Genomic DNA, 107569 nt, shown 5'->3' on the forward strand with positions numbered 1-107569 from the left:
GGCGGTCCCCAGCGGGCCTACTCCGTCGTTCAGGTGATCATCGGTGACCGTCCCGGCGAGCTGGCCAGGCTCTTCAAGGTGGCCGAGGCGGCGGGCGTCAACATCGAGGACGTGCGCCTGGAGCACGCCCCGGGCCTGCCGCTGGGCGCCGCTGAGCTCTGGGTGCAGCCCGAGGCGGTGCCCGTGCTGAGCGAGGCCCTGCGCGCCCACGGCTGGCACCTTCCCTGAGGGAGCCCCGCCTCACGACGGGGTGGGGGCGGCCGCTCGATGCGCGCTTCCCCGCCCGCTCCCGGTAGCCTCGTACGGACAACTGAAGCGGGCTGCAAGGGAGAGGCGTCGTGACCGGACTGGTCGTCGCCATGGACGGTCCTTCGGGATCGGGCAAGTCGAGCGCGTCACGAGGGGTGGCGCGGGCCCTTGGGCTGCGTTATCTCGATACCGGGGCGATGTACCGGGGGATCACCTGGTGGATGCTCCAGCGGGGCGTGGACCTCGCCGACCCGGGCGCGATCGCCTCCCTGGCGCTCGACCCGGTCCTCACGCTGGGCACCGACCCGGACGCCCCCGGGGTGGCGGTCGACGGCGTCGACGCCGCCGCGCCGATCCGTACCGCGGAGGTCACCGCGGCCGTCTCGGCGGTCAGCGCGGTGCCCGAGGTACGGCGCCGCCTGGTGGCCGAACAGCGTGAGATCATCGGCGCGGGCGGCATCGTCGTCGAGGGCCGTGACATCGGCACGGTCGTGGCGCCCGGCGCCGCCGTCAAGATCTACCTGACCGCGAGCGCGGACGCCAGGGCGCTGCGCCGTACGGCGGAGCTGGCCGGGACCACGGTGGAGGCGCAGCGGACCGCGATGGCCCGCCGCGACACCCTCGACTCGACCCGCGCGACGGACCCGCTGGCCAAGGCGGCCGACGCCGTCGAACTCGACACCACGGCGCTGAACCTCGAAGAGGTCGTCGCCGAAATACTGCGTGTGATTAAGGAAAAGGCGTGACCGGGGAATACGACGACGACAACGGCTGGATCGACGCGGAGCTCGCCGATCCGGGGACCGAAGGAAGCTCGGGGAACGACCGGTACGACGGGGACGGCGGGGACGAGGAGTTCGACAACGCCCCGCAACCGGTCGTGGCCGTGGTGGGCCGCCCCAACGTGGGCAAGTCCACCCTGGTCAACCGGATCATCGGCCGCCGCGAGGCGGTCGTGGAGGACGTGCCCGGGGTGACCCGCGACCGCGTCACCTACGACGCCACCTGGCGGGGACGCCGCTTCACGGTGGTCGACACCGGAGGCTGGGACCCGGACGCGACCGGCATGGCGCTGAAGATCGCCGAGCAGGCGCAGGTGGCCGCCGAGCTGGCCGACGTGATCCTGTTCGTGGTGGACGCCGTCGTGGGCGTGACCGACGCGGACGAGATCGTCGGCCACGTGCTGCGCGGGTCCGGCAAGCCGGTCATCCTCGCCGCCAACAAGGTCGACAACCAGCAGATGGAGCTGGAGGCCGCCGGCCTCTGGTCCCTGGGCCTGGGGGAGCCGCAGCCCGTCTCGGCGCTGCACGGCCGCTCCAGCGGCGACCTGCTGGACGTGATCCTGGAGAAGCTGCCCGAGACGCCCGAGCAGCGCTTCGGCCCCGAACGCGGCCCGCGCCGGGTCGCCCTGGTCGGCAAGCCGAACGTGGGCAAGTCCTCGCTGCTGAACAAGCTGGCCGGCTCCGAACGCGTGCTGGTCGACCCGATGGCGGGCACCACCCGCGACCCGGTCGACGAGCTGATCGAGCTCGGCGGCAAGACCTGGCGGTTCATCGACACCGCCGGCATCCGGCGGCGCGACCGCGAGCTCAAGGGCGCCGACTTCTACGCGAGCATGCGTACCCGGGGAGCCCTGGAGCGCTCGGAGATCGCGGTGGTGCTCATCGACGCCAGCGAGGTGCTGACCGAGCAGGACCTGCGGATCATCTCGCTGGTGATCGAGTCCGGCCGGTGCATGGTCGTGGCGTTCAACAAGTGGGACCTGCTGGACGAGGACCGCCGCTACTACCTGGAGAAGGAGATCGACCGTCAGCTCGTCCGCGTGCCGTGGGCGCTGCGGATCAACATCTCCGCCAGGAACGGCTGGCACGTCGACCGGATCGTCCCGGCGATCGAGAAGGCGCTCGACTCCTGGTCGACCCGGGTGCCCACGGCCCGCCTGAACGCCTTCCTGACCGACCTGGTCGCGGCCACCCCGCCGCCGGTCCGCAGCGGCAAGCAGCCCAAGATCCTCTTCGCCACCCAGGCGTCGACGGAGCCGCCGAAGTTCGTGCTGTTCACCTCGGGCTTCCTGGAGGAGACCTACCGCCGCTTCATCGAGCGCCGGATCCGCGAGGAGTTCGGCTTCGCCGGCTCGCCCATCGAGGTCACCATGAAGATCCGGGAGAAGCGCCAGGGGCAGAAGAAGAAGTAGTAGAGGCCCTTCTCGCGGACGACCCGGCCCCGTGCCGGGTCGTCCGTTCTTCCTTTCAGGTCTCCGGCCACGGCTTTCCGCTCCGGGCCTGTCAGGGCCTTCGGCCAGGGTTCCTCCCGGCTTTCGAGCATGGCGGGTCCCTCGGGCCGTGGCTTCCCTCCCTGGATCTTTCGGAGCCTGCGGCCGTCGCTTCCCGTTCCGGGTCTGTCAGGGCTCGATGAGGCCCGCCCGGATGGCGTACCGGGTGAGGTCGAGACGGTCGCGCATGCCGAGCTTCTGCAGGATGTTGGCGCGGTGCCGGTCGACGGTCTTCACGCTGATGAACAGGATCTCGGCGATCCGCTTGGCCGGGTTGCCCTCGGCGATCAGCTTGACGACCTCCTCCTCGCGCGGGGTCAGGATGCTGTCCGGGATGTCCTGTCCCAGCCTGTCGCGCTGGAGATAGTGCCGGATCAGGGCGGTCACGGCCCCCGGGTACAGGAACGGCTCGCCGCGCATGGCCGCCCTGCACGCCTCCAGCAGGTCGCGGTCGGCCACCGACTTCAGCACGTAGCCCGACGCCCCGGCCTTGAGCGCCTCGAAGAAGTACTGCTCGTTGTCGTACATCGACAGGATCAGCAGCCGGATCCCCGGGGCCCGCCGGGAGATCTCCCTGGCCGCCTGCAGGCCGGTCATGCGGGGCATCGCGATGTCGAGGATCGCCAGGTCGACCTCTCCGGGCACGGCCGCCTCCACCGCCTCGGCACCGTTGGAGGCCTCGGCCACCACGGTCAGGTCCGGCTCGGAGTCCAGGATCAGCCGCACCCCGCGGCGCACCAGCGCGTGGTCGTCGGCCAGCAGGATCCTGGTGGGGGGCGCCGGGTGCGCGGGGCTCACGGGGCTCACGGGGCCTTCCCGGTGCCGGCCGGTACTACCAGGCGGACGTCGGTGCCGCCGCCCGGCGGTGAGACCACGCTCAGGCGGGCGCCGATGAGCAGGGCGCGCTCCCGCATCCCGCGCATCCCCGCCCCCTCCTCGGTCGCGCCGCCCCGGCCGTCGTCGGTGATGCGCAGTTCCAGGCCGCGGGGCCGGGCGGTCAGCGACAGCTCGACGCGGGAGGCCCCGGCGTGCCTGGCCGCGTTGGTCAGGCCCTCCTGGGCGATGCGGTAGAGGACCAGCTCGACGTCCTGGCTCAGCGACGGCAGGTCGGTGTCGATCCTGCGCGTCACGGGAACCGCGCTGCCCTGGGAGAAGTCGGCGCTCAGGGCGTTGAGGGCGCTGTGCAGGCCGAGATCCTCCAGGACGCCCGGGCGCAGGCGGCGGGCGACCTGCCCCACCTCGTCCAGGCTCGCGCGGACGCTCTCCTGCACCCCGTGGAGCTCCTCGCGCAGATCCGCGGGTGCCCGGTCGGCGACGTGCTTGAGGTTCAGCAGGACCACGGTGAGGCTCTGGCCGATCTCGTCGTGCAGCTCGCGGGCGATGCGGCGCCGCTCGCCCTCCTGGGCGGCCAGGGCGTGGGCGCTGCTGGCGCTGCGCTCGGCCTCCAGGCGGTCCAGCATCGCGTTGAAGGTGTCGATCAGGTGGTCCAGGTCGCGGTTGCCGCCGCTGGGCAGCCGGTCGTGGGGGTGCAGCAGGTCCACCCGCTGCATCAGCGTCGTGAGCGCGTCGAGCGGGGCCAGGCCGGTGCGCAGGAGCACGGCGTTGGCCGCCAGCATCAGCGCCAGGCCGATCGTCAGCACCGGTATCTCGGCCAGGAGCACCGGCGAGGAGACGGTCGCGGGGGAGAGGGCGAGCACCAGGGTGCCGACCGCGAAGACCAGCCCGTTGATCGCGAACAACCGCCGGAACAGGATCCGCCCCGGACTGCGCGCTCCTGCTCCCCGCTGGGTGCGCTCTGTCATCCCACCAGCTTCCCGTCGGCCCCGCCGGTGTGTCCATGCGGGGTGCCACCCATCTTCTCCTGCCCGTCCCTGCGGGTTCCACCCGCGCGTAGATGGGTGCTGGACCCGATGGTCGCCAGGAGGTGCGGCCGATGGAATGGGAGGACCCCGAACACCGGAAGGCGGAGAGGGCGATGGGCACGAGCGATGTCGGAGTTCTGTGGCTGGACGCCGTCACCCGTGACGGCGTCACGATCACTGTGAACGCGGCGGCGAGGACCGCCGTCACCGACCCGGAGGCACACGCCTCCTACCCGGGTGCGCCGGGGGCCGCGGTCCTGGCCGCCGTCGAGGCGGAGATCCGCGCCCAGGTGGGACGACGCGACCTGTCCCGCCTGTCCAGGGGGGTCGATCTTCGCCGATGCTCCGGCGACGGGACCCTCCGCTGGGGGGTGGAGGTGACGCTCGTGACGCTCACCCCCGTCAAGGGGCGGCGCCGGAAGGACCTGATCCGCTGGGCGGAGCGGCTCGCGTCATGACCTGGGCCCCGAGTGGAAGGAAGTGATCATCGATATGGACGTCACGCGTACGACCGTGCCAGGCACGGGGACCCTGGTCCACTTCGCCACCCGGGAAGGCCAGGGCCTGGCCGTCCTGGTCGAGCGCGAGGGCCTCAGGCGGCTCCTGGTGTACGGCCAGGGTGACGAGCCGTCGCAGAGCATCCCCCTGGAGCGGGACGAGGCCGACCAGCTCGCCCGGGTCCTGCAGAGCCGGTCGGTGGACGACAGGCTCGCCACCCTCGAACGGCGGATGGCCGTCATCACGAGGACCGCACACGCCAGGCGGACCGCGCACTACGCAGAGATCGCAAGGGAGGCGTCGTGAGCACACCGTCCGCGGTACGCCACCTCACCCGATGGGAAGGTGCCATGCAAGCGCGGGACATCGCGGTCAGCCTCCCGACGGTCACCACGCGTGACTCCGTCGCGAAGGCCGTACGGATCATGGTGATCGGCCGCCTTCCGGGGCTCATCATCGTGGACGATCTCTCGCGGCCCCGGCTGGTGCTGCCCGGCACCCAGGTGCTGCGGCTGGCCGTACCCGGGTCCTACCAGGAGGACCCCGCGCTGGCCAGGACCATCGACGAGGCCTACGCCGACCAGTTCTGGCAGGACCTCGGCAACCGGACGATCGGCGACTGCCTGCCCCGCGACTCCGCCAGGCCGGTGGTCGTCCCCGGGGGGGCGAACCTGCTGGAGGTGGCGGCCCTGATGGCCAGGGCGCGCAGCCCGATCGTGGCCGTGGTGGACCGCGACGCCTCCCTGATCGGGGCGATCACCCTGGAGCGGCTCCTGACCAGCCTGGCCGTGTTCGGCCTCGGTGAGCATTGAGCGCCCTGCTCGCTCTGACGATCTTCCTGGTCGCGTTCTACTTCATCGCCACCGAGAAGGTGGACAAGGTCAAGGTGGTCCTTGTCGCCGCGGGCGCGATGGCGGTCCTCGGGCTGATACCGGGCTCGGAGGTGTTCTTCTCCGAGCACGAGGGCATCGACTGGAACGTCATCTTCCTGCTGCTCGGAATGATGATCATCGTGGGGATCATCAAGCAGACGGGTGTCTTCGACTACCTGGCGATCTGGGCGGCCAAGCGGTCGAAGGGCGATCCCTACCGGCTCATGGTCATGCTGATGGTGATCACCGCCATCGCCTCGCCCTTCCTCGACAACGTCACCACGATCATGCTGGTGGCGCCGGTCACGGTGGTGGTGTGCGACCGGTTGCGCATCCCGGCCCAGCCGTACCTGATCGCGGAGGTGCTGGCCTCCAACATCGGCGGCGCGGCGACCCTCATCGGGGACCCGCCCAACATCATCATCGGCAGCAGGGCGGGGCTCACGTTCAACGACTTCCTGGTGCACATGGCGCCGATCGTGGTCGTCGTCTTCGTGGTGTTCGTCCTGCTGACCAGGGTGCTGTTCAGGAAGTCGTTCCGGTACAACCCCGAGCACGTCGCCTCGGTGATGGCCCTGCAGGAGCGCAGGGCGATCACCGATCCCCGCCTGCTCGTGCGGTGCCTGGTGGTGCTCGCGGGCGTGGTGGCCGGGTTCGGGCTGCACGCGGTGCTGCACATCGAACCGTCCATCGTGGCCCTCGTGGGGGCGGGGGTGATGCTCCTGCTGTCGCGGCTGCCGGTGTCGGAGGTGCTGCCCGAGGTCGAGTGGCCGACGCTGGTGTTCTTCGCGGGACTGTTCGTGATGGTCGCCGGGCTGGTCGAGACGGGCGTGATCGCCACGGCGGGCACGTGGGCCGTCGAGGCGCTGGGCGACGACTACTTCCTCGCGGCGACGGCGCTGCTGTTCGGCTCCAGCGTGCTCGGGGCGTTCTTCGACAACATCCCGTACGTCGCGACGATGGCGCCGGTCGTCGAGGGGATCGTGGCGCAGGCCCCCGACGCGGCGACCGGGCAGGCGCTGTGGTGGTCGTTCGCGCTGGGCGCCGACTTCGGCGGCAACGGCACCGCGGTGGCGGCCAGTGCGAACGTGGTCGCGATCGGGATCGCGGCGCGGACCGGGCACCCGATCAGCTTCTGGCAGTTCACCAGGTACGGGATCGTGGTGACGGCGCTGAGCACGTTCATGGCGTGGGGGTACGTGTGGCTGCGCTACTTCTCCTGACCGTCCCCGGAGGCCGGGGCCGGGGGGCGGTTCGCGGCCGCGGTGGAGGAGGCGCGCGGCAGCAGCAGCGCGACCAGCGCGCCCACCCCGCACAGGACGGCGGTGAGCAGGAAGATCTCGCTGTACTCGGTGTGCAGCGCCTTCCTGATCGCGCCCTGGTAGTCGGCCAGCCGGGTGGCGTACACGACCGGGTCCACCCCGAACGGCAGGGGGGTGTCGAGGTCGGCGGTGAGGGACTGGAAGCGGTGGAAACCCCACGCCGACAGGGCCGCGACGCCGAGCAGCATGCCCATCATCCGGGCCACGACCACCGCCGCCGAGGCCACCCCGTGCTGGGCGGCGGGGACGGCGCGCAGCACCGCCGAGGAGAGCGGGGCGATCACCACGCCGAGGCCCAGACCGGCCAGGACGAGGTCGGCGTCCATCCGGTACCCGGCCGACGCCAGGTCCAGCGGCCACTGGCCGATCCGCACGTACGCGACGGTGGCCACGACCAGCCCGGCCACGCACACCGCGCGCTCGCCGTAGCGGCGTGACAGGAACCCGCCGGTCACGGCGGCGACGGAGAGCGCGATCAGGAAGCGCGAGAGCACCAGGGCGCCGTCGAGGGCGGGCAGGTTCAGCAGCGTCTGCGCCGACAGCTGCACGTCGACCAGGGTGACCAGCAGCGCCGCGCCGGTCACGAAGGAGACCCCGAGCGTGGCGAAGAACGGGCCGCGCAGCGCCCCGGTCAGGTCGATCAGCCGGGTCCGGGCGCGTGACTCCCAGCCGACGAACGCGACACCGGCCACCACCCCGGCCACGACGCAGGGCAGGCCCCAGGGCGGCAGGACCGCCCCGCCGGGGTCGGGGTTGTACAGGCCGGCCACCAGCAGTCCCAGCGCGAGCGCGAGCAGCAGGCCGCCGACGACGTCGACGCGCGCGCCACGGCCTTCACGACCGGCGTGGTCGCCGGGGGCTTCACGACGGGCGCGGTCGCGGGCGGGTGGCGGCACCGATCGCTGTACGGCGATCGCGGCCAGGGCCACCAGCGGCAGGTTCAGCCAGAAGATCGACCGCCAGCCGCCGAGCTGCACGCCGCCGAGCTGGAGGGTGGCCGGGACCAGGGCGGCCAGCGCCGCCCCGTACAGCGGGCCCAGCACGCTGCCGAGCTCCTGGGCCGACCCCACCACGCCGAGCGCCACCGGACGCTCGTCCTCGTCCCACAGGTCCCCGATCAGGGCCATGGTGATCGGCAGCAGCGCACCGCCCGCGATGCCCTGCAGGGCGCGCCCGGCGACCAGCCAGGGCACGCTCTCGCCCAGCGCCGTGACGACCGAGCCCACGGCGAATCCCGCCAGGCAGAGCTGGATGAGGGGACGCCTGCCGTACCGGTCGGAGAGGCTGCCGAGCAGGGGCATCGCCGCGATGTAGCCGAGCAGGAAGCCGGTGACGATCGGGGTGGCCCGCTCCAGGTGGTTGAGCGGGACGTCGACGTCCCTGGCGATGTCGACGAGGACGGTGACCACGACGTAGGCGTCCAGGGCGGCCAGCAGCACGGCGGTGCCGCCGACGCCGAGGGCGACCCGCCGCCTGGCCGCGGGGCCGTCCGGCGGGCTTCTCAGCGGGCTTCTCGACGAGCTTTTCGGTGAGCCTCCGGGGAGACCGTCGCCGGGGAGGTCGCCGCCGATCGGGCCGGGGGCGGGGGAGCCGTCCGCCGGGCCGTCCCCGGGGCCGGAGCGCGACACCGTCACTCCGCCGGGGCGGTGATCTGGACCGGCGCGTCGTAGTCGCCGAAGGTCACGATCACCTTGCCGCCGGTCAGCGGCAGGTCCGCCTTGAGCAGGCGGCCGGTGGCCCTGTCCGTCCAGAGCGTGGCGTCGACGTTCTGCGCGATCCCGGGCACCATCGTGGCGAGCACCGGCTGGGAGAGGGTGGCGGTGACCCGGTAGGTCTCGGCGCCGTCCAGGGTCTCGACCGCCTGGGTCCTCGGGTTCACGGCCGTGGTCAGCAACCGCACGACACCCCGCTCGGGGTCGAGGATGGCGGACGGGTCGTAGATCGACGCGAGCTGGCTCCGCGACATCTTCTGGAAGCCACCGGTCACGCCCTTGAAGTGGACGGTCTCCCCGATCAGCACGAAGGTGATCTCCTGCAGGCTGCCCAGCACGTCGACCTGGATGGTGCCGTCGGCGTCACCGGTCGCGGTGAGACGGCCGGAGGCCTTCTTGACCTGCACCGGCGGTGTGCCCTCGGTCTCCATGGAGAAGGTGAGGGACTTCGCGGCGCGTGCCGCCTCCGCGGACTTCGTGAGCAGTTCGGTGCCGCCGGGGAGGGGCGCCGCCGTAGCGCCGGCTCCGCCTCCCCCGCTGCATGCGGTGACCAGGGCGAGCGCGGCGAGCACCGCGGCGATGAGGATCCGGCGAGCAGACATGGCCGGATCGTAGCCACCGTCCGGCCTGCCGTCGAAGAACGGGAGGTATCGGTTTCGCGTCAGCGAATGCCCTTCAGGTGCTTGACCACCGGCGCGTACGCCGTCTCCAGCTCGACCAGCTGGTCGTCGGTGAGCAGGTCGATGAAGTGCCGGCGCACGCTGCCCACGTGGTGCGGCGCGACCTTCTGGATGGTGGCCCAGCCGTGTTCGGTGAGGACGGCGAAGGTGCCGCGCCGGTCGTCGGTGCACGTCTCCCTGGTGACCAGGCCGGCGCTCTCCATCCGGGAGATCTGGTGGGACAGGCGGCTGCGGGACTGGATGGTGGCCTCGGCCAGATCGCTCATCCGCATGCGGCGATCGGTGATCTCCGACAGGTTCACCAGGATCTCGTAGTCGTTCAACGAGAGCCCGAAGGGCTGAAGCTCTCGATCGAGGCGGTGTTCGAGGAGTTTGTGCGCGGCCAGATGCGCGCGCCAGGCGCGTTGCTCGATCGGGGACAGCCAGTGGACCTCCTCGTCGTCCACCGATCGCTCACCCCTCTCGCTCACCGCGCCCGCGGCTCCGGTGGCCTCGGTGACTCCGGCGGCCTCGGTGGCCTCGGTGGCTCCGTCGCCCTCGGTGGTGCCGTCCCCCGACCGACCACTCCGCTCGCCGGACGAGGCTTGCTTCACGGTCATAGATCAGAATCTACCTCACAGGACGCCGGTCTTTCGTGGTGGCGGACATGGTGTTCCGGCCGACGATCAGGGAGCGACGGGATTCCCTCCGGCTCGGCCGCGGCCTCGCCCCGGCGGTGTGCTCAGTGCCACTTCCTGACATGTCGGGACCTGCTCTCATCCCGCTCCCATCCCCGGCCGGTACCGCCGCCCAGCCGGTCACCGCGCGCGCGTAGGGTGACCGCATGGTGGAGGACACGGCGACAGGCGCCGACGCGGGGACGGGCCCGAACCCGGGCGGAACGGGCGCCGGGCCGGCGTCGGAGAGCCTGGTCACGGTGATCGTGGCGGGCCTGGCCAACCTGGCGATCGCCGTCGCCAAACTGGTCGCCGGGCTGATCGGCGGCTCCTCGGCGATGCTGTCCGAGGCGGCGCACTCCGCCGCCGACACCGTCACCGAGGCGCTGCTGTACGTCGCCGTACGCAGGGGCGGGCAGCCCGCGGACGCGCGGCACCCGTTCGGGCACGGCAGGGCGGGGTTCTTCTGGGGGCTGATGGCGGCCTTCGCCACGCTCGTCGGCGGGGCCGGGTTCTCCATCACCCACGGCGTCCACGAGATCGGCGCGGGCGAGAGGCTCACCGATCTGACGCTCTCGTACGTGGTCCTCGCCGTCTCGTTCGTGATTGAGGGGGTCTCGTTCCTCAGGGCCCTGTCGCAGGTGCGCGCGGAGGCGCGCCGGTACGCGGTGAGTCCCCGGCGCTATGTCACCAAGACCTCCGACACCGCGCTGAAGGCCGTGCTCCTGGAGGACGCCGCCGCCCTGGCCGGGCTGCTGATCGCCGCAGCGGGCCTGCTGGCCGCCGAGCTGACCGGCTCGTCCGTCTGGGACGGGGTCGCCTCCGTGGTGATCGGCCTGCTGCTCCTTTGGGTCGCGGTCAACCTCATCCGGACCAACGTCTCGCTGCTGATCGGCCAGGCCGCGCCCGCGTCGATCGCCGAACGGATCGGCGAGGAGATCCGGGCCATGCGCGAGGTCGAGAACGTGGTGGAGCTGCTGACCATGATGATGGGCCCCGGCGAGATCCTGGTCGCGGCCCGGATCGACTTCGTGGACGAGAGCACGGGGGCGAGCCTGGAGCTGGCCGCCGACCGGGTGGAGAGCACGCTCAAGGAACGGTTCCCGCAGATCGTGCAGGTGTTCCTGGACCCCACCCCCGGCCTGGGAGCCCGCGGCCGGGAAGACTCGCGGACGCGGGAGGGCGGCGACGCTCCCGCCGGTGACGGCTGACCGCCCTCGGGCCGTCACGCTTCACCTGATCGGAGCGCAGTCCACCGACAAGGGGAATCCCGGTGGGATCGGGGCCGGGGCGGCAGGAGTTCCGGGGCGGGACGAGGGACGGTGTCAGCCGCTCTTCTTCCCGCTCGAACCCCCGCTGGGAGACGGGGAGGGGGACGGCTCCACGGGGTCGCCGTCCGGGTCGGTGATCAGCTCCTCGGCCGCGCCCATCACGGTCGCCGCGTTCACCTTCCACAGGCCCTCCGTCCTGATCAGGGCCAGTTCCATGTACGTGCCGAGCATGCGCCGGGTCCCCGCGGTACTGGTGACCTGCGAGTCGACGACCGTGACCGCCTTCGCCCTGCCCTCGGCGACGTCGGAGACGTAGACGCCCCGGATCGAGGCGGACGAGCTGGCCCGCATCGAGGTGATCACGCCCTCCAGGGGGCTGAAGGCCTCGTCGTAGGTCTTCTCGAAGTCCTCGCCGGAGATGGCGAAGACCCGGTCACGGTAGGACTGGAGATCGCCGTGGTCGTAGGTCTGCAGCGCCACGGCGAACTCGCCCGCCCGCGCCGACACCGCCGCCCGCTCGGCCTTCTCCCCGGCGAGCCGATCGGCGGCCTGCCACTGGAGCACCGCGACGGTCGCGGTCGCCGCGAACAGCATGGCCGCCAGAGCCCCGGCCACCCTGCCGCGCCACGTCCCCTTGCGCGGGCGGCCCGCCGCATCGCCCGTCGCCGTCGGGGTCCTGCCGGTGGTGCGGCCGGGTGCGCCGGTGGCCGTCCCCCCCGGTTCCTCGCCCGCGACCCGCTCCGCCGCCTCATCGGGGACGGTCTCGGGTCGTGGGAGGGGAGGAGGGGCTTCGGGGACGGGAGTCGCAACGGATTCCGGGACGGGAGTCGCGCCGGAGCCGGGGAAGGGAGCCGCATCGGCCGGTCCGTCCGGGGCGGGGGACGGCGGGGCGTCCTCCACGGGGGTGCGCCGGAGTCGTTCCGAGGGGTGGGGTCTGGGACTCACGGGTTACTCCTGTCCGCGGCGGCGAGAGGTACGGCCGACGGCGATCCAGCCGAGCACACCGCCGGAGAGGACGACGGCGACGAAGATCGCGACGATGAAGGGGGTCGTGTCCTGCCTGAAGGCCGGGGTCCCGCCGGGGTCCCGGGCAGTCCCGGGCGTCCCGCTCTCTCCGGCCGCCGCTGAGTCCTGGCCGTCCTGGCCGTCCTGGCCGTCCTGGCCGTACTCGTCGTTCTCGCCGTTCCCGGGCTCCGGCGTCGACCCGTCCGGCCCGGACGTCCCCTCGGCGCCGGTCCCGTCGGTCCCGCCGGAATCCGCGCCGGTGCCGGCGTCGGTGCCGGCCCCGTCGGCGGGTGCCCTCTCGTCCTCACCGGCCGACACCCGGCTCCCCGGCCCCCTGGGACAGGCGCGGAGCGCGGGGATCGCCGGGGGAGCCAGCGGGCCCCGGTACTCCTGCGGGACCCGGGGGCCGCCCGGGACGCTGAAGACGAACGTGGCCTTGCCGTACACGCCGTCGGCCCGCCGGTCGGTCACGTCGGCGAGCAGGGCCTGGGCGGTGGGCACGTTGCGCAGCAGGCGGCCGACGTTGTCGCGGGTGGCGGCGGTGAACAGCGTGCCGGGCCTGGTGCCCGCGGCGGTCAGCGCGCACGACAGGCCGGGACGGGCGGTGGTGAGCAGGTGGCCGACCTGCCGGAAGAACCCCGGCCCGTGGTCGATGAAGGCGTTCAGCCGCCCGCGCGACTCCCGGACCGCCCGGGTGACGTCCGCCAGGTCGTCGACCCCCTCGGCCAGCTTCTCCCGCCTGCCCGCCAGGGTGCCGGTGAGCCGGGTGAGCCGTACCGACAGCTCGTCGAGCAGGTCGGCGTTGTCGGCGAGGGTTTCGGTGAGATCGTGCGCGTTGTCGACGATCTCCCGGATCGAACCGGTCCGTCCGTCCAGGCCGGTCGCCAGCTCGTGCACGATGGTCCGGGCGTCCTGCGGCGGGACCGCGTTGAGCAGTTTGCCGACGCCGTCGAAGAGCCTGCGGTAGTCGAGCGGCACCGAGGTACCGGCCAGCGGGATGGTGGACCCCGCGGCGAGGGGGACGCTCCCGGCCCCTTCCCGGGGCGGGGAGAGCTCCACGTACGGCTCGCCGATGGCGGACTTGCGGCGGACCTCGGCGGTGAGGCCGCGCGGCAGCGACACGCCCCGGTCGATGTCGAGCGCGACCACGATCCTGCCCGGTGCCAGCCGCACCCCGTCGATCCGGCCGACCCGCACGCCGAGGTAGGCCACGTCGAACCCCTCCACCAGTCCGGGGGAGGAGACGAACTCGGCACTGATCCGGTACGGCCGCTCGATGACGTCCAGCTTGATGATGGTGGTGAACGCCCACACGGTCATCACGACGCCGAGCAGCGCGAAGAAGCCGAGGTTGATCCAGATACGGCGTTTCATCGCGGCGGCTCCAGCAGCAGGCGGAAGTCGTCCGCGGAGTTGGGCAGGCGGGGACGCTCGCTCTTCCTCGGTTTGGGCAGCAGCAGCCCCTTGAGCCACACGAAGATCAGCAACTGGCCGTTCACGACGATCGGCGGCAGGTCCATGAACCTCTGGACCCGGCCGACCAGCGTCTTGAGGTCCTCCCCGCCGCGGACCATCGAGGCGGAGACCGCGTCGAGCTCGCGCAGCAGGGTACGGAGCCGGGCCCCGTGCCGGGGGTAGAGCGTGTCGTTGACCTCGCGGGCCAGCGCGGTGAGCTCCCGGAGGGTCTTCTTCACGTGCCCGCGTCCGTGGTTCAGCCGGGCGGTCGCGTCGGCGAGCGTGCCGGGCAGCCGGTCCAGCTCGGCGGTGCCCTCGGCCAGTTCGTCACCGAGCTCGGCCAGGCCGTCGATGGTGCGCGCCAGGTCCTCGCGCGACCGCGCGTAGGCGGCGGTGACGTCGCTCGTCTGCCGCAGCAGCCGGTTCAGGTCCTCGCCCCTGCCGCCGACGCCGGTCGCCAGCGCGTCCAGGACGGCGTTCACGTCCTGGGCGCCCAGCGCGTCGACGAGCGGCCCGGCCCGGGCGGTGACCTGCTCGATGTCGGGCTTCACCGACGTCACGGCGATCGTCGCGCCGTCGCGGAGGAACGGCCCGGTGGTCATGTCCCTGCCCTCCGGCAGGTCCAGCTCGACGTAGTTCTCACCGAGGATCGAGGTCTTGGCGACGACGGCGGCGGTGCCCTCGGGCACCCGGTTGCCGTCCTCGATCGACATGGTGACCCGGGCGCGGTACCCGTCCAGCCGGATGTCGGTGACGCTGCCCACCCGCACGTCGGCCACCTGCACGCTGTGCCCGGCCACCAGGCTCTGCACGTCGTCGAAGGTCGCGGTCAGGGTGAGCTCGCCGGTCGGCGCGCCCATCGTCTGCAGGCTGCACGCCGCGCTCAGGCAGAGCACGGTCAGGGCGGCCACCCCGCGCGTCCACCTCCCGCCCCGGCGCCTGCCCCGCCACTCCCGGATCTCCGGTTGCACGGTTCCCCGCTGTCCGGGCCCCGGAGGGCCGTCCCGCCGCTCCCGGATCTCCGGTTGCACGGTTCCACGCCGCCCGGCCCCCCGGTGCCCGTCCCGCCGTTCCCGGCTCCCCGCGCCCATCAGCGGCTCCTCCCGGTGCGCTGCCACGGGCAGTTGCTCAGCTCTCCCGGCAGGCACGGCACTCGGCCCAGGCCGAGCGAGTCGAACAGCGGGGCCAGCCAGGCCCGGGTCATGGCGTTGAGCACCAGGCGGATCTTCAGCAGGTGGTGCTCCCGGTCCCACGACATGATCAGGTTGTCGGTGAACCTCCGGGCGCCCGTGAGGGCGTCGGCCGCCGACCGGCTGTTGACCTTGAGGGTCAGCACCAGCTCGGCGAGGTTGGCCACCCCCCGGGGCAGCCGCTCCTGGTAGGCCTCGATCAGCACGTCACCTCGCCGGACGAGGTCCGCGAGGCCGGTGACGAAGCTCTTCATCCTCCGCCGCTCCTCGGCGAGGGCGGCACTGGCCTCGGCGAAGGCGTCGATCGTGGTCTTCACCTGCGCCTCGCGGCGGTTGAGGCCGGAGGCGATCCGGTTGAGCCCCTCGGCCAGCTCGATGAGCTGCTCGTCCTGCCCGGCGAGGGTACGGGTCAGGGAGGCGGCGTCGCCGAGCGCGCGGTTGATCTGCTCGCCACGGCCCCTGACCGTGTCGGCGAGGTTCCCGGCCACCTCTCCCATCCGGTCGGTGTCGAGGGCGTCGGTGAGCGTGGTGAACGCCTCCAGGGCGTCGTCGATCTCCACCGGCAGGTCGGTCCGCTCCGTCGGGATCACCGCGCCGGGCGCGATCCTGGGCGTGCCGGGCGTCCACGGCGGGTGGAGCACCACGTTCCGCTCGCCCAGCGTGTTCTGCGCGGCCACCACGGCGTTGACGCCGGCGGGCAGCGGCACCTCCCCGTCGATCAGCAGGTCGGCCCTGACCCTGTCGCCCTCGACGGTGAGCCGCTCCACCGTCCCCGCGTCCATGCCCAGCACCTTGACCTTCGCCTGCTCGTACAGCGAGGGCACGGCCGCGAAGTGAACGGTCAGCCGGTACGGGGCCGGTCCGCCCGGCAGCACCGAGCACCCCCCGGCGCAGAACGTCAGCGTCCCCGCGAGCAGCACGGCGACCACCCTGGCGCGCGCCTTTCGGAACCATGGACGAGGAAACGCGCGCCCCGCGCCTCGTGACGACCGGAGCCCCGTCCCGTCCGGCGATCCGTCCCGCGTCCCGCGTGCCGCTTCGTACGACGTCCCGTCCGGCGATCCGTGTCGCGTCCCGTGTGGTGTCACCGCTTCTTCCCGTCCCTGCGGATGGCGCCGAGGACCTCGGGGTCGATCGGTCCCAGCCCGGTGGCGATGGCCTCGACCCACGGCCCCTGGCCGCCCGCCCTGGCCAGCCCCGAGAAGGTGGGGCCGACCCAGGCGAGGACCGCGTTGAGGTTCCGGCCGCTGGTGGAGTCGAGACGCCCGGCCACGGCGGTCACGTCGTCGACCACCCTGATCAGGTCCCTCTCGTGCCGGGTGACGAGGGTGGTGATGCCGCCGACCAGGTCGCTGCCGTCTCCCAGCAGGGTCCGCAGCTCGTCGCGGCGCGTGCGCAGCTCGTCGAGCAGGATCTCGATGGAGTCGATCAGCCGGCCGAGCTGCGCGTCCTTCTCCTCCAGCACGTCCATGATCTTGTTGCCGTTCTCCAGCAGCCGTCGCAGCTCCGGCTCGCTCTCACCGATGATCTCCGACAGCTCGCCGATGTCGTCCAGGAGCTTGGCGACCCGGCCCTCCCTGGCGGGCTTGAGCTCCGCCAGCTCGCGCAGCAGCCTGTCGACGGCCTCGGTGTCGAGCCGCTGCGCCAGCCGGGTGGCGTCCTTGAGCGCGTCGGTGACGAGCACCGGGGTGCTCGTCCGCGCCATCGGGATCACCCGCCGCTCCTCGGGCAGCTCGTCCATGTACGGGCGGACGACCGGCCCGGTGAGCCTGACGTAGCGTCCGCCCAGCAGGTTGGACAGGGTGATCTCGGCCCTGGTCCCGGGACCGAGCCTGATCCCGTCGTCGACCTTCCAGGTCACCACGACGTGCCCGCGCGCGTAGTCGGCGCGCACGCCGGTGACCTTGCCGACCGCCACTCCCGCCACCCGGACGTCGTTGCCGGATCTCAGCCCGGCCGAGTCCGGCAGCACCGCCGACATCGTGTAGCCGCCCTCGAACACCCCCAGGTTGCCGATCAGGAAGGTGACGACGAGCACGGTGGCCAGGACCGTCATCGAGACCAGGCCGACGACGGTCCGGTTCCGGTCGCGGAACGACCTGAGCGCCATCACGACCCCATCACGACCCCACCAGGACCCGGCGCAGGTCGCCGGTGTCGGTGAGCCGCAGGCCGCCGCGCAACGGCGGCGGGGAGTCCATCGGGTAGGGGCACGGCAGCGGCCCCAGCGCCAGGCAGGGCACTGCCGTGGTGACGAAGTGCCCCCGGCCGGTCACCTGGAACGAGCGGCGCAGCGGCGGGGTGAGCGTGCCCAGCAGCCGCTCGACGCCGGCGATGTTGCGCCGGACGCCGCCGGTGAGGCCGGTCAGGCGCTGCACCACCCGTCCCAGCTCCCGGGCGTTCGCGCCGAGCACCCGGTCGCCGGTCCGCGCGCTCGCCGAGAGCTCCACCAGGGCGTCGTCGACCAGTTCGCGGTTGCGGGCGAACGCGCCGGTCAGCGCGACGAGGTTGTCGACCAGGCGGGCGATCTGCCGGTCCCTGCGGGCGACGACGCCGGTTACGGTGGCGTAGTCCTCCAGCAGTCCCTGGATGATCTTCCTGCGTTCGGCGACCGTGCCGGTCAGCCGGCCGAGGTCGTCGACCAGGCGGGGGATGTTCTCCTGGTTGCCGTCCAGTGCCTCACCGGCCGCGGTCAGCAGCCGGTTGATCTGCTCGGGGTCGAGGCTGCGGGTGAGCGGGCCGAGGTCGCCGACGAGCTCGCCGATGTCCACGACCGAGGTCGTCCGCGCCACGCGGGCGCCGTCGGCGAGCATGTCCCCGGCGGTGCCCGGCTCCAGGTAGACGACCCGCTGCCCGACCGTGTCGCGCCAGCGGATCGAGGCCGCGCTGTCGGAGGGCACCCGCACGTCCGTCCGTACGCCGAGCGTGACCCGGGCCCGGCCGGCGACGACCTCGATCGTCTCGACCTGCCCGACGGGCGCGCCCGCGATCTTCACCTGGTCCCCGGGGCGCAGGCCGGAGACGTCGTCGAAGACCGCGACGAGGCGGTAGGTCTCACCCACGCTCACCCGGGCGATCTGGGCGCCGATGAGCACGATCAGCGTGCCCGTCACCAGCAGGAACACGGCGAACTTGGCCAGCGTCCAGCGGCGCCGCGTCCTGTCCGCCGATCCGGCCACGCGCCTCACCGGCCGTTCGCGGGGCCGCAGGCGCCGACGATGAGCTCGCACACGTCGGTCGCGACGAACGCCTCCATCTTGATCTGGTTCGCGCCGTCCGGGCCGCGGCCGGAGACCAGGTCATTGACCACCGGGAAGATGGCGTTCAGCCCTCGTACGCCGGTCCCGGCGACGCCGAGCTGGGCGTACAGCAGGGAGACGACGCGCTCGGCGGAGGTGCCCGCCGCCCTGATGTCGCGGCGGTGGGCGCGCAGCCCGTGCGCGGTCAGGTGGGAGACGTCGTCGAGCTCCCCGAGCAGGGCGCGCACCCGGCCGGCCCGTTTCAGCAGGCCGGGGGTGACGGCGTTCGCGTCGGCGGAGATCGCGACCAGCTCGTCGCCCCTGCCGGACAGCGCCGTGGCGAGGTCCCCGGCGTCGGCGATGAAGCGCCGGAACTCCTCCCGCCGCCGGTGCGCCACCTCGACGACCTTCCCGGTGTCGTCGACGATGTCGCGCAGTCGCGGGCCCTTGCCGTCCAGGCCCCTGCCCAGGGTGTGCGCGATGACGGTGACGTCCCGCGGGTCGACCGCGCCGAGCCCCTCGTGGGCGTCGGCCAGGATGTCGGACAGGTCCGAGGGGGCCTCGGTCCTGGTGATGACGGCGCCGTCGGCCAGGTAGGGGCCGGCCCGCTCGCCGGGGCCGGGGACCAGGTTGACGTACTTGGGGCCGAAGACCGAGCTCGGCTCGATCGTGGCGGTGACGCTCCGCGGCACCCGGAACCCGGGGTCGACGTGCAGCGCGACCACGGCCCGGCCGCGCCGGTCCAGGGTGACGGAGGCGACCCCGCCCACCGTGACACCGCGGATCTTGACGGGGGAGTTGGGGTCGAGGCCCTGGCCCGCCCGCGGGAACACCGCGCTCAGCCGGGTGCCGCTCACCTGCGTCGCGCCGCGCACCACCAGGGCGGCGAGCAGTCCCAGGACCAGCAGCACGGCGATCGAGACCGCCAGCCGGACCGGCGGCGACACCTCGCCCCGGGACGCCGCCGGGCTCATCCGGTCAGCCTCAGGCTGCCGCCGCCGCCCCAGAACAGGTACGACAGCAGCAGGTTGAGCACGACGACGGTGACGATCGACTGCCGGATGGCCCGCCCGGCCGCGACCCCCACGCCGACCGGGCCTCCGGTGGCGTTGAACCCGTGGTAGCAGTGGATGCTGACCACGGCGAAGGCGAAGACGACCACCTTGACCACGCTGTAGAAGATGTCGATCACCGGCAGGCCGAGATAGAAGTAGTAGTCGTAGACGCCCGGCGACATGCCGAACAGGACCGTGCACATCAGCCGGGTGGCGAAGAAGCTCGCGAACAGCGCGATCAGGTAGACCGGGATCAGCGCGATCAGCGCGGCCACCACGCGGGTGCAGATCAGGTACGTGAACGCGTTGATGGCCATCACCTCCAGCGCGTCGATCTCCTCGGAGATGCGCATCGCGCCGAGCTCGGCGGTGAAGGCCGAGCCGACCTGGGCGGCGAGCGCGACCGCCGCGATGATCGGGGTGATCTCCCGTACGTTGGCGAAGCTGCCCACCAGCCCGATGAACGACTCGGCCCCGATCGCCTGCAGGCCCTGGTAGCCCTGCAGGCCCACGGTGGCGCCGACCGCGAAGGCCATGGTGAACACGACGAAGACCATGCCGCCGCCGATGACGGTCGCGCCGACGCCCACCACCACGTCGCTGACCTGGCGCAGCACCACCCGGGTGAACCTCAGCCGCAGGACGATGTCCCTGACCGAGTAGAAGACGACCTTCCACAGGAACAGCGGCCAGTCCGACAGCGAGGCCAGCCTGTCCACCCCGTCGCGCATCACCCCGTACGCGCGGACCCCCGCGGTGCGCGTCCCCGGGACGGCCGCGGTCACAGGGCCCTCGGCGGGTAGGCCAGGAAGTAGATCATGGTGATGACGTAGTTGACCGCGAACACCAGCAGGAACGTGACGACCGTCGACCTGTTCACGGCGCGTCCCACGCCGACGGGGCTGGTCTGGCAGGTCATGCCGAAGTAGCACGACATGATCGCCGCGATGAACCCGAAGATCCACGCCTTGAACAGCGTGACCAGCAGGTCGCTGGTGACCAGCAGGGAGACCGCGCCGTCGAAGTAGGCGCCCGGGGTGACGCCCTGGACGACGACGTTGAAGAAGTAGCCGCCGCCGGCCCCGGCCACGATGACCAGCGGGACCAGCAGCACCGCGACCGTGCTCGCCGCCCAGAGGCGGGGGGTGACCAGGCGGTGGATCGGGTTGACCGCCATCACCTCCATGGCGGCCAGCTCGTCGCGGATGTTGCGGGCGCCGATGTCGGAGGTCATGGCCGAGCCGCCCGCCCCGGCGATGAGCAGGGCCGAGGCCATCGGGGCGACCTCGCGCACCAGGCCGACGATCACGGCGCCGCCGGTGGCCGAGGAGGCGCCGAGCTGCCAGGCGAGCTGCCCGACCTGCAGGGCGACGGTCGCGCCCAGCGGGAGCGAGACGAGGAGCACCGGCAGGCTGGTCACGCGGGCGAGGAACCAGCACTGCTGGACGAACTCCCAGAACCACGCCCTGACGTCCCAGGTGCGGCGGAACCCCTCCAGGGCGATCACCGACATGTCGCCGACCCGGTCGAGCACCCCGGTGGTCCCGCGGACCAGGTGACCGGTGACCCTCGCCCGCCCGCCGGCCGCCATCAAACCGCCGTCCGTCGCACCACGACCACCTCGGACCTCGCGACTCCGACCATGGACCAGCAACGCTACTGACGGGTATTCCAGTAAGTCGATGCTTCCCAGGTAATTTGATGAAAAGGGATGACCTGGGCGCCCCGACTTGTCAGCCCCTCACACTTTCCGCGGGATCACGCTCCCCACCGACATACCGCCAGGGACTCCCCGTGAGTCCGCGCCGGCGACTGGACCGAGGAGGGCGTGGTCGTGAGGAACGAGCGACCACACCTGACGAGGGAAGGAGCCGGACAAGAGCGGACTCACCGCGACGCGTGAGCGTCGCCATGACACAGCCACCGCTCTATTTCGTCGGGGTGGCGGGGCAGGCCCGCCGAGAGCAGGTGGGCGCCGTCGGCGGTGATGACGAGGTCGTCCTCGATGCGCACCCCGATGCCGCGCAGCTCCGGCGGCAGCGTCAGGTCGTCGGGCTGAAGGTAGAGGCCGGGCTCGACGGTCAGCACCTGTCCCTCCTCCAGCACGCCGTCCAGGTAGACCTCGGAGCGGGCCCTGGCGCAGTCGTGCACGTCCAGGCCGAGCATGTGGCCGCTGCTGCAGAGCGTGTAGCGCCGGTACAGGCCGCTGCCGGGCTCCATGGCCTCGTCCGGGCCGATCCTCAGCACGCCCCAGTCGTGCAGCCCCTCCGCGATGACCCGCATGGCCGCGCGGTGGAAGTCGCGGAAGCTCGCGCCGGGCCGCAGGGTGGCGATCGCCGCCTCCTGGGCCTCGTACACCAGCTCGTAGACCTGGCGCTGGACCGGGTCGAAGCGGCCCGACAGCGGCAGGGTCCTGGTGATGTCGGCGGTGTAGAGGTGGTCGGTCTCCACGCCCGCGTCCAGGAGCAGCAGCTCGTTCCCGTTCAGCCGCCCGTCGTTGCGGATCCAGTGCAGCACGCACGCGTTGGCGCCGGAGGCCACGATGCTCTCGTAGCCGACCGCGTTGCCCTCCAGGCGGGCCCGCAGTCCGAAGATCCCCTCCAGGTAGCGTTCGCCGCGCCGGTGCTCCAGGGCCGCGGGCAGCGCGCGCGCCACGTCCTCGAACCCCCGCACGGTCGCCTCCACCGCGAACCGGAGTTCGGCGACCTCCCAGTCGTCCTTGACCAGCCGCATCTCCGACAGGAACGTCTCCAGCTCCTCGTCGCCGCCTTCCCCGGCGGGGGTGACGCGGCGGTCGACGGAGGCGTCCACCCCGCGCAGCACCCGCGCGGGCCCGCCCAGCACGTCGTCGAGCCGGTCGATCGGCGCGCAGGTGACCTGCAGGAGCGCCTCGGCCTCCGCCAGGTCGGGGCGCCGGCCCACCCAGAACTCGCCGTAGCGGCGGTCGCGGTAGAACTCCTGCCCGGCCTCGCCCGGCGCCGACCTCGGCGAGCGGGGGCGCAGGAACAGGACGGCCTCCCCGGAGGGCTCGACGACCAGCACGTCGCCGGGCTCCTGGCCGCCGGTGAGGTGGGCGAACGCGCTGTGCGCCCGGAACCGGTGGTCGGAGTCGTTGCTGCGCGTCGTGAGCGTGCCGGAGGGGACGACGAGCCGCTCGCCGGGGAAGCGGGCGGCGAGGGCGGCGCGGCGCTTGGCGGTGTAGGCGACCTGCGGCAGCGGGGTCAGGTCGTCGCGGTGGGTGTCGGCCCAGCCGGTGGTCATGAACGCGGCGAGGGCGTCGGACACCGGCAGGTCGTGGCTGCCGGTGTTGAGCTTTTGGGTCATTTTGTCCCCAGGAGCGAAGGTCGGCGTGTGCCGTCCACGCTAGCCCGGAGCGCCGCGGCCCCGCATCCCCGGTAGACGCGGAGCCGCGACGCGGCCCGTTCCCCGACTCCCGCCGGACCCGTACCCGCAAGGGCCCGGGTCCGGCGGGAGGTCCGCCGGTCAGCCGACCGGGACCTGGTACTCCTTGGCCAGGTCGGAGGTGGCGGCCTCCTTGAAGATCTTCGCGCCGCCCAGGGCGTCCTTGTCCGGCTTGACGACGTAGGACAGCAGCGAGGCGGGCTTGTCGAACGAGGTGAAGTCCATCACGGTGCCGAAGTCCGCGCCCCAGGCCGACTGGCTGCGGTGCGCGGCCACCACGCCGGCCCGGCTCAGGTCCTTGTTCTCGCAGGCCTTCCTCAGCGCGTCGACCACGATCGCCGCCGACGAGTACCCGGCGGCGACACCGCTGTCGATCGCGGTGTCGGGGTACTTGGCGGCGTAGTCGGTGGCCAGCTTCTTCATGGCGGCGTTGTCGGCGCTGATCGGCGTGCCCGCCGTCATGAAGTAGAAGTCCTTCAGCAGCGCCGGCCCGGCCGGGGTGGGCAGGAGCTGCGGGGAGTAGGCCGAGTTGCTGCCGACGAACGGCACGTCCATGCCCTTGGCCAGCGAGACGCCCACGAGCGAGGCGGTCTGCCGGGGACCGACCGAGACCAGGATGGCCTTGACGCCCTCGGCCTTGAACGCCGCGACCTGGGCGCTCATGTCCTGGTCGGTGGCCTTGATCTTCTGCTCGACCAGGGTGAGCCCGAGCTTCTCGGCGGCGAACTTGGAGCCGTTCAGCGCGCTTTCGCCGTAGTCTCCCTCGAAGTACAGGTGACCGATCTTGTCCCCGGCCTTGATGCCCTTCTCCTTGGTCAGGAAGTCGACCGCGTTGATCATGTCGATGTCGTACGTGGTCCCGGTGACCTGGATGGGCTTGCTGCCCAGCAGGGCGGTCGCCCAGGCCTGCGGGATGGTGAGCATCTCGTCGGCCTCGAGGCGCTGCTTGATGGCGTTGACCATCGGCGAGCCGACGACGTGGGCCAGCGCCACCGTCTTGGGGGCGATCTCGGTGTAGGTCGCGACCGCCTTCTGCGCGTCGTAGCCGTGGTCGCGCACCAGGGCCTCAAGCTGCCGTCCGCACACGCCCCCGGCCGTGTTCGCCTGCTCGAAGTACAGCTGCTGCGCCTGGGTCAGGCTCTTGCCGAAGGAGGCGTACGGGCCGGTGAGGTCGGTCATCAGGCCGAGGGTGATCTTGTCGGTGGTGATGCCGGGGCCGGTCTTCACGCCGTCCCCGTCGACGGCGGAGGGGGCGGTGCCCGCGCTGCCCCCGGTGGCCTTCTCGCTGGCGCACGCGGTGACGGCCAGGGCCAGGACGGCGAGCGCCGCCATGCTCCGGACCGGGGTTCTCGAGATTCCCATGTGATCAGTTCCTTGGGTCGGGGGACGGGGAGGGAGAGGGGGACAGCGGGGCCTGCCCCGGGGCGGCGGCGGGGGTCGCCCGCCGTCCCAGGGCGAGACCGGACCGCCTGGCGAGGCCGAGCAGCCCGCCGGGCAGGAACAGGACGATGACGACGACGGCGGCGCCGTACAGGAGGCGGGCCGCCTCGGCGGGGGAGACCCCGCCGGAGCCGGGCTCGGCCACCAGCGGCAGGGCGTCGCTGTAGCGGCTGAGCAGCTGCGGGAGCATGGAGATGAAGAACGCGCCGATGACCGCGCCCGCCACGGAGCCGAGCCCGCCAATGATGATCATCGCGAGGTAGTCGAGGGAGAGCAGCAGGCCGAAGTAGTCCGGCACGGTCCGCTGGAACACCAGGGCGATCAGCACCCCGGCCAGCCCGGCGTACATCGAGGAGAGCACGAACACCCCGGCGCGGTAGCGGGCCACCGGCACGCCCATCACCCCGGCGGCGATCTCGTGGTCGCGGATGGTGTTCATGGCCCGTCCCGGCCGGCCGCGCAGCACGCCGCGGGCGAACAGCGCCGCGCCGGTCAGCAGGACCAGGCCCAGGAACCACAGGCGCTCCAGCGCCCCGAACGGCACCTGGGCGACCACCAGTTCGGGCGTGTCGGCGAAGACGAGCCCGAACAGCTCCATCGGCGGTACCGCGCGCCCGTTGTAGCCGCCGGTCACGGGTTCGGCGTTGAACAGCACGTGCTGGCCGACGAAGATCAGCGCGAGGGTGGCGATGCCCAGGTAGGCGCCCTTCAGGCGGCCGGCGATCGGGCTGAACACCCCGCCGGCCACGCCCGCGGTGACCACCGCGAGCAGCGCGGCCAGGGAGGTGGGCAGGGCCAGCCCGCCGAGGGCGTGCGCGCCGCCCTCGGGCTCGGAGGAGAAGTAGACGTAGGCGTACGCGCCGACCGCGAGGAAGAACGCGTGCCCCATGGACAGCTGGCCGGTGGCGCCGGTCAGCAGGTTGATGCCGATCGCGCCGATCGCCGCCGACATCGCGAAGAGCCCGGCCTGCAGCCAGAAGCCCTCCAGGTAGAACGGCACGGCGATCGCCGCCGCGGCCAGCACGACGCAGGAGAGGACGACCTTCTTAGACACGCGCCAGCTCCCTCGTCCCGAACAGCCCCGCGGGGCGGATGAGCAGGACCACGATCATCACGAGGAACGGGGCGACGTCGCCGATGCCCCGTCCCAGGAAGGCGAGGTCGTTCTGGTAGCCGCTCATCATGGCCTCGGTGACGCCGATGATGAGCCCGCCGGCCAGCGCCCCGGTGGTGGAGTCGAGGCCGCCGAGGATCGCCGCGGGGAACGCCTTCATCGCCGCGAACGTGGTGCTGCGGTCCAGCCCGGGGGTGGGGAAGACGCACAGGAAGAGCGCGGCGACGGCGGCCAGCGCCCCGGCCACGGCCCAGGCCCCCATCGAGACCCGCCCGCGCCGCACGCCCATCAGCGCGGCGGTCTCGGAGTCCTCGGCGGTGGCCCGCATGGCGATGCCCCAGTTGGTGTACTTGAACGCCAGCAGGAACGCGCTGATCAGGGCGGCGGCCACACCCAGGGCGACCACCCGGGTCTGCGCGACGCTGACCTCGCCCAGGTGCAGCACCCGGTCGCGCCACGGGTCGCCCAGGGCGAGCACGTCGGTGCCGATCCGCCGGGTCAACTCGGTGACGAGCACGATGTCCACGCCGATCGTCACGATCGCCAGGACGCTGTGCGAGGTGACGTTCGCCCGGCGGATGATGAGGAACTCGATCAGCGCGCCCACCGCGGCGGCCACGGCGACGCCCAGCGCCAGGGCCGCCCAGAAGCCGATCGAGGGGTGCAGCCTGGCCACCACGAAGCCGCCGACCAGCAGCAGCGAGGCGTGCGCGAAGTTCACCACCTCGGTCGCCTTGAAGATGATGACGAAGCCCAGGGCGATCAGCGCGTAGACGGCTCCGACGGAGATCCCGTTCACCAGGAGCTCAAGAAAAGTGATCATGAAGTGACCTCCCCGGTCCCGCCCGTGCCGCCGGCGGTGCCCGCTCTCCGGCTCGCGCCGTCTTCGCCCGTGGCGTTCTCGCCGGCGGGGTTCCCGCCCGTGGCGCTTCCGCCCCTGACGCTCTGGACCGTGGGGTTTTCGCCCGTGACGCTCTGGACCGTGACGCCTTCGGCCGCGGTGCTCTCGGCCGCCGCGCCCAGGTAGGCGCGGACGACCTCGGGGTCGTTCTGCACCTCGGCCGGCGTGCCGTCGGCGATGCGCCTGCCGAAGTCCAGGACCGTCACGGCGTCGGCGAGCCGCATGACCATCCCCATGTCGTGCTCGACCAGCAGGATCGAGATGCCGAGGCTCTCGCGCACCGCCAGGATGAGCTCGGCCATGTCGCGGCGCTCGCCGCCGTTCATCCCGGCCACCGGCTCGTCCAGCAGCAGCAGCCGCGGCTCCATGCACAGGGCCCGGGCCAGCTCCACGCGTTTCTGCACGCCGTACGGCAGGAGCCCGACCGGGGTGGCGAGCCGCTCGGCGAGCCCGACGAACGTGGCGATCTCGGTCACCCGCTCGCCGTGCACGGCGGCCTCGCGCCGCGCCGACGGCAGCCGCAGCCCGGCCGAGACGAACCCGGCGCGGGTCAGCCGGTGGCGGCCGAGCATCAGGTTGTCGCGGACCGACAGGTGCGCCGAGAGCGCGATGTTCTGGAACGTGCGCGCCACGCCCAGGGCGGCGATGCGGTGCGGGGCCAGCGCGGTCAGCTCCGCGTCGCCGAACCGCACGCTTCCCGAGGTGGCGCGGTAGACGCCCGAGAGCACGTTGAAGCAGGTGGACTTGCCGGCCCCGTTGGGCCCGATCACCGCGTGCACGCTGCCCGGCTCGACGGTGAAGCTCACCGCGTCCAGCGCGGTGAGGCCGGCGAAGCGCACGGTCACCTCGCGGACGTCGAGCCGGGGGACGGAGGTGTCCACGGAGGCCATACCGCCTGGTTGGTATGTCCCGGTCACGCCGGTCGTCCCGGTCACGCCGGTCGTCTCGCCCACGCCGGTCGTCTCGCTCATGCCGTCCACCTCGCCAGGGTCGGGCGGGCGGCCGCGGCGGCCCGCCCGGTCGCGGGCAGGTCCTCGGGGGCGTCCTCGATGCCCAGGTAGCGGCGGCGGACCTCGTCGGTGGCGGCCAGCTCGGCGGCCGGCCCGGAGAGGGCCACCTCGCCCACCTCCAGCACGTAGGCGTACGAGGCGAGCGAGAGCGCGGTCGCGGCGTTCTGCTCGACCAGCAGGACCGTGGTGCCGCGGGCGTTGATCTCGCGGATGGTGTCGGCGATCCGGGCGGCCATCATCGGCGCGAGGCCGAGGGTCGGCTCGTCCAGCAGGAGCATCCTGGGCGCGGCCATCAGCGCCCGGCCGATGGCCAGCATCTGCTGCTCACCGCCGGAGAGCAGCCCGGCGCGCTGCCCGGCGCGTTCGGCCAGGACCGGGAAGAGCGCGAGCACCTCCCGCCGGGCCTCGGCCGCCGTCCGCCGGTCGGGCGCGCCGAGCGCGCCGGCCCGCAGGTTCTCCTCCACGGTCATCCGGGCGAACACCCGCCGCCCCTCGGGGACCTGGACGACGCCGCCGGCCACCACCGCCGAGGTGGCGGTCCCGGACAGGCGCGTGCCGCCGAAGGCGATCTCGCCGGAGGTGATCCCGCCCCGGTGGAACCTCAGGGTGCCCGACACGGCGCGCAGCAGGGTGGACTTCCCCGCGCCGTTGCCGCCCAGCACCGCGACGACCGAACCGCGCGGGACGTCCAGCGAGACACCCCGCAGGGCAAGGACCGGGCCGTAGCTCACCGCCAGATCCCTGACGACCAGCCCGGAGTCCCCGGGCGGGCGAGGGTCGTGCACGTCCATGTTCTGCCTCCTGACAGCCGATGAACGCACCCAACCCAGGTGGTTCACCGGCGTCCAGAGGCAGGCGTGAAGTCGGGGCGGGAGCCCAGGCGGGACGGGTGCCGGTTGTGCACGGGCACAACCCCTCATCACGAAACAGAACAGAACCTTGTTCCGTAAGGTGTTCTGCTGACACCATCACCGGATGGGGACCCGGCCGGTAACGGACGACGAGGTACGCAGGATCATGCGGCTGGCCGCTCGCCGGCTGCTGCTGAGACTTCCCGAGCTGACCGACGAACTCGTCGCCAGGATTCGCGACACCGACGAGGCCTACCGCCGGATGGTACCGACCGACGACCACTGGCAGAGCGTGTACGAGGCGATGCGCGAGGGCATCGGGGCCATTCTGCTCCCCAGACCGGAACGGCGCGACCTCCCGCAGGCGGAGAAGACCGCCCGCCGCAGAGCCGAGCAGGGCCTGCCCATGGACTCCCTGCTGCGCAGCTACCGGCTCTCGGCGCAGGTGATGTGGGACGGGCTCATCGACGTCGTCGCCGAGGAGGACTCCGACAGCCTGCCCGTCCTGATCCGCAGCGCCACCAAGGTCTGGCACGCCATCGACCGGCAGGCCATCGCCGCCGCCGAGGCCTACCGAAGACGGGAGGCCGAGATGTTCGGCCGCACAGCCGAAAGGGTCCAGTCCCTGCTGGACGCGCTCCTGGAGGACCGGGCCGACGCCGCCCTGGTCCGCAGCGCCGCCGCCGCGCTCGACCTGCCCGAGCTGGGCCGGTACGCCGTCGTCATCACCCGGCTGCCGGGCCGGCACGACCACGGCGACGACGACCCGAGGCCCACCTCGCTGGGCGTGATGCGGCTGCTGTGGCGGATGCGCCCCGACTACGAGGTCTCGGTGGTGCTGCTGCACGACGCCGGCATGGACGACCTGGCCGGCGAGCTCCGCCCGCACGTCACCGGCTGCGCCGGGATCAGCCCGGTGGTCGAGGGGCTGGCCGAGCTGGGCCGTGCCCGGCGGCTGGCCGAACTGGCGCTGCGGACCTGCGTGGGCGACGGCCCGGAGATCGCCCGGCTGGAGGACAGGCTCCCCGCCGCGCTGGTGGTCAGCCAGCCCGAGCTCGCCGGTCACCTCAGCGGAGCTGTGCTACGGCCCATCCTCGCCCTCGACCAGGCCGACCGCGAGGTCCTGCTCGGCACCCTGGAGGCGTGGCTGCGCTGCGAGGGCTCGGCCATGCGCGCGGCCGGGCAGCTCTACTGCCACCGCAACACCGTCTTCAACCGCATCCGCCGCATCGAGCAGCTCACCGGCCGCTCCCTGGCGCGCCCGCTGGACATCGTCGAGCTCACCCTGGCCCTCGACGCGGTACGACTGCTGCCCGTGACGCAATAGTCACATTCTTTGGCGCTCACGGGGCTTAGCCTGGGCTCGGCGGGGAAGGGGACACAGATACCCCGCGCCAGGCCGAACCGAGGTGGTGTCGATGCTGATCGGTACGATTCTGCAAGGCAAGGGAACAGAGGTGGCGACCGTGCGCCCGGACGCGACGGTCACCGAACTCCTGGCGATCCTGTCCGGGAACAACATCGGAGCCGTGGTGGTGTCCGAGGACGGCTCGTCGATCTCGGGCATCGTCTCCGAGCGCGACGTGGTGCGGCGGCTGCACGACCGCGGCCCCGGCGTGCTGGACGAGGCGGTGTCGTCCATCATGACGACCGAGGTCCGCACCTGTCCCACGGACGCCGACGTGGACGACCTGCGCCAGACCATGACCACGCACCGCATCCGGCACGTGCCGGTCGTCGACTCCGGCCGGCTGGCGGGCATCGTGAGCATCGGTGACGTCGTCAAGAGCTCGATCGAGGCCCTGGAGACCGAGAAGGCCCACCTGGTCGACTACCTCCAGCGCTGACCCCCCGGCCGGCCGTGCCCGCCCTCGGGCACGTCCGGCCGGCACGGGTCCGCGAGCGGGTCGCGACGCTTCCACGAGCGGTTCGCAACGGGTCCCGGAAGCGGTTCGCAACGGTTCCAGGAGCGGTTCACGACGGGACCGGGAACGGTTCACGACGCGTCCGGACGACCACGAGGGACACCGGTACGACGACGGGCCCGGCGCCTTCGCGCCGGGCCCGTCGCACGTCCTGCTACCGCCCCTACTGCACGGTGATCTTGTCGACCTCGATGGTCAGGCCCTTGACCTGCGGTGTCGACGTGCCCGTCGTCACCGACCCGATCCCGGGACTGACGCCCTTGATCTTCATCGTGTAGCTCAGGGTGCCACCCGGGGCGCCGGGCGTGCTGGTCACCCGGAGGTCCTGGGTCGGCGGGCCGCTGATCTGCTCACCGGCGGTTCCCTCGGCGTTCTCGGCGCCCACGGTCAGGCCGTAGCCCGCCGGCGGGTCACCGGGAAGGTCGCCCGGGTCGTAGGTGTAGGTGATGTCCTCGGTGCCGTTCAGCCCGATCCACTGCTGGAACACCTTGGTGTCGGTGGTGCCGTACGGGTTGACCCGCCACTCGACGACGAGCCAGTCGCTCACGCCGTCGGTGAGGGTCCCGACGAAGACGCCCGGCGTGCCGGTGCCGTCCAGGTCGGTCCAGTACGGGGCGAGCACGTTGTTCGGGGTCGCCGGATCGGGGAGGGTCTGCGGCTGGAACGAGATGTCGGTCGACCCCGCGCTGCCTCCGGCGATCGTGTAGCCGTTGGAGACGACGCCGATCCTGGTGTAGGTCTGTCCCGCGTACTGGAAGGCGGGAACGGTGAAGTTGAGCGCCTGCTCGTCGCCGATCGGCGTCGGGGCGATGCCGAAGGCGTCGAGAGGCACGTACGGCGCGGGACCGGTGCCCGGGGCGATGCCCGGGCTGTCCGGCTGCTTGGCCGCCAGCGTCGTCTTGGTCGTCGCGATCTGGGTGCCGACCTTGGTGGCGCCGGTCACCGAGTTCAGCCGCAGCTTGGCGTCCAGCGTGCTGACCGCCGTGACCTCGGCGTTCTGGAGGGTGTCGTTCTGCACGGTGACCGTGCAGGTGGACTCGCCGGTGTTGCGCGCGATGGTGGCCGGCACGCAGTTCTGCTCCACCGGGATCGCGCCCTCCTTGCGGAAGAACGCGACCGGCAGGTGCAGCTTGCGCGAGCCGCCGACCTGCTTGAGGTCCACCTGGCCGAAGTACTGGCCCTCGGGCAGGTCGGGTGCGGTGATGACCACCTTGAACGTGGCGGTCTTGCCCGCCTTGACGCTCAGCAGCGGCGGCAGCACCGTGATGTTCGCGCCGCTGACGGTCGTGCCCGTGGCGGTGAAGACGAGCGTCTTGTTCGTGACGTTGGTGACCTTGCGCTCGGCGGTGATGAGACCCGGCATGATCGGGGCGTTCACCGACGGCAGGTTCAGGTCGATGCGGTTCAGCGGGTCGGCGGCCGAGGCCGCGAAGTTCGCACCGGTCTCGTCCAGGGTGAGCCCGGGGTCGCCGGCCTTGGTCAGGTCGATGCGGCCGCCGCCGGTGTCGAACGGGTCGGCCGGGGTGACGCGGTCCTGCTTGGTGACCGACGTCTTGGCCGTCGTCTCCAGCGCGGACTTCACCTGGCCCGGAGTCCAGTCGGGGTGCAGCGCGAACACCAGGGCCGCCGCGCCCGCCACGTGCGGGGACGACATCGAGGTGCCCGAGATGGCCTGGTACAGGTTGCCCTGCGGGCCACCGGCCGGGTCCTCCAGCGTCGGCGTCTGACCGGCCAGGATGTGCAGGCCGGGAGCGGTGACGTCCGGCTTGAGGAAGTCGCCGCCGGGACCGCGCGAGGAGAACGTGGTGATCGCGTCGCCCTGCCAGGTCGCCTTGGTGCCCTGTGTGAACGAGGCCGTCGCGCCGGGGTGCGCCGTCAGGAACGCCAGCAGCGCGTCCCCTTCGGGCTTGTCGACGTGCACCGCCGGGAGCCAGTGGTTGTCGGTCATCACGTCCAGCGGGCTGGAGTTGTACAGGATCATCCCGGCCGCGCCGCCCTGCTTGACGTTGTAGCCCTTCAGGACCCGGCCGGGGCCGCGCTCACAGACGACGATCTTCCCGGTGAACAGCCCGGCGGGCGCCGGAGCCTCACAGAGCGGGTCGGAGTACGGCGGCGCCGAGGCGAGCACCAGCGGCAGCGCCGTGGGCAGACCGGCCGTGATCGAGGCGCCCTTGAGCGTCGCCGTCGCGCCGCCACCGGACAGCGTGATCGTCGACTGGAACGTCCTGCTCTGGGTGGAGGCGGCCACCGTGGTCACCCACGGGGAGACGTGGTTGACCGTCGCCGCGCCCGGCCCGGCGTTGCCCGCCGAGGCCGAGACGAGCACGCCCGCCGCGTACGCGTCCAGGAAGGCCAGCTCCACCGGGTCGCTGTAGGGGGAGGTACCGCCGGAGATCGAGAAGTTGATCACGCGGACGCCGTCCAGGATGGCCCGGCCGACCGCCTGCGCGGAGTCGGAGGGGAAACAGCCCTCGACGCCGCAGACCTTGTAGACCGACACGTGCGCCGCCGGGGCGATGCCGTGGATCGGTCCGCGGTCGATGCCCAGCGGGTTGGCGTTGGCCACCGGGCCGCCCGCCGAGGTGGTCGCGGTGTGGGTGCCGTGGCCGTTGGAGTCGCGGGCGCTGTCGGGGTAGACCTCGCCGGGGTAGATCGCGTTGTAGGTCTCCAGGAACGGCGCGCCGCCGATGACCTTCCGGTTACAGGCGAACGGGTCGGCCGCCGGGGTCAGCGGGTTGTCGCCGAAGTCACAGACGCGCGGCGTGCCGTCCTTGGTCGGCGGCACGGCGGGCAGCGTGCCCGGGTCGGCGAACTGGGGGTGCTCCGGCCAGGCCCCGGAGTCCAGGATGCCGACGACCACGCCCTTGCCGGAGGAGGAACTGCCACCCAGCTTGTTGTAGATCGTGGGAGCGCCGATGAACTCCGGGCTGGAGTCGGTCAGCAGCTGCTCGGGCTTGTCCTCCTGGACGGCGGCCACGCCGGGGAGCTTGAGCAGCGCCGCGGCCTTGTTGGCCGGCAGGCGCAGCGCGATGCCGCCGTAGACGGTCCGCAGCTTCTGGCCCGCCCGGGCCGTGGGAACGTTCCTGGACAGCTCCGCCAGGAAGGTGTTCTCCACACCCTCGATGTGCTTCTGGTACTTCTGGGCGTCGCCGCTCTTGACGTCGAGAGCCTTCCCGGTCCTGGCCGGGCTCGTCGCCGGAAGTCCCTTCAGACCGCCCTGGTAGGCGGCGAAGGAGTCGTAGTCGAGCTTCACCATCACGTTGACCGTGGCGCCCGAGGTGGACTTCAGCAGCCCCTCGTCACTCCGGGCGAGCTTGCCGGTCGGGGACTTCGCGCCCTGGACCGGCTCACCCCCGGTCAGGGGGGTCGCCGTCCACTTGGTGGACGGGGTGGGGGTGGGATCGGCGTTCGCCGGCGGCGCCATCGCCGCGACGAGCCCGACGCCGGCGGCGAGCACCGCCACGCGCCTGATCCTCGGTAAGTGGGGCTTCCTGGTCAACGGACCTCCCTGTTGGAACGCATGAACACGTCACGTGGCAGGAAGGGGAGGTCACCCGCGTGCCCGGGGCAGGGCATGCCTGATAAGGCCTCGACCCTCCCCGTCGGGTGACGCGCGACCGGCCGCCCACGAGGAGCGGCCGATCATCAGAGGGAGCCTAACCAGAGACCATTTATTTGCCTAGATCATGAAATTGACACAATCGACGAATTAATTGGTCAGGTTTCATTGCAGACTCATCCGGAGTTCCGGGAGAACGTGGTCGGTCCCGATGGCCGGCTCCCTGTGCCGGTCCTGTGCCGGTCCTGTGCGGGTACACGCCGAGCCGGGCCTTGCCCCCGCGCGCCGGCACCCCGTACACGCGGGGCACGGAGATCCGGAACGCGGGCGGCCTGTCCGTGCCGCCCTCGCAGGCCGTAGCCTGGAGGGCGCCGGCCTCTCACCGGCGTCGGCACTGCGTCCGGCCACCCGGGCCTGACGGTGAAGGGGACGGTGTGAAGCTCAAGCTGGATCTGCACCCCATCTACAACCGGGGCGGGGAGATCGACAAGGCGTTGCGGGGCGTCATCGACGAGGCCATCAGGAAGAAGGTCACCGAGGTCGAGATCATCCCCGGCAAGGGCTCGGGCCAGCTCAAGAAGAAGGTCCTGCGCTTCCTGGAGCAGAAGGAGATCAAGGCCCTCTACCACCGCATCGACAAGGACGCCAAGAACCACGGCCGCCTCTTCGTCTACTTCCGCTACAAGTAGATCGGAGACCGCTGTCAGGCCCGGGAAGGACCGTTGTCGTCCGGTGGTCTCGTGGCGGGTTCGAGCTCCGCTGGTGCGGTGGTGTCGCCGGTGACCTGTCGCAGCCGGGTGAGGGTGTGGTCGAGCTGCCGTGCCAGGCGGGGGATGGTCGCCGGAGGCAGGTACGCCTCGGCCCCGGCGTCGAGCAGGCGCCGGACCGGGCCGTGGTAGTCGACCCCGAGCTCGTCGTCCTCGATCTCGGTGACGATGACACGGGCCTTCGGGAACATCGACTTGAGGCCCGCGATGAGCTGGGGGCTGACCGGCGGCGTCAGCAGCACGTCGGCCGTCGTGGGAGCGGCGTGCATGTCGAGCACGACGTAGTCCGGGCCGAGCCGGCTGGAAAGCGCCCTTCGAGCCGACGCCGACAGCTTCATCGCGGTGGCGACGACCGTCACGCCGTCGTGGTCGATCGGAGCCTGTTCGCCGGTCTCCTCCGGGGTGCCGGGATCGACGACGGTGCCGTGGAGCACGGGAAGGGTGCCGGAGATCGCCGCGATCGACGCGCCGTCCCGCGTGACGAGCAGTTCCTCCCCGGGTTCGAGGGCGTCGACGAGCGCCAGGACGTCCTCGGGGAGCCGGGTCACGTCGATCGACCGGGCGACCCGCGCGGCGCGCTTTTTCGCCATCAGAGCGGGGACGTGCCCGGTACGGCGACGGCGGCGGGCAGGGATGGCGGCGGCGTCATGACGATCCACCCTCCCACACAGGCCGGAACACATGTCGGCGATCGCGGCTCCGGCGCCGTGTCGGATGCCGCGGTCAGAGGCGGAACACGGACAGGGGAGCCGTGCAGAGGGTCTGCTCGGCGCCGTACTCCTGGAACGTGCCGACGGGGCGGAAGCCCAGGCGGGCGGCGAGTCTCAGGGACCGCTCGTTCGCGGCCCGGGTCACGAGCGAGACCGGCCGGTCGGTGAGTTCGCCGGCCGCGGCGCGCAACGCGGCCGTCGCGGCCTCGAACGCGAACCCCGCGCCCCACGCGCCGCGCCGCAGCACGTAGCCCAGTTCCAGTTCCTCGCCGTCCTCGGCGACGTGCCCGGGACCGTCACCCACCGCGTTCGGTGAGGTGCACGGTGATCGTGTCACCGGCCTGCTTTCCCATGGAGCGGCGCAGCGCGGCCGAGACCGGCAGTTTGTGGGTGCCGTCCCCCAGCGCCATGAACGAGCTCCGGAACGGATGCCCGTCCATGGTCCCGCACACCTTGACCAGTCCCCGGGTGCCGAAGTACTCGGCGGAGCCGGGCATCACCACGTAGGTCCACCCGCCCTTGCCGGGGCTCTTCCGCATGGTCGCGGTGAACCGCCTGTCCAGCGCTCCCGGGGTGCGCCCGTCCACGCCGCTCGTCTCCACGTCGCTCGTCTCCACATCACTCATCTCCACGCCGCTCACCTTCACGTCGCTCATCTCCACGTCGCTCACTTCCACGTTCCGACGATGACCGCGATCACGGCCAGTTTGAGTAGCCAGTCCCCGGCGTGGACGGCGGCCAGCCGCCACGGAACCCTCTCGTGCAGCACCGAGCCGGCCAGCAGCACGACGGGAAAACCGACCCACAGCACGCACGCCAGCCCGAGCGCCCGGGGCCACCCGTCCACGCCCACCTCTCCGGCGAGCCAGGCGAGGACCGTCGCGACCAGCGCGCCACGGCCCAGCTCCGCGACCGCCGTCCAGGCGGGCGGGCGCTCCGCGCTGGCGTAGGCGTCGGACAGCCTCGCCAGCCGGGCACCGAACGCCATGTACCAGACGGCGCTCAGCAGGAACGCCGTGACCGTGGCCACCGCGACCGCGAGGTGGTTCAGCTCCGTCACCTTTTCAGCCTCCTTCGTCCGGAGCCCTTCGATCGAAGGGCTCTCGCGGGGGACGTCGGGGCCGGGCGACTATTCTCGACACGCCGCACCAGAGAATCTCGGGCCGGGAGGCTGTCGTGAGATACGTGATCCTGATCTACAGCAACCCGGAGTCCCGGCGGCTGTGGGACGCGTTCCCCGCCGAGCGGCGCCGTGAGGGGCTGGAGGCGTACGCCGCACTCAACGAGGCGCTGACCGCGTCCGGCGAGCTGATCGCCGCGGAAGCCCTCGCCGGCCCGGACACGGGCAGGCGGGTCCACGTGGAGGCGGGGCGGACGACCTCGACCGACGGCCCCTTCGCCGAGGTCAAGGAGGTCGTGGCGGGTTTCTACCTCGTCGAGTGCGACGGTGCCGACCGCGCGCTCGAGATCGCCGCCCGCGTTCCCGAGGCGGCCATGGGCCTGGTCGAGGTGAGGCCGGTGACGGCGCTGTCCGGCTTCGAGGCATGAGCGACCGCCTTCGGGACATGGGCGACCACGCGGGGTTCGCGTGGCAGCGGCGGCTGCGCGAGCTGGCCCCGCAGGTCCTCGGGGCACTGCTACGCCACCACGGTGGCTTCGACGCCTGCGAGGACGCGCTCCAGGAGGCCCTGCTGGCCGCGACGACCCAGTGGCCGGTCCAGGGCGTACCGGCCGATCCCAAGGCGTGGCTGATCACCGTCGCCTCCCGGCGGTTCGTCGACCGGTACCGCAGCGACACCGCCCGCGCGGGACGGGAGCGCGCGCTCGCGGTCCTCGCGCCCGCCGATCCGGTGGCCGTCCCGCAGGCCGACGACACCCTCACCCTGTTCCTGCTGTGCTGTCACCCCGCTCTCACCCCGCCGTCCCAGGTCGCCCTGACCCTGCGGGCGGTGGGCGGGCTGACCACCGCGGAGATCGCCCGCGGGCTCCTGGTGTCCGAGGCCACCGTGGCGCAGCGCATCAGCCGGGCCAAGCAGCGCGTCAGGGCCTCCGGCGCGCGGTTCGAACTCCCCGGCGCCGCCGATCGCGCCGCGCGGGTCCGGAGCGTGACGGAGGTGCTCTACCTGATCTTCACCGAGGGGTCGACCGCCAGCTCGGGACCCACCGTCGACCGGGCCGAGCTCTCCGCCGAGGCGATCCGGCTGACGCGCCGCCTCCACGCCCAGGTGCCGGACGACGGTGAGATCGCCGGGCTGCTGGCCCTCATGCTGCTCACCGAGGCGCGCGGAGCGGCCCGCACCACCCCCTCCGGCGACCTCGTGCCCCTCTCCGAGCAGGACCGCGGCCGGTGGGACACCGCGGCGATCGCCGAGGGGACCGCGCTCATCACCCACACCCTGCGAACCGCGCCGATCGGCCCGTACCAGCTCCAGGCGGCCATCGCCGCCGTCCACGACGAGGCCGGACGGCCCGAGGACACCGACTGGGGCCAGATCCTCGTTCTCTACGATCTCCTCGACCGGCTCGCCCCGGGCCCGATGGTCACGCTGAACCGGGTCGTGGCCCTCGGCATGGCGCGCGGCCCCGCGGTCGCGCTCGAGGAGCTCCAGGCCGCCCGGGCGGAGGCGGCCGTCGCCGGGCACTACCGGTTCGACGCGGTCCACGGCTACCTGCTCGACCTCGCCGGTGAGCACGCGGCGGCCAGGGCCTGCTACGCGCGGGCCGCCGGACGCACCCTCAGCCTGCCCGAACAGCGCTACCTGCGCTCGCGCGCCACGGACGCCCGGACCGCCGGGGAGAACCGGTAGGTCCCGCTCGCCGTGGCGCCCGGTTCAGGACCGGTAGGTTCCGCTCGCCGTGGCGCCGGGTCAGGGCCGGTGTCCCCGAGAACGTCTCACCGTCGGGAACGGTGGCCGTACGGGGGCGGTCGCCCGGTCCCGGCGGTCAGGGACGGGGCGTGACCTCCGGCGGCTCCTGGCCGCCGGTCGTGTCGTAGAGGCCGCGGGCGTGGTGGACGGCCTCGATGTGGGTCTCCGCCCAGGTCTTGATCGCCCGCTGGATCGGGAGCAGGCTGTGGCCGAGCTCGGTGAGCTCGTAGTCGACGCGCGGCGGGATCGAGGCGGTGACGGTACGGCCGACCAGGCCGTCGCGTTCGAGTTTGCGCAGGGTCTGGGTGAGCATCTTCTGGGTGGCCCCGGCGACGATCCGCGCGAGCTCGCCGTGTCGGAGCGGCCCGCCGGCCAGGGCGTCGACGATCAGCGTCACCCACTTGTCGCTGAGCGTCGCCAGCACCTCGTGCCCGGGGCACTCGGCGAGGTTGGCGTTGTACGCGTGCCGCGTGATCTCGCGCTTCTGCGCGGCGCTCATGGTCACGATGGGTTCCTCCGGGTACTCCAGGCACTCGAAAGTGCCTTCTTTCCCGGGCAAACCACCGCTGCCTAGCGTTCATTCCGTGAAGAACTCCATGCATTCGATCGTCGTCCGCACACCCGGTGGCCCCGAGGTCCTCGAACTGGCCGAGGGCCCGCTTCCCGAGCCGGGGCCGCGGCAGGTGCTGGTGAGGGTCGAGGCGTCCTCGCTCAACCCGATCGACCTGTCCGCCCGCGCGGGACGTCTCATCCAGGCCGGCCTGATGCCGCCGATGCCGCGCTTCGGGCTGGGCTGGGACGTCGCCGGGTATGTCGACGCCGCCGGTCCCGGCGCCACCCGCTTCCGGACCGGGGACGCGGTGGTCGGGCTGCGGGACCTGCTGTTCGCCGGTGGCGCGCACGCCGAGTACGTGGTGCTGGACGAGCCGGCCCTGGCGCCCGCCCCGGCGTCGGTTCCGCTCACGGACGCGGCCACCCTCCCGCTGAACGCGCTGACCGCCGACCGCGCCCTCGACCTGACCGGCCTTGAGCCGGGCCGTACGCTCCTGGTCACCGGCGCCTCCGGCGGCGTCGGCGGCTTCGCGATCCAGCTCGCGGCGCTGCGCGGGCTGCGGACGATCGCGCTCGCCCGCCCGCAGGACGCCGACCGTGTCCGCGCCCTGGGCGCCGACGAGGTCGTCACCTCCTCCGGCGACCTCGGCCCCGCGGTGCGCGAGATCGTCCCCGGCGGTGTGGACGCGGTGATCGACGCCGCGATCCTGGGCATCACGGCGCACCAGGCGCTGCGCGGCGGCGGCGTCTTCGTCGCGCTCGTCGCCCCCTTCGCGCCGCCCCCGATCCGGGGCACGCGCGTCGTCGTCCAGGAGGTCCTCGCCGACGGCGCCCGGCTCGCCGAGCTGGCGAGGTACGTCGACGACGGCGTCCTCACCCTCCGCGTCGCGCACACGCTCCCGCTCGACCGCTCGCGCGAGGCGCACGAACTGCTGGAGAAGGGCGGCGTCGGCGGCCGCATCGTCCTCACCCCGTGACCGGCGGGCCGCATCTCGTCCTCACCCCGTGACCGGCGGGCCGTACGGGCCACGGGCCGGCGGGGCATGGGCCGTGAGCAGGGCGGGTCGTGGGCAGGGCAGGGCAGGGCAGGCCGGGAGCCGGGCGGGCCGGGCGGGCTGGGAGCCGGGCGGGCCGGGCGGGCCGGGCGGGCCGGGTGGAACTTCTCTCGCGAGGACCCGCCCGCCGGTTCCGGTGAAGTCCTGCCCACGTCATGATCCGGACATGGTGGGCGACCGCGTGAAGCCGGTCCGAAACGGGAATGCTCACAGGCACCCATAGCCGAACCAAGGAGGTCCGCCGTGGTGTGGGTCCTGGTGCTCGTCCTGGGCGCGATCGTCCTCGGGGTGGTCGCCGTGGTGGTCAAGGCCCTGAAGTGGCTGCTGATCATCGCCGCCGTCATGTTCGTCGCCGGCCTGGTGGCCGGCTGGGCGCAGCGGCGCAAGGGGAGTGGTCGAGACGGTCTCGCCTGACCGGCCGTGTCCCGGCTCCGTCCGGCGGCCCGCCCCGCCGCCCCGGCCTGACGTCCCGGCCGGAGGCATCGGCCGGGCGCACCGGCCGGGCACGCCGGGCGTTCCGGGTTCCGGGGCCTCTGAGCGGTGAGGACTCCACTTTTGCGGATCGACGGCGAGGCCCGCCGTACGGCACCATTATGTGACGCATGACGGCAATGTCCTCTCCGGTGACCGGTGCAGCCGATCGGCGGGCCACGCATCGCGGCGTGGCCTTCCGCCCGGGGGACGGCCCGATCCCCGCGTCGGCACACCTCGTGACGAGCACGGCCTCACCGCATACCCTCACAGCCCTTCTGAAAGGCCCCCTATGAGCGACCTCAACGCACTTCTCGCCCAGCGCGCCGAGCTGGACCGCCAGATCGAGGAACTCCAGTCCGGCGACCTCAAGGAGCGCGAGAACACGCTCGGCGGGATCCTGACGGCCACCGCCGAGTGGGCGACCTCGCGCGGCCACGAGGCGCTGCGCAGGGACCTCAAGAACTGGGAGTACGTCACCTTCGCCGGCATCGAGGTCGGCGTGGGCCACGACGGCGGCGAGCGCTGGGGACTGCCGCTGAACTCGGTCACCGTGATGGACTCCGTCAGCGGGACCGACGTGGAGTTCGGCACCACGCCCCCGCCGATCCAGGCCGTCCTGGGCCTGCTGGAGGGCCTGCTGGCCAACCGCTAGCCTCTCGCCGGCCCGCTCCGGCCCTGTGAGGCCCGGTGCCCCCGACCTCGGCCGAGGTCGGGGGCACCGGGCCTTCACAGTTTGCGGAAGGTCCTGGCCTCCTCGGCCGCCGCGAGCACCTCGGGCAGGGAGGCGCCCGAGCCCGAGGACACGACCGCCGAGATCGCCCCCTCCACGAACGGCACGTCGGCGATCACCACCCGCTCGTCCGCGAAGAGCCGGGCGGTGAGCACCGAGCTGCCCAGGTCCGGGATGAGGATCACCCCGTCCCCCCGGTCGGCCTTCTCGATCGCCGCCGCCACCAGGTCGGGGGAGGTGCCGAGACCGCCGTCCTCGGTGCCCCCGGCGGCGGCCAGCGGGACCTCGGCGCCGCCGATCTGCGAGGCCAGCAGCGCGACCTCGGCGGCCAGCGGGCCGCTGTGCGAGATGAGGACGATGCCTACCATCGGGTCGCCCCGTCCACCGGCCGGCCCACCCGATGGACCCGGTCCGTCCGTCCCGCCGATCCGGCCTCCGGGGGACGCCGGGGGAGGGGCGGGCGGGTCATCGGGTCGCCACCGCGTGCAGGGCGGCCAGGATGAGCGCGGTGGAGGCGGCGCCCGGGTCCTCGTGGCCCACGCTGCGGGGTCCGAGGTAACTGGCCCGCCCCTTGTGCGCCTGGAGCGGGATCGTCGCCCCGGCCCCGGCGCGGGCCGCCGACGCCGCGGCGCCGATCGCCCCCGCCACCTTCGCCCGGTCGGCCCGGTCTGAAGGTTCGCCGTCGTCCCGTACGGCCTCCTCCAGTGCCCGTACGGCCGGGGCGAGGGCGTCCACCATGGTCTTGTCCCCCTCGGCGGCCGAGCCCAGCGCCCGTACCCCGGCGAGCCCGGCCTCCAGGGCGGCGTGCAGCCGCGCGAGCGACACCTGCGCGTCGTCCCCCAGCGCCCTGCCCGCCTCCCGGAAGAACGTGCCGTACAGCGGGCCGGACGCCCCGCCGACCTTGCGGATCAGCGTGGTGCCCACCAGCGTCAGCAGCGCCCCGGGGGTGGCCGGATCGGCGGTGCCCAGCGCGTGGGCGACCGCGGTGAAGCCCCGGTCGAGGTTGGACCCGTGGTCGGCGTCGCCGATCGCCGCGTCCAGCGCGGTCAGCCGCTCCCTGTCGGTGGAGACCGCCCTCGCGGCCTCCTCGATCCAGGAGGCGAAGAAGGCGACGTCCATCGCGGGGCCGACGCCCGCCTCGGGGCCGGTGTCTGCTTCAGGGCCGCTGTTCGTCCCGGGGTCGCCGGCCATCTCAGCGGCCCCAGCGCAGGGCGGGGGTCTCCACGGGAGCGTCCCACAGGCCGGTCAGCTCGTCGTCCAGGCGGCAGACGGTGATGGAGAAGCCCTGCATGTCGAGGCTGGTGACGTAGTTGCCGACCAGGCACCGCGCCGCCCGCGCGCCCCTGGCGGCCAGGTGGTCGGCGACGGCGGCGTAGGCGACGTACAACTCGATCAGCGGCGTGCCGCCCATGCCGTTCACCATGACCAGCAGGTCGCCCGACAGCGGCAGGTCCTCGTGGACGGCGTCCATCGCCAGGTCGACCAGCTCGCGGGCCGGGCGCAGGGCCGAGCGCGTCCGGCCGGGCTCGCCGTGGATGCCGATGCCCAGTTCCACCTCGGTGCCGGAGAGCTCGAAGGTGGGCCTGCCCGCCGCCGGGGTGGTGCAGGAGCTCAGCGCGATCCCGAAGGAACGGCTGCGGGCGTTGACCTCCCGGGCCACCCGGGCGACCTCGGGCAGCGGAGCCCCGGTCTCGGCCAGGGCTCCGGCGATCTTCTCGACGAACAGGGTGGCGCCGGTGCCCCTGCGGCCGGCCGTGTAGAGGGAGTCGCGCACGGCCACGTCGTCGTCGACGAGCACGCTCTCCACCCGTACCCCCTCCTCGGCGCTCAGCTCGGCCGCCATGCGGAAGTTCAGCACGTCGCCGGTGTAGTTCTTCACGATGTGCAGCACCCCCGCCCCGCCGTCGACCGCGGAGGTGGCCTCGATCATCTGGTCGGGGACGGGCGAGGTGAAGACCTCGCCCGCGCACGCCGCGTCGAGCATGCCGTACCCGACGAACCCGGCGTGCAACGGCTCGTGCCCCGACCCGCCGCCGGACACCAACCCCACCTTGCCGGTACGCGGACCCGAGGCCCGGAACACGATCTGGTTGTCCACGTCCACCCGGAGCCCCGGATGGGCCGCCGCGACACCGCGCAGCGCGTCCGGGACGACCGTCCCGGCGTCGTTGATGAGCTTCTTCACGTTCTCCAACCTCGCCCCGTTCGCGCGCGATGGCAAGGACCGGCCGCACGACGCCGGGGACCGGCCCGTCCGGGTCGCCCGCCTCCGGGGGCGTGGTGGCCGGAGGGGGCGTTCCGGGGGGCACCGGGGAGGGCGCCTGGGGAACCGGGCCCGGGGAGGAGCTGAGGTACGGTTCAGCCATGGCTGAGATCGTGTACCCCCCGGTCGTCGGGGCGGCGTTGACCGTGTTCCGCGCGCTGGACCTGAAGATCAGCATTCAAGGCGCCGAGCACATCCCGCGTACCGGCGGGGCCGTGCTGGTCAGCAACCACATCAGCTACCTCGACTTCATCTTCGCCGGCCTGGCCGCGCGCCCGGCCGGGCGCCTGGTGCGCTTCATGGCGAAGAAGGAGGTCTTCGACCACCGGATCTCCGGCCCGCTGATGCGCGGCATGCACCACATCCCGGTCGACCGCGCGGCCGGGGCCGCCGCGTTCGGCGCGGCGCTGAAGGCGCTCCGGGAGGGCGAGGTCGTCGGCGTGTTCGCCGAGGCCACGATCAGCCGCTCCTTCACGGTCAAGGAGATCAAGAACGGCGCGGTCCGGATGGCCGTCGGCGCCAAGGTGCCGATGATCCCGGTCTCCCTGTGGGGCACCCAGCGCCTGTGGACCAAGGGCCGTCCCCGCAACCTGCTCCAGCGGCACGTGCCGATCACGATCGTGGTCGGCGAGCCCATGCACCCCAGGCGGGGCGACGACTACGACGCCGTCACCGCCGACCTGCACGGGCGGATGAGCGAGATGCTCGACCGGGCGCAGCGCGGCTACCCGGAGATCCCGCGGGGTGTCTGGTGGCAGCCCCGCCACCTCGGCGGCACCGCGCCCACCCCCGAGGAGGCCGCCGAGCTCGACGCCGCCGAGAGCGAGGCGAGGGCGAAGCGTCACGGGTCCTGACGCCCCGGTGCGCCCGGCGACGGCCCGTCGTCCGTACCGTGGCCGGGTGCCGTGAGGCGTCCGGGACGTGCGCCGGTGCCCGGTGAGGCCCGACGGCGCCGATCGTGCTCGCGGGCGCCCGTCCGGACAGGTGCCGTCCGGGCCGGACGCAAGTGCGGGACAGGTCGTTCACAAGTGGGGTGTCCCATCCTGTCCTCATGAGCGATGCGTTCGACGCCCTGACGAGTGTTCTCCAGCCGGCGTCCGTTCCCGGTCCCGGCCGTACGCCGGGCAGGATCGGCATGGCGATCCTGATGGTCCTCTGGGCCGGGCTCGCGGTGCTGTGCTTCGTCTCCGCGGTGCCCACCTGGAAGCTCGCCACGGGCGCCGCCGGCACTCCCGGCACCCTCACGGTCCTGTCGTGCGAGGATCTCGGGCAGGGGCGTTACGACTGCGAGGGCAGCTTCACACCCGACGGGGGTGGCGCCGCGATCGCGGTCGACGCCTCGCCCGACTCCAGCGCCGGTGACGTCAGGCGGGCCAGGCTCACCCCCGAGGGCGACCGCGCGGTGCCGACCGGCACGGCCGGTGTCCTGGCCGCGCTGACCATGCCGTTCCTCGGCGTCGGCGTACCGGCCTTCCTGCCGTACGTGCTCCTGTACGTCCTCGGGGTACGGCGCGGAAGGCGGGGCGCGGTGATCCTCGGTTCGGTCCTGACGGCCGTCTCGCTCCTGGGGGTCGTCGCCGGGCTGTTCGCCGCCTCCGCCTGACCGGCCGTCCGCGAGGAGGCGTCGCGAGAGCGCGCCGGAAAGGGGCGGGCGGCGCGATATCGCGGTGGAGATTCGAATTCCCGAAAGTCGCCGGTGAGCTGCGAGAAGATCAGCTGACACGGGCCTTCCACAAATTTCATCCGCATGTGTCCGGAGAAAGCGGGAAGTCTCCTCCGCGCCCTTCGATGGAGGATCGCAGCCGGGCACGTGGTCCTCCGTCTCGGCGGCGGGCGCGCGCACCCTCGCGCCGTACTCGCCGCCGGTCTCGGATCGAGCCAGCTGGAGGACAAGGTGACGCGAACGAACCCGGACAGGTCAGACGAGATCCCGCGGAGCGGAACGAGCGGATCGAGCGGACCGCGCCGGCGCGTCTCACGCCCGGTGATCCTCGGTGCCGCCCTGGCACTGGCGGCGTCGAGCGGCGTGGCGGTGTCCGCATCGGCGTCGGCCTCACCCCCGCCCGTACCCGGAGCGTCCGACACGCCGGCCCCCACCCCGTCGGTGACGTCGAGCGAGACGCCCGCCCCCGAGACGCCCGCCCCCGAGCCGCCCGCCCCCACCGTGACGGTGACCCAGACCGTGGACCCGTCGCCCAGCCCCGACCCCACCGTCAAGCCGGTGCCCCGCGTACCGCCGCTGGCCTTCCCCAGCACGCTGCACGGCGAGTTCGTCCTGCCGGGCGACGACGGCTGCGGCTTCACGGTGTTCGCCCAGACCGGTCAGGCCGTCGCCCTGGCGGAGGACGCGATCACCGTGCGCAGCCAGGACGGCTTCGAGAAGGCGTACGCGATGACCGAGGCCACCCGGACCCTCGCGGGACGCCGGGGCAACGAGGTCAGGCAGGGCGACTGGGTCTCGGTGACCGCGACGACCGTGGGCGAGACGGCGACGGCCGCCTACGTCTTCGACCTGACGCGTCCCAAGAGGAACTTCTGGCGCGGTGACGGCTGGTGGTCCTACAAGCCGTGGCGGCCGAGCAAGAAGTGGCGCAACCCCACTCCCTGCCCCACGCCGTCCGTCCCCGCGCCGACCCCGACCCCGACGGTGACGGACACCGTGCCGCCCGAGGAGACCCCGACCCCGAGCCTGCCGCCCACGGACCTCCCCACCCCCGAGCCGACCCCGACGGTGACGGACACCGTGCCGCCCGAGGAGACCCCGACCCCCACCCCCACCCCCACCCCGAGCCCTTGATCCCGGTGGCCCCCGCCGGGGGTCACGCCGCGGATCGCGGAGGGCCGCCATCCCCGCGCTCGGCGGGCGCTCGCGCCACGGGGTGACCGGCTCAGGTCGCGGACCCGGGTGAGTTCGGAGGAGTCACCCGGGCCCGCCGCGCCTCGACGGCGACGGCGGCGAGCGCGAGCTGCCCCAGGACCAGCGGGGTGACGACGGGGTGCCCCAGGCAGATGATCGCGGCGATCGGGACGGCGGCGGCCAGCAGCGCCGTGCCGTACCGGTCGCCGGCGAGGTGGTCCGCGGCGGCGCGGGCCGCCTCCGGCCAGCTCGCCCCCGGCCGCCAGGCCGCCGCGACCCGTAGCGCGAACGCGCCCGCCACCACGGCCAGCACCGGGACCAGGTACGACAGAACCCCATGCCCGGGGACACCGGCCCGTACCGCCACCCCGTCGAGCAGCAGCGCGCCGGCCACGGCGGCCGGCGCCAGGAAACCCGCGGGCCCGCTCCGCGCGACCCGGCGCAGCCGCGCCAGGTACGGGCGCACGCCGACGGAGACCTCCTCGCGGTCGCGCAGCAGCGCGCAGCCGGCGGTCAGCGCGACGAACGCGGTGACCACCGGCAGCGAGGCCAGGAACATCAGCAGCCCGAGCAGCAGCGACTCCGCCAGCAGCTCCAGCCGCCCGCCCCTCACCCTTTCAGCCCGGTCGTGGCCATGCCCTCGGTGATGAACCGCTGGAAGGCCGCGAAGAACAGCACGATCGGCAGCAGCGACAGCACCGACAGCGCGAACATCGGGCCGAACGAGGCGGCACTCTCCTGCAGGTCCACGAACATGCGCAGGGCCAGCGGCAGGGTCAGCCCGTCGGGGGAGGACAGGTAGATCAGCTGGGTGAGGAAGTCGTTCCAGGTCCAGATGAAGGTGAAGATCGCCGTGGTGATCAGCGCGGGTTTGATCAGGGGCAGCGTGATGTGACCGAAGATCCGGATCGGCCCGCAGCCGTCGATCCGCGCCGCCTCGTCCAGCTCGCGGGGGAGCTGCCGGATGAACTGGACCAGCAGGAAGACGAAGAACGCGTCGGTGGCCAGGAACTTCGGCAGGATCAGCGGCCAGAAGGTGTCCACCATGCCGAGCCGCTGGAAGATCGTGTACTGCGGGATCAGCACGACGTGCTGCGGCAGCATGATCGTGGCGAGCATGAACGCGAACAGCGGCGTGCGCATCCGGAAGCGCAGCCTGGCGAACGCGTACGCCGCCAGGGAGCAGGTGAGGAGGTTGCCGGCGACGCTTCCGCCCGCCACGATCGTGGAGTTGAGGAAGTACCGCCAGACGGGGGTCTCGGCCGGGCCCAGAACCGCGGCGTAGTTGTCCAGGGTGAGGGCCCGCGACCAGAGTCCCACGCTGGAGGCGATCTGCGCGCTCGGCTTGAAGGAGCTGACCAGCAGCCACAGGATCGGGTAGAGCATCACGGCCAGCGCGGCCACCACGACCACGTGCCAGATCGTCCGGCGGATCATCGGGTCTCACCCCCGTAGTGCACCCAGGACCGGGCGGACCTGAAGATCAGCGTGGTGACGAGCGCGATGCCGAGCAGCAGCACCCAGGCCATGGCCGAGGCGTAGCCCATCTTGAAGTCGACGAAGCCCTTCTGCCAGAGGTAGAGCGTGTAGAACAGGGTGGAGTCCCCGGGGCCGCCGGTGCCGTTGCTGACGATGAAGGCGGCGTTGAACACCTGGAAGGCGCGGATGGTGTCGAGCACCAGGTTGAAGAAGATCACCGGTGACAGCATCGGGACGGTGATGGACGAGAACCGCCGCCACCGTCCCGCGCCGTCCACCGAGGCCGCGTCGTAGAGCTCGGCGGGGATCTGCCTCAGGCCCGCCAGGAAGATCACCATGGGGGCGCCGAACTGCCAGACGCCCAGCAGGACGAGGACCAGCAGCGCCAGATCCGGGTCGGTGACCCAGGCGCCGGTGTCGATGCCGACGATCGACAGGACCTGGTCGGCCGCGCCGTCGCCGGAGAACATCGCCCGCCAGACCAGCGCCACCGCCACGCTCGCGCCCAGCAGCGAGGGAGCGTAGAACGCCGAGCGGTAGACGCCCTGCATCCGGCTGGCCCGGTTCAGCAGCAGGGCCACCGCCAGCGCCGCCACGAGCTGCACCGGCACCGAGAACACCACGTACTTCACGGTGGCCCGGACGGCGTTCACGAAGTGCGGGTCCTGGGTGAACAGGCGGGCGTAGTTGTCCAGGCCGATCAGGGAGGGGGCGGTGAACAGGTCGTAGTCGGTGAAGGACAGGTAGAGCGAGGCCAGCATCGGGCCCACGGTGAGCAGCGACGCGCCCAGCACCCACGGCGACAGGAACAGGTAGGCGATCCCGGGCCGCTCGCCGTAGGCGGTGCGGGGCGTGGCGGCGGGGGAGCGGGGCCGCCTGGTCCGCGCCGGCGTCTGGACGCTCACCGCCCGCTCCCCGGGTCGTATGCGGGCCCGCTCCCCGGGTCGCGCGCGGGCTCGCGTCCCGGGACGCGCGCGGGCCCGTCGCTCGGGGCGTGTGCGGGCCCGCTCCCCGGCCCGTGGCGCCAGGGGGAGCGCCGCGCCGGCCCCGCGTCCTTCTCCCCGGTCATCCGGCGAGGACCTGCTGGGCCTCGGCGTAGTAGCGCCGGGCCGTGTCGGCCGGGGTGGCCTTGTCGTACATCACGTCCTGGTAGTACTTGTCGAACAGGCTGAACAGCGTGCCCGCGCCCCTGGGCGGGGCCGGCGGGCCGAGCTTCACCTCGTCGGCGATGAGCTCCTGGTAGTCGTAGACCTGCTTCCAGGCCCCGGTCACGGTGGGGGCGATCGCCAGCCGGTTGGTCCGGTTGGCGGGCAGGCCCCGGGCCATACCCAGGATCGCGGCGGCCTCCGGGTCGTTCACGATGAAGTCGGTCAGCTTGAGCGCCGCCGCCTTCTGCCTGCTCTTGGCGTTGACGCTGAGGAGCATGGGAGGTTCGGCGTAGAGGCCGGAGTCGGTGCCCACCCGCGGCAGGGGCGCCAGCGCGTAGTCGTTGTCGTAGCCCTTCCAGGCGTCGGGCGCGATCGTGGAGTCGGGCTGGAACTCCGAGGCCGACAGCTTGCGCGCCAGCGGGGAGCCGGCCGGGTTGACCGCGGTGATCTCACCCGGGGTCGACGCCCCGGCCTTGCGGAACCTCGTCGCCATCTCCCACCAGGCGACCACGTCCCGCTCGGTGTAGCCGAGCTTGCCGTCGGCGGTGTAGAGACCCTTGCCCTGCTGGGAGAGCCAGATCTTGAACCAGGACTCGATGCCGCCGAAGTCCCCGGCGCCGTAGACCTTCCTCCCCGTGCCGTCGCTGATCCTCCTGGCCGCCTCGAAGTAGTCGTCCCAGGTCCAGCCCGGCTTGGGTTCGGCGGCGCCGGACTTCTTCCACAGCACCGGGTCGTAGACCATCACGACGGAGGTCTGTCCCAGCGGCAGCCCGTAGATCTTGTCCCCGAGCGTGCCGAGGCCCATGACCTCCTTCTTCAGGTCGGCCGTACGGACCTCCTTGCCGGCGTGCGGCGCGAGGTCGAGCAGGGCGTCGCGATCGGCGTACTCGCGCAGGTGCCGGTCGCTCATCTGCATGACGTCGGGCGCGTTCCCGCCGGCGGTCTCGGTGGCGAGCTTCTGGAAGTAGGCGTCGTAGATCGCGGTGCCGGTGACCACCTTGATGCCGGGGTTCTTCTTCATGAAGAGCCGCACGGCCTCGTTGGTGATCTTCGCTCGCTGGTCGCTGCCCCACCAGGAGAAGCGGATGGTCACCGGGCCCCCGTCAGCGCCCCCGCCGCCCCCGCCGCCCCCGCCGCACGCGACCGTCACGGCCGTCAGACCCGCCGCGAGGGCTCCCGCCAGGACTTTCCGTATGCCCATGTCGCCTCCTTGTAAGCGCTTTCCTTGCGTACGGGAAGGCGCCGGAAATATGTTCCGGTGAGGTCGTGCCGGGGAGTCCCGGGTCGTCGCGCCTGAGATCCGGGTACCGCCGCGACGCCCGCGAAGGGGTGGTCCGGCGCTCCATCGAGTTCTGACAGATTCTGACAGGTCCGTGTTACCCGGAATTAAAACGTTCTCGGCATGCCCGCACAAGCCCCAATTCCCCCCGCGGTCCCGGGCCGCACGACGCGGGCGTCACGGGAACGCGGGCGGGGAACCGGGCGGGGTGCCGGACGTCGTCAGCCGTCGATGAGCGCGGCGAGAGCGGGCCCCGACACCACGGCGCGTCCCGTCGTGTGCGCGTAGCGCCGGACGATGTCGCGGTGGCGGACCCGCCGGGCGAGCCGCCGCTCGACGCGCAGCGGGAAGGCGCGCCGGGGCGGCGGGAACGCCACGGCGAGTGCGGTCAGGAGCGCCCGCGCGTCGGTGCCGGTGGCCGCGAGCACCCGGGCCACACCGGGATCGAGCGCGACGAGCGCCAGCGCGAGGTGTTCCGGCCGGTGCCGGCGCTCCCGGCGGGCGAGCGCCAGCCGCAGTGACGCCTCGTAGGCCGCCTGGGCGTCGAGCCCGAGCGGCGGGCGCATCCGGGCGCACCGGCGCCGCGCTCCGGCCGCACCCAGCGGGAACAGTGGCTCGCGTACGGGCGGACGGTCCAGTGCCCTCGCCCTGGAGGCGCCGAGCAGCCAGTCGAGGTCGATGCCGAGCACGGCCAGGGCGTCCCGGTCGGCCGCCGCACCGGCTCCGGCGGGCGCCACGTCGCGCACGGCATTACCGACGGCTTCCCGGGTCACGCCGTACCGGGCCAGGACCGTGGCGAGGCCCCCCTCGCCGTCGTCGCCGGGACCGGCGCCGAGACCGGCGCCGAGACCGGGAGCGACGACGTCGCCTCCGGTGAGGGCGAGCAGCAGGTGCTCGCTGCCCGTACGGGGATGTCCGAGGTCACGTGCCAGTCTCTGGGCCAGGCCCAGCGTCCGGCGCAGCTCGGGATGGTCGCCTCGGAACATCAGTCCTCCTGGACACGGTGATGTTTGCGATGAACGGTCTGCTTGGTGACGCCGAGCCGGGCGGCGATGTCCTGCCAGGACCATCCCGCCCGCCGCGCCGCCGCCACGTGCTCGGCCTCCAGCTGTTCCACCAGCCGCCGCAGGCGGGCCACGGCACGCAGTGCCGCGTCCGGGTCGGTGCCGTGCACGGCCTGTTCGAGATCGGTGCTCATGGACACGTCGTCAGCATATGCTGACGTCCGTCGAAACGTCAACATATGCTGACGACGGTCGCTCCGGTGCCCTGCGGCGTGTGCTCGTCCGCCCGGTGGGCTCGATCAGTGGCCGGGCGGGGGCGTGCCGTCGCCGATGTCGGACGCCGTGGGGTCGTCGACGACCTGGCAGGGCGCGATCGGCCCCCCCGTCAACCGGCCGGCGAACCCCCACGCGACCCCGGGGCGCTCCACGGTCGGCTCCACAGGGTTCTCCCAGACCTCGATCATCACGATCTGTCCGGGCGCCATGTGCCGGGGATTAATGGTGATGCCGTTCTCCGGACGGATCGCCTTGGCGGAGGAAAGATTCTCCATCCGTTTCCTGGTCCTCGCCTGGACGACGGGGTCCTTGCCCGACAGGTCCTCCGCGCTCGCAACGGCCTTGTCGCCCTTCACGAAGGGCGCGCGAGCATTCCCGCAGCGCTTGCCGAGCGGAAGGTAGGTGATGTCGGCGCGTACGCCCAGCTCCGCCAGATCCCTCTCGACCTGCTCCGGATCCCGGAACTCGTTGATCGTGAGGCTGATCGACCCGTCCGTGTTCTCCGTCAGCGCGTAGGCGGGGGTCTGCGACCCGATCGCCAGCGGTACGGCGATCGCCGTGGCCGCCGCGATCGTCGCGACCCCCGCGCCCGCCCAGGCGAAACGGCGACCGGTGAAGCGGCCCGGTACCAGGGCCGGAGCGCGTCCCCGCTCCGCTCGCGTCGCGATTTCCGTCCTGAGTTCCGCGAGCAGTCTCTCCTCGAACGTGTCGTTCATCTCGTTCCTCCCATGACGGGCGTGACGCCGGGAACCTGCTGGACGGACCGTCTGGCCCGGTGGAGCCTGACGCGGGCGGTGCCCTGCCGGATGCCGAGCACGGCGGCGGCCTCGGCGGGGGTGAGACCGTCGACGGCCACCAGCTCCAGCAGGGCCCGCTCCTTCTCCGGTAGTGCGGCCATCGCCTCAAGGGCCCGCCGGCCCGGGGACTCGGCGTCGATCCGCTCCTCCAGGCGTGCCACGTCGTCGCTCTCGAGCAACCGGTGCCCCGAGATCCGGCCGGTCGCGCGCAGCTCGCGTGCCGAGCGCCGGCGCTCGGCCAGCAGCGTGTTGCGCGCCACGCCGTACAGCCAGGCGATCTCGCTGCCCCGGTCGGGCCGGTAGGTGTGCGCCGAGTCGAGCACGGCGAGGAACACCTCGGCCGTCAGGTCGGCCACGGTGTGCGGGTCCGGGGTCCGCCTGGCCAGGAACCGGGTCACCGCGTCGAAATGGCGCCTGTAGAAGGCTTCGAACGCCTCGGGATCACCGGCGATGCTCGCCGGTCCCGTCTGTCTGAGACGCACCGGCGTCACTCCCTCTGTCGTACGTTCGGACACCCGTACTTGGACGAAGCACGACCGACCGTTACGCGGGGGAGCCCGCGCCCGGAAGAGGGCGTCTACGTACGCCACCGGTCCCGCGGCCCGAACCGGCCGGCACGAACGACGTCCGGCTCTTCGGGCACGGGCTCAGGTCCTGTCGGGGCGGGTGCGGAGCCTGCCGGTGCTCCAGGCCCAGGAGGCGATGCCGACGCGGTTGCGCACCTCCAGCTTGCGCTGGATGACGGCGATGTGGTTCTTGACCGTCCCCGCCGACAGGAAGAGCTCGGTGGCGATCTCGGCGTTGGTGCTGCCCCGGGCGACGAGCAGGGCGATCTCGGTCTCGCGCTCGGTCAGTCCCGCGTCCGGCGGGGCCTCCTCGCAGGACAGGCCGGCCCGGTCCAGCAGCCGCGGGGTGAGCTGCGGGCTGATCAGCACGTCACCGTTCACCGCCGCCCGTACGGCCTCCACCAGCAGGGCCGGGCCCGAGCGCTTCAGAACGAACCCGGCGGCGCCGTGGCCGAGCGCGGCGTACACGTACTCGTCCAGCCCGAACGTCGTGACGACGACGACGTGCACGCCGGTGCCGGCCAGGGCGCGGGTGACCTCGATGCCGTCGGCGCGGGGCATCCGGATGTCGGCGAGCACCACGTCGGGACGCAGGCGGCGGGCCGACTCGATGGCGGCGACGCCGTCGGCGGCCTCGGCGACGACGGTCATGTCCGGCTGGGCGTCGAGGATGAGGCGGAAGGCGGTGCGGATGCCCTCCTGGTCGTCGGCGACGAGGATACGGATCGACATGTCGCTCATGGTGCCAGGGGGATGCGGGCCGCCAGCGACCACCCGCCGGGTACCGGCCCCGCGCGCAGGAGGCCGCCCAGTGACCGCAGGTGGTCCGCCAGGACCGGCAGGCCGAACCCGCCGCGCCCGTCCCCGCCCGGCGCGGCGGCCCCGTCGTTGCTCACCGTGACCACGAGCGTGGCGGACTCCACGGTGACGGTGACGTCCACGAGGGTGGCGTCCGGGGCGTGGCGGCGCACGTTGGTCAGGGACTCGGACACGATCCGGAACGCGGTGGCGGCCGTCTCGCGCGGCACCGCCCGCTCCAGCTCCGGCGCCACGCTCACCCGCACGCGCGCCCTCCCCGCCGCGGTGAACCGGTCGGCGAGCCCGGACAGCTCGGCCAGGCCCGGGAGCGGTGACGTGGTGGCGAGCTCGTCCCCGTGCAGCATGAGCACGGTCCGGTCCAGCGACGACATGGCCCGCTGCCCGGCCCTCTCGATGCGTTCCAGGGCCGCGAGCGCCTGAGCGGGGTCGCCGGGCCCGACCGTCCGGCCGGCCTGCGCGTGCGCCACCATCTCGCTGATGTCGTGGGCCACGAAGTCGTGCAGATCCCCCGCCAGTTGCAGGCGCAGGGCCGCGCGGCCGTCGGCCACCGCGCCGGCCCGCCGGGTGTCCCCGGAACGCAGGTACGCCCCCGAGCCCACCGCGACCAGCGTGCCGATCGACCAGAACGCGCAGGCCCCCACCGCCTCGAGCGCGGACGAGGGGGTGAGGAACCGCAGCAGCCAGACGGCGGAGGCCAGGCCCGCGAGCACGCAGGCGACCGCCGCCCGCCGCGCCGGGGACCACCGGGCGTTCAGGCCGGCCAGCGCCGTGAGCGTCACGCTCTCGGCCAGCCCGAACATGCCCGCCTCCTGAGGCAGGGGAAACCCCGCCAGGCGGGCCGCGGTGACCGCCAGCGACACGGCCGCGGCCACGCAGGTCACGACGGCCAGATGATCCCGTGCCCGCCGGCCGCCGGCCACCCACACCAGGGCGGCCACCGCCGCCGTGAACGACGCCATGGGCACCGCCCCGAACACCGGTGAACCGCCGATCCCGGCCAGGACCACCGCGAGGACCGCGACCACCCGGATACTCCCACGAACGTTCACCGGGCCGACGATACGCAGGCGGCACCCCCCGCCGCATCTGCCGTACGGCACGGGTACCGGGCACGAGGGCCGCCAACACCTGCCGAACGGCACATGGCCTCCGGCGGGTCCACGGCGGGACGCTGGTCCCATGACAACGATCACCGCGCCGGCCCGGCGCGTTCACCGACCCCCCTGGCAGGGGTACGCGGCGGCCCTGTGGTCGCTCGGCTACGGAGCACTCGGCCTGGCATGGGCGCTCGGCGCGCCCGGATTCCCCTGGGGGGCGTCCGATCCCGACCTCGACCGGGAACTGTCCGTCCTCGCCGGCGCCACCCCGGACCCCGCCGGCTGGTGGATCGCCGCCTTCGGCGCGCTGGGCGTGGCCCTCTCGCTGACCCTGACGAGCGGGCGCGGCCCGGCCGGCCGCGTACCGCTGCTGCTGGCGTGGCCCATGGTCGTGCTGCTGGTCCTGGTGATCCCCGACTCCAGGGTGATGATGGGCGTGGCCTACACCCCGCTGCTGCTGGTGGCGCCCCTGTTCGATCTGAGCCTGGGCGGCACCACCCTGGCCGACGCCTGGCCGTGGCCGGTGTTCAACCAGCTGCTCTGCGTCGTCGGCGGGCTGCTGCTGGCCGGCGCCGCGCTGAACTTCCGGCGCCGTCGCCGCGGGGCCTGCGCCGACTGCGGGCGCACCGGTCACGACGGGTGGACCGCTCCGGCCGCGGCGGCCCGCTGGGGCCGCGGGGCGGTCGCCGTCGCCGTCGCCGTGCCGCTGGTGTACTGCGCGACCCGGTGGAGCTGGGCCCTCGGCATCCCGCTGGGGGTGAGGAAGGAGTTCCTGGAGGAGGGCACGAGGGACACCCCGGGCATCTGGCTGGCCGGCGCGTACCTGGCGACGTTCGGTGCCCTGGGCGGTGTGCTCACGCTGGGGCTGGTCCAGCGCTGGGGCGAGGTCTTCCCCCGCTGGATCCCGGGCCTGCGCGGCAGGCGCGTCCCCGTTCTCCTCGCCGTCGTCCCGGCCGGGTTCGTCTCGATCGTCGTCACGGTCGCGGGACTGACCTACATCCGCTGGACCGTCGCCGGCCGGTTCGACCTGGCCGAATGGGGGGCCTGGCTCCCGGAGACCTTCTGGCCCGTCTGGGGGGCGGCACTGGCCGCCGCCGCCCTGGCCTACCACCTGCGCAGGCGCCCCGGGTGCTCCCACTGCGGTCGCGGCCCGGCCCTCGCGCCGGGGTCGGGTGCGCTCCCGGAGTAGGTCGCGGGCGGCCTCGGCGAAGGCGAGGACAGAGAGCCTCCTCGAAGAAGAAGACGTCGTCGTCGAAGCCTCCGGCGGCGGCGAGACGGACGTCCCGGCGCGCCACCGCCCCGCACGCCGGGAACCCAAGGACACCCGGCCCGGGAAGGTCCGGTCCGGCGCCCGGGGGAGAGGCGGTCACGGGAGCGCGGATCGGGTCGGGCCGCTCCCGCGGACCCACCACCGTCACCCGCTCGACCGGGACCCCCCGACCGGCCTGGCCGGGCCGTCGGCACCGCCGGCGTCGTCGGCACCGGCGGTGCCGACGCGCTCCAGTTCGGCGCGGAACCACTCGATCGTGCGGCGCAGCCCCTCGGCGGCGTCGATCTCGGCCCGCCAGCCGAGCCACCGGGCGGCCATCGTGGTGTCGGGCCTGCGCACCCGGGGGTCGTCGGCGGGGCGTTCGACGTACTCGATCGGCGAGGCCGAGCCCGTCAGGTCGCGGATCGTCTCGGCCAGGGCGGTCATCGTCAGCTCGCCGGGGTTGCCGATGTTGACCGGCCCGGCGACGTCGCGGCGCGCCAGGGCGAGGATGCCCGTGACCGTGTCGTCGACGTAGCAGATGGAACGCGTCTGCCGGCCGTCCCCGGTGACCGTCATCGGCTCGTCGCGCAGCGCCTGCCTGATGAACGTCGGGATCGCCCTGCCGTCGAACGGCCGCATCCGGGGGCCGTAGGTGTTGAAGATGCGCGCGATGCCGGTGTCGACGCCGTGGGAGTGGCGGTAGGCGACCGTCAGCGACTCGGCGAACCGCTTGGCCTCGTCGTAGACGCTGCGCGGGCCGACCGGATTGACGTTTCCCCAGTAGGTCTCGCGCTGGGGATGTTCGAGCGGATCGCCGTACACCTCGCTGGTCGAGGCCAGCACGAACCTGGCGCTCTTCTCCCTCGCCAGGTCCAGCAGGTGCAGCGTGCCCAGGCTGCCCACCTTCAGCGTCTCGATCGGGTAGGCGAGGTAGTCGGCGGGGGAGGCGGCCGAGGCGAGGTTCAGGATCAGCCCCACCTCGCCCGGCACGTGCACGAAGCCCGTCACGTCGCACTCGACGAGCCGGAAGCCCGGACGCCCGAGCAGGTGGGAGACGTTGTCGGGCGAGCCGGTGAGGAAGCTGTCCATGCAGACCACCTCCGCGCCGTCGGACAGCAGCCTCTCGCACAGATGGGACCCCAGGAATCCGGCACCGCCGGCCACGACCGCTCTCATCACGCTCTCACCTTCAGCGGCCCCAGGGCCGCGTCGACGACCTCGGACGTCTCGATCTCCAGCCGGTCGGGCACCACCGTCTCCGGCGGTACGCGGCCGCCGTGGTCGCCGTCCTTCACCCACACTTCGGGCCGGAGCGGCTCGACGGCCGCACATGACGTGTCCTCCTCGAACACGGGTACGGCGTCCACGCACTCCAGAGTGCGCGGCGCCTCGACGCGGCCGTGCCGGGCCGGCGCGGTCCTCTCCCCGTGGGAGGTCTCCTCCGCAGGCGTGGGCCCCGAGCGCGCCGGTCAGCGAAGGCAGGCGAACCGTCGGCCGTGCTCGTGCCGGTGCTCCACGGTCGTGAAGCCACCGGTACGGGCAAGGCGGGTGATGTCGTTGACCGACACCACCGCCCAGCCGAACCAGTCGCCGACCACCCCGGGACGGCGCAGGCGCACCCGGTCCACGCGGCTGGCCGTGGCGGGCCCCGCCACCTCGACCACCGCCTCCCCGCCCGGCCGCAACAGCTGCCGCACCCGGCGCAGCAGGGCGTGGGGATGGCCTCCGATGCCGATGTTGCCGTCGGCCAGCAGGGCGCTGGACCACCGGCCGTTCCAGGGCAGGTCGCCGAAGACGTCGCCGAGCAGCGCGATCCCGCCGGCCCTGCGGGTCAGCCGGACGGCCTGCGGCGTGATGTCGACGCCGAGGGCGGGCACGCCGCGACGGGCGAGTTCGGAGGTCAGCCGCCCGGGGCCGGAGCCGATGTCGAGGGTCAGGCCGTGGCAGCGGGCGAGCATCGCCTCGTCGCCGGGGATCGACGCGAACCAGCGTGCGGCCTCCAGCGCGGTCCGGGTGCCGTCGGCGTACTCGATCTCGGCGTTCAGCCCGGCGAGGGCGCCGGCGTAGACCTCACCCATCATCGTGGCGCTCCCACGAGGGTCTCACCTGTCATCACGGCGCTTCCACGAGGGTCTCACCTGTCATCACGGCGCTCCCACGACGGTCTCACCCGTCGTCGTGGTGCCCTCGGCGCAGGTCCGGCCCGTCGTCGCGGCACTTCCCGGGAGGTCCCGGCCGTCGTCGCGCGCTCCCGGGGTGGTCGCGCGCAGGGCGGCGGCGAAACGGGTCCCCGGCGCCCGGCCCGCCACCCGGTGGGCGTCGGCGGCGGTGTCCACGTCGGTGAGCTCGGGCAGGTGGAACACCCGCAGGCCGGACAGCCGTTCCAGCTGGACCCGGCCGGTCTCGGGACGGGACATGGGGACGCCCAGCAGGAGGGCGGAATCGGGGACGCGCAGGCCCAGAAGCCAGTAACCGCCGTCGGCGGCGGGGCCGTACACCGCGTCGTGGCCCGACAGGGCGTCGGCGGCGGCACCCAGGAGCGCGGGGGTGACCTGCGGGGTGTCCATGCCGATGAGCACCGAGGGTCCGGGACACAGCCGGTGGGCGTCGGCGAAGGCGGCGGCGAGACGCTCGTCCAGCCCGCCGCCGCGCTGCGGGATGACCACGAAGCCGGGAGGCAGCCACGGGCCCGGCAGCCCCTCCAGGGCGAGGACGCGCTGCGTGGCGGGCGTGGCCGCCACGCACTCCAGGGTGTCGGCGAGCGCGGCCTCGGCCAGACCGGCGGCCTGGGCGGGGGTGAAGGGGGGCGTCAACCGGGACTTGACCCGTCCGGGGACGGGCTCCTTCGCGATGACGATGATCTGCGTCACGACAGGACCATATGGCCTGCGGCCCGTTCCAACTCTTACGAGGTCGTTACGCCCCCCGCCCGGACGGCTCCGGCGCGGGCGGGGGGTGGCACGCTGAACGGCGTGAGGCGGTACATCCTTGGTGGCACCCTGCTGGCGCTGGTCGCCGTCCTGGTCCGCGTGTCGCACGGCCAGCCCGGCCTGCCGTGGTGGTACGCGTGCGGCTGGGGGCTGTTCCCGGCGGCGCTCTGGCTGGCGCGCGGGCTGCCCGGCCGCCGGGCGGGCGTCTGGGTGGTGGCCGGGGGGATCGCCGTGACCGCCACGGGCCTGGCCGCCCCGCCGAGCACCAGCACCGACTCCTACCGCTACGCCTGGGACGGGCGCGTACAGGCCGCGGGGTTCTCCCCTTACGACCACGCGCCCGCCGACCCCGCGCTCGCCGCCCTGCGCGACCCCTGGCTCTTTCCCGGGGACGGCCGGACCCTGATCAACCGCCCCGCGGTGCACACCATCTACCCGCCGCTCGCCGAGGCATACTTCCTCCTCGTGCACGCGCTCTCGCCCGACGGCGCCCGGCACAAGGGGCTCCAGCTCGCCGGCGCGCTGCTGTCGGTGGCGGTGCTGCTGGCGCTGCTGCGACGGTGGGGGGACCGGGCGGCCGCCTGCTGGGCGTGGTGCCCGGCGGTGCCCGTCGAGGCGGTGAACAACGCCCACGTCGACGTCCTCGGCGTGCTGCTGGTCGTCCTCGCCTTCTCCGTGACCAGGGGGCGCGGCACGCTGCTCGGCGCCGCCGTGGCGGTCAAGCTGCTGCCCGCGCTCGCCCTGCCCGGCGCGCTGGCCGGCGCGCTGCGCGGCGGGATCGACCGGCGGCGGATCGCGGCGGTCCTGGTGCCGGCCACCCTGGTGGTCGTCCTGGCCTACCTGCCGTACGTGCTCGGCTCGCGATCCTCCGTGCTGGGCTACCTGTTCGGCTACCTCCAGGAGGAGGGGTACGAGGACCCGGGGGCGCGCGAGCGCTACGGCCTGCTGCGGCTGGTGGTGCCGGACGCGTGGGCGCCCGTCGCCGTGGCGCTCGTCATGGCCGCCGTCGTCGCCCACGTGCTGCGCCGGGGAAGCCCCGAGCGTCCCTGGGAGGGCGCGCTGCTGGTCACCGGATCGCTGATGCTGCTTCTCACGCCCGGCTACTCCTGGTACGCCCTCCTGGTGGTGGCGCTCGCGGCCATGGCCGGGCGCCCGGAGTGGCTGGGCGTCGCCACGGCCGGGGCGGTCGCCTACCTGGGCGGCCCCGCCACGGCCGCCTACGCCCTGGCGGCCGGGCTCGTGGTTCTTACGGCTTGCGAACGCCGTCGCCGGCGAGGCCCCGCGGCGGCCGTGCCGTCGCTACCGTCGGCCGGATGAGAGTGATGGTCACCGGCTCGGCCGGTTTCATCGGAAGTCACGTGGCGGAGGCGTTCCGGGCGGCAGGACACGAGGTGGCCGGCCTCGACCTGCGGACCGGCGAGGACCTCAGGGATCCCTCCGTCCTGGACCGGCTGCTGCCGGGCACGGACCTGGTCGTCCACCAGGCGGCCAAGGTCGGCCTCGGGGTGGACGTCGCCGACCTGCCCGGCTACGCCTCGGTCAACGTGTACGGAACCGCGGTCCTGCTGGCCGCGATGGCCAGGCACGGCATCGGGCGGCTGGTACTGGCCTCCTCGATGGTCGTCTACGGCGAGGGCGCCTACGGATGCGCCGAGCACGGGCCGGTCAGGCCGGGCCCGCGCTCGGAGGCCGACCTCGGCCGGGGGATGTTCGAGCCGCCCTGCCCTCGCTGCGGGACGCCGCTGGTCCCCGCGACGATCGGCGAGGACGCGCCGGCCGACCCCCGCAACGCCTACGCGACCACCAAGCTCGCCCAGGAGCACCTGGCCGCGAACTGGGCCAGGGAGACCGGGGGCCGCGCGGTGGCATTGCGCTACCACAACGTGTACGGCCCCCGCATGCCGCGTGACACCCCCTACTCCGGGGTGGCCGCCGTCTTCCGCTCCCTGCTGGAGGCGGGGCGGGCGCCGAGGGTGTTCGAGGACGGGCGCCAGCGCCGCGACTTCGTGCACGTCCGCGACGTCGCCGCCGCCAACCTGGCCGCCGCCCGCGCCCTCGCCGATCCTGTCGCCCACGCCGCCGCCCCCGCCCCCGCCGCCCCCGCCGCCCCCGCCGCCTCCGCCGCCTCCGCCGCTTCCGCCGCCCCTGTCGCCCCGGTCACCTCCGTCGCCCCGGGCACGTCGGCCGCCTACAACGTGGCCAGCGGCACCCCGCGCACGATCGGGGAGCTGGCGGCGGCCCTGGCCGCCGAGCGCGGTGGTCCCGCGCCGGTCGTCACCGGCGAGTACCGGCTCGGGGACGTCCGCCACGTCGTCGCCTCTCCCGGCAAGGCTCGCGCCGAGCTCGGATTCCGGGCCGAGGTCGGCTTCGAGGAGGGCCTCAGGGAGTTCGCCACCGCCCCCCTGGGAGTGGCGCCATGACGATCGAGGTGATCCTGCCGTGCCTGGACGAGGCGTCCGCCCTGCCCTGGGTGCTCGCACGCATGCCCGACGGGTACCGGCCGCTCGTGGTCGACAACGGCTCCACCGACGGCTCGGCCGAAATCGCCGCCTCGCTCGGCGCGCGCGTGGTGCGCGAGCCACGACCGGGATTCGGAGCGGCCTGTCACGCCGGGCTGCTGGCCGCGACCGCCGACGTCGTCTGCTTCATGGACGCCGACGCCTCCCTGGACCCCCGCCAGCTGCCCCGCGTCACCGATCCTGTCCTGGAGGGGAGGAGCGATCTCGTGCTCGGCCGGCGCAGGCCGCGGGCCCGCGGGGCCTGGCCGCCGCACGCCCGGCTGGGCAACGCCGTGATCGCCCGGGGCCTGCGCCGCCGTACCGGGGCCGCCGTGCACGACCTCGGGCCGATGCGTGCCTGCCGCAGAACCGCGCTCACCGGCCTCGGCCTGGCCGACAGGCGCTTCGGCTACCCGCTGGAGATGGTGCTGCGGGCCGCCGCCGAGGGCTGGCGCATCACCGAGGTCGACGTCGACTACCTCCGGCGCGACGGGCGCTCCAAGGTGACCGGCACCGTACGGGGGACTTTGCGGGCCGTCGCCGACATGCGCCGGGTCATGGCCGCCCAGGACGCCCCGCCGGACCTCGCCTGACGGCGGGGATCAGTGGCGCGGAGCGTAGGCGGGGTACGCGCTCAGGTCCACGTCCGCGTCCGGCCACCGGCGGCGCAGCGCCCGTTCCGCCCGGCGGGCCCAGGAGGCCAGACGGGGCAGCACCCGGTGGTCCTCGGTGACGCGCGCCGCGCACTCCAGGACGGAGACCATCTGGACGCGGCTCGGGTCACCGGGAGGACGGGCGTCGAGCTGCGGGAAGCGGACGAGCCGCGCGGCGGCCCAGGTGAGGCACGCGGCGGCCAGGCCGGAACCGAACAGGTGGTCGTCGCCCGCCTCCGGGACGGTTCGTGCCAGCGCGCGGCGGTAGTGCGCCTCCAGCCCGGTCGCGACGGGGTCGCGGACGGTCAGCCACGCCGGACCCGGCACGTACAGGCACACCACCGAGGTCAGGGCGTGCCGGTAGCCGGCGAACTCGAAGTCGACGATCCGCCCGTCGCCGTCCGCGACCAGGAAGTTGTTCGCTTCGGAGTCGCCGTTGGTCAGGCAGAGGAAGGGCCCCGGATCGGCGATCTCCGCGAGCACCCCCGCCAGTTCGCGTTCCGCCGGTCCCGGCAGCGGAACGCCGAACGCCGCGGCGTGCCCCACGGCGTGCGGCCAGCAGCCGTCGGTGTTCGGCCACGTGGCGTTCGCGTCCGCGCCGGCGGGCCCGAGCTCCGATCGCCGCGCGCGGTAGAGCTCCGCGTGCCCGGCCGTGGCGGCGCCCAGCTCGCCCAGCGCCCGCGCGAAGGACACCAGCCCGGCCGGCGGCGGTTCCGCACCGTGGCGACGCAGCACCCGGTCCAGCGGCGTACGGGGAGCGAGGTCCTCCAGGACCAGGAGAGGCGCCGCCGCGTCGGCCGCCAGCACCCTGGGAGCGAGTGCGAACCCGAGGTCCTCGGCGAGGAAACGCAGCGCGGCCCGCTCCGTGGCGACCAGCCGCGGGTCGTCGCGCAGCCCGCCCGGGTCGTCGCGCGGCCACTTCACGATCACCGACGAGGGCAGCCCGGCCCCCGGATCGGCCAGGTGCGCCCGCAGGACCGCCCACGGGGCCAGACGTTCCAGGCGGCCCAGCGCCACCGGGACGCCGAACGCCTTCGTCAGCAGCTCCTCCAGGGCGGACCGGGCGGGCGGGCGGGAGGAGACGGAGGGAGAACGCGCAGGGGACGTCGGCATCCCGGAATGATCTCAGGTGGGTGATGCTCGCCAGAAGGCTCCGGGCGCCCGGGAATCGGCCGGCGGGGCGGGTCAGCCCGCGAACAGGAGCAGCAGGCCCACCACCGTGTAGGCCACCATCAGCACCAGGAGCGGGATCTGCCCGACGACGGCGGTCCGGCGCGGGAACAGGGCCAGTGCGCGGTCGTGGGCGAGCACCGTGCCGAGCACGTGGCCGACGACGATGACCGTCACCTGGAGCATGGCGATCCCGGCGGGGGAGGTGCCGGCCGCCTGGACGGTCCACCCCGCGGTGCCCAGCCAGTCGGCGCCGGTGACCAGCGGATCCGAGAGCAGGGCGAGGGTCCGCTGGCCCTCGAGGAGGAGAAGCGTGTAGTAGTGGGCGACCACGTACCCGACGGCGATCGGCACCACCGCGTGGGCGAGCTCGTCCGCCGTCGTCCCCGGCTCCGCCGCACCCCACCGGCCGGCCAGCGAGGTCGCGCCACGGTACGCCGCGAGCACCAGGCCGATGACGACGAGCAGGCCCGCCGTCCCCATGACCGGCGCCGGCACCGGACTCTCCTGCACGAAGCGCACCCAGACCGGGGCGTTGGAGAGACTGTCGTACATGGTGGAGCCGAGCAGCACCACCACCAGCACCGTCAGCCCCGGCGCGGGCCGGAGACCGGCCATGCCGTCCAGCGAGTTGCGCCAGGTCACGACGCCGTCGGGACCTCTCACCACCGGGGCGAGCCGGCCGACGAGGGTGCTGTAGACCTCGAACGCGTCCGCGTGGCCGAACCAGCGCGACCCGAAGAGCACCGCCCCCCCGAGCATGAACACGACGTACGCGGCGAGCCAGGCCCCGATGACGGGCAGGGTGGCCCGCTCGGGGGCGACCAGTTCCAGCCACACGAAGGCGAGCAGACCACCGGCGGCGGGCCAGTGACCGACCCCTTGGGGCAGCGGGCGCAGCCCCGTGCCGGGGTCGCGCCGAAGCGCCCGGCAGGCCAGCAGGTGCAGCGTCCGCAGCGGGTTGAGAACCGGCCACACCGGCCCGAACAGCAGCGAGAGCGGCACCAGGCCGACCCAGAACAGCACGTAGAACACCCCGGCCGTGGGATTCTCCACCCGGTCAGGGCCGAAGAGCAGGCCCACGCAGAAGTACGCCGCGGCGACGAGCCCGGCGGCACGCCAGAACCACGGCCACGCCCGCGCGGAGACCACCCGCTGGACCGGGGAGGGCAGCGGGCGGGGGTGACGGACGCCGGTGCCCAGGCGCGGTTCGGTCCACAGGGCGCCCAGCGCCGCGAACGACACCAGCAGGGCGAGGATCGCGCCGATCAGCGCGGCCGCGAACGGGATCGGCAGGTCCTGGCGACCGCCGATGCCGTGAGCCAGGAGCATCACGCCGCCCTAGCGCACCACGAGCTGGCACAGTTGCAGCTTCGACCCGTGGGTCTCGACCTCGAACAGGCCGTCCCGGTCCGCGACGAACTCGATCGTCGCGGGGGTGCCCGGCTTCAGGTCCGCCGCCTTGTCGTAGCCGTGGACGTGCGCCACGTCGGCCGCGTCACCGGTCACCGTGATCCGTACCGTCTGGCCCTTGGCCACGTCGATCCGCCCCGGAGGGGGCGTCACCTGCCGTCCGGTGATGGCCACCGTGATCTCCTTGACCGTCGAGGCGCCGGGGCCGGGGGCCGCGCCGGGCGAGCCGCAGGCCGTGGCCGTCAGCAGGGCCGTCAGCAGGGTCACGCCGAGCATGAGCGCGGCGAGCAGCGGGCGGCGGCGGTCAAGGGGAGGCGTCATGGCTGTTCTCCTGGGGGGTGGGGTGTGTCAGGCCGATGTGGAGGGCGGCGAACCGGTACGGGGTCGGCACGGGATCGGTGTGTCGGGGGCATGGCGGCTGCGGGACCGGGGCGCGGGCGGCGGGTCAGCGTCGCTTGACGGTCTTGACCGCCTTGACCGCCTTGGTGCCGCGTGGCCTGCGCGACGCGGTCGCGGACCGGCCCGGGGGCTTGCCGGTCGGCGGTCCGCCGGGACGCCGCCCGGCCTCCGCTCCGGGTGACGACGGCCGCCGTGCCGCCCGCAACACCATGAACCCCGCGCCGGCGACCAGGACGGCGGGCAGCAGCCACACCGACAGGTCGAAGCCCGAGGAGGCCCGGGGGGCCTGCGACGACGCCGCCCCCGGCGCGACCTGCGGTGCGCCCTGCGGTGTGTTCTGCGGAGTGACGGGGGCGGCCGCTCCGGCCGACGGTACGGCGGCGGGCTCCTCCGGGCCGAGCAACGCGGGATCGGGCTCGTTCGCGGGCGCCTTCCAGCCCTTGGGCGGCTTCGACGTTTTGCCCTCGTAGGTGAAGGCGACCTCTCCGGTGACCTTCTCGCCGTCCGAGGCGACCGACATGTAACGGGCGACGTACAGGCCCTGCTCCGGCCAGTACGCGACCGGGACGGTCGCCGGGAACCCGGTGTGGTAAAGCTTCGGCTGCCAGGTGCCGTCCACGAGGTTGTACTCCGTGACCGGCTCGTCGAGGCGCTTGGGTTCCCCGTGCGACCACGGCCGGTCGACGCGGGCACCGCCGGGGGCGGTGACGGAGAAGTACGCGTTCGCGGCGGGCTGCTCGGTGAAGTAGAGCGCGAGCGACTCCATCGGCTCGGTCACCGTGCTGTCCTTGGCCGGGGTCGACATCGCGAGCTGCCCGTGCGCGGACGCGGGGGTCGCGAGGGCGGCCAGCGCGACGCCGGCGACGACGACCAGCACGAGCAGCTGGCCCAGCCAGCGCACCATCGCCATCTCCGCTCTCCACCGGAAGGGCCCACCGGCCATGGAAACCGCAGGCGATTCAACCGCTCATGGTCAATTCCCGTTGAGAGTAACGACTTTTGGAGCATATGAACAGAAGATGGACACACATCCGGCCGAAGACGGGCACGGATCGTGCACCCGGACGGCCGGTGACGGCGGCACGCACGTGACCCTCGCCGAGTTGCCGGATGTCAGCCGCTCACCGGCGGCACCACGTTCGGTCGAACGCCCGGGTCAGTCCCCGGTGTTCTCCGTGCCCCGGCCGGGGGTGTTCCCGCGCAGCACTCCCGGCAGGGTCAGCGCGACGAGTACGGTGACGAGCGTGCCACCGCCGCCCGCGATGACGAGGGTCACCGGCGCGGAGGTGGCGTCGAGCAGGAGACCGCCGGCGACGTAGGACAGCGCGGCGGCCACCCCGACGGCTCCGTAGAGGTTGCCGAAGACCCTGCCGAGCATCCTCGGCGGGACCAGCCGCTGCAGCATGGTGTTGGTGGCCACGTCCATCGCCGCGATACCGAATCCCCGGACGAACTGGGTGGCGAACGCGGCCGCGACGGCCCAGGCCAGTCCGGTGAGCAGGTTGCCCACGCTGCTCACCGCGAAACCGGCGATCAGCAGGACCACCAGCGGCACGCGGGCGCTGTAACGGGCCATCAGGGCGTATCCGAGGAGCAGCCCGATGCCGACCGCCCCCAGAAGCAGTCCCACCGCCGAGTCGCTGGCGGCGAAGGTCACCTTGGCCAGGAGCACCAGCGCGACGTCGTCGACCCCGTTGAACGCGACGACGGCACAGAAACCCAGGGCGATGACCCGCACCACCTTGGCCGACCAGATGTAACCGAGCCCGGACTTCGCCTCCTGCAGGAGCGAGGACTTCTCGCCGCCCTCGGCGGGGATCGGGGGGAGAGACCTCAGCCGGAGCAGGAGCGCCCCCGCCAGCAGGAAGGAGGCCGCGTCGACCAGGAGAACGCCGCGGACGCCGATGAAGGGGAACAGCACCGCCGCGATCAGCGGCCCGAGTGCCTCGGCGGCGTTGGTCCCGAATCCGAGCGTGGAGTTGGCGGCCTCCAGATCCCTGTCCCGCACCAGACCCGGTATCGCCGCCCGGGAGGCCGGCAGGAACACCTGCCCCGCGATCGCGCGGAGCCCCACCAGGACCAGCAACAGAGGCAGCGGCGGCAGCGAGAGTGCCATCAGCAGAAGCACCACGCCCTGGGCGACCTCGCAGACGATCATCACCCGCTTGAGGTCGAAACGGTCGCTGATCGCGCCGGCGATCGGGCTGAGCAGGGAAGGAACGAAATCCCCGACGAGCAGGAGCAAGGAGACCGCGATCGCCTGCCCCGTCGTGTCGGCCACGTGAAGCATCAGCGCGACGAGGCTGAGTGCGTCGCCGCCGACGGAGATGACCCGCGACGACCACAGTGGCAGAAACCCCGGGTTGCCGCGCAACAGGCTCAGCGCGCTCGTTCCCTTCCCGCCGGTTCCCGTACCGGTGTCAGAGGCTGACATGCTCTTCCCCCTCCGCCTGTCGTGGAGAAAAAGAATGTCGTACGGCACCATGCGCCGGTGACAAAACACGGCAGAGACGCGGCGAAGATGGCGAAGACGGCGAAGACGGCGAAGGCGACGAAGGCGACGAAGGCGCGGAAGGCGGAGTCGCGCACCGCCGAACCGGGTGCGGCGCCCGCCCTGAACGCCGCGTGCGGGGCGGGCTCCGGCGTCAGCTCCCCCGGGTGGAGATCGCCTCGGTGGTGCGCGGGCATGTGATCACCGGCAAGCCGGAGGTGCGCGTTTCCCCGGCACGGGCCCGGGTCATGCCGGAGCGCCGCGCCCGGCTCACGATCGTCCGGCATCCGATGCCGCCCCCGCGGGCCCGGGCACTGGAATGACGAAACGACCTCGCCGCCTACGACGGTGTGTACGTGGTCCTCGCCGAGCTGCTGGGCGTGCCGCTGCTCACCGACGACACCACGTGCGGCCATGAAGCGATGTCGCACATCTTGCCTCGGCGAGGAAGGCGAGGTCACACGGGGCACCTTGTTTCGGGCCGATCATCGACGTCCGGCCACCGTGCCGTACGGCCCACGGAAGCCGTACGGCACGGTGAGCGGGATCAAGTGGCCGGGTGGAGGCGTGGCGTCGCCGATGTCGAACGCTTGCCGCCGTCCGGACCGCGGAACGTCACCCCATGTGCGGGTAGCGGTGGTCGGTCGGCGGGACGAACGTCTCCTTGATCGTGCGGGCGTTGACCCAGCGGATCAGGTTCAGGATGGACCCGGCCTTGTCGTTGGTGCCCGAGGCGCGGGCACCGCCGAAGGGCTGCTGGCCGACGACCGCGCCGGTCGGCTTGTCGTTGACGTAGAAGTTGCCCGCCGCGAAACGCAGCCGCTCCGACGCCAGGGCGACCGCGTGCCGGTCCCTGGCGATGATCGAACCGGTCAGCGCGTACGGCGAGGCGTCGTTCACCCCGTCCATGACCGCCTCGAAGTCCGCGTCGTCGTAGACGTGCACCCCGAGGATCGGCCCGAAGTACTCCTTGGAGAAGATCTCGTCGGTGGGGTCGGACGACTCCAGGATCGTCGGCCTCACGAAGTAGCCGGTGGAGTCGTCGTAGGAGCCGGTCAGCACGTCGATCGAGTCCAGCGAGCGGGCCCGGTCGATCGCCTCCCTGTGCTTGGCGAACGCCCGCGCGTCGATGACCGCGCCCATGAACGCCGACAGGTCCGCGGCCACGTCCCCCACGGTCAGCGACTCGGCGGTGGCCACCAGGTCGTCGCGGATCGCCGACCACAGCGAGCGCGGCACGTAGGCGCGCGAGGCGGCCGAGCACTTCTGCCCCTGGTACTCGAACGCGCCCCGGACCAGCGCGGTGACCAGCACGGCCGGGTCGGCCGAGGGGTGGGCCAGCACGAAGTCCTTGCCGCCGGTCTCGCCGACCAGCCGGGGGTAGGACCGGTAGGAGGAGATGTTCGCGCCGACCGTGGACCACAGGTGCTGGAACGTCGCGGTGGAGCCGGTGAAGTGGATGCCCGCCAGGTCCGGGTGCGTCGTCGCGACCTCCGAGACGGCCTTGCCGTTGCCGGTCACCATGTTGATGACGCCCGGCGGCAGCCCGGCCTCCTCCAGCAGGCGCATGGTGAAGTGCGCGGCGAACTGCTGGGTGGGGGAGGGCTTCCAGACGACCACGTTGCCCATCAGGGCCGGGGCCGAGGGCAGGTTCCCGGCGATGGCGGTGAAGTTGAACGGCGTGATCGCCAGGACGAAGCCCTCCAGCGGCCGGTACTCCATCCGGTTCCACACCCCGGGAGAGGAGATCGGCTGGTCGGCCTGCAGGCGGCGCGCGAAGTCCACGTTGAAGCGCAGGAAGTCGATCAGCTCGCAGGCGGCGTCGATCTCCGCCTGCTGCGCCGACTTGGACTGCCCCAGGATCGTCGCGGCGTTCAGCGTCTGCCGGTACGGCCCGGCCAGCAGGTCGGCGGCACGCAGGAAGATCGCGGCCCGCTCGTCGAAGGGCAGTGCCCGCCAGGAGGGCGCCGCCCGCAGGGCCGCGTCGATCGCCGCCCGCACGTCGCCGGCACCGGCGTCGGCGGTGCGGCCCAGCACCGAGGCGTGGTTGTGCGGCTGCACCACGTCGATCGAGGCGCCCGCGGCCATCCGCCGCTCGCCGCCGATCGTCATCGTCAGGTCGAGCTGCGTCCCGGACAGCTCCTTGACGCGGGCCTCCAGCGCGGCACGCTCGGCGCTGCCGGGCGCGTAGCCGAGCACCGGCTCGTTGACCGGGGCGGGAACGGTGGAGATGGCATCCATCACTTGCCTCCAAGGGCACGCAGAAAGAAGGCGATGTTCGCCGGGCGCTCGGCCAGCCGGCGCATGAAGTAGCCGTACCAGTCGTCGCCGTAGGGGACGTAGACGCGCACGGTGTGACCGGCTCCGGCCAGGGCCCGCTGCTTGTCGGCCCTGATCCCGTACAGCATCTGGTACTCGTAGTCGCCGATCGACCGGGCGAACCGGTCGGCGAGGATCTCGGTGATGGAGATCAGCCGGTCGTCGTGCGTGGCGACCATCGGGTAGCCCGCGCCCGACATCAGGATCCGCAGGCAGCGCACGTAGGCCAGGTCGACCTCGTTCCCGCTCTGGTGCGCCACCGAGGCCGGCTCGGCATAGGCGCCCTTGACCAGGCGGACCCGCGAGCCCGCGTGCGCCAGGTCGCGGCAGTCGGCCTCGCTGCGGAACAGGTAGGACTGCACGGCGACGCCGACCGAGGGGAAGTCCTCGCGCAGGGTCCGCAGCGTCTCCAGGGTGGAGTCGACCGTGGTGTGGTCCTCCATGTCCAGGGTCACGGTCGCCCCGCAGGCGCGGGCGGCCTCGCAGACGTGCCGCGCGTTCTCCGTCGCGATCTTGGCGCCGTCGGCCCCGAGGGCCTGGCCGACCGCCGAGAGCTTCACCGACACCTCGGCGCGGTCGCCGAGGTCCAGCTCGGTCAGGGCGCCGAGCAGCGTGGCGTACGCCCCGGCCGTGCGGGCGGCGGCGTCGGCGTCCCGCGTCTCCTCACCCAGATGGTCGACGGTGACGGTCAGGCCGGCGGCGGTCAGGCCGCGGATCGCCTCGACCGCGTCGGCGGGCGTCTCACCCGCCACGAAGCGGTCGACGACCTTGCGGGTCACCGGCACGCCGGACACCGCGCGCCGTACCAGGGGTGACCGGGAGGCACCGAGAAGCAGGGAACCGAGCATGTCCCCACCCTAGAACCCGCCCCCGACCGGCCGTCATGTGCATCTGCCACGACCGGCGACGAGAGCGTTCATACATGTGTACGACAATGGTGGGGTGCTGCAGGACACGGTGGACGAGATCGCCGCGAGGCTCGGCGCGTCCGCGACCCTGGAGGACCGCTCCTTCCAGCTCCTGGCGTACGCGGCGCAGAGCGGCGACATCGACGTGGTGCGCCAGGAGTCCATCCTGCGGCGCCGCGCCACGGACCAGGTCCGGGCCTACTTCGAGGGGTACGGCATCGCCGCCGCCCCCGGGCCCGTGCGCATCCCCGCCGACGCCGACCTGGGGGTGCTCGCCCGGGTCTGCGTGCCGCTGCGGCACCACCGGGTGACCTACGGCTACCTGTGGCTCCTCGACGACGGCACCCTCGGCGACGACGCGCTGGCCTCCGTCGCCGACCTGGTCTCCCGGGCCGCCGCCGCCCTCGCCCAGGAGGCACGCAGCCGCCAGGACCTGGGCGCCGGCCTGCGCGAGCTGTTCTCCGCCGACGCCGAGGAACGTTCCGGCGCCCTGTCCCGGCTGGACGTGCGCGGCCCGGTGGCGGCGATCGCCGTGCGCGGCGCGCCGGACCGGGTCGCGGCCCTGTGGACGCTGCCGCGCGGCGTGCTCGCCGACCCGGCGTTCCCCGGCCGGGACGGCGGGGACCGGCAGGGCGAGCCGATGGTCGCCCTGCTGGTCCCGGCGGGCCAGGCGCGGGAGCTGGCCGGGCGGGTCCAGGCCATGTACGGCACGGCGGCGGGCCTCGGCGGGCCCCGCGAGCAGGCGGGGAAAGCCTGGCGGAGCTGGGAGGAGGCCGTGCACGCGCTTCGCGTGGCCGTCCGCGTGCCCGCGCTGGCGCCCGTGGCCGCCTGGCCGGAGCTGGGCGTCTACCGGCTGCTCGCCCGGATGTCCCGGGAGCGGCTGCGGGAGCTGGCCGGGGAGGTCGGCCGGCTGGCCGAGGACCCGGAGCTCGCCAGGACCGTGGAGGGCTACCTGGACCGGGCCGGTCACGCCCAGGAGAGCGCGGCGGCCCTGGGCGTGCACCGCCAGACGCTCTACTACCGGCTGGCCAAGGCCGAACGGCTCACCGGCCGCGACCTGGCCGACGGCCAGGAACGCCTGCTGGTCCACCTCGCCCTCAAGGCGGCCCACCTGCTCTGAGGGCGATCAGGGCGGTCCAGGGCGATCGGGGCCGGTCCGGAGCGCGACCAGGTGGCCCAGGCGCGGACGGCCCTGGAGACCAGGGTGGTCCAGGTGGTCCAGGGAGGTCCGGGCACGGACGACCCGGGCGGTCCCGACGGCTCCGCCGGGCGGTCAGACGTTCGCCCGGTAGATCTTCACCCAGTCCACGTACATGCTGACCGTCGCCGGAGTGGACCCGTTGCGGCACGGCGACCACTGGTTGCACGTGACGTCGTTCTGGAGCGTCAGGTGCATGGAGCGGCTCCTGGGCACGTTCGGCCCCCGGTAGTCCCACACCTTCCTGCCGTCCAGCCAGAACGTCAGCCGACCGGGCAGCCAGTCGACCGCGACCGTGTGCCAGCGGGTGAAGTCGGCCCGCATCTGCCGCTGGGCCTGGGGCCGCTCGCCGCGGTGCACGAAGATCCCGCCCGACCTGCGGGAGGGGTCGATGATCTCGGCGAAGTCGACCTCCGCGTACTCACCGCCCCCCTGGTCGGACGGCCACAGCAGGGCCACCGGCGTGTACCCGGCGCCGCGCTCGGCGCGCAGCCGTACCTCCCAGCGTCCGTAGCGCTGCGCGGACCGGGTCGCGATGCCCCCGGACAGGTCCCTGCCGCCCACGAAGCCCCCCTTGAGCCGCAGGGCGCCGCCGCTCACGGTGGTGGCCCGGCTGGTACGGGGGTTGGTCTCGGCGTTGGGGGAGTGGTAGACGACCCACCTGCGGCCGTCGACCCGGCCACCGTTGAAGTTCTCCACCAGGACGGGCGCGCCCCAGGCCCGCCCGGCGGACGTGCCGGCACCGGCGGAGGCGCCCGTACGGGTGGAGGTGCCGGTGAGGGCGCCCGTAGCGGCGGGTGTGCTCAGGCCGGCGGGCGTGCCCGGTGCGGCGGTGACGGCCGCCCCCGTGGACGCGTACGCCGGGGGCAGGGCGGAGAGCGCCAGGGCCGCGGCCAGGACACCCAGGAACGTGCCACGAATCGACATGCGCCCATCAAAGCAACGATTGCACTCCAGTAACAGAGGTATCGCGATTTCGCATCCGTCCCTCACCTTCCTCCGCGAGCGGCAAAGGCAGGGAGAGGGGGCACAACGAGAAGACCGGGGACCCCGACGGGGTCCCCGGTCTCGATGCCGGTCGGTCGGCGGCGCCGCACGGGCGCCGCGGGCGGTAGGGCTAGTGGGCGACGGTGACGGCGGAGCCGGACAGCGCGGTCTCGTAGACGTGGACGAGTTCCTGGCTGATCCGCTCCCACGAGTAGCGGGACCGGGCGCGGTCGGCGCCGGCGAAGCCCAGGGCGGTACGCCGGGTCGGGTCGGCGAGCAGCTCGCGGGTGAGGCGGGAGGTCTGGGCCGGGCGGTCGGCCGGGACCAGCAGGCCGGTCACGCCGTCCACCACGGAGTCGAGGTGGGCACCCACCGCGGAGGCGATGATCGGCACGCCGCAGGCCATGGCCTCCAGCGCGACGACGCCGGCCGGAGCCTCGCGGGGCAGCGAGAAGACCACGTCGGCGCTGCGCATCAGCTTGGCCACCGAGGTGTGCTGGACGTGGCCGAGGACGGTGATGCGGTCCTCGACGCCGATCTCCTTGGCCAGCAGCATCATGCGGTGCGCGTCGGCGTCGTGCTCCAGGTCCGTGGCCGCGGGACCACCGGCGATGATCAGCTCGGCGTCCGGGACGCCCTCCAGGGCGCGGATCGCGGTGTGCACGCCCTTGTCGGCCGTGAGCGGGCCGACGTGCAGCAGCCGGGGACGGGTGCCGCGGGCGGCGGCCGGACCCTGGCGGCGGAAGCGCTCGACGTCGACGCCGCACGGGATGACCGAGATGTTGCGGCGCGGCACGCCGAGGCGGATCAGCGAGTTCTCCTCGTCGCCGCATCCGGCGATCACCGCGCTGGCCCGGCGGCCGATGGCCCGCTGCACGCGTACCTTCTTGGCGTCCTTGGCGTCGCGGGAGCTCTCGCTGCTGAAGGTCTGGGTGAACGGGACGTTGAGCCCGTTGGCGCCGGCGATGGCGGCCAGCCCGCCCGTCCAGGAGTGGGCGTGGATGACGTCCGGGCGGTCCTGGTCCCAGCGGTCCATCAGCTGGTCGCCCAGGTCGGACAGGAAGGGAAGGACGCTGTCCTCGGGAAGGTCCTTGGCGGGACCCGCGGTCAGGTGCTCCAGCGTGACGCCCTGCGACACGCGGACCCGGGACTTCTCCGAGTCGGAGTTCCTGCGGGTGTAGATGGTGACCTTGTGGTCCCGGCCGAGCTCACGGGCGACGGCCATCAGGTGAGCGCGCTGAGCTGCGAGGTCGGACTCGTCCTGGGTGGAGGAGAGAGCCTCGGAGGAGACGAATGCAATGTTCACGGCACACCTCTGGGAGGAGATAGGCATGGAAAGCCTGTGATTCCTTCAGGGGTGCCTGCGTCTTAGGCACACGTCTGTATGGGGACAACCATACCCTGATCCGCGCCGAAGCCAAACCCTCCTACCCAGGAGCGGGCGTTCGATACGTCCTTCTCCGCCCCGTCTTCTCGGCCCCCGCGCGACCGGGCCGCACATCCGCCCAGGTCACGGTGGACGAGGGGCCGACGGAAAATTCCCGGCTCGTCTCCGCGGCCGCTACACGACACGGAAGGCGAGGATCACGATCTCGTCCCACACCCTCCCGCCGGAGAACGCGTGCCGGTCCTCCTCCACGGTCTTGACGACCGTGGCCGGGCTCTGCGCCACGCAGCGCGCCAGCACGTCGGCCAGCCGGGTCTCTCCGTAGGACTCGCCCAGCTCGTTCTGCGAGGCGACCAGGCCGTCCGAGTAGAAGACCAGGGTCTGCCCGGAGGTCAGCGAGATCTCCTCGGTGAACATCTCGGCCTCAGGGGCGATGCCCAGCGGCACGCCGCCGCCCGCGGTGAACCGCACCCCGCCGTCGGGCTGCAGCAGCGCGGCGGGATGGTGACCCGCGCTGGCCAGCCTGATCTTCCGCGCCCGGATGAACCCGGTCACGGCCATCACGAACATGCCGTTGTTCTGCGCGGTCAGGGCCTGGTTCAGCTTGCGCATCACCTCGCCGGGGTCGGACTCCCACACGCTGAGCACGCGCAGGCCGTTGCGGACCATGGCGCTGACCGACGCGGCCTCCTCGCCCTTGCCCGCGGCGCCGCCCAGGGCGAACCCCCACCCGTCGCGGGAGGGGAAGACGTCGTAGAACTCGGCGCCGACCGGGCTGGACCCGGCGTTGTAGATCGCCGCCGCCTCGAACCCGGGGATGTCGGGCAGGCTGCGCGGCACCACGCTGGTACGCAGCGCGTCGGCCGCCCGCGAGCGGGTCTGGAAGCTCCGCCGGGCCCGCACCGCGAGCCCCAGGTGCGCGCCGATCTCCTCCATCAGCCCCAGGTCGGCCAGGGTGAACGGCTCGCGGTCGCGGAGCCGTACCAGCGTCAGGGAGCCCAGCACGTCGCTCCCGCCGCCGCCGATCGGCACGATCAGCACCGACGCGGCGCCCATCACCCGCAGCAGCGGCGGCCCGCCCGGGACGTCGCCGAGCAGCCCGTCGTCCTCCAGCATCTCGTGCACCACGCCCGAACCGCCGGTCAGCACGTGCGCGACGCCCGGCGCGGTCAGCGGGTTCATCTGCTCGGCGAGGCGGACGAGCTGGGTCACCGGCCTGTCGCTCGGTCCGAGCACGCTGGCCCGCTTGGGCATGCCGTCCCGGATCATGTCGGCGAACACCCAGTCGGCCCACTCGGCGGCCAGCAGCCGCGCGGCCCTGGTCACGGTCACCGGCTGGCGCAGGCTCTCCTCGTCCAGCAGCAGCCGGGTCATCCTGGACAGCAGCTCCTGCCGGCGCGCGGCGGCCATCACCAGGACGCCGTCGGAGCGGTCGGCCGGACCCGGGGGAGGCCCGGGGACCTGAGCCTCCAGCGGCAGGATCATCACCGCGACCATCTCCTGCGGCTCGCCCGGCATCGTCAGGCGGGTGACGGCGAGCTGCACCGTGTGCGCCCGGCCCTGGTGGGCCAGGCGCGTCTGCAGGGTCGCGGTCTGGCCGCCCTGCTGGACCGCGGTCAGGTGCGAGCGGAACGCCGCCCGCCGGGAGACGTCCACGAAGAGCGGGAACGAGCGGCCGATCAGGTATCCCGCCGGGCTGCCCAGCATCCGGGAGGTCTCGGCGCTGATCCGCCGCACCACCCCCGAGGCGTCCAGCACCACCACCGGGATGGGGAAGGTGCGGAACACCTGCCGCAGCAGCTTGAGCTCCCGCTGGGACCCGCTCTCGCGCTCGCCGGAGCGTTTGGGCGCCTTGCGCAGCTCGCGCACGGAGGCGTCCAGCAGCTCCCGCGCGGTGTCGAGCTCCGCGAGCGCCGCGTCGAGTGTGGACCGGGGGTCCGCGGGGTAGGCGGACTTCGCCTCACGCAGGGAGGAGACCCTGGCGGTCAGGGCGCTCAGCGCCTGCTCCAGGGTCTGAAGGCCAATACCGTCGGTCAATGCTCGTCCTCGTCAGGGGGCAGGGATGGGGCTTATCCCGTCGTAGACGGTACGCCACCCGGCGCCCGGTCGGGGTGCGGTCGGTAGTGGTTAGGGTGACGGCACAGGAAAGGGGACCCGCGAGATGGACATGGTCACTCCCGTCCTCGCCAGGGACCTCGCGGTCCTCGGCAGGGTCAGCGAGGAGACATCCAGCGAGAGCGTGCTGCGCGGGCTCACGGCCACCCTCGCCGGTGGCGTCCCCGGCTGCGCGGGCGGCTCCGCCGAGCTCTGGCGCGAGGAGCGGATGGTCGTCTCGGCCTCCCACAGCGAGCTCATCGTCCTGGCCGACAGCGGGGAGCGGCTCGGCGAGGGACCCTCGGCCGAGGCCCGCGCCACCGGGCGCCCCGTGATCGTCCAGGACGTCCTGCGCGAGTCACGCTGGCCGGGCTACGTCGCCATGGCCGTCCGCTGCGGCGTCCGCTCGATCCTGACGATGCCGATCACCGTCGAGCGCGCCGTCCTGGTGCTCGGCATGTACGGCGTGCGCCCCGGGGTCTTCGCCGCCAGGAACGTCCGCCCGCTGGCCGACATGCTCGCCGAGCAGGTGGGCGTCGCGCTCGCCAACATGTGGGACTACGACGAGGTGCGCACCGACGCCGCGCAGATGCAGGAGGCGCTCGCCGGCCGGGCGATCATCGACCAGGCCAAGGGCATCATCATGAAGTCCAGCGGCTGCTCGGCGGAGGCCGCCTTCGACGAGCTGCGCCGGATCTCCCAGCACCACCAGGTGAAGGTCGCCGACCTGGCCCGGCTGCTGGTCGACGAGCACCAGCGCAACCGCGAGGCCAAGGAGGGCTCCACGGGGGAGTCCCCCGAGGGCCTGGGAGGGCTCCGCGAGGGCTTCCCCGAGGGCTGAGGCCCGGCCCCCCGGGGCGGGACACCCTCAGCGGCCGCCGGCCCCCGCGGGGTCGTCGAAGGCCGCCAGGGCGGCCTCGATCGTGTCGTACAGCGGCAGCCGCTGGGCCAGGCCGGTGATCCACATCACCTTGGTCTTGGCGTACTCCACCCCGATGAGGGCGAACTTCGCATCGGCGGTGGTGCTGACCTGCCAGTGGTGGACGATGAGCCCGAGCGCGCGCGAGTCCATGAAGGTCACGCCGCTCAGGTCGATCGCCATGTCCGGACCGTGCTCGCCGGTCTCCGCCGCCAGGTAGTCGGCGAACTGGTCTCTCGTCGTCGCGTCCAGCAGACCCGTCACGTGGATCACGTTGATCCCACCGACGAGCGCCGACGTGAGAGTCAGGGCCGCCGATCTCTCGCCGTTCTCCGACACCGTCACTCAGGGCCTCCTCGCGCCGTTCGATTAGCAACCTTACTGTTACCTGGGAGCGAGTAATACTCCGGGATTCATGGCAATATTAGATGCAGAGGTCCAGCAGAGGGCCTCGCCTCGAAACGTGAGTCGAGGCGATGCCGTCTGCCCGGATGTTGCTTCCGTGGTCGGCTCGCCCGACAGTAATACCAGGGAGCAGCAATGTCTGTTCAGGCACTCGAAATCACCGACATGACCGCCGAGGACCTCCTCGCCGAAATGTCACTGCCTGAGATCTCCGACTACCGTGCCGAGCGTCTGCGTGAGCGCATCGTCGAGATGCACCGCCACCTCGCCATGGAGATCGCCCGCCGCTACCGCTACCGCGGCGAGCCGATGGAGGACCTCCTGCAGGCCGCGTACGTCGGCCTGATGAAGGCGATCAACGGCTTCGACCCCTCCCTCGGTCACCCCTTCCGCGGCTACGCCGTGGTCACCATGACCGGTGAGGTCAAGCGCCACTTCCGCGACCGCACCTGGGCCATCCGCGTCCCCCGTGTCTTCCAGGAGCGCCGGGCCGAGCTGAACCGCCTGGTCGCCGACCTCAGCCAGGACCTCGGCCGCGCCCCCACGGTCTCCGAGCTGGCCGTCAAGATGAAGATCTCCGAAGAGGACGTCCTGCTCACCCTGGACGCCTCCGCCGCCTACAGCGCGCTCTCGCTGGACGCCCCCCTCGGCGCCGACGACGACGCCGCCGCCCTCGGTGACGTCATCCCCGACGAGGACGACGCGCTGGGCACCCTCGTGGACCGCGAGGCGGTCAAGCCGCTGATCGACAAGCTCCCGGACCGGGAGAAGAACATCCTCCTGCTCCGCTTCTTCGGCAACATGACCCAGGCCGAGATCGCGGCCGAATTCGGGATCTCCCAGATGCACGTCTCCCGTATCCTGCGGAAGGTACTCGATCAGCTTCGTGAGGAACTTGTCGCCGAATGCTGAATACATCGCCCGCTACAGGGCACCCCAGTCGGCGACAACGGACGTGGCGTAAGGTGCGTTTGAATGGACCCCGGATGCTGATAACGAGGGCGGACTGGGACAGGGGAGGCGGGTCTCGGGTGAACGAGGACGGTGCTCGTCCGGCTCCCTTCGTGGCGAGCGGCGACCGTTCCCGGATTCCTTCCGCAGGTGCCGCCGTGGCAGAACTGGCGTTCTGCCTGCCCGACCTGCCCGACGTGCGTGACTTCGCCGCCGCCCAGGCCGTGCGGAGCGGTATGTCGCAGGAGGGCCTGGCCGACTTCCTGGTCGCGCTGAACGAGGTGGCCACCAACGCGGTCACCCACGGACACGCCACCGCCAAGGCCGTCCTGCGCATGTGGACGGTCGGCCGGTCCCTCGTCGTGGAGATCCACGACGAGGGCCGGTGGGACCCCGGTCCCACGCCGGGGGAGACGCCTCCCGGGCCCCATGCGACCAGTGGCATGGGGCTGTGGGTCGCCCGGATGGTCAGCTCGGACATCAAGTTCGAGACCGGCGTCTCGGGCACCTTCATCACCATGTCGTTCGCTTTCTGATCCACCTCTCCCTGATCCACCGTTTTTGGCTCACCCCGCAGGCCCGCCGTCCCCTCCGGCGGCCCGCACGACGACGGGTGAGCCGCCTCACGCATCCGGCACGCGCCCCGCCGGCACGAGGCCGCGGATCCGTACCCCGGAGTGAACTCGAGGCCGTTCTTTCTGCTCGTCGCCGTGGGGCCGGGCGTCGGCCTCGCCCAGCCCGTGACATCGCACCGGGCCCTCTCCGCGGACGCACCGCTCTTCCTGCGGACATACCGTCCCGTCCGGCCGGCACGGATCGCATCCTTCGTTTCACCGGGCACCGCCCCGTACGACGCCGCTCCGGCTCACACGCCGTTCAGAGCGCTCCGTGGCGGGCCGGGTAGCTCTCTGGGGCCTTCGCCGTCCTTCGCGGCTGTTCGTGACGCCTCACGGCCCTTGTGGCTCTTGTGGTCTTCGTGGTCCTCACGGCGCCGTGTCGTCGATCTCCACCTGTCCGCGAACGGCAGAGGACCCCGGCCCTGGCCGGGGTCCTCTGCCGTTCGTACGACGGTCCGCCTTCGGGGACGATCCTCCTCGGCGCTGCCGCCTTCGGAGGATCGTCCCGGAGATCAGCGCCTGCGGCGCCAGCCCCCGCCCCCGCCGCCGGTACGCGGGCCCGCCGAGCCGATACCGGCCTGGTGCAGCGCGAGGAGCAGGAGACCGAGCAGAAGGAAGGACGTACCGCTGAGTCCGGGGACACTGACGTTGATCAGATCGAGCAGGAGCCCAAGACCGAAAACGATGGCGGCGGCGATTGCAAGCATTGTTACCTCGTCCCAGCGGAGATGTTCAGGAGTTGTTCCAGGGTCGCCCGGTAGTCGCGCAGGGCGGTCCGGAGATCCTCGGTGTCGTTCTTCTCATTGTTCTTCCAGCGCCCCTGGAGCTCGGCGGTGCGAGCCTCCAGGGCACTCCGGAAGGAGTTCGTCACCTCGTCGAGGAGGGAGTCGGCGCGTTCCACCGCCTCGCGAGGGTCGTCGACGAAGCTCGCCTGGACCACCTGCCAGCGCCGTCGTATCCCGTCGGAGTCCTGCTCGAACAGGGTCGCGGCCTCGGCGGTGGACGTGGCGGGCGGTGCGGCGTGCGCGGCGGACGTGGCGGGCGGCTCGGCGCCGGTGAAGCCCGTACCCTCGTCGAGCACGTCGTCCGGCCTGCCCGCGGTGCTGTCCGGGAAACCGGTACCGGCCGGGGGAACGACGCCACCCGAAGGAGCGATCTCACCCGGGGGAACCGTGCCGCCCGGGGGAACGGCGTCCGTCGTCCGGTCGTGCGCCGTGGAGGCGGCGGCCCGCGTGTCCAGGTCGTGCGTGTCCGAGTCCGAGTCCGTGCCGTGCGCGCTCGCGACCGGCCTGCTCGCGGCCGCGTCCCGGGGGGGCGTACCGTCGTCGGGGTCCTCCCGCACGTCGCGCCTGCCGGCGCTCAGCGGGGCGTCGTGATCGCTGATCAGGTCGTCGTCGGCGGTGTGCCGGTCGCGCGGCCCGTCGTCGGCGACGTCCTTCCCGTCCCCGGCCTCCGGGCCGGTGCGGGGGGTCTCGTGCCGGGCCCCGGGAGTGTCGTCCGGACGCGGGTCCAGGGACTCGTGGCTCGCGTTCTGGGCGTGCCGCGAGGCGTTCAGGTCGTCCTCGTCGAACTTCCGCACCGTGCGGTCGTCGTTCTCGGCAGCCTTGTGAACCAGGCGATCGCCGTCAGGAGAAGATCGATCGTTCATCGGGGTCACCGTCCTTCGGTGTCGCTGCGGGGGGTCTGGTCGTCGTCGGCGGCGGCGTTACGGGCGGTGGTGTCGTCCGAGCCGGACCGCCGGGAATCCCGGTCACCCACGGCGGGACTGGCCGAGGCGGCGAGCAGCTCCTCGAAAAGTGCGCGGTAGTGCACCATGGCCTGCCGGAGCTCCTCGGTGGAGGCCTCCTTGCGGGCCGCGCGGCTGCTGATCTCGTGAGCCTGCCGGTAGTGGTCGAGGGTGCGGCCGTGCGCGACCGACAGGTCGGACAGCCGCTGCTCGAAGTTCTCCGTCGGATAGCCGCGCTCGGCCATCACCGAGGTCACCAGGTGGTCGGCCTCGGTCACCGAGAAGCCGGGAGCGTCCACGAAACGCTCCTGGACCTCCATCCACTTCTTGCTGTAGATCTCCCGGGTCCCGGCGTCCAGAGCGCGGATGTCGAGGGAGCTGAAACGCTGCTCACGGGCGATGAGCTCCTGCTCGGCCTCACGCCTGTTCTCCCGTTCCTGCACCGTACGTTCGTACTCGGGGCCGAAACGGTCGCGCAGCCGGTGACGGCGCTGCTGTTGCACGAGGAGATAGCCGACTGCGGCGATCACCACCACCGCGACCACGACGACGGCCACCCAGCTCACGGTGGTCATGTCTGCCTCCGGTTGTTTAGGCGCTTGTTCCGGTGCGCTGCCCCAGGTACAGGGCTCGAAACCGGCCGCCGACATTTACGGATTCCCGTTCCGTGGCCTATATGTAACGTTTTCTCACCTTTTGTCGGTTATTTAATCTTCTCGACCCTGACGTGCGGGTCGTCGCGGATCCGGTGGCGGGCGACCACTCTCCCTTTCCACTCCCGGCGGCCCGGTCCTCGCCTCGGTGTCAGGCGAGTCCGGGCCGCGGGCCGGGTTCCGTGGACGACGCCTGTTCCCCTGGCCGTTCGGATCCTCGCTCCCCGCCGGGGACGGTGCCCGGAAGGTGCCCGGACGGTGCCCGCCTCATTCCCCGGGGTGTTCCCCGGTGCTCTCGACGGCCCGCCGGGCCTCGGCGAGCACCCGCGCGACCAGCCAGTCCTGCGGCGAGGCGGGAACCTCCGTGAACCCGCGGCCGGGCTCGTAGGAGACGTCCAGTCCGCCGACCACCAGCCGGGTGGCCCAGCGCAGCGCGGTGTTCAGCTTCTCGGCGGGAATGGCCCGTCCCTGGGCCACGGCCGACAGGTTCCGCAGGTTCGTCGCGGGCCCGGTCTGGTTGTGCGGGCGGTCCAGCTTCCACGGGACGGCCCGGGAGTGATCGAGCATGGGCTTCGAGAGGCCGGCGGCCCGCTTCGCCTGCAGGATCCCCGACTCGCTGACCCCGAACCGCGAGGCCAGTTCCGCGTTCGACAACCCCTGCCCGGCCAGCCGCCGGAGCTCCTCGGGGTCGATCAACGCCTTACGTCCCACCTGTCCCTCACCCTCCGCCATCGCCTGCTCCTGCGGGCATCATCGTGTGCGCAAGCCCGCTGGATCTGCGCTAAGGTTATGACGTCCCGCCCGAGAGGGCGCAGGACAACCGGGACGTAGCGCAGCTTGGTAGCGCACTTGACTGGGGGTCAAGGGGTCGCAGGTTCAAATCCTGTCGTCCCGACGGTTGAAGAGCAGGTCAGGGCCTCGTATCACTTCGGTGAGACGGGGCCTTTCTGCTGTCCGTCTCACAATTTCTCACATTCGCTTTTTGATCACCCGAACAGCTCGTCGAGCTGCTTCGTGGCCGCCTGCAGGTGACTCAGGTCCGGGTGGATGTACACCCGCTTGGCCAGCGTGCCGCCGTCCGAGTGTCCGGCCCAGGCCGCGAGGATCACGTCCGGCACCCCGGTGCCAGCCAGGAAGGTCAGGCAGGAGTGGCGGCAGTCGTACAACCGCACCTCCCCCTTCCCGCGAACCCCGACCTTCGCCATGAGCTCGTAGGCCCGGCGCCGCAGCCAGTCGGTGCGCTGCGGTGCGCCGAGCTCGTCGACCAGGACGTAACCGCTCGCCGCGTACGCATCGCCGGCCGCCAGACGCTCAGCGGTCTGCGTCTTCTTGAACGCTTTCAGGGCGGCGAGCGCGACCGGGGGAGCGGGCAGGCCACGGTCACCCGCCGCGCTCTTTGCCCCCTTCTCCTCGATCGCGCCGTCGGCCAGGGTCCGGGTGTTCTTCCCCGCGGCGATCGTGGCCGCGTCGAAGTCGATGTCATCCCAACGAAGCCCGCACACCTCGGCCGGCCGCAACCCCATGAGGGACAGCAGCATCACGGCGTGCAGCCGCTCATTGCGGATCCCGGCCAGGAAGGTCTTCACCTCCTCGGTCGTCCACGGCGTGCGCTTGGCCTTTGCTTCGGTCTCGGCCTTCGTGGCGGTCCGGGGGATCGTGACGAACAGCGCGACGTTGCGCACCACCAGCTGCTGACGCACCGCCACGTTGAGGGCGGTGCGCAGCCGGCCGAGGGTGAGCCGCACCGCGCGCACTGATAGGCCCGTGCCCGGCTTCCCGCCGCGCTTGCGCCCGCTGGTCAGCATCCAATCCACCAGGGCCTCGATGTCGGCTTCGGCCACGCCCTGGACCGGCCGCGCGCCGAGGCGCTCGCGCACCGGGAGCAGGGCGTCCCGGTAGTTCGCGGCCGTGGCCTTCTCGACGTCGCGGGTGGCCGACGTCAACCACTGGTCGAGGAAGGCGTCCATCGTGACCTTGCTCGGCCGGACGTACGTGCCCCGGTCGGTCTCGTGCTTGATGCGCGCGTACTCGGCCTTGGCCTCACGCTTCGTGTTGAACGTGTGGGTGGCCTGCTTGCGCTTCCCGGTGTCCGGGTCGCGCCCGATGTCGATCACGAACCGGTAGCGGGTGCTGCCGTCTTTCAGCTCAATCTTCTTGATCGGATCCGCCATCGTCCTCACCTTCGTCGTCGGTCGGCTCGATCACAGGGACGTACTCGGGGCGCTCAAGCCAGCCTGTCGCGATCATCTGGTCAACCCATCGCCGCGCGACTGCTGGCGGCTGAACACCAACGTCAATCAGCGTTTCGATAAGCAGCGCGGCCGCCTGAACCTTCACGTCGCGCATACGGAAGGCTTCTTCCGCCGCCGACTCGTCGCCGCCGGCCTGGGAGCGATACGCCGATCTCTCCTGGGCGGTGGCCTGCGTCAACGTTTCTGAGATGAGGCCGTAGTTCCGCAGTGGCGCGGCGGCGCGGATGAAGCCCACGGTGGGCAAAGGCTGACCTGGCTGGCTCTTCCCCTCAAACCAAACGACCAGGTCCATCGCCGAGACTGAAAGCCCTGGAGTGACCGCGACCTGTGAGCCGTCGAGCGGCACCAGGAGTGCAAGCGGTGGCACATCAAGCGCAACGGCCAGGCACGCGAACTCGTCGAGGGTCACACGCCGGCTGGCATTCTCGATCTTGCTGATGGCTTGCCGGGACAACTGCCCTTGCGTGCGATCCGCGAGTTGCTGCGCCGTCAGCCCGCGCAGTTCCCTCCACCGACGCAATTCGCGTATCAGCACCTGCTCAAGGCTTGAGGGTTCCGCCACGCCCACTCCTATGCTCGATTTTCGATCACGGTACCACCTTTCCTTGCACACGGTCCACGATGTCCCCTAGAGTCTCTCCATGCTCGAAAATCGAGCTTCAGTCTCTAAGATAGGAATCGGTGGTCGAAATGGCCGCAGGACTCAAGGTGCAGCCGACGCTGACCGAGATTCGTGAGTGGCCCGCCACGGTGGACGTGACACCTGCGGCCCTCGCTGTCGGCGTCTCCAGGGCTCATCTGTACGAGGCGATCAAGCAGGGCACCGCGCCCGTCCGCACGATTCAGGTGGGCAAGCGAATCAAGGTCGTCACCAGCTCGATCCTCGCCCTTCTCGAGGGCAACGACAGCGGAGCGGTCGTGTGAGACGGCGTGAGACGGCCCCACATATCGCCAGGTCAGAGGCGCGTAAATCGCTCGTACTTGATCCGATATCAAGGGGGAAAAGCGATGCCGCCGCCTGAGAACGAGCAGGGCGGGCCTGGTCGCCACCAGAGCCCGCCCCCAAGATCAACGCTCACCAGCGTCATCACCGCCTCGATCGTAAGCCCTCGCGGCATCGGTGTCACCGCGGTCGCCTACGCGCCCGCCGGCCGCCGAACCTGCTGGCTGTCGGTCGTCGAGACCTGCCCGTACTGCAGGGGTAGCCACGTTCACAGGGGCGACACCCAGCAGCCCGCCGCCGACCTGCGCACCGCCGGATGCGGGCGCGGCGACTACTACCTCGAGGCCCCGGCCCGGGTCGAGGTGGCGTCGTGAGCGGCCAGCGCGGGCGCCTCGCCCCCTACAGCGCGGCGTACACCGCGTGCCGGACCGGCATCACCAGCCGGGCGCGCGCCGCCGCCGAGCTCGCCGCCACCCCGGTCGGCGCGATCGAAAACCTTGAACTGCTCCGCCTCACCCTCCACCGGGAGGTCGACCACCTGCTCGACGTCGAAGCCGACCGGTACGGGTTCCTCCTGACCATGATCCCCCCGCCCCGAGACGAGACCAGACGGTGACCGCCATCACCTCCGCCACCCCGAAGCTTGAAGCCGCGCTCGCCTACGTGGCTCACGGCTGGCACGCGTTCATCCTTTCCAGCTCCAAGTCACCTCTGCGCAACTGCGAGATGTGCGCCACGGAGCACGTCACCACCGAACAGCGCGAAGCCTGTACCTGCCTGACTTGTCACGGCTTCTATGCCGCCACGCCCGATCCCGCCCGGATCGCCGAGATGCTGCGACGCCACCCCAACGGCCTCATCGCCGTCAGGACCGGCGCCGTCTCTGGCATCGCCGTCGTCGACATCGACCCGCCCGCCGGGACCGCTACCTCTGCCCGCCTCGACGAGGCCGGGGTCCTTCCCGGCACTGTTACGGCGGCCACCGGGCGCGGCGCCCAGCTCGTGTACGCCCACCCCGGCGGGAAGATCAAGTCAGGGGCGGGACTCCTTGGGCCCGGCGTCGACTCCAAGGCCGACGGCGGATACATCGTCGTCGCACCCAGCATCCACCCCAAGAGCCGCAGCCCATACAGGTGGATCGGAGACCGCTTCGACCTCGAGTTGACTCCGCTCCACCCGCGCATCGTCGCGCACCTGCGAGAGAAACCCCCGGCCGCCCCGTCCGTCACTTCGCCCCGTCGAGGTGACGACAACGTTCACGGGCGACTGCGTGGCCTCGTCGACGTGGTGTTGCGCAGCACCGAGGGCGGCCGCAACAGCGCGCTCAACTGGGCGGCACACAAGGCCGGCGAGATGGTCGCCCGCGGCGAGCTCGACGAACGCACCGCCTTCGACGTCTTGCACGACGCAGCCACCTACGTCGGGCTCACACCGTCCGAGATCGGTCGCGACAGCGGACACGGAACCATCGGCTCGGGTCTCCGCGCCGGGATGAGGGCATGTTGACGAGCGCCGACGACATCCTGTTCAAGAACAACGTCCCGGGTTCCCGGGACGAGCAAGGCCGGCGGCGCATCGACATCACCCTGGAAGACAGGGCCGCGCTGCTGATCAGCGATGCCATCAACCACCAGGTGATCCCCGGCCTGTACACGCGCAACGGCGGCATCTGCCAGGTGATCGAACTCGACGACGGCACCGGCGCCCGCCTGGCTATCCAGCCGGTAGACGCCGACGGGCTGCGCATGCTCCTCGCCCGTCACGCCGCATGCTTCCGAACCCGGGACGGCCGGGGCGGACCCATCGAGACGTCCGGGCTGCCCTCGGTCGCCGTCTCCAAGGCTGTTCTCTCCCAAACTGTGTGGGAGGGCGTTCCCGGCCTGGCCGGGGTGGTGTCCGCCCCGGTCATCCGCCGAGACGGAACCCTCCTACAGGATCCCGGCTACGACCAGGCGACGAAGCTGTATTACCGGCCCGCCTTCAAGGTCGACCACGTGGACGGCGTGCCCTCCCTGGCGGATGTCGTGGCCGCCCGACGGTTCATCTTCAACTACGTCTTGGCCGACTTCGCATGGGACTCCCACGCCAGCCGCGCGAACTTCATCGGCCTGCTGGCGACTCCGCTGCTGCGCCTGTACGTCGGCGGCCTACCGCCGCTCGGCGTCATCAGCGCCACCACCCGCGGATCCGGGAAGTCGCTGCTGACAGAGATCCTCAATGCGCTGTACGGCATGCGGATGAACCCGTGGCCGAGCAAGGAGGAGGAGATGGCCAAGTCCATCACCGCCATCCTGCGCGACACCTCCGAGCCGGTCATCGTCTGGGACAACGTCGGCCCGTTCGACACCGTCGACCACGCCTCCCTCGCCATGCTGCTCACCTCCACCCACTGGAGCTCCCGGGTGCTGGGCGTCTCGTCGCTGTTCACCGGCCTCAACGACCGGGTGTGGTGCGTGACCGGCAACAACGTCGCAGTCGGGGGCGACATCGCCTCGAGGTCGATCCTGGTGCGCCTGGACCCGGAGATGGAGCGGCCCGACCTGCGCACGGGCTTCGTGATCAACGACCTGTGGTCCTGGCTGCGCGACGACACCAACCGGGCCGAACTCCTGCACGCCCTGCTCGTGCTCGCCGGGGCGTGGCTGGCGGCCGGGGCGCCGCGACGCGACGACCTGCAGATGCGGAACTTCTCCGCTTGGGCGCAGGTCATGGGCGGATTCACCGCCTACCACGGCGCCATGGGCTTCCTCGACAACCGGGGCGAGATGGAGCAGGCCGACGACGAGGAGACGAGCACGATCGCCTTCCTGTCGAAGTGGCACGAGAAGATCGGCAACGAGCCCAGAAGCGCCGCGCAGCTCATCGAGAGCGCCCAGGTCAACAGCTTCAACGGGCACAGCATCGACCCATGGGACGGCGTGTTCCCGACCAAGCCCGACGGCAAGCCCTTCACCGCGAAGGGTCTCGGCAAGTTCCTCACCAGCCGCCGGGGACGCATCTTCGCCGGGTGGCGGCTCATCGGCGAGCAGTCCCGTACCGGGGTCTGGCAGTACCGGGTGGCCCCTGTCGAGCAGGCCCGGGCGGGTGTGGCGTGACCAGCGTGCAGGGTTTGGCTCGCCGTCTGCAGGGTTTGGATCCGCGTTTGCAGGGTTTGGGAACGTCGCTCGACGCCAAACCCTGCACGCGTTTCCCCAGTTCAGGCCCCATGAAGCAGGGTGTTGCAGGGTTTAGCAGGGTTTGTTTTGAGGTCTTACACATGCGCATGCACACGCGCACGCACATGAGCGTGATTTCTCAACAAACCCTGCAAAGCCAGCTAAAGCCTGCAAGGAGGCTTCTACCTGCGGAGACGCGTGCAGGGTTTAGCGCCGAGACGCCACCCCAAACCCTGCACTCAAACCCTGCAAACCCTGCAGCCCCTGGAGACACCCCGTGAATCTCGCCCTCGCTCTCGACGACCTGCTCGGCCACCCCGACCTCGCCCGCGTCGTGGAAGACGCCCGCACCCACACCGAAGCCGCCGGGTACGGGTGGCTCCTCGACCAGGCCGGCGCCGCCACCCAGCACACCCAGCGCATCCTCGCCGCCATCGCCGCCGAAGGAGGCGGCGACCTCCTGCCCGTCACCTTCACCCAGCACCCCGACTGGGTGCGGCTCGGACTCCTCGACAGCCTCGCCACCTGGATCACCGGCCAGAGCAGCACCTGCCTTCACGGCCCGGACCCCATGCGGCCGCAACCCGTCGTGGCCGCCGCGTGGAAGCCGGGCCTGATCGTGTGTACGGCGTGCGTCCGCCTGCTGAGCCTGCGCAAGGGGTCGCCGAAGGATCGGACGTGCGACGGCTGCGGGACGGTCGTCCCCGACACGGGTGACATCTGGGCGAACGCCACCAGCTACGGCGAGTTCGTCTACCGGTTCGGCGTCTGCGACGGCTGCCGGTACTGGCCCGTCCCGGCCGCCGCGTGACCGTCAACGCCGCGATGGCCGGCCGCGCCTACCTGATCGCCGAGCAGGCCCGCCCCGGCACCCTCGCCCGGCGGGCCGCCGGATCGGTCTCCATCGCCTACGCCACCACCCGCACCCCCGACCACGCCCGCCAGATCCTGGCCAGCCTCGGCGCCGAACTCCGACAGGAGTGCCTCGACCTGGCCGACCAGCTCACCACCCAGATACAGGAAGAAGGATCATGACCAGCTTCGCGAACAGCACCCCCGTGGCCGCACAGGATCTGTCCTGCCAAGGCCTCGCCCTCGTCGACGCCGACGGCGGCCGGCCCGGCGCCGGAACCCCCACCTTCCACGGCCAGCTCGTCGACGGCTACCCGCAGGAGATGGAGCGCCGCGGCAAGGCTCACGTCTTCGGCTGCGAGGCGATCGGACACCGCGCCGCCCCCCAGGTCGAGCAGCCGGGTGAAGGGCCGGCCAGGTGACGACGCGGCCAGGCCCGGCGCATCCAACCTGCGCCGGGCCCGGCCACCCCCACCATCCCACAACCCGCCGCGGCGCCCATGAGGTCTCAACGCCCATGAGGTCCCGCCCCGACGACCCGCCCAACAGGCCCGCACTGGGTGTGCGAGCCGCTGATGATGCCCGTTTCTGATGTGGAGGAGAGCTATGAATATCGGCCCGCGGTTGAAGGGTGAGCAGTGTACGGCGACGAGTAAGTCGACCGGTGAGCGGTGTCAGCGCCGGACGGTGGGGGGCGGGGTGTGCCGCTATCACGGTGGCGCGGCGTCTCAGGTGGCGGCGGCCCGGGAGGCGCGTGTCGTGGTGTTGCAGGCGAATGCGGGGGCGCCGTCGGTGGCGGTGCGGGATCCGGCGGCGGCCTTGTTCGGTGCCGCTCAGGATGCTGATGAGGTCGTGCAGCGGCTCAAGCTGACGATCGCCGAGCTGGGCCAGTTGGACGCGGCGTCGTTGGAGGCGTTCGGTGCTTGGTTGGATCGGGTCAGCCGCTTGTCGAAGGCTGTGCTGGATTCGGGTGCTCATAAGCATCAGGTGTCGATCAGCGAGCAGCAGGGCGTGATGTTGGCCGAGGTGATCCGCCGCTCCTTGGACGCGCACCGCGGCCGGGTGTTGGAGGTGCTTGGCGACTCATCGGAGGCCGACACGATCCGCCGTCGGTGGCCGAGATGGACGGAGGAGATTGTTCCGGCGGCGATCGAGGCGGTTGCGGGAGTTCAGCCGTGACCGGTGAGCCGCTGTCGAGCGCTGAGGTTCTTGACCGGGCGGTGTTCGCCCTCGAGCTGGCGGCTCACGCCCATGTGCCGGATCTGGCGTTGAGTACGATCCGCGCCGGGTTGCAGGACCTGGACTCCGTCGACGTGGCCCGGGTTGCCGCCTGCCTGGCGTTGCAGGCGGTGCGGGGCCGGGCGCCGGCGGAGGTCGCCGCCTGGTTGGAGACCCTCACCCTTGAGCACCTGGCCCTGCTCGACGCGCCGCCGGGGGCGGGGTCTGGTGGCTGAGGTGCGGCGGCTGGTGGGCCGGAACGTGGACGGCGAGGACGTCTTCCACGACGGCCGCGGCCGGGTGGTGGCGGTCGGGGGGACGCGGGCGGTGGCCCGGGTGCGTCCGATGGCGCTGCTCGCCCCGGTGCCGTCTTGGGCTCGCCTGCTGCAGCCGCACGTCGAGGTTGCGCAGGGCGAGGACGGACGGCTGCTGTGTGAGTCGCATTGCGGCCGGTGGCGGTCGCGGGCGGAGCTGGTCGCGTTTGAGAACGCGTGTCCGATCGGGTTGACGTTGCGGCCGGGCGCGCTGCGTCCGCTGCCGGATTCGGGGCCGCCGGCGGGGAGGTCGTGGTGAGCGAGGCGGGCCGGCCGTGGGTGGAGCTGCCGGGCGGCGGCGTGTTCATCACGGGCCCGGCGCTGGCGTTCACCGCCCGCGCGGTTCGGGCCCAGATTCGGGCGGCGGCGCTGGACGGGATCGCGCCGCCGCCGATGCTGCGGGAGTACCTGCAAGCCCTCATCCACCAGGCGGCTTCCGTAGCCGGAAGTGCGGAAGTTCCGGCTGATGCTGCCGTGTCACCTTCGGCGCGGGTTGGGCCCATCGCAGCACCTCAGGATGCTCCTCCTTCGCATCTTGTCGGTGCCGGCTCTGCGGCGGCGTACCTCGAGATCACGACTCGCGGCGTGCGGGATCTGTGCTCTCGGGGTGCGTTGCAGGCCACGCGGGTTGCGGGCTGCTGGGTGATCGATTGGGCCGACCTCGAGGAGTACGCGGAGCGCCGCTCCGCCCGACGGGTTGGCAGGTCGCATGACGGAGAAGCCGAAGACCGGTAACGCAGGTTCCGCCCCCCAGATGCCAGCGGGGGAGGTTGCGAAGGTCGCCGCTCGCCTCAACGTCGACATGTCGAAGATCCCCGGCACGGGCCCGGGCGGCGCGGTGCGGTACGTGGACGTGCTGCAGGCCAGCCGCCAGGCCGCGGCGAAGCTGGCGGATCAGGCTCGGCTGCTGAACGTGGATATGGCGACGGTGCAGGGCACCGGGCCGAACGGGCAGATCGTGTACGAGGACATCATCCGGGCCCGCGCCGCCCGCCCGGCGAACCCGCAGGCGGCGAGCACTCCGAAGGCGACGGCGAAGCGTCGGCTTCCCCGGGTGGACGCGTCCCGTAACCCGCTGGTGGCCGCCGCCCAGGCCGGGGCGGGCGCCGCCCACCTGGACGCGTACGCGCAGATGCCGCCCACCTTGTTCGCGTCGGGGGACCTGCCGCCGTTTACCTCGAGCGGCATCGACCCCTCCGCGCTGCTGAGCGTGCCCTGGTATGCCCGGCATGCGATCGCCGGGGAGACAGACCGGGGTAAGGCTGCGGAGCTTCTGGAGGCGTACAGCGGCCCGGATGGGGACGTTGCCGCGCAGGCCGACGCGGTCAGCAGCCATGCCGGCAACCACGACTACCGGTTGCGGGTCGACGAGTGGCAGATGGCCGCCGGTCAGCTCTCCTCGTCGGCGGAGTGGGAGAAGTACCACCAGCAGGTTGCGGCCGCATCCGCCCCGGATCCGCGGCCGGTGGACGAGCTGTCCGGTGATGAGGTGTACGACCGGCTGTTCGATCCGGTGGAGCAGTGGAAGCAGCAGGTTCAGGCGAACCGTGGCGGCCCGGCCCGGCCGGGAGGGCGTCGATGAGCGGGCCGCGGCGTGACGTGGCCGGCGCGTACATCAGCCTGATCGCCGAAGTCTGAGCCGGGGGCGATCGTGGTCGCGCTGGCGGAGGCTTTCGTCCGCGTGCGCGCCGACACCAGCGGTGTTCGCGGCGACGTACGCAAGGGTTTCGATGACGCCGGGTCGGCTGCCGGCAACGACTTCGGCCAGGCTTTCTCCCGCGACGCGCGGGGGCGGCTGCGCGATGAGCAGGGCCGGTTCATCGCTGAGGGGCGCAGCCTGGGCGGCGGTGCCGGTGAGGGCTTCACCGATGGTTTCGCCCGGTCGGCGAAGGCAGACCCGGGGCGGCTCGGATCCATGCCCGACTTCTTCGGCGAGGGCTTCCGACTGGGGGATGCCGCCGGTGATGGGTTCGGCAAGGGGTTCGGTGACCGGCTCAGCGGTGTTGGTGCTGTCGCGGCCCGCGCCCTCGACGCGATCACCCCCCGCCTCGGCGGCCTGGTCGGCGGCCTGGGGTCGGCGACCGGCGCGGTGGGCGGCCTGGTATCTGGGATCGGCCGGCTCGCGGCCACGGCTGGCGTGTTCTCCACCCTGGCCGCTGGTGCGGGTGCCGCTTCCGTTCAGATCGCTGGTCTGGTGTCTGCGCTGGCCCCGGCCGCGGGTGCGCTCGCGGCTCTGCCGGGCGGCATCCTGCTGGGCGCCGCCGCGATGGGCACCCTCAAAGTCGCCTTGGCCGGGGTGGCGGACGGCTTCGCCGCCGCTCTGACCGGCGACGTCGACAAGTTTTTGGACGCGATCGTCGACATGACTCCGGCCGCCGCCAACGTGGCCTACGAGCTGTTCCAGATGAGCGGCGCTTTCCAAGGCTTGAAGAACGACGTGCAGTCTGCGCTGTTCACGCCGCTGATCGGCCAGCTGTGGAACCTCCTGCCCGCGATCGGCGCGGTCCGGGAGGGCATGGTCGGCGTGGCCGGCGAGTTCAGCCGGGGCGCACTGGAGCTCATCGACTTTGCACGGCAGGGCGAAACGCTGTGGGCGATTGAGTCGATCTTCATCTCTCTGCGTGAGTCGCTCGCCGCCATGCTGCCCGCCCTGCAGCCGCTCCTGGAGGGGTTCCGCGACTTGGGCGTGGTCGGCGCGGGCTGGTTGGCCCGCCTGGCGCCCGGCATCGCCGAGGCCACCGAGCGCTTCGGCCGGTTCATGTTCCACGCCGCGGCCAGCGGCCAGGCGCTGGAATGGATGAACAACGCGCTGGCCGTGTTCAAGCAGCTGGGCGCGATCCTCGCCGACCTGGGCGGCATCATCTCCGGCGTCTTCGGCACGATGGCCACCGCCGGCGTCAACACGCTCGGCGTGCTCGGCCAGCTGCTGGACGCAGCCAACGCGTGGGTGCATTCGGCGGCCGGTCAGAGCGCGCTGATCGCCGTGTTTCAGGCGCTGGCGGACACGGGCCGGGCCCTGGTGCCCGTCATCCAGGCCATCGCCGAAGGCATCGGCGCGCTGGCGCCGACCGTGGCGTCTCTGGCGACCGCGGTCGGCCCGATTCTCACCTCCGCCATTCAGGCGCTCGTGCCCGCTCTGCTCGCGGTCGTGCCGGGCGTGTCCGCTGTCATCTCGGCCATCGGCTCCGCGGTGCAGGCCATCGGGCCTGCTCTGGTGCCGCTCGCGCAGACCGTTGCCGCTGCGCTGGGCGCGGTTGCTCCGCTGTTCGCGGCGATCGGTGCCGCCGCGGTGGCCATGCTGCCGGGCATCTCCGCTGCCATCAGCGGTATCAGCGCTGCGGTCGGCGGGTTGGCACCTGCTTTGGCGCCGCTGGGGGCGACGATCGGCTCCGCGCTGTCGTTGATCACACCGCTGTTTACCGGGGTTGGTCAGGCGGTGTCGGCGCTGCTGCCAGGCATTTCGTACGCGGTTGAGGGGATCGGCGCCACGGTGGGTGCTCTGGCGCCCGCTCTTGCTCCGGTAGGTGCGGCGATCGGTGCCGCCCTGTCGACGGTCACCCCGCTGTTCGCCGCGATCGGGCAGGCGGTCACGGCGCTGCTGCCCGGCGTTGGTGCAGCCATCGGCGGTATCGCCGCCGCCGTCAGCCGCCTGGCACCCGCCTTGAAGCCGATCGGCGCCGCGATCGGCAACCTCCTCGACACGCTCGCACCGGTGTTCGCTCAGCTCGGTTCGGCGATCGCCGCGATTCTGCCCGGCGTCACCGCCGTCATCGGCGGTATCGCCCGCTCCGCGTCCGCTGTGGGGCCCGCCCTGGTGATGCTCGGCCAGACCGTCGGCGCCGCCTTCCAGGCTCTCACTCCGCTGATCGCGCAGGTCGGTCCGGCGATTGCTGCGCTGGCGCCGGGTATCGCCGCGATGATCACCGGGTTTTCGCAAGCGTTCGCCGCGCTGACTCCGGCGCTGGTGCCGATCGGCCAGGCCATCTCTTCCATCCTGGTGGCGGTGTCACCGCTGCTGCCGGTGATTGGCCAGCTCGCCGCCCTGATCGCCACCAGCCTCGCTGCTGGGGTGCAGGCGGTTCTGCCGTCTCTGCAGGGGCTGGTCGCCTCCATCGGTCAGGCGCTGCTGGCGCTGGCGCCCGTCGTCCCGCTGATCGCGCAGCTCGCCGCCACCGTGATCAACTCCCTGGTGCCCGCCCTGGCGCCGCTGCTGCCGCAGCTCGCGGTTTTGATCACCAGCCTGGTGCAGGGGCTGATGCCCGTGTGGACGCCGATGATCGCGCTGATCGGGCAACTCGCCGGGCAGATCGGCCAACAGCTCGTCGGGGCGCTGTCGCAGCTACTGGGCTCCCTGCTGCCGGTGCTGCCGGTGCTGGCCGGTTTCGCCCAGCAGCTGATCACCAACCTGGCGCCGATCCTGCCGACGCTGGCGACCGCGATCCTGCAGGTGGTTCAGGCGCTGCTGCCGCTGCTGCCCGCGGTGGCTCAGGTCGCGGTCGTCATCGCCGGTCAGCTTACGGCGGCGATTCAGCAGATCGCCCCCTACCTGCCGGAGCTGGTGGCCTCGTTCGGCAATCTCCTCGTGCAGCTGCTGCCGCTGGTTCCCCCCCTGCTGGAGCTGGCCATTGCGTTGCTGCCGCTGATCCCGGTGGTGACGGACATCATCCGGCTGCTGGGTGATCTGGTGAAGGCGGTGATGCCCGCCCTGATCGCCGGTCTCAAGCTGCTCGTCGAGGACGTCGTGAAGCGGGTCGCAGCATTCAAGGCTTCGTGGGACGACTTCTACAAGGCGGCCAAGGACGCGCTCAAGTGGGTCACGGAGAAGATCGAAGAATTCGTGGCCTGGCTGCCTTCCTTCGCTGCGCGCGCGGAGAAGTGGATTCGCGAGACCAGAGACGGGGTGATCGCCCGGTTCAACGACATGGTCGACTGGATCAAGGGCCTGCCCGGCAAGGTCTTCGGCGCGGTGTCTGACCTCGGCGGTTTGCCTGCCCGGGTGAGCGGTTGGTTCGGCGAGATGAAGGACTCCGCGATCCGCAAGGCGGGTGAGCTGGTCGACTGGCTGCGCAGCCTGCCCGGCACGATCATGGGCGTCTTCAACAGCCTGGGCGGGCAGCTCGGCACGATCGGCCACAACATGGTCATCGGCCTGTGGAACGGGTTCGTCAACACGTGGAACTCGTTCATGGGGATGCTGGGAAACCTGTTCTCCGGCATGGTCGGCTGGCTGCGCAGCATCCTCGGCATCGCCAGCCCCAGCAAGGTGTTCGCCGCGATCGGCAAGGAGTTGCCCGCCGGCATGGCGGTCGGCATGGACGGCGCCGCCGGCCTGGTGACGGCGGCTGCCGGGCGGCTCGCTGACGCCGCGCACCTCGACCTGACCGGCGGGTCACTGGCGCTGTCCCCGTCCTACAGCGCGCCGACGTTCGCCGGGGCGTTCAGCGGCCCCGCCGGCGGCCAGGCCGGAAGGTCGGCGGCTGAACCGCGCACCCTGGTGATCGAGAACCTGCATATCAACGGGGTGCTCGACTTCTCCGAACCGAGCAGCGCGCGGCGGACCGTGCAGCGGCTGCGCGAAGAGCTGCGCAACCTGGACCGGGAGACATACTCATGACCGCCGCCCTTTCCACCGTCACCTTTGACGTGCGCGCCGGCGTGCTGGGGGTGGACGGTGCGCGGGTCGCCTGCCCGCACTGCGGGGAGCGGGACCGGTTCACCATCCGCGTCGTCCCCGACGATGCCGGCGAGGCGCCGGTGTACGTGCGCTGCTGGCGGGATCACCTGTGGGCGGAGTCGGCGCTGCCGCGCCGCGTGTTCGCCGAGCTGCTGGCCCGGGTGGCGGCGGAGGATCCGGCAGCGTGGGCGGAGCTCAACCGGGTGTTGGCCGAGCGGGGCTCGTTCACGGTGGGCATGTAGGGGATCGAGGCGCCGGGCCGGTGTTGAGGGTGTCACCGCTGACACCCTCAAACCGGCTACTCGTTCCCGCAGCTCACAGGAGGGGGAACGAAACGTTCCCCCTCTCTGACCTGGGCGGAGGGACAGCCTGTCCCTCCGCGGCCGGACCGGCAGAGGGGCGCGGCGACCCTCCGCGTCCTGCGTCAACCACGGGTCTCCGGCCCGTGGTTGCCCACAACCTGCGCTGCCCTCTGGGCAGTCCAGGCCGACGACCTGCCTTCCCTCGCAACCGTGGCAGTCCCGGCCACCGTTGCCCGTCCTCGTCGAGGTGGTTTGCGATCTTCAGGGTGACGGTCGCAGATCGGTGCCCGCGATGAAACACTCGCCGCTCATGGGTGCGGCGGAAGTGTCACATCCGCCGCCGACGTGCGCCGCGGTGCGCATGCCCCCGCGTCCGTAGACACGACCGACGTGGCCGGCGTCTCAGAACTGAGACACGGCGGCCAGCGTGTCAGGCCTGACACGCGTGGAAGAGGTGCCAACTGTCCGATCTGCCCGACTTCCCGGATCCGGGAAACCGCGTCGACCAGCGCAGTCCCGGGAGAGCGTGAACATGCTGGCGGCCCGCACCCCTCCGGATGCGGGCCGCCACCACGGCCGGTGATGCGACGACGCCAGGCCGAGACGCCGCCCCGGTCGCATCTACCCCCGCGGGCGGTTGGCCTGTCCCTCAACGGCCGGTCGCCTCCACGGGGGAGCCAGCAGCGTCAGGTCACCGTCGTCTTCGCGCACAGGGTTGGAGGGATCGGCAAGGGTCAAGGCATTACCGTCCGTTCGCGTATCGAGCCGGGATCCTGGTCGATGTAGTGGCCTGGGCCGTGCAATTCGGCCTCGGTGAGCCGTTCGGCGATCAGCGGGTGAAGCTGCGCGGTCGCACGATGCGCGGGGGCGAGCTGCCAGGCGTCGACTTCGCTGGTCTGCAGGGTGATCGCTCTCAAGTCCTGCCAACGGACGGTGCGGGTGCTGAACACGAAAGCGATCCGGTCGCGGCGGCCGGTGTTGCCGGCCGGTACCCATGCGACGGTGATGAGGCGTTCGACGTGCAAGCTCAGACCGGTCTCCTCGCGAGCTTCGCGGGTCGCGGCGGCGGCCGGGCTCTCGCCGTGGTGGGCGCGCCCTCCGGGGAGTTGCCAGCGGTCGCGGTCGCGGGTGGTCCGCAGGATGAGCCACCGGCCCACCTCGTCGAGCACGAGGAGGTGGGCGGTCACAGCACAACCGTACGGATCGTCTGCGGGGACGGGCCGTGGGTCCGGGCCGGTCACTTCCGGGTGGCGGTGATCAGGTTGCGGGCGCCCTGGTGGAGCAGGTCGGCGGCGACGCGGGCGCCGAGGGTGGCGGGGTCGGAGTGGTCTCCCCAGGCGTGGGAGCGGGCGAAGGCGCTGCCGTCGCGGTTGAACACCATGCCGAACAGGCTCATCTTGCCGTCGGGGGTGGTGGAGGCGTGTCCGGCGATGGGGCTGTTGCAGTGGCCGAACAGCATGTGGAGCATGGTCCGCTCGGCGAGGATGTGGCGGGCGGTCGGCGGGTGGTTGAGCTCGTCCAGGACCCGCATGACGGGGGTGTCACTGCTGCGGGCCTGGATGCCGATGACGCCGGCGCCGATGGGCGGCACCATCGACACGACGTTCTCGTCTGCGGTGTGGAACTCCAGGGGAAGGGTCTCGTGATGCCGGTCGAGCAAGCCGAGACGGATCAGGCTGGTGCGGCCAAGGATCAGTGCGGCGTACTTGCTGCCGTCCTCGTCGAGTTTGGCCAGGCGGGTGTCGACGTTGCCGCGGATGCGTTCGGTGCGCAGGTCGGGCCGGTGGATGCTGAGCTGGGCGCGGCGTCGTACGGAGCTGGTGCCGATGAGTGATCCGGCGGGCAGGTCGGCCAGGGGGACGCCGTCGCGGGTGACGACGACGTCGTGGACGTCGTCGCGGGGCAGGTAGGCGCCGAAGGAGGTGCCTTCGGCCAGGGGTACATCGCCGGGGACGTCCTTCATGCAGTGCACGGCGATGTCGATCCGGCCTCCGGTCAGGGCACGGTCGATCTCCTTGCTGAAGGCGCCTTTGCCGCCGATCTCGGCGAGGTCGCCGGGCCACAGGTCGGCGGTGACCTGGATGGGCGTGATCTCGATGGGGACCCCGGGGGCGAGCCGGGCGATCAGGGCGGCGACGTGGTCGGCCTGGGTTCTGGCCATGGTGGAGGTGCGGGTGCCGATCCGCAGCGGGGTTTCGGTGAAGCGGTTGTGGAGGATCTCGGTCAGAGCACTCACGTTGACTCCTCAGTAAGGGGGTTACTACACGCGGTAGTCGCTTATCGGTGGGCAGCGCCCTGGAGGAAGGCGCTGGCAGAGGGCATCATTCTCGCGATCGGTGCCCGCGCCCCGGATTTTGGGGCGGCCGGGTGGGGCTTAACCCCGCGGGCGGCCCCCAGTGCCACCACACCACCGCCCGCGGGGAGCTCAGTCCCGGCCCGCCGTCTGGAGGTCATACACCCGGACGATGAGCTGGGTGGCCAACGCGTAGGGGATCAGCGCCTCCTCGCTCAGGCCGACCTCGACGCTGTACTCACCCGTCGGCACCGCCCGCCCGCCCTGGCCAGGCACGAACATGTCGGCCAGCACCGCGGCGGGTTCGGCGCGGGCGACGGTGCACACCGTCGAGGAGATGTGCAGCTGCGGGCACGTGGCCAGCGCTTCGGGAATGCACGCCGAGCAGGTGGGCGGGGCGCTGGTGAGGCCGCCGGCGGAATCGTCGGGGAGGGTGCGGAACGCGGTGGCGGTCATGATCCACGGGATGCGGCCGGTGGCCGGATCGGTGGCCACCCCGCCGCACACCTGGCACAGCAGCCGCTCCATGCACCGCCACTGGCGCAGCGTGTTGAGCTTGCGCCACTGCGGGGCCCCGCGCCGGTTGTTCAGCACCCGGGCGCGCAGCACGCCGCGCACCACGTCGCCGCGGCGCGGATCGTCGTAGGCGAGCCGCGGCCCTGCGAGGGGGCGCTGGGTGAACCACAGGGGTTGGGGTGCGGCCTCGTCGGCGTGGGCGATGACGTAGGGGACGCGCAGCGCCGTCGGCGCGGCGGCCGTCACCGTGCCGTCCCCTGTTCGGCGGTCTCGTCCGCCCAGGAGATGCCGGCGAGCATCAGGTACGCGTCTTCGATCGTCGGCTCACGGTCTCCGCGCTGCTGCCGTCCGGCCTGTTCCACCGCCTCGAGCTGCTGACACAACCCGGCCGGGTCGGGGGCGTGCAGGGTGCGCGAGCACGAGCATCCCGAGATGCGGCACGGGCCGGTGCCGTACCACCACACGCCCGCCCGCCAGATGCGCCACGGCGGAAACTTCCGGCCGATGTGCAGCGCGAGGGCGCGGGCCTGCTCATCGGTCAGCAACAGCGGCGAGGCCAGGCTGTCGTACGGTGGAGCATCCAACATGGTCTTCGACCTCCCACAGTCGCGTCACGTTCGGTGGCGTGACGGACACGGTAGGTCTGGGTGACAGGCGTGTTGTTTCCGTTCGGAAACCCTTGTCAGATCAGGTTCATGCGCCATGCCAGGCCGCGCAGATCACGACCTCCCGCCCGGTCGAGCATGGCCGCGACCAGCTCGCGGATCAGCGGATGGTTGTGGACCTGCGTCGGGGAGAGCCGCTCGGCCTTCTTCAACTCCTGCACAGCGTCGGCGCCCCGGTCGAGCATCGCGTGGGCGCGCGCCTTCTCCACATGCAGGGCGGCCCGCCTGTTGTCCGACGCCAGCGCCCGCGGGTTGACGTTCTTCGCGTACTCCAGAGCGTTGCCCGGCTTCCCGGCTTCCACGGCCAGGGAGGTGCGCCACACGCCCACGTTGGCGATGCCGAACAGCTCGAAGGCGTCGGAGGCGTCGCCCAGCGGCTGGGCGAGCCGGGCGGCTTCCCGCGCCTGGTCGTCGGCGCCTCGGTGGTCGCCCTGGATCTCGCAGGAGAGGGCGGCGCTCAGCCTCAGCATCCCGTGCACCTGGTGGGCGAACGGGTCATCGCCGATGTGCGGCTCCACCTCGTCGGCGATCCGGGGAGCAATCATGAGGGGTTTCGGCTTGTTCGCCGAGCTGCGGGCGTGCGCCCGACCGTAGGCGGCGGCTCCACGCCAGATCGGATCGCCGAGGAGGTCGGCTGCCTGCTGCCCGCGTTCGCCGCTGATGTAGGCGAGGTTCGTCTCGCCCAGGTGGCGGAGCATGCACGCCCCGTCGGATCCGCAGGCCAGCACGAGTAGTTTCAGAGCTTCGCTCTTGTCGGGCTCGGTGTCGGCGGCTGCGTGGACGTACAGCTCACCAATCAGCGCGGGCAGCAGGCGGGACATGGTCGCGTAGTCGCCATGGCGGAGGGCCATATCCGCCTGGTCCAGGTCGGCGCGCAGGAGTTCGACGGGCCGGGCCGGGATGTCCGGCGGGTCGTCGGGGGCGGCGTCCATGAGGATCCGCTGCAGCGGCACGAGGTTGTAGTGACGTCGTTCCGGTCGCACCTCGGGGGCGGGCCCGCCGAGCAGGAAGTCCGCGGACACCTGCAGCGCCTCGGCGAGCGCTGCGATGTCCGAGCGGCGCTCCAGCCGGACCCGGCCGTTCTCGATTTTGCTGAGCCACCCTTTGGACCGGCCGACGAGTCCGGCGAGCGCTTCCAGGCTGATGCCCCTGGCGCGGCGGGCGGCGCGGACGTTCTCGCCGATGGTCATATCCGGACGAAGGTCCATCGTGTTACCGTCCTGATCAGGCTCTGCACGGTTTCTGAGGCGTCGACACCCTCAGGCTACGGTGCAGGGCCTTCATCATGCGAGGAACGCAGCAGAGAGCCCCGGCGCCGGGCGGCGACCGGGGCTCTTCGCGTGCTGGCACATCCCTTATGGCAGGCATGCCGGATACGAGTCGCCGATCGAACAGGCGTTGCGCTGGGCGTTGCTCGCGTCCACGTAGACACGTGGCCCGTTCTTCGGCTTCACCACGAGCCTCCACCCTTGCCGGTCGACGACCTTCCCGGACGGGCCGTTCGGGGCGTCGTAGTAGCGGTTGCCGCGGTCGTCGACCACGGTCGGCGTGTCACAGCCGGTGGCTACCAGGGCGGCGGCGAGGGCGAGCGCGGCGACGATGAGACGTCGATTGATCATGTGTTCTCCCATAGCGGGTCGTAGCGTGCGAATGGGTCTGGCACCCCTCGCGGAGGGGTGGGGGTGCCGCGTGTGAGGGGGTTACAGGTCAGAGGGGGTGCCACACGTCGTGGCACCCCTGCGTTGCACCCCCGTGGCACCCGGCGTGGCAGGGGGTGGCACCCGGGGCGTGGCACCCCGTGGCGGCAAGATCAAAAACCTTTCGGGCTTCTCCCCGCGCGCAGCCGTACGAGGGAGGGCCCGACCCCGGCCGGGCCCCGCCGGCGGCTACCCGATGTTCGGCCGCTCCGCCATCACATACCGCTGCTCGCCCTCGTCGTAGCCCAGCACCCCGGCCTCCACCAGACGCTTCAACTGCTTCTGCGCCCACGCCCGGCTCATGTCCGTCGACTCCCACAACGGCCTCAGATCCCGTGTGGCGAAGTCCCGGGCACCCTCATCCCACAGACCGTGCAAATGCGCCAGGAGAGCCGCTCCGCGCTCCGCAGCCGTCATCGACACGGCAGGCGGGGTGAACTCCCACTCCGGGTCGTCCGGGTCGTCACGGATCGGGTCGTCGAGCCCGGCCTGGACGGTCGGGTCAGGGTCGTCGATGGTCTGATACTCGGCCGCCACGTTGCGCACCTCCTCATCATCGTCTTCGCCGTCCTGGCCGTCGACGGCCGCCGCGGGCTGCTCCACGTCGCCCTCGAGCGCCTGGCCGCCGCCGGGCAGCCGGGACAGGGCGGCCGTCCCTGCGTCGACCTTCTTCGCTGCGGCCGGCCACGCGGCGGCGTGCGCCCGCATCTCGGCGTTCGCCCGCTCGTCGTCGATCTGCTCGCCGACGCACCCCCACGCGTAGGTGCGGTTCGGCATCGCGATCCGCTCGTCCGGGATGCTGGGCGCGTCCAGGTAGGCCATGCCGGGCTGCTTGTTCGACCACAGCTCCGGGCGGGCGTTCGCGTCCTGCTGCGCGTCCGACAGGCCGAACGACGCGTCGGCCGAGTTCTCGACGCCGAAACACATCTTCGCGAGCTGGCCGCGCGCGAGGGTCGGCATCTGCGTGTAGTCCGAGCGCTGCAGCGACAGGACGACGGTGCCGCCCGCGCTCCGGATGGCCTTGAGCAGGCTCAGGAAGTCGTCCATCTCCTTGTCGCTGAGCAGGTCGAGGATGTCGGGGCACTCCTCCAGCCACAGCACCCAGTACGTGAGGCCGCATCCCTCCTTCCACTTCTGCAGGCCCATCGCGGCGAGCTGGTCGGTGCGCTCCTTGACCTTGGCCTGCATCTCCCGGATCAGCGCCTTCGCCCCGGCCTTCGACGTTTCGAAGCGGTGCAGGGATTCGGCGAGCGGGCCGAGCGTCTGCTCGCCCTTCGTGACGTCGATCGCGAACACCGCCGCGTCGTGCCGGGTGACGATCTCGGCGATGTAGTTCCACGCCCCGCCGATGCTCTTGCCCGATCCGGTCTGCCCCATGACCTGCACGTGGTGACCCACGATGATGTGCGCCACCTCGTCGAGGTCCTGCCACAGGCCGGGCCGCAGCGGCTTGGCGATCGACTCACCCGGCCGGGACGGGCCCGGCCACGGGATCGGGCGCTTCATCACCCGCGGATCGGAGACGGTGATCTTCGCCTTCGACGCGTCGTCGGGGTCGATCGAGGCGGTGATGGAGCCGGGCGGCAGGCCGATCCCCGATTCGATGTACGGCACCTTGCGCTGCAGATCCTCGGCCGTCTGCTTGCCCTGTTCGAGCTGGACGGCGCCCTCGACCTTGTGCGCGGTCGCCGCGGTGGTCTTGGCCTCGATCGCCATCCCAGCCCGCTCCGCACCCTGGCCGAACAGGGCACTCAGCGGGTCGGCGGCCACCGCGGCGACGTCGATGCCCTTTAGGCGGATGACGGAGCGGATGTTCCACGTCAACGCGAGGGTGAAGCCGCCGATGAGCATCAGCCGGCCGGTCACCACCGTCATGGGCCCGTTGATCGTGGCCGCGGTCACCCACAGGCCGCACAGCAGCATCGTCAGCGTGGTGTGGACGCGCCCCCAGGTGCCGCGGGCGTGCGACTGCCCGTAGGTGACCGCGGTCAGCACCAGCACCGCCGCGGCGAGGAGGAACACCGTCCAGGCGACGACGTCGGGGTCGTCGCTGTCGAGGATGAAGTGGAACGCGGAGCCGACGCCGAGGGTGAGCAGCCCGACCAGCCACGGCCCGCCCAGCACGATCGCCTTCGACACCTCCCGGGCGGCGACCTTCGCCATGCTGGATTCGTCGACGACGGCGAGTTCCTTCGTGCTCGCACGGCCGGCCATCAGACGTCATCCCAACGGAACTCCGAGCGCTTCTCTGGCTTCGCCTGCGGCAGCACGTCGATGAACTCCTTGCGGAACTGGGCGTGGAACTTCACCAGCTCGACCCCGGCCGCGCGCTCGAGCTCGGCGGCGCGCTTCAACCGACGGACGACGCGGCGGGCCCGCATGCGGACGTCGGGGGCGCCGAGCACGGCGAGCAGCGGGTTGCCCTTGAACGACCGGATGAGCACCGCGTACAGCTCGTCAGCGCCCATCTGGAACTCGCCGTGCATGTCTCGGCACAGCGCCCGCCCGACTTGGGCGTACTCGGTGATGGCCTTCGGCCCGCCCCAGGGGATGTTGGACAGTTCGGGGATCCGGGCCCGTCCCGGCCTGTCGGTGGTCATCGCTGGTCTTCCTCGTCTTCGGTGTCTTCGATGACGTCGCCCTCGGCGACGTGGTTTTTGCCGGTGCGGTAGGCGTCGCCGATGATTCGGGCGACGTCGCGGGCGTCGTGGCGGAGCGGCCGGGCGCCGACGGCCGCGGCGAGCAGGTCGTCGGCGGCGGCCAGCAGCAGGCGGAGTACGGCCCACAGCCCCGCCCAGATGCTGGGGCGGGGCGGGGTGCTTTGGATGGTCACCGGCCACCTCCGGCGGCGAACCGGGTGGGGCGGTAGTCGTCTGCCCAGCGACCGCCATCACTTCGGGAGATGCCACAGTGATGGGCGGCCTGGCCCGCCCCTGTCCTCCGGAGCATTTTCGGGACTTGCCGAAAATGATCGTGAGCTGCGAACTCTCTCCGGGCGGGGGCGAGTCGCGGGGGCTCGCCGGGGCGGCGGTTGTGGTGGATCATGGGGTTCTCCACTTCGGTTGGAGACCCGCCCCCGGACCTGCTTTCGACGGTTGATCCGGGGGCGGACCTGGTTTCAGAGGGCGGCGGGACGCCGGCGGATCGTCACAGTCCCGGCCGCTTGAGGTAGTGGATGGTGAGCATGCGGTTGACGTGGTAGATCGCGGAGACGAGCTCCCAGCCGTCGGCGCCGAGCGTGGTCAGCTCCGACTCGGTGAGGCTTTCTCGGACGAGGTACTCCCAGCGGGTCATGCCGCACCTCCGGCGATGATCAGGGCAGCCACGAAGAGCCACAGGTGGTGCCATGCCTGGTCGAGGGCGTGAGCGCCGGATCCGAGGTGGTCGGCGCCGAGCCGGTAGAAGTCGCCCTTGCCGATGCGCTCGGCGAGGCGGGCCAGCGTGGTGCGCCGGTCGGCCCAGTAGTGCGAGGCGGCGTCGACGAGCAGGCCGGCGCACAGCCACGCCCCGTCGAGGCGCAGGCCGGTGGCGAGCATGACCGCGCCGATGGCGACCGCCTTGGTGAGGGTGAGGGTGGCCACGTGCTTGGCGCACGCCCACCGTCCGGCCCGGCCGGGGGCGCCCTTGGTGAGCGCCTGGTGGTGGGTCTGCACCCAGATGTCGCCCACCGAGTGTGCGGCGAACAGGGCGATGAACACCGCGGCGAACGCGGTGAGCGCTCCGATGGGCTCGACCGTCATGCCGCACCGCCCGCCGGGCCGCGGCCGTTCGTCGAACCGTTGACGGCCCAGCCCTGCACCGCCTCGGGGGTCATCAGCGCCTCGTGGCGCATCGCGGTGATCCGCCGGCGGAGCGCCTCGTCGGCCTGCTCGTCGTCGTCGGCCGACTGCTGCGGGTCGGGCATGTCCCACACCCTGCGGATGAGGAACTTGCCCGTCTCGGTGAGCCTGGCCGCGTCCAGGTCGGCCTCGGTCGGCGGGTTGTCCTTCGTGAACTCGCCAGCGAGCGACAGCGCGTTCCGCGCCTTCTCCTCGTCGGTCATCTTCGCCGCGGGCGGCACGGCGGGCGCCTCCGGGACGGGCGCGGGCGCCTCCGGCGGGGCGGGCGGAGCGAACTCCTGTGCCACCGCGTCGAGGATCTCCACCGCCTCCCGAATCTCGATGCCCCACCGGTCCGCCAGCGCCCGCCGACCCGGCACCCGCCGACCCACCCGGTGAGCGTCCTCAACCACCAGCCGTGCCGCCTCGAACCGGTCGGCCGCCAGCACCGGCACCTCGACCTCAACGGGCACTTCGACCGGCACGTCCCGGTACACCACCCGCTCCACCACCTCCGGCGCGGCCGGTTCCGCGTCGCGGCGGGCGTTGCGCACCAGCCACATCAGCAGCTCGTACGCGCCGACGAAAGCGACCGGTGCCAGCGCGCTGAGCAGGCGTGATCCGGTGCCGCCGTCCCAGCCGTGTGCCACGTTGGAGGCGAGGGTCACCAGGCCGCCCAACGCGAGCGCGACCTTGGCCAGGACCGGCACAGGCAGGCCGCGGCGTGAGCAGTAGAGGATCACCAGGGAGGCCATGACGATCACCCCGTCGGACATGGCCGGGTACAGCATCGCCTCGACACGCTTCTCTCCGAGGTCGATGGCCAGGCCGTAGAAATGCTGGTACGACACGTAGGCCGCGGCGGCGGCGACGAGCAGCAGCACGGCCACCGCGACGCCGAGGATGACCCGCTCCCCGCCCGCCGGTGTGCCGGTGCTCGGCGCCGCCTTCGGGACCGTCTTCGGGGCCGGCACGGGTCGGGGGCTGCGGCGGGTCAGGCGGGCGGTGAGGCGCTCCCGGAAGCGGCGCTGCGGCGGCTGCTGTGCCGTCTCCCGCGTCGTCTCGGCGGCCGGTGTGGAAGGGTGCTTCATCAGATCCTTCTCCTGTTCGTGCAGGGGCGGGGTTGAGGCCCCGGGCCGGCGGTGAGGTCGCCTGGCCCGGGGCCGGTTCATGAGGGTCAGGTACGGCTGTGCGGCGTCACCGCTCCGGCAGGAGGGTGAAGGCGGCGGCGCGGGCCTCCCTCCCGCGGCGGATCTGCTCGAGCCGCTCCCGCGTGTAGGGCTGGTCGTCCGCCTTGGTGGGGTCGGGGTGGTAGAGCTGCGACTCGAGGTAGGTCCGGGCGGTGGCCTCGTCGGGGGTTCGGACGGTGCGCTCGCCCTTGTCCGTGGCGAAGGTGTAGCGGGGCATCAGTTGCCTCCCTGAGGGGTGCTGGTCTGGAGCTGCTCGGCGGGGTTCACAGGGTGCGTCCGAGCTCGTCGAACGAGGTGGACAAGCGGGCCGCGACGGCGGCCAGGTCCTGGACGTCGATGGCGGCGAGCAGGTCGCCGACGTCCGCCGCCGCCTCCGGCCGCCACTCCAACGTGCGCTTGCCGGTGCCGGTCGAGTGGATGACGCACACCCTCGGGTTCTCCACCACGCCGCCCCGCTCGGTCTGCAACCAGACGATGGAGAGGTTGGTGAAGTCGGTTTGCGCGCCGTGCACGATCGGCTGCACGCCGGGCGTGTGCGTCTGGGTGCACCAGGGCGGGCACGGCTTCGGCTGGCCGCTCATCGGTCGCCTCCCGCCAGCCAGAACAGGCTGATCAGGGTGGCGGTGAAGTCGGCGCGGCGCTCCCCGATCAGCGCGGTGATCAGATCGCCGATGTCGGCGGCGTCCGAGGGCGGCATCTCCCACACCCGCACCCGGCCGGCCGCGGTGAAGCGGATCCGCACCAGCGGTTCGCCAAGGATCCCGCCGTCCTCGGACTGCAGCAGGGAGACGCGGATCGTGGCCGGGGTGGCGGCCTCGTCGAGGGCGGGCCCGTCGAACGGTTTGAGGTCGAGGCGGTGACCCACCGCCGGGGCGTCGTGGGTCTGCTGGCACCAGGCGGGGCAGGAGGTGGTCACGACTCACCGCCCAGGGTGGCGGCGCCGCGGGTGAGGGCGGCGATGAAGTCGGCCATGGTGTGGGTGGTGAGCATCGCGAGCACGTCGGCGAGCTGGGCGGCCTGCACGTGGGGGATGTCGAGGATGGTGTCCGGGCCCGGGTTGGTCGACGGCCCGTAGTGGATGCGCAGCACGGCCGGGCCGAACACGTCGGCGTCTTCGATCTGCAGCAGGTTGACGGCGATGAAGGCGGCGCCCAGGTCGATGGTGTCGACGTCGGCGGCGTGCGCGCGCCGGATGCTGTCGGGGTGGCTGTTGCGGCACCAGACGACGGGGCACCGCCGGGGGGCGGGGTTGGGTACGGTCGCTTCCACGATCACATCTCCTGTGTGAGCAGGGGCGGATGGTCGAGGCGCCGGGGGGGGGGGTGCCCCCCCGGGGTGGGCCCCCCCCCCCCGCGCCCCCCGGCCCCCGGCCCCCCGCGGCGGGGGCCCCCCGGCCGCGCCGAGCTGCCGGGACACCCGCGCCTCACCAC

The 107569-nt window shown here is 72.2% G+C and carries 118 protein-coding genes and 1 tRNA gene (1 of these 119 running past the window's edge); 43 read left to right on the plus strand and 76 right to left on the minus strand.

Translation table 11 applies throughout. From position 1 onward, the window contains the following. The 3 genes from ACLQ2R_RS19110 to der form a co-directional block, all read left to right on the plus strand. Window positions 1-228, plus strand: the end of a protein-coding gene (locus ACLQ2R_RS19110; protein ID WP_425961259.1) for a prephenate dehydrogenase. Its footprint begins 846 nt before the window's first position; the window shows 228 of its 1074 coding nt (coding positions 847-1074); the start codon falls outside the window, past its left edge; it ends in the stop codon at window positions 226-228. Window positions 229-338: 110 nt separating this feature from the next. Then, the gene (cmk, locus tag ACLQ2R_RS19115; RefSeq protein WP_425961261.1) at window positions 339-995 is read left to right on the plus strand and encodes a (d)CMP kinase; all 657 of its coding nucleotides are present in this window, start codon (window positions 339-341) and stop codon (window positions 993-995) included. Then, window positions 992-2443 carry a ribosome biogenesis GTPase Der gene (der, locus tag ACLQ2R_RS19120; protein WP_425961263.1) on the plus strand — a complete coding sequence of 484 codons (1452 nt, stop codon included), beginning with the start codon at window positions 992-994 and terminating at the stop codon, window positions 2441-2443. Before cmk ends, der begins: the two co-directional genes overlap by 4 nt. 207 nt (window positions 2444-2650) lie before the next feature. On the opposite strand, the gene ACLQ2R_RS19125 is transcribed toward der, so the two are convergent. Beyond that, window positions 2651-3328, minus strand: a complete 678-nt coding sequence (locus ACLQ2R_RS19125; protein WP_425961265.1) for a response regulator — start codon at window positions 3326-3328, stop codon at window positions 2651-2653. Further along, complete coding sequence (locus ACLQ2R_RS19130) at window positions 3325-4323, minus strand: HAMP domain-containing sensor histidine kinase (RefSeq protein WP_425961267.1); 999 nt, start codon at window positions 4321-4323, stop codon at window positions 3325-3327. The genes ACLQ2R_RS19125 and ACLQ2R_RS19130 overlap by 4 nt, the downstream gene beginning before the upstream one ends. A gap of 131 nt (window positions 4324-4454) precedes the next feature. Here ACLQ2R_RS19130 and ACLQ2R_RS19135 point away from each other — a divergent pair, with 131 nt between their 5' ends. The 4 genes from ACLQ2R_RS19135 to ACLQ2R_RS19150 are packed head-to-tail and all read left to right on the plus strand — an operon-like array spanning window position 4455 to window position 6976. Then, complete coding sequence (locus ACLQ2R_RS19135) at window positions 4455-4841, plus strand: hypothetical protein (protein ID WP_425961268.1); 387 nt, start codon at window positions 4455-4457, stop codon at window positions 4839-4841. A gap of 22 nt (window positions 4842-4863) precedes the next feature. Continuing rightward, complete coding sequence (locus ACLQ2R_RS19140) at window positions 4864-5187, plus strand: hypothetical protein (RefSeq protein ID WP_425961270.1); 324 nt, start codon at window positions 4864-4866, stop codon at window positions 5185-5187. Window positions 5188-5231: 44 nt separating this feature from the next. Continuing rightward, window positions 5232-5693 carry a CBS domain-containing protein gene (locus ACLQ2R_RS19145; protein WP_386243257.1) on the plus strand — a complete coding sequence of 154 codons (462 nt, stop codon included), beginning with the start codon at window positions 5232-5234 and terminating at the stop codon, window positions 5691-5693. Continuing rightward, window positions 5690-6976 (plus strand): SLC13 family permease, encoded by a 1287-nt coding sequence (locus ACLQ2R_RS19150; protein WP_425961272.1) that lies wholly within the window; start codon window positions 5690-5692, stop codon window positions 6974-6976. The genes ACLQ2R_RS19145 and ACLQ2R_RS19150 overlap by 4 nt, the downstream gene beginning before the upstream one ends. Here ACLQ2R_RS19150 and ACLQ2R_RS19155 read toward each other — a convergent pair. From ACLQ2R_RS19155 to ACLQ2R_RS19165, 3 genes are read right to left on the minus strand one after another with little or no spacing between them, the layout of a single operon-like run. After that, the gene (locus tag ACLQ2R_RS19155) at window positions 6964-8703 is read right to left on the minus strand and encodes an MFS transporter (RefSeq protein WP_425961274.1); all 1740 of its coding nucleotides are present in this window, start codon (window positions 8701-8703) and stop codon (window positions 6964-6966) included. The two genes, ACLQ2R_RS19150 and ACLQ2R_RS19155, sit on opposite strands and share 13 nt — an antisense overlap. A 2-nt stretch (window positions 8704-8705) precedes the next feature. Continuing rightward, the gene (locus ACLQ2R_RS19160; RefSeq protein ID WP_425961276.1) at window positions 8706-9389 is read right to left on the minus strand and encodes an LppX_LprAFG lipoprotein; all 684 of its coding nucleotides are present in this window, start codon (window positions 9387-9389) and stop codon (window positions 8706-8708) included. A gap of 59 nt (window positions 9390-9448) precedes the next feature. After that, window positions 9449-10066 carry a MarR family winged helix-turn-helix transcriptional regulator gene (locus tag ACLQ2R_RS19165; protein ID WP_425961278.1) on the minus strand — a complete coding sequence of 206 codons (618 nt, stop codon included), beginning with the start codon at window positions 10064-10066 and terminating at the stop codon, window positions 9449-9451. A gap of 224 nt (window positions 10067-10290) precedes the next feature. Between ACLQ2R_RS19165 and ACLQ2R_RS19170 the strand changes: the two genes are divergently transcribed. After that, a complete protein-coding gene (locus ACLQ2R_RS19170; protein ID WP_425961280.1) occupies window positions 10291-11334 on the plus strand; it encodes a cation diffusion facilitator family transporter in 1044 nt (347 codons plus the stop codon). 114 nt (window positions 11335-11448) lie between these two features. Here the strand turns inward: ACLQ2R_RS19170 and ACLQ2R_RS19175 are convergent, their stop codons facing one another. The 15 genes from ACLQ2R_RS19175 to ACLQ2R_RS19245 form a co-directional block, all read right to left on the minus strand. After that, on the minus strand, window positions 11449-12009 hold the full coding sequence (locus tag ACLQ2R_RS19175; RefSeq protein ID WP_425961282.1) for a hypothetical protein: 561 nt from the start codon (window positions 12007-12009) through the stop codon (window positions 11449-11451). 333 nt (window positions 12010-12342) lie between these two features. Then, window positions 12343-13773 (minus strand): MCE family protein, encoded by a 1431-nt coding sequence (locus ACLQ2R_RS19180; protein ID WP_425961284.1) that lies wholly within the window; start codon window positions 13771-13773, stop codon window positions 12343-12345. Then, window positions 13770-14825, minus strand: a complete 1056-nt coding sequence (locus ACLQ2R_RS19185; RefSeq protein WP_425961286.1) for an MCE family protein — start codon at window positions 14823-14825, stop codon at window positions 13770-13772. Before ACLQ2R_RS19185 ends, ACLQ2R_RS19180 begins: the two co-directional genes overlap by 4 nt. A 119-nt stretch (window positions 14826-14944) precedes the next feature. Next, a complete protein-coding gene (locus ACLQ2R_RS19190) occupies window positions 14945-15973 on the minus strand; it encodes an MCE family protein (RefSeq protein WP_425961288.1) in 1029 nt (342 codons plus the stop codon). Between the two features lie 155 nt (window positions 15974-16128). Continuing rightward, window positions 16129-17154 (minus strand): MlaD family protein, encoded by a 1026-nt coding sequence (locus tag ACLQ2R_RS19195; protein WP_425961289.1) that lies wholly within the window; start codon window positions 17152-17154, stop codon window positions 16129-16131. Between the two features lie 10 nt (window positions 17155-17164). Continuing rightward, window positions 17165-18223 (minus strand): MCE family protein, encoded by a 1059-nt coding sequence (locus ACLQ2R_RS19200; RefSeq protein ID WP_425961291.1) that lies wholly within the window; start codon window positions 18221-18223, stop codon window positions 17165-17167. A 5-nt stretch (window positions 18224-18228) separates the two neighbouring features. Beyond that, window positions 18229-19257 carry an MCE family protein gene (locus tag ACLQ2R_RS19205; protein WP_425961293.1) on the minus strand — a complete coding sequence of 343 codons (1029 nt, stop codon included), beginning with the start codon at window positions 19255-19257 and terminating at the stop codon, window positions 18229-18231. After that, entirely contained in the window at window positions 19254-20123 is an 870-nt protein-coding gene (locus ACLQ2R_RS19210) for an ABC transporter permease (protein WP_425961295.1), read from the minus strand. The genes ACLQ2R_RS19205 and ACLQ2R_RS19210 overlap by 4 nt, the downstream gene beginning before the upstream one ends. Beyond that, a complete protein-coding gene (locus ACLQ2R_RS19215) occupies window positions 20120-20929 on the minus strand; it encodes an MlaE family ABC transporter permease (RefSeq protein WP_425961297.1) in 810 nt (269 codons plus the stop codon). Before ACLQ2R_RS19215 ends, ACLQ2R_RS19210 begins: the two co-directional genes overlap by 4 nt. Before the next feature lie 296 nt (window positions 20930-21225). Further along, a complete protein-coding gene (locus ACLQ2R_RS19220) occupies window positions 21226-22662 on the minus strand; it encodes an aminopeptidase P family protein (protein ID WP_425961299.1) in 1437 nt (478 codons plus the stop codon). Between the two features lie 159 nt (window positions 22663-22821). Further along, on the minus strand, window positions 22822-24102 hold the full coding sequence (locus ACLQ2R_RS19225; protein WP_425961301.1) for an ABC transporter substrate-binding protein: 1281 nt from the start codon (window positions 24100-24102) through the stop codon (window positions 22822-22824). A gap of 4 nt (window positions 24103-24106) precedes the next feature. After that, window positions 24107-25234, minus strand: a complete 1128-nt coding sequence (locus ACLQ2R_RS19230; protein ID WP_425961302.1) for a branched-chain amino acid ABC transporter permease — start codon at window positions 25232-25234, stop codon at window positions 24107-24109. Then, complete coding sequence (locus ACLQ2R_RS19235; protein WP_425961304.1) at window positions 25227-26117, minus strand: branched-chain amino acid ABC transporter permease; 891 nt, start codon at window positions 26115-26117, stop codon at window positions 25227-25229. Before ACLQ2R_RS19235 ends, ACLQ2R_RS19230 begins: the two co-directional genes overlap by 8 nt. After that, window positions 26114-27166 (minus strand): ABC transporter ATP-binding protein, encoded by a 1053-nt coding sequence (locus ACLQ2R_RS19240; RefSeq protein WP_425961306.1) that lies wholly within the window; start codon window positions 27164-27166, stop codon window positions 26114-26116. The genes ACLQ2R_RS19235 and ACLQ2R_RS19240 overlap by 4 nt, the downstream gene beginning before the upstream one ends. Further along, window positions 27163-27996 (minus strand): ABC transporter ATP-binding protein, encoded by an 834-nt coding sequence (locus ACLQ2R_RS19245; protein ID WP_425961308.1) that lies wholly within the window; start codon window positions 27994-27996, stop codon window positions 27163-27165. The genes ACLQ2R_RS19240 and ACLQ2R_RS19245 overlap by 4 nt, the downstream gene beginning before the upstream one ends. A 184-nt stretch (window positions 27997-28180) precedes the next feature. Between ACLQ2R_RS19245 and ACLQ2R_RS19250 the strand changes: the two genes are divergently transcribed. Both ACLQ2R_RS19250 and ACLQ2R_RS19255 read left to right on the plus strand, forming a co-directional pair. Beyond that, window positions 28181-29383: a PucR family transcriptional regulator gene (locus ACLQ2R_RS19250; protein ID WP_425961310.1), complete on the plus strand. Its 1203-nt coding sequence runs from the start codon at window positions 28181-28183 to the stop codon at window positions 29381-29383. Between the two features lie 91 nt (window positions 29384-29474). Continuing rightward, window positions 29475-29903, plus strand: coding sequence for a CBS domain-containing protein (locus ACLQ2R_RS19255; RefSeq protein ID WP_425961312.1), 429 nt, complete (start codon window positions 29475-29477; stop codon window positions 29901-29903). A 241-nt stretch (window positions 29904-30144) separates the two neighbouring features. Here the strand turns inward: ACLQ2R_RS19255 and ACLQ2R_RS19260 are convergent, their stop codons facing one another. Beyond that, a complete protein-coding gene (locus ACLQ2R_RS19260; RefSeq protein ID WP_425961314.1) occupies window positions 30145-33444 on the minus strand; it encodes a S8 family serine peptidase in 3300 nt (1099 codons plus the stop codon). Window positions 33445-33974: 530 nt separating this feature from the next. On the opposite strand from ACLQ2R_RS19260, the gene ACLQ2R_RS19265 reads away from it, so the two are divergent. Then, window positions 33975-34229 carry a Smr/MutS family protein gene (locus ACLQ2R_RS19265; protein WP_386243185.1) on the plus strand — a complete coding sequence of 85 codons (255 nt, stop codon included), beginning with the start codon at window positions 33975-33977 and terminating at the stop codon, window positions 34227-34229. Window positions 34230-34243: 14 nt separating this feature from the next. Here the strand turns inward: ACLQ2R_RS19265 and ACLQ2R_RS19270 are convergent, their stop codons facing one another. The 4 genes from ACLQ2R_RS19270 to ACLQ2R_RS19285 all read right to left on the minus strand — a co-directional run bounded on the left by ACLQ2R_RS19270 (window position 34244) and on the right by ACLQ2R_RS19285 (window position 36077). Next, on the minus strand, window positions 34244-34897 hold the full coding sequence (locus ACLQ2R_RS19270; RefSeq protein WP_425961317.1) for a hypothetical protein: 654 nt from the start codon (window positions 34895-34897) through the stop codon (window positions 34244-34246). Between the two features lie 133 nt (window positions 34898-35030). After that, window positions 35031-35321, minus strand: a complete 291-nt coding sequence (locus ACLQ2R_RS19275; protein ID WP_425961318.1) for a GNAT family N-acetyltransferase — start codon at window positions 35319-35321, stop codon at window positions 35031-35033. After that, the gene (locus ACLQ2R_RS19280; RefSeq protein WP_425961320.1) at window positions 35314-35694 is read right to left on the minus strand and encodes a DUF1905 domain-containing protein; all 381 of its coding nucleotides are present in this window, start codon (window positions 35692-35694) and stop codon (window positions 35314-35316) included. The genes ACLQ2R_RS19275 and ACLQ2R_RS19280 overlap by 8 nt, the downstream gene beginning before the upstream one ends. Then, window positions 35685-36077, minus strand: a complete 393-nt coding sequence (locus ACLQ2R_RS19285; protein ID WP_425961322.1) for a DUF1761 domain-containing protein — start codon at window positions 36075-36077, stop codon at window positions 35685-35687. Before ACLQ2R_RS19285 ends, ACLQ2R_RS19280 begins: the two co-directional genes overlap by 10 nt. 116 nt (window positions 36078-36193) lie before the next feature. On the opposite strand from ACLQ2R_RS19285, the gene ACLQ2R_RS19290 reads away from it, so the two are divergent. Both ACLQ2R_RS19290 and ACLQ2R_RS19295 read left to right on the plus strand, forming a co-directional pair. Next, window positions 36194-36565: a YciI family protein gene (locus tag ACLQ2R_RS19290; RefSeq protein ID WP_425961324.1), complete on the plus strand. Its 372-nt coding sequence runs from the start codon at window positions 36194-36196 to the stop codon at window positions 36563-36565. After that, window positions 36562-37824: an RNA polymerase sigma factor gene (locus tag ACLQ2R_RS19295; RefSeq protein WP_425961325.1), complete on the plus strand. Its 1263-nt coding sequence runs from the start codon at window positions 36562-36564 to the stop codon at window positions 37822-37824. The genes ACLQ2R_RS19290 and ACLQ2R_RS19295 overlap by 4 nt, the downstream gene beginning before the upstream one ends. A 136-nt stretch (window positions 37825-37960) precedes the next feature. Here ACLQ2R_RS19295 and ACLQ2R_RS19300 read toward each other — a convergent pair whose 3' ends face one another. Then, on the minus strand, window positions 37961-38383 hold the full coding sequence (locus ACLQ2R_RS19300; RefSeq protein ID WP_425961602.1) for a winged helix-turn-helix transcriptional regulator: 423 nt from the start codon (window positions 38381-38383) through the stop codon (window positions 37961-37963). Between the two features lie 85 nt (window positions 38384-38468). On the opposite strand from ACLQ2R_RS19300, the gene ACLQ2R_RS19305 reads away from it, so the two are divergent. From ACLQ2R_RS19305 to ACLQ2R_RS19315, 3 genes are all read left to right on the plus strand, one after another. Continuing rightward, a complete protein-coding gene (locus tag ACLQ2R_RS19305) occupies window positions 38469-39413 on the plus strand; it encodes an NADP-dependent oxidoreductase (protein ID WP_425961327.1) in 945 nt (314 codons plus the stop codon). 321 nt (window positions 39414-39734) lie between these two features. After that, window positions 39735-39905: a hypothetical protein gene (locus ACLQ2R_RS19310; RefSeq protein WP_425961329.1), complete on the plus strand. Its 171-nt coding sequence runs from the start codon at window positions 39735-39737 to the stop codon at window positions 39903-39905. Between the two features lie 349 nt (window positions 39906-40254). After that, window positions 40255-40617: a hypothetical protein gene (locus ACLQ2R_RS19315; RefSeq protein WP_425961331.1), complete on the plus strand. Its 363-nt coding sequence runs from the start codon at window positions 40255-40257 to the stop codon at window positions 40615-40617. A gap of 74 nt (window positions 40618-40691) precedes the next feature. On the opposite strand, the gene dhaM is transcribed toward ACLQ2R_RS19315, so the two are convergent. The 3 genes from dhaM to dhaK all read right to left on the minus strand — a co-directional run bounded on the left by dhaM (window position 40692) and on the right by dhaK (window position 42880). After that, complete coding sequence (dhaM, locus tag ACLQ2R_RS19320; protein ID WP_425961332.1) at window positions 40692-41063, minus strand: dihydroxyacetone kinase phosphoryl donor subunit DhaM; 372 nt, start codon at window positions 41061-41063, stop codon at window positions 40692-40694. A 97-nt stretch (window positions 41064-41160) separates the two neighbouring features. After that, window positions 41161-41886: a dihydroxyacetone kinase subunit DhaL gene (gene dhaL, locus ACLQ2R_RS19325; protein ID WP_425961334.1), complete on the minus strand. Its 726-nt coding sequence runs from the start codon at window positions 41884-41886 to the stop codon at window positions 41161-41163. A gap of 1 nt (window position 41887) precedes the next feature. After that, window positions 41888-42880: a dihydroxyacetone kinase subunit DhaK gene (gene dhaK, locus ACLQ2R_RS19330; protein WP_425961336.1), complete on the minus strand. Its 993-nt coding sequence runs from the start codon at window positions 42878-42880 to the stop codon at window positions 41888-41890. Window positions 42881-43059: 179 nt separating this feature from the next. Here dhaK and ACLQ2R_RS19335 point away from each other — a divergent pair, with 179 nt between their 5' ends. From ACLQ2R_RS19335 to ACLQ2R_RS19345, 3 genes are all read left to right on the plus strand, one after another. Continuing rightward, window positions 43060-43812, plus strand: coding sequence for a lysophospholipid acyltransferase family protein (locus ACLQ2R_RS19335; RefSeq protein ID WP_425961338.1), 753 nt, complete (start codon window positions 43060-43062; stop codon window positions 43810-43812). Between the two features lie 197 nt (window positions 43813-44009). After that, window positions 44010-44561 carry a hypothetical protein gene (locus ACLQ2R_RS19340; protein WP_425961339.1) on the plus strand — a complete coding sequence of 184 codons (552 nt, stop codon included), beginning with the start codon at window positions 44010-44012 and terminating at the stop codon, window positions 44559-44561. Window positions 44562-45062: 501 nt separating this feature from the next. Beyond that, on the plus strand, window positions 45063-45755 hold the full coding sequence (locus ACLQ2R_RS19345) for a hypothetical protein (protein WP_425961341.1): 693 nt from the start codon (window positions 45063-45065) through the stop codon (window positions 45753-45755). Between the two features lie 91 nt (window positions 45756-45846). Here the strand turns inward: ACLQ2R_RS19345 and ACLQ2R_RS19350 are convergent, their stop codons facing one another. From ACLQ2R_RS19350 to ACLQ2R_RS19395, 10 genes are all read right to left on the minus strand, one after another. Then, the gene (locus ACLQ2R_RS19350; RefSeq protein WP_425961343.1) at window positions 45847-46428 is read right to left on the minus strand and encodes a hypothetical protein; all 582 of its coding nucleotides are present in this window, start codon (window positions 46426-46428) and stop codon (window positions 45847-45849) included. After that, window positions 46425-47252, minus strand: coding sequence for a carbohydrate ABC transporter permease (locus ACLQ2R_RS19355; protein WP_425961345.1), 828 nt, complete (start codon window positions 47250-47252; stop codon window positions 46425-46427). Before ACLQ2R_RS19355 ends, ACLQ2R_RS19350 begins: the two co-directional genes overlap by 4 nt. Further along, the gene (locus tag ACLQ2R_RS19360; protein WP_425961346.1) at window positions 47249-48199 is read right to left on the minus strand and encodes a carbohydrate ABC transporter permease; all 951 of its coding nucleotides are present in this window, start codon (window positions 48197-48199) and stop codon (window positions 47249-47251) included. Before ACLQ2R_RS19360 ends, ACLQ2R_RS19355 begins: the two co-directional genes overlap by 4 nt. A gap of 160 nt (window positions 48200-48359) precedes the next feature. Next, window positions 48360-49643 carry an ABC transporter substrate-binding protein gene (locus ACLQ2R_RS19365; protein WP_425961348.1) on the minus strand — a complete coding sequence of 428 codons (1284 nt, stop codon included), beginning with the start codon at window positions 49641-49643 and terminating at the stop codon, window positions 48360-48362. 299 nt (window positions 49644-49942) lie between these two features. Further along, window positions 49943-50707: a Clp protease N-terminal domain-containing protein gene (locus ACLQ2R_RS19370; protein WP_425961350.1), complete on the minus strand. Its 765-nt coding sequence runs from the start codon at window positions 50705-50707 to the stop codon at window positions 49943-49945. Next, window positions 50707-50919 carry a helix-turn-helix domain-containing protein gene (locus ACLQ2R_RS19375; RefSeq protein ID WP_425961604.1) on the minus strand — a complete coding sequence of 71 codons (213 nt, stop codon included), beginning with the start codon at window positions 50917-50919 and terminating at the stop codon, window positions 50707-50709. The genes ACLQ2R_RS19370 and ACLQ2R_RS19375 overlap by 1 nt, the downstream gene beginning before the upstream one ends. 105 nt (window positions 50920-51024) lie before the next feature. Continuing rightward, on the minus strand, window positions 51025-51717 hold the full coding sequence (locus ACLQ2R_RS19380) for a hypothetical protein (RefSeq protein ID WP_425961352.1): 693 nt from the start codon (window positions 51715-51717) through the stop codon (window positions 51025-51027). Beyond that, window positions 51714-52280 carry an RNA polymerase sigma factor gene (locus tag ACLQ2R_RS19385; RefSeq protein ID WP_425961354.1) on the minus strand — a complete coding sequence of 189 codons (567 nt, stop codon included), beginning with the start codon at window positions 52278-52280 and terminating at the stop codon, window positions 51714-51716. Before ACLQ2R_RS19385 ends, ACLQ2R_RS19380 begins: the two co-directional genes overlap by 4 nt. A 165-nt stretch (window positions 52281-52445) precedes the next feature. Further along, on the minus strand, window positions 52446-53096 hold the full coding sequence (locus ACLQ2R_RS19390) for a response regulator (protein ID WP_425961356.1): 651 nt from the start codon (window positions 53094-53096) through the stop codon (window positions 52446-52448). 5 nt (window positions 53097-53101) lie between these two features. Next, window positions 53102-54232, minus strand: coding sequence for a sensor histidine kinase (locus ACLQ2R_RS19395; protein ID WP_425961358.1), 1131 nt, complete (start codon window positions 54230-54232; stop codon window positions 53102-53104). A 130-nt stretch (window positions 54233-54362) separates the two neighbouring features. Here ACLQ2R_RS19395 and ACLQ2R_RS19400 point away from each other — a divergent pair, with 130 nt between their 5' ends. After that, on the plus strand, window positions 54363-55469 hold the full coding sequence (locus ACLQ2R_RS19400; protein WP_425961359.1) for a hypothetical protein: 1107 nt from the start codon (window positions 54363-54365) through the stop codon (window positions 55467-55469). A 225-nt stretch (window positions 55470-55694) separates the two neighbouring features. Here ACLQ2R_RS19400 and ACLQ2R_RS19405 read toward each other — a convergent pair whose 3' ends face one another. From ACLQ2R_RS19405 to ACLQ2R_RS19420, 4 genes are all read right to left on the minus strand, one after another. Beyond that, window positions 55695-56708, minus strand: coding sequence for a UDP-glucuronic acid decarboxylase family protein (locus tag ACLQ2R_RS19405; protein WP_425961361.1), 1014 nt, complete (start codon window positions 56706-56708; stop codon window positions 55695-55697). Then, a complete protein-coding gene (locus ACLQ2R_RS19410) occupies window positions 56708-56899 on the minus strand; it encodes a hypothetical protein (RefSeq protein ID WP_425961362.1) in 192 nt (63 codons plus the stop codon). Before ACLQ2R_RS19410 ends, ACLQ2R_RS19405 begins: the two co-directional genes overlap by 1 nt. A gap of 102 nt (window positions 56900-57001) precedes the next feature. Further along, window positions 57002-57613, minus strand: a complete 612-nt coding sequence (locus ACLQ2R_RS19415; protein WP_425961364.1) for a methyltransferase domain-containing protein — start codon at window positions 57611-57613, stop codon at window positions 57002-57004. Window positions 57614-57676: 63 nt separating this feature from the next. Next, window positions 57677-58402, minus strand: coding sequence for a TIGR04282 family arsenosugar biosynthesis glycosyltransferase (locus ACLQ2R_RS19420; RefSeq protein ID WP_425961365.1), 726 nt, complete (start codon window positions 58400-58402; stop codon window positions 57677-57679). 102 nt (window positions 58403-58504) lie between these two features. Here ACLQ2R_RS19420 and ACLQ2R_RS19425 point away from each other — a divergent pair, with 102 nt between their 5' ends. Genes ACLQ2R_RS19425 through ACLQ2R_RS19435 form a run of 3 tightly spaced genes read left to right on the plus strand, consistent with a single transcriptional unit; the run spans window position 58505 to window position 61553 of the window. Next, a complete protein-coding gene (locus ACLQ2R_RS19425; RefSeq protein ID WP_425961367.1) occupies window positions 58505-59779 on the plus strand; it encodes a glycosyltransferase 87 family protein in 1275 nt (424 codons plus the stop codon). Next, the gene (locus ACLQ2R_RS19430) at window positions 59776-60882 is read left to right on the plus strand and encodes an NAD-dependent epimerase/dehydratase family protein (RefSeq protein WP_425961369.1); all 1107 of its coding nucleotides are present in this window, start codon (window positions 59776-59778) and stop codon (window positions 60880-60882) included. The genes ACLQ2R_RS19425 and ACLQ2R_RS19430 overlap by 4 nt, the downstream gene beginning before the upstream one ends. Further along, window positions 60879-61553, plus strand: a complete 675-nt coding sequence (locus tag ACLQ2R_RS19435; protein ID WP_425961371.1) for a glycosyltransferase family 2 protein — start codon at window positions 60879-60881, stop codon at window positions 61551-61553. The genes ACLQ2R_RS19430 and ACLQ2R_RS19435 overlap by 4 nt, the downstream gene beginning before the upstream one ends. A gap of 9 nt (window positions 61554-61562) precedes the next feature. Here the strand turns inward: ACLQ2R_RS19435 and ACLQ2R_RS19440 are convergent, their stop codons facing one another. From ACLQ2R_RS19440 to ACLQ2R_RS19470, 7 genes are all read right to left on the minus strand, one after another. After that, window positions 61563-62726, minus strand: a complete 1164-nt coding sequence (locus ACLQ2R_RS19440) for a hypothetical protein (protein WP_425961373.1) — start codon at window positions 62724-62726, stop codon at window positions 61563-61565. Between the two features lie 72 nt (window positions 62727-62798). Beyond that, entirely contained in the window at window positions 62799-64115 is a 1317-nt protein-coding gene (locus ACLQ2R_RS19445; RefSeq protein WP_425961375.1) for a hypothetical protein, read from the minus strand. A 9-nt stretch (window positions 64116-64124) separates the two neighbouring features. Beyond that, entirely contained in the window at window positions 64125-64517 is a 393-nt protein-coding gene (locus tag ACLQ2R_RS19450; RefSeq protein WP_425961377.1) for a hypothetical protein, read from the minus strand. Between the two features lie 124 nt (window positions 64518-64641). Continuing rightward, a complete protein-coding gene (locus tag ACLQ2R_RS19455; RefSeq protein WP_425961378.1) occupies window positions 64642-65505 on the minus strand; it encodes a copper resistance CopC family protein in 864 nt (287 codons plus the stop codon). Between the two features lie 246 nt (window positions 65506-65751). Further along, window positions 65752-67029 (minus strand): MFS transporter, encoded by a 1278-nt coding sequence (locus ACLQ2R_RS19460; RefSeq protein ID WP_425961380.1) that lies wholly within the window; start codon window positions 67027-67029, stop codon window positions 65752-65754. A 672-nt stretch (window positions 67030-67701) separates the two neighbouring features. Then, window positions 67702-69327 carry an L-glutamate gamma-semialdehyde dehydrogenase gene (gene pruA / locus ACLQ2R_RS19465; protein ID WP_425961382.1) on the minus strand — a complete coding sequence of 542 codons (1626 nt, stop codon included), beginning with the start codon at window positions 69325-69327 and terminating at the stop codon, window positions 67702-67704. After that, the gene (locus tag ACLQ2R_RS19470; protein ID WP_425961383.1) at window positions 69327-70253 is read right to left on the minus strand and encodes a proline dehydrogenase family protein; all 927 of its coding nucleotides are present in this window, start codon (window positions 70251-70253) and stop codon (window positions 69327-69329) included. Before ACLQ2R_RS19470 ends, pruA begins: the two co-directional genes overlap by 1 nt. Window positions 70254-70347: 94 nt before the next feature. On the opposite strand from ACLQ2R_RS19470, the gene ACLQ2R_RS19475 reads away from it, so the two are divergent. Then, window positions 70348-71433, plus strand: coding sequence for a PucR family transcriptional regulator (locus ACLQ2R_RS19475; protein WP_425961385.1), 1086 nt, complete (start codon window positions 70348-70350; stop codon window positions 71431-71433). Between the two features lie 153 nt (window positions 71434-71586). On the opposite strand, the gene ACLQ2R_RS19480 is transcribed toward ACLQ2R_RS19475, so the two are convergent. The 3 genes from ACLQ2R_RS19480 to ACLQ2R_RS19490 all read right to left on the minus strand — a co-directional run bounded on the left by ACLQ2R_RS19480 (window position 71587) and on the right by ACLQ2R_RS19490 (window position 75922). Beyond that, window positions 71587-72438 (minus strand): glycoside hydrolase family 16 protein, encoded by an 852-nt coding sequence (locus ACLQ2R_RS19480; RefSeq protein WP_425961387.1) that lies wholly within the window; start codon window positions 72436-72438, stop codon window positions 71587-71589. A 190-nt stretch (window positions 72439-72628) separates the two neighbouring features. Beyond that, the gene (locus ACLQ2R_RS19485; protein WP_425961388.1) at window positions 72629-73804 is read right to left on the minus strand and encodes a glycosyltransferase; all 1176 of its coding nucleotides are present in this window, start codon (window positions 73802-73804) and stop codon (window positions 72629-72631) included. A 255-nt stretch (window positions 73805-74059) separates the two neighbouring features. Beyond that, a complete protein-coding gene (locus ACLQ2R_RS19490) occupies window positions 74060-75922 on the minus strand; it encodes a SpoIIE family protein phosphatase (RefSeq protein WP_425961390.1) in 1863 nt (620 codons plus the stop codon). Between the two features lie 124 nt (window positions 75923-76046). On the opposite strand from ACLQ2R_RS19490, the gene ACLQ2R_RS19495 reads away from it, so the two are divergent. Then, window positions 76047-76820, plus strand: coding sequence for an ANTAR domain-containing response regulator (locus tag ACLQ2R_RS19495; RefSeq protein ID WP_425961392.1), 774 nt, complete (start codon window positions 76047-76049; stop codon window positions 76818-76820). Window positions 76821-76847: 27 nt separating this feature from the next. On the opposite strand, the gene ACLQ2R_RS19500 is transcribed toward ACLQ2R_RS19495, so the two are convergent. Next, window positions 76848-77243 (minus strand): STAS domain-containing protein, encoded by a 396-nt coding sequence (locus ACLQ2R_RS19500; RefSeq protein WP_425961394.1) that lies wholly within the window; start codon window positions 77241-77243, stop codon window positions 76848-76850. Between the two features lie 195 nt (window positions 77244-77438). On the opposite strand from ACLQ2R_RS19500, the gene ACLQ2R_RS19505 reads away from it, so the two are divergent. Further along, complete coding sequence (locus tag ACLQ2R_RS19505; protein WP_425961396.1) at window positions 77439-78215, plus strand: SigB/SigF/SigG family RNA polymerase sigma factor; 777 nt, start codon at window positions 77439-77441, stop codon at window positions 78213-78215. A gap of 197 nt (window positions 78216-78412) precedes the next feature. Further along, window positions 78413-78790 (plus strand): ATP-binding protein, encoded by a 378-nt coding sequence (locus ACLQ2R_RS19510; protein WP_425961398.1) that lies wholly within the window; start codon window positions 78413-78415, stop codon window positions 78788-78790. A 593-nt stretch (window positions 78791-79383) separates the two neighbouring features. Here ACLQ2R_RS19510 and ACLQ2R_RS19515 read toward each other — a convergent pair. From ACLQ2R_RS19515 to ACLQ2R_RS19530, 4 genes are all read right to left on the minus strand, one after another. Further along, entirely contained in the window at window positions 79384-79578 is a 195-nt protein-coding gene (locus ACLQ2R_RS19515) for a hypothetical protein (protein WP_425961400.1), read from the minus strand. 2 nt (window positions 79579-79580) lie between these two features. Further along, window positions 79581-80519: a hypothetical protein gene (locus ACLQ2R_RS19520; RefSeq protein ID WP_425961402.1), complete on the minus strand. Its 939-nt coding sequence runs from the start codon at window positions 80517-80519 to the stop codon at window positions 79581-79583. Between the two features lie 5 nt (window positions 80520-80524). Continuing rightward, window positions 80525-81172 carry a hypothetical protein gene (locus ACLQ2R_RS19525; protein ID WP_425961404.1) on the minus strand — a complete coding sequence of 216 codons (648 nt, stop codon included), beginning with the start codon at window positions 81170-81172 and terminating at the stop codon, window positions 80525-80527. 345 nt (window positions 81173-81517) lie between these two features. Continuing rightward, window positions 81518-81982, minus strand: coding sequence for a hypothetical protein (locus tag ACLQ2R_RS19530; RefSeq protein ID WP_425961406.1), 465 nt, complete (start codon window positions 81980-81982; stop codon window positions 81518-81520). Window positions 81983-82071: 89 nt separating this feature from the next. On the opposite strand from ACLQ2R_RS19530, the gene ACLQ2R_RS19535 reads away from it, so the two are divergent. Continuing rightward, a tRNA-Pro gene (locus tag ACLQ2R_RS19535) sits at window positions 82072-82145 on the plus strand. Window positions 82146-82236: 91 nt separating this feature from the next. Here ACLQ2R_RS19535 and ACLQ2R_RS19540 read toward each other — a convergent pair. Together ACLQ2R_RS19540 and ACLQ2R_RS19545 are read right to left on the minus strand one after the other, a co-directional pair. Continuing rightward, window positions 82237-83421: a tyrosine-type recombinase/integrase gene (locus ACLQ2R_RS19540; protein WP_425961408.1), complete on the minus strand. Its 1185-nt coding sequence runs from the start codon at window positions 83419-83421 to the stop codon at window positions 82237-82239. Further along, window positions 83396-84064, minus strand: a complete 669-nt coding sequence (locus tag ACLQ2R_RS19545) for a helix-turn-helix domain-containing protein (protein ID WP_425961409.1) — start codon at window positions 84062-84064, stop codon at window positions 83396-83398. The genes ACLQ2R_RS19540 and ACLQ2R_RS19545 overlap by 26 nt, the downstream gene beginning before the upstream one ends. Before the next feature lie 119 nt (window positions 84065-84183). On the opposite strand from ACLQ2R_RS19545, the gene ACLQ2R_RS19550 reads away from it, so the two are divergent. From ACLQ2R_RS19550 to ACLQ2R_RS19620, 15 genes are all read left to right on the plus strand, one after another. Next, window positions 84184-84426 carry a hypothetical protein gene (locus ACLQ2R_RS19550; RefSeq protein WP_425961411.1) on the plus strand — a complete coding sequence of 81 codons (243 nt, stop codon included), beginning with the start codon at window positions 84184-84186 and terminating at the stop codon, window positions 84424-84426. An 84-nt stretch (window positions 84427-84510) separates the two neighbouring features. Continuing rightward, window positions 84511-84819, plus strand: a complete 309-nt coding sequence (locus ACLQ2R_RS19555) for a hypothetical protein (RefSeq protein WP_425961412.1) — start codon at window positions 84511-84513, stop codon at window positions 84817-84819. After that, complete coding sequence (locus ACLQ2R_RS19560; RefSeq protein WP_425961414.1) at window positions 84816-85061, plus strand: hypothetical protein; 246 nt, start codon at window positions 84816-84818, stop codon at window positions 85059-85061. The genes ACLQ2R_RS19555 and ACLQ2R_RS19560 overlap by 4 nt, the downstream gene beginning before the upstream one ends. Further along, complete coding sequence (locus ACLQ2R_RS19565; protein ID WP_425961416.1) at window positions 85058-85951, plus strand: bifunctional DNA primase/polymerase; 894 nt, start codon at window positions 85058-85060, stop codon at window positions 85949-85951. Before ACLQ2R_RS19560 ends, ACLQ2R_RS19565 begins: the two co-directional genes overlap by 4 nt. After that, on the plus strand, window positions 85945-87540 hold the full coding sequence (locus tag ACLQ2R_RS19570; protein WP_425961418.1) for a hypothetical protein: 1596 nt from the start codon (window positions 85945-85947) through the stop codon (window positions 87538-87540). Before ACLQ2R_RS19565 ends, ACLQ2R_RS19570 begins: the two co-directional genes overlap by 7 nt. Window positions 87541-87877: 337 nt before the next feature. Then, the gene (locus ACLQ2R_RS19575; RefSeq protein WP_425961420.1) at window positions 87878-88411 is read left to right on the plus strand and encodes a hypothetical protein; all 534 of its coding nucleotides are present in this window, start codon (window positions 87878-87880) and stop codon (window positions 88409-88411) included. Next, the gene (locus ACLQ2R_RS19580) at window positions 88408-88635 is read left to right on the plus strand and encodes a hypothetical protein (protein WP_425961421.1); all 228 of its coding nucleotides are present in this window, start codon (window positions 88408-88410) and stop codon (window positions 88633-88635) included. The genes ACLQ2R_RS19575 and ACLQ2R_RS19580 overlap by 4 nt, the downstream gene beginning before the upstream one ends. Then, complete coding sequence (locus tag ACLQ2R_RS19585) at window positions 88632-88874, plus strand: hypothetical protein (protein WP_425961423.1); 243 nt, start codon at window positions 88632-88634, stop codon at window positions 88872-88874. The genes ACLQ2R_RS19580 and ACLQ2R_RS19585 overlap by 4 nt, the downstream gene beginning before the upstream one ends. A 337-nt stretch (window positions 88875-89211) precedes the next feature. Beyond that, window positions 89212-89631 carry a hypothetical protein gene (locus ACLQ2R_RS19590; RefSeq protein ID WP_425961425.1) on the plus strand — a complete coding sequence of 140 codons (420 nt, stop codon included), beginning with the start codon at window positions 89212-89214 and terminating at the stop codon, window positions 89629-89631. Further along, window positions 89628-89906 (plus strand): hypothetical protein, encoded by a 279-nt coding sequence (locus ACLQ2R_RS19595; protein ID WP_425961426.1) that lies wholly within the window; start codon window positions 89628-89630, stop codon window positions 89904-89906. Before ACLQ2R_RS19590 ends, ACLQ2R_RS19595 begins: the two co-directional genes overlap by 4 nt. Continuing rightward, window positions 89899-90243: a hypothetical protein gene (locus tag ACLQ2R_RS19600; protein ID WP_425961428.1), complete on the plus strand. Its 345-nt coding sequence runs from the start codon at window positions 89899-89901 to the stop codon at window positions 90241-90243. The genes ACLQ2R_RS19595 and ACLQ2R_RS19600 overlap by 8 nt, the downstream gene beginning before the upstream one ends. Continuing rightward, window positions 90240-90719, plus strand: coding sequence for a helix-turn-helix domain-containing protein (locus tag ACLQ2R_RS19605; protein ID WP_425961430.1), 480 nt, complete (start codon window positions 90240-90242; stop codon window positions 90717-90719). The genes ACLQ2R_RS19600 and ACLQ2R_RS19605 overlap by 4 nt, the downstream gene beginning before the upstream one ends. After that, the gene (locus tag ACLQ2R_RS19610) at window positions 90694-91566 is read left to right on the plus strand and encodes an E3 binding domain-containing protein (RefSeq protein WP_425961432.1); all 873 of its coding nucleotides are present in this window, start codon (window positions 90694-90696) and stop codon (window positions 91564-91566) included. The genes ACLQ2R_RS19605 and ACLQ2R_RS19610 overlap by 26 nt, the downstream gene beginning before the upstream one ends. 69 nt (window positions 91567-91635) lie before the next feature. Continuing rightward, a complete protein-coding gene (locus ACLQ2R_RS19615; RefSeq protein WP_425961433.1) occupies window positions 91636-95598 on the plus strand; it encodes a hypothetical protein in 3963 nt (1320 codons plus the stop codon). Beyond that, window positions 95595-95900, plus strand: coding sequence for a hypothetical protein (locus ACLQ2R_RS19620; RefSeq protein WP_425961435.1), 306 nt, complete (start codon window positions 95595-95597; stop codon window positions 95898-95900). Before ACLQ2R_RS19615 ends, ACLQ2R_RS19620 begins: the two co-directional genes overlap by 4 nt. A gap of 794 nt (window positions 95901-96694) precedes the next feature. On the opposite strand, the gene ACLQ2R_RS19625 is transcribed toward ACLQ2R_RS19620, so the two are convergent. The 16 genes from ACLQ2R_RS19625 to ACLQ2R_RS19700 form a co-directional block, all read right to left on the minus strand. After that, window positions 96695-97147, minus strand: coding sequence for an NUDIX domain-containing protein (locus tag ACLQ2R_RS19625; protein ID WP_425961437.1), 453 nt, complete (start codon window positions 97145-97147; stop codon window positions 96695-96697). Between the two features lie 50 nt (window positions 97148-97197). Then, a complete protein-coding gene (gene hemC, locus ACLQ2R_RS19630) occupies window positions 97198-98196 on the minus strand; it encodes a hydroxymethylbilane synthase (protein WP_425961438.1) in 999 nt (332 codons plus the stop codon). 189 nt (window positions 98197-98385) lie between these two features. After that, window positions 98386-99015 (minus strand): hypothetical protein, encoded by a 630-nt coding sequence (locus ACLQ2R_RS19635; RefSeq protein ID WP_425961440.1) that lies wholly within the window; start codon window positions 99013-99015, stop codon window positions 98386-98388. Continuing rightward, a complete protein-coding gene (locus ACLQ2R_RS19640; protein WP_425961441.1) occupies window positions 99012-99356 on the minus strand; it encodes a hypothetical protein in 345 nt (114 codons plus the stop codon). The genes ACLQ2R_RS19635 and ACLQ2R_RS19640 overlap by 4 nt, the downstream gene beginning before the upstream one ends. Window positions 99357-99451: 95 nt before the next feature. After that, window positions 99452-100642 (minus strand): helix-turn-helix domain-containing protein, encoded by a 1191-nt coding sequence (locus ACLQ2R_RS19645; RefSeq protein WP_425961443.1) that lies wholly within the window; start codon window positions 100640-100642, stop codon window positions 99452-99454. A gap of 147 nt (window positions 100643-100789) precedes the next feature. After that, a complete protein-coding gene (locus ACLQ2R_RS19650; RefSeq protein ID WP_425961444.1) occupies window positions 100790-101053 on the minus strand; it encodes a hypothetical protein in 264 nt (87 codons plus the stop codon). Window positions 101054-101320: 267 nt separating this feature from the next. After that, the gene (locus ACLQ2R_RS19655; protein WP_425961445.1) at window positions 101321-103345 is read right to left on the minus strand and encodes a hypothetical protein; all 2025 of its coding nucleotides are present in this window, start codon (window positions 103343-103345) and stop codon (window positions 101321-101323) included. Then, complete coding sequence (locus tag ACLQ2R_RS19660; RefSeq protein WP_425961447.1) at window positions 103345-103731, minus strand: hypothetical protein; 387 nt, start codon at window positions 103729-103731, stop codon at window positions 103345-103347. The genes ACLQ2R_RS19655 and ACLQ2R_RS19660 overlap by 1 nt, the downstream gene beginning before the upstream one ends. After that, entirely contained in the window at window positions 103728-103964 is a 237-nt protein-coding gene (locus ACLQ2R_RS19665) for a hypothetical protein (protein WP_425961449.1), read from the minus strand. The genes ACLQ2R_RS19660 and ACLQ2R_RS19665 overlap by 4 nt, the downstream gene beginning before the upstream one ends. Before the next feature lie 314 nt (window positions 103965-104278). Then, complete coding sequence (locus ACLQ2R_RS19670; protein ID WP_425961450.1) at window positions 104279-104425, minus strand: hypothetical protein; 147 nt, start codon at window positions 104423-104425, stop codon at window positions 104279-104281. Next, window positions 104422-104871: a transcriptional regulator gene (locus ACLQ2R_RS19675; protein WP_425961451.1), complete on the minus strand. Its 450-nt coding sequence runs from the start codon at window positions 104869-104871 to the stop codon at window positions 104422-104424. Before ACLQ2R_RS19675 ends, ACLQ2R_RS19670 begins: the two co-directional genes overlap by 4 nt. Beyond that, window positions 104868-106040, minus strand: coding sequence for a DUF2637 domain-containing protein (locus tag ACLQ2R_RS19680; RefSeq protein ID WP_425961453.1), 1173 nt, complete (start codon window positions 106038-106040; stop codon window positions 104868-104870). The genes ACLQ2R_RS19675 and ACLQ2R_RS19680 overlap by 4 nt, the downstream gene beginning before the upstream one ends. Before the next feature lie 106 nt (window positions 106041-106146). Beyond that, window positions 106147-106356 carry a hypothetical protein gene (locus ACLQ2R_RS19685; protein ID WP_425961455.1) on the minus strand — a complete coding sequence of 70 codons (210 nt, stop codon included), beginning with the start codon at window positions 106354-106356 and terminating at the stop codon, window positions 106147-106149. Between the two features lie 46 nt (window positions 106357-106402). Further along, a complete protein-coding gene (locus tag ACLQ2R_RS19690) occupies window positions 106403-106720 on the minus strand; it encodes a hypothetical protein (protein WP_425961456.1) in 318 nt (105 codons plus the stop codon). Then, the gene (locus ACLQ2R_RS19695; RefSeq protein ID WP_425961457.1) at window positions 106717-107055 is read right to left on the minus strand and encodes a hypothetical protein; all 339 of its coding nucleotides are present in this window, start codon (window positions 107053-107055) and stop codon (window positions 106717-106719) included. Before ACLQ2R_RS19695 ends, ACLQ2R_RS19690 begins: the two co-directional genes overlap by 4 nt. Then, a complete protein-coding gene (locus tag ACLQ2R_RS19700; protein ID WP_425961459.1) occupies window positions 107052-107408 on the minus strand; it encodes a hypothetical protein in 357 nt (118 codons plus the stop codon). The genes ACLQ2R_RS19695 and ACLQ2R_RS19700 overlap by 4 nt, the downstream gene beginning before the upstream one ends. Between the last annotated feature and the right edge of the window lie 161 nt (window positions 107409-107569).

The organism is Streptosporangium sp. DT93, from assembly GCF_049844535.1.
In the GTDB taxonomy this organism is placed as follows: Bacteria; Actinomycetota; Actinomycetes; order Streptosporangiales; family Streptosporangiaceae; genus Streptosporangium.

Excerpts from the sequence above, each read along its gene's own strand:
- ACLQ2R_RS19440 (WP_425961373.1), bottom strand. The coding sequence starts at position 62,726 with ATGCCGACGTCCCCTGCGCGTTCTCCCTCCGTCTCCTCCCGCCCGCCC.
- ACLQ2R_RS19130 (WP_425961267.1), bottom strand. The coding sequence starts at position 4,323 with ATGACAGAGCGCACCCAGCGGGGAGCAGGAGCGCGCAGTCCGGGGCGG.
- ACLQ2R_RS19680 (WP_425961453.1), bottom strand. The coding sequence starts at position 106,040 with ATGAAGCACCCTTCCACACCGGCCGCCGAGACGACGCGGGAGACGGCA.
- ACLQ2R_RS19585 (WP_425961423.1), top strand. The coding sequence starts at position 88,632 with ATGACCAGCTTCGCGAACAGCACCCCCGTGGCCGCACAGGATCTGTCC.
- ACLQ2R_RS19505 (WP_425961396.1), top strand. The coding sequence starts at position 77,439 with ATGTCTGTTCAGGCACTCGAAATCACCGACATGACCGCCGAGGACCTC.
- ACLQ2R_RS19445 (WP_425961375.1), bottom strand. The coding sequence starts at position 64,115 with ATGCTCCTGGCTCACGGCATCGGCGGTCGCCAGGACCTGCCGATCCCG.
- ACLQ2R_RS19670 (WP_425961450.1), bottom strand. The coding sequence starts at position 104,425 with ATGACCCGCTGGGAGTACCTCGTCCGAGAAAGCCTCACCGAGTCGGAG.
- ACLQ2R_RS19195 (WP_425961289.1), bottom strand. The coding sequence starts at position 17,154 with ATGGCGCTCAGGTCGTTCCGCGACCGGAACCGGACCGTCGTCGGCCTG.
- ACLQ2R_RS19245 (WP_425961308.1), bottom strand. The coding sequence starts at position 27,996 with ATGGACGTGCACGACCCTCGCCCGCCCGGGGACTCCGGGCTGGTCGTC.
- ACLQ2R_RS19250 (WP_425961310.1), top strand. The coding sequence starts at position 28,181 with ATGGGGACCCGGCCGGTAACGGACGACGAGGTACGCAGGATCATGCGG.
- pruA (WP_425961382.1), bottom strand. The coding sequence starts at position 69,327 with ATGGATGCCATCTCCACCGTTCCCGCCCCGGTCAACGAGCCGGTGCTC.
- ACLQ2R_RS19255 (WP_425961312.1), top strand. The coding sequence starts at position 29,475 with ATGCTGATCGGTACGATTCTGCAAGGCAAGGGAACAGAGGTGGCGACC.
- ACLQ2R_RS19145 (WP_386243257.1), top strand. The coding sequence starts at position 5,232 with ATGCAAGCGCGGGACATCGCGGTCAGCCTCCCGACGGTCACCACGCGT.
- ACLQ2R_RS19460 (WP_425961380.1), bottom strand. The coding sequence starts at position 67,029 with ATGTCAGCCTCTGACACCGGTACGGGAACCGGCGGGAAGGGAACGAGC.
- ACLQ2R_RS19675 (WP_425961451.1), bottom strand. The coding sequence starts at position 104,871 with ATGACGGTCGAGCCCATCGGAGCGCTCACCGCGTTCGCCGCGGTGTTC.
- ACLQ2R_RS19540 (WP_425961408.1), bottom strand. The coding sequence starts at position 83,421 with ATGGCGGATCCGATCAAGAAGATTGAGCTGAAAGACGGCAGCACCCGC.
- ACLQ2R_RS19415 (WP_425961364.1), bottom strand. The coding sequence starts at position 57,613 with ATGATGGGTGAGGTCTACGCCGGCGCCCTCGCCGGGCTGAACGCCGAG.
- ACLQ2R_RS19205 (WP_425961293.1), bottom strand. The coding sequence starts at position 19,257 with ATGAGCCCGGCGGCGTCCCGGGGCGAGGTGTCGCCGCCGGTCCGGCTG.
- ACLQ2R_RS19570 (WP_425961418.1), top strand. The coding sequence starts at position 85,945 with ATGTTGACGAGCGCCGACGACATCCTGTTCAAGAACAACGTCCCGGGT.
- ACLQ2R_RS19430 (WP_425961369.1), top strand. The coding sequence starts at position 59,776 with ATGAGAGTGATGGTCACCGGCTCGGCCGGTTTCATCGGAAGTCACGTG.
- ACLQ2R_RS19525 (WP_425961404.1), bottom strand. The coding sequence starts at position 81,172 with ATGACCACCGTGAGCTGGGTGGCCGTCGTCGTGGTCGCGGTGGTGGTG.
- ACLQ2R_RS19645 (WP_425961443.1), bottom strand. The coding sequence starts at position 100,642 with ATGGACCTTCGTCCGGATATGACCATCGGCGAGAACGTCCGCGCCGCC.
- ACLQ2R_RS19165 (WP_425961278.1), bottom strand. The coding sequence starts at position 10,066 with ATGACCGTGAAGCAAGCCTCGTCCGGCGAGCGGAGTGGTCGGTCGGGG.
- ACLQ2R_RS19455 (WP_425961378.1), bottom strand. The coding sequence starts at position 65,505 with ATGGCGATGGTGCGCTGGCTGGGCCAGCTGCTCGTGCTGGTCGTCGTC.
- ACLQ2R_RS19390 (WP_425961356.1), bottom strand. The coding sequence starts at position 53,096 with ATGTCGATCCGTATCCTCGTCGCCGACGACCAGGAGGGCATCCGCACC.
- ACLQ2R_RS19365 (WP_425961348.1), bottom strand. The coding sequence starts at position 49,643 with ATGGGCATACGGAAAGTCCTGGCGGGAGCCCTCGCGGCGGGTCTGACG.
- ACLQ2R_RS19450 (WP_425961377.1), bottom strand. The coding sequence starts at position 64,517 with ATGACGCCTCCCCTTGACCGCCGCCGCCCGCTGCTCGCCGCGCTCATG.
- ACLQ2R_RS19375 (WP_425961604.1), bottom strand. The coding sequence starts at position 50,919 with ATGAGCACCGATCTCGAACAGGCCGTGCACGGCACCGACCCGGACGCG.
- ACLQ2R_RS19620 (WP_425961435.1), top strand. The coding sequence starts at position 95,595 with ATGACCGCCGCCCTTTCCACCGTCACCTTTGACGTGCGCGCCGGCGTG.
- ACLQ2R_RS19135 (WP_425961268.1), top strand. The coding sequence starts at position 4,455 with ATGGAATGGGAGGACCCCGAACACCGGAAGGCGGAGAGGGCGATGGGC.
- ACLQ2R_RS19315 (WP_425961331.1), top strand. The coding sequence starts at position 40,255 with ATGAGCGACCTCAACGCACTTCTCGCCCAGCGCGCCGAGCTGGACCGC.
- ACLQ2R_RS19655 (WP_425961445.1), bottom strand. The coding sequence starts at position 103,345 with ATGGCCGGCCGTGCGAGCACGAAGGAACTCGCCGTCGTCGACGAATCC.
- ACLQ2R_RS19640 (WP_425961441.1), bottom strand. The coding sequence starts at position 99,356 with ATGTTGGATGCTCCACCGTACGACAGCCTGGCCTCGCCGCTGTTGCTG.
- ACLQ2R_RS19405 (WP_425961361.1), bottom strand. The coding sequence starts at position 56,708 with ATGAGAGCGGTCGTGGCCGGCGGTGCCGGATTCCTGGGGTCCCATCTG.
- ACLQ2R_RS19355 (WP_425961345.1), bottom strand. The coding sequence starts at position 47,252 with ATGATCCGCCGGACGATCTGGCACGTGGTCGTGGTGGCCGCGCTGGCC.
- ACLQ2R_RS19470 (WP_425961383.1), bottom strand. The coding sequence starts at position 70,253 with ATGCTCGGTTCCCTGCTTCTCGGTGCCTCCCGGTCACCCCTGGTACGG.
- ACLQ2R_RS19380 (WP_425961352.1), bottom strand. The coding sequence starts at position 51,717 with ATGAACGACACGTTCGAGGAGAGACTGCTCGCGGAACTCAGGACGGAA.
- ACLQ2R_RS19370 (WP_425961350.1), bottom strand. The coding sequence starts at position 50,707 with ATGTTCCGAGGCGACCATCCCGAGCTGCGCCGGACGCTGGGCCTGGCC.
- dhaL (WP_425961334.1), bottom strand. The coding sequence starts at position 41,886 with ATGGCCGGCGACCCCGGGACGAACAGCGGCCCTGAAGCAGACACCGGC.
- ACLQ2R_RS19335 (WP_425961338.1), top strand. The coding sequence starts at position 43,060 with ATGGCTGAGATCGTGTACCCCCCGGTCGTCGGGGCGGCGTTGACCGTG.
- ACLQ2R_RS19340 (WP_425961339.1), top strand. The coding sequence starts at position 44,010 with ATGAGCGATGCGTTCGACGCCCTGACGAGTGTTCTCCAGCCGGCGTCC.
- ACLQ2R_RS19160 (WP_425961276.1), bottom strand. The coding sequence starts at position 9,389 with ATGTCTGCTCGCCGGATCCTCATCGCCGCGGTGCTCGCCGCGCTCGCC.
- ACLQ2R_RS19300 (WP_425961602.1), bottom strand. The coding sequence starts at position 38,383 with ATGAGCGCCGCGCAGAAGCGCGAGATCACGCGGCACGCGTACAACGCC.
- ACLQ2R_RS19270 (WP_425961317.1), bottom strand. The coding sequence starts at position 34,897 with ATGGCGAAAAAGCGCGCCGCGCGGGTCGCCCGGTCGATCGACGTGACC.
- ACLQ2R_RS19520 (WP_425961402.1), bottom strand. The coding sequence starts at position 80,519 with ATGAACGATCGATCTTCTCCTGACGGCGATCGCCTGGTTCACAAGGCT.
- ACLQ2R_RS19240 (WP_425961306.1), bottom strand. The coding sequence starts at position 27,166 with ATGAGCGAGACGACCGGCGTGGGCGAGACGACCGGCGTGACCGGGACG.
- ACLQ2R_RS19690 (WP_425961456.1), bottom strand. The coding sequence starts at position 106,720 with ATGAGCGGCCAGCCGAAGCCGTGCCCGCCCTGGTGCACCCAGACGCAC.
- ACLQ2R_RS19180 (WP_425961284.1), bottom strand. The coding sequence starts at position 13,773 with ATGAAACGCCGTATCTGGATCAACCTCGGCTTCTTCGCGCTGCTCGGC.
- ACLQ2R_RS19225 (WP_425961301.1), bottom strand. The coding sequence starts at position 24,102 with ATGGGAATCTCGAGAACCCCGGTCCGGAGCATGGCGGCGCTCGCCGTC.
- ACLQ2R_RS19610 (WP_425961432.1), top strand. The coding sequence starts at position 90,694 with ATGACGGAGAAGCCGAAGACCGGTAACGCAGGTTCCGCCCCCCAGATG.
- ACLQ2R_RS19555 (WP_425961412.1), top strand. The coding sequence starts at position 84,511 with ATGCCGCCGCCTGAGAACGAGCAGGGCGGGCCTGGTCGCCACCAGAGC.
- ACLQ2R_RS19295 (WP_425961325.1), top strand. The coding sequence starts at position 36,562 with ATGAGCGACCGCCTTCGGGACATGGGCGACCACGCGGGGTTCGCGTGG.
- ACLQ2R_RS19400 (WP_425961359.1), top strand. The coding sequence starts at position 54,363 with ATGACAACGATCACCGCGCCGGCCCGGCGCGTTCACCGACCCCCCTGG.
- ACLQ2R_RS19235 (WP_425961304.1), bottom strand. The coding sequence starts at position 26,117 with ATGATCACTTTTCTTGAGCTCCTGGTGAACGGGATCTCCGTCGGAGCC.
- ACLQ2R_RS19495 (WP_425961392.1), top strand. The coding sequence starts at position 76,047 with ATGGACATGGTCACTCCCGTCCTCGCCAGGGACCTCGCGGTCCTCGGC.
- ACLQ2R_RS19650 (WP_425961444.1), bottom strand. The coding sequence starts at position 101,053 with ATGATCAATCGACGTCTCATCGTCGCCGCGCTCGCCCTCGCCGCCGCC.
- ACLQ2R_RS19685 (WP_425961455.1), bottom strand. The coding sequence starts at position 106,356 with ATGCCCCGCTACACCTTCGCCACGGACAAGGGCGAGCGCACCGTCCGA.
- ACLQ2R_RS19530 (WP_425961406.1), bottom strand. The coding sequence starts at position 81,982 with ATGGCGGAGGGTGAGGGACAGGTGGGACGTAAGGCGTTGATCGACCCC.
- ACLQ2R_RS19435 (WP_425961371.1), top strand. The coding sequence starts at position 60,879 with ATGACGATCGAGGTGATCCTGCCGTGCCTGGACGAGGCGTCCGCCCTG.
- ACLQ2R_RS19220 (WP_425961299.1), bottom strand. The coding sequence starts at position 22,662 with ATGACCCAAAAGCTCAACACCGGCAGCCACGACCTGCCGGTGTCCGAC.
- ACLQ2R_RS19660 (WP_425961447.1), bottom strand. The coding sequence starts at position 103,731 with ATGACCACCGACAGGCCGGGACGGGCCCGGATCCCCGAACTGTCCAAC.
- ACLQ2R_RS19480 (WP_425961387.1), bottom strand. The coding sequence starts at position 72,438 with ATGTCGATTCGTGGCACGTTCCTGGGTGTCCTGGCCGCGGCCCTGGCG.
- ACLQ2R_RS19515 (WP_425961400.1), bottom strand. The coding sequence starts at position 79,578 with ATGCTTGCAATCGCCGCCGCCATCGTTTTCGGTCTTGGGCTCCTGCTC.
- ACLQ2R_RS19170 (WP_425961280.1), top strand. The coding sequence starts at position 10,291 with ATGGTGGAGGACACGGCGACAGGCGCCGACGCGGGGACGGGCCCGAAC.
- dhaM (WP_425961332.1), bottom strand. The coding sequence starts at position 41,063 with ATGGTAGGCATCGTCCTCATCTCGCACAGCGGCCCGCTGGCCGCCGAG.
- ACLQ2R_RS19215 (WP_425961297.1), bottom strand. The coding sequence starts at position 20,929 with ATGGCGGCCGGCGGGCGGGCGAGGGTCACCGGTCACCTGGTCCGCGGG.